Source organism: Helicobacter pylori, assembly GCF_030062585.1.
Taxonomy (GTDB): Bacteria; Campylobacterota; Campylobacteria; order Campylobacterales; family Helicobacteraceae; genus Helicobacter; species Helicobacter pylori_CN.
Map to the genome: position 1 here is coordinate 851,720 of NZ_CP071935.1, position 115,343 is coordinate 967,062.

Consider the following 115,343-nt stretch of genomic DNA (forward strand, 5'->3'; position numbering starts at 1 on the left):
GCTAAATTGAGTAGCGCATTAAATTCTAACCCTAAAGCGACTCAAGATTTTTTCTATGGGAGCGATAGCAAGGATATGGGGGGCAGAGAAATCCACCAAGAGGGCATTTTTTCTAAATTCAATCAAGTCATCGCCAATCTCATAGACGGAGGGAACGCTAAATTAAAGATTTATGAAGATTCCCTAGACAGAGACGCTAAAAGCCTGACCAAAGACAAAGAAAACGCTCAAGAGCTTTTAAAAACCCGCTACAACATCATGGCGGAGCGCTTTGCCGCTTATGATAGCCAAATCTCTAAAGCCAATCAAAAATTCAATTCCGTGCAAATGATGATCGATCAAGCGGCGGCTAAAAAGAATTAAAAAAACAGAGAGTTATCAATTTTAAAGGATAAAGGAACATTATGCAATACGCTAACGCTTATCAAGCCTACCAGCATAACCGAGTGAGTGTGGAATCCCCGGCAAAACTCATTGAAATGCTTTATGAAGGGATTTTAAGATTTTCTTCGCAAGCCAAACGCTGTATTGAAAATGAAGACATTGAAAAGAAAATTTATTATATTAATAGGGTTACGGATATTTTCACGGAATTGTTGAATATTTTAGATTATGAAAAAGGGGGGGAAGTGGCGGTGTATCTTACAGGCTTATACACCCATCAAATCAAAGTTTTAACGCAGGCCAATGTGGAAAATGATGCGAGCAAGATTGATTTGGTGTTGAATGTGGCTAGGGGGTTGTTAGAAGCATGGAGGGAAATCCATTCAGATGAACTCGCCTAATGTGTTATTAGATTCCTTTAAAATCGCTCTTGTTAAAAAAGATTCTAAGCAAGCCTTTTCATTGATAGAGCGCCTTTCTTTAGAGCAAATAAAAAGTTTGGATTTAGATGCGCTTTTAAGCCTTAAGGAAATGATAGCCCAAAGCATTGAACTATTAGAAAAAGAAAAAAAAGAACTGCAATTACAAATGCATAAGGCTAAGAAGATTCAAAAATTTTTGTCTTAAGTTTTTTTAAACTACGATACAATAAAAGCACTATTTTTATTGAAGGCTAAAGATTGTCTGAACCCATAGATAGATTCACGCGCATAAGGTGGTTGTTTAAAAACGATTTTGAAAAAATCCGCCAACAAAGGGTTTTAATCTGTGGCGTTGGGGGTGTTGGGGGCTTTGTGCTAGACGCTTTGTATCGTGTGGGGATAGGGCAAATCACTATCATTGATAAAGATGTGTTTGATGTTACCAATCAAAACCGCCAGATTGGATCAGAAAGGATAGGAGAATCTAAAGTGTTGGTGTTGCAAGATCTCTATAAGGGCATTCAAGCTTTGAATTGTCGCATAGATGAAGCGTTTTTAAATTCATTTAATTTTAGAGATTATGATTACATTTTAGATTGCATGGACGATTTGCCTATTAAAACAAGCTTAGCAATAAAATGCCAGAATTTCGCTTACGGGAAATTTATCAGCTCTATGGGGAGCGCGAAACGCTTGAACCCTAAACACATCCAAGTAAGGAGCGTTTGGGAAAGCTATGGCGATAAATTCGGGCGTAAATTTAGGGATTTTTTAAAAAAACGCCGTTTTAAAGGGGATTTTAAAGTGGTTTTTAGCCCTGAAGTCCCGCATTGCATAGAGCTTGGGAGTTTTAATGCGGTTACGGCGAGTTTTGGCTTGCAAATAGCGAGTGAAGTCGTGCAAGACATTATCAAAAATGAAAGGCAATGAAATGAAAGATTACGAAGATGAATTGGAAGATTTTGAAGAAGAAGAATTAGAGGGCTTTGAAGAAGAAGATGAAGAGTATGGGGATTATAAGAATGTCTATGATGATGACGATTATGAAGACTATAACTCTGATTATGAAGAAGAGTGAAAAATGATTTGTGCGAGCGTCCTCCAGCATGCTTATTGCGGCTCTAGAAAAAAAACCATAGAGCATACAGCCAACCTGCTTGAACAAGCGCTAAAAAAACACCCTAAGACCAATTTGGTGGTGTTGCAAGAATTGAACCCTTATAGTTATTTTTGCCAGAGCGAAAACCCTAAATTTTTTGATTTGGGCGAATATTTTGAAGAAGATAAGGCTTTTTTTAGTGCTTTAGCTCAAAAATTTCAAGTGGTGCTTATCGCTTCTTTGTTTGAAAAGCGTGCTAAAGGATTGTATCACAATAGCGCGGTTGTGTTTGAAAAAGATGGTTCAATCGCTGGAGTGTATCGCAAAATGCACATTCCTGATGACCCAGGGTTTTATGAAAAATTTTATTTCACGCCGGGGGATTTGGGCTTTGAGCCTATTGTTACAAGCGTGGGCAAATTAGGGCTTATGGTGTGCTGGGATCAGTGGTATCCTGAAGCAGCAAGGATCATGGCTTTAAAAGGGGCAGAAATTTTAATCTATCCTAGCGCGATAGGGTTTTTAGAAGAAGATTCTAACGAAGAAAAAAAGCGTCAGCAAAACGCATGGGAGACGATCCAAAGAGGGCATGCGATCGCTAATGGCTTGCCTTTGATTGCGACTAACAGAGTGGGCGTAGAGTTAGATCCTAGTGGGGCGATTAAGGGGGGCATTACTTTTTTTGGCTCTAGTTTTGTGGTGGGGGCTTTAGGCGAATTTTTGGCTAAAGCGAGCGATAAAGAAGAGATTTTATATGCGGAAATTGATTTAGAACGCACCGAAGAAGTGCGCCGAATGTGGCCGTTTTTAAGAGACAGACGCATTGATTTTTATAACGATTTGTTGAAACGCTATATCTAGTCCATTTAAGATTAGAAAATAAGGTTAGAAAGGATTAAACATGGTAGGTGTAATTTTTTGCGCTAAACAAGCGCAAAAGTTCTATCATTTTTGCGCGGTATTTTCATTTTAACAAGGAGCAAAAGTGCTAGAAAATGGCTCTATATGGAGCAATCCTGCCTTTGTGGCTATCATTTGCATGTGCGTTCTTAGCCTTTTAAGGCTCAATGTCATGCTTTCTATGATTAGCGCGACTCTCATAGCAGGGCTTATGGGAGGGCTTGGATTGACAGAGAGTTTTAATGCGATGATAGACGGCATGAAAGGCAATTTAAACATCGCTTTAAGCTACATCCTTTTAGGGGCTTTGGCGGTAGCGATCGCTAAAAGCAACCTCATTAAAGTCGCTTTGAGTAAATTAATAGGCTTAATGGATTACAAGCGATCCACTTTTTGCTTTTTGATCGCTTTCATCGCATGTTTTTCGCAAAATTTAGTGCCGGTGCATATCGCTTTTATCCCTATTTTAATCCCCCCTCTTTTGCATTTGATGAACCGGCTAGAATTGGATAGAAGAGCGGTCGCTTGCGCTTTAACCTTTGGCTTGCAAGCCCCCTATTTGGTGCTTCCTGTAGGGTTTGGCTTGATTTTTCAAACCACCATTTTAGAGCAATTAAAAGCCAATGGCGTTAGCACCACCATAGCGCAAATCACAGGAGTGATGTGGATAGCGGGGTTAGCGATGGTTGTTGGGCTATTTTTAGCGGTATTAACGCTATACAAAAAACCCAGGCGCTACAAAGAAAAATCTTTTAATATAGAAGATTACGCCTCGCTTCAATTAAACTACCATGACTACTTGACTTTTATAGGGATTATCGTGGCATTTGTGATCCAATTAGCCACCGATTCTATGCCTTTAGCCGCCTTTTTAGCGTTAGCGATTATCTTACTAGGCCGTGGCATTAAGTTTAAAGAAACAGACTCGCTTATGGATGATAGCGTGAAAATGATGGCGTTTATCGCTTTTGTGATGTTAGTGGCTAGCGGGTTTGGAGAAGTGTTGCAAAAAGTGCATGCGATAGAGGGCTTAGTGAATGCGATCACAAGCGTAGTCCAAGGGAAGTTTTTAGGGGCTTTTTTAATGCTTGTTGTAGGGCTTTTTATCACTATGGGGATAGGGACTTCTTTTGGCACTATTCCTATCATCGCTGTGTTTTATGTCCCTTTATGCGCGAAATTAGGATTCAGCATAGAATCTACGATTTTACTCATCGGCATAGCCGCAGCTTTAGGCGATGCAGGCTCACCGGCTAGCGATAGTACCATGGGGCCCACTTGCGGGCTTAACGCAGACAACCAACACAATCATATTTATGACACATGCGTGCCGACTTTTTTAGTCTATAACCTCCCTTTGATTGTTTTTGGAGTGGTTGGAGCGTTACTATTAGGCTAATCTATCAAGTTAAGAAAATCTTTTCTTTAGCCTTACCCTCTGGGGTTAATGCTTTTTTAGATGTGCTGGTGGTCGCGCTCTCGGTTTTTTTTGTGGGCAAGATTTCGCACCATCACATCGTGGTTTTAGGGGTGGGCTTGCAATTTTTGATGCTTTTTTATGGCATCAACACGATTTTATACACTGGCACTAACGCCATTCTTTCTAGGCTTGTGGGGGCTAGGGATTTTACTCAAATCAATCACGCTTTTTCCAGTATTTTTATAGGGGCGTTTGTGATTTGTTTGGGCGTGCTGTTTGTTTCTTATTTTTTGATTGAGCCTTTTTTAAATTGGATGCAATTACAAAATCCTTCGCGCCAATTGACGCAAGATTATTTAGAAGTCTTAGTTATTGCGCTACCGAGTATTTTTTTAAAAAATGTTTTAGTTTCAGCGCTCGCTAGCTTTTCAGACACCCTAACCCCCTTTATTGTCAAAATCATCATGGTCATCGCATGCATTTTTTTGAATCAAGCCTTGATTTTTGGGGATTTTGGTTTTAAAGAAATGGGGATTGTAGGCTCTGCTTTAGCGAATGTGGTTGTCTCTTATTTGGAATTACTCGCGCTTAGCGTTTGGATACAAATCAAAAAAATCCCTTTAAAATTCAAAATAACCTTTCATTTTTCTTTTTTAAAAACCATGTTTAGAGTGGGTTGGCCGGCCGGGTTTGAGCGTTTATTGAGCTTGTTTTCTTTAATCCTCTTATCCAAATTTGTAGCGAGCTATGGGGATAAGGTGTTAGCGGGCATGCAAATAGGCATTAGGGTTGAAACCTTTTCGTTCATGCCCGGATTTGGGTTTATGATCGCAGCGATGGTTTTAACAGGGCAAAATTTAGGAGCGAACAAGCCAAAGATCGCCACAGAATACGCGCATTTGATTTTAAAAATCTCGATGGGTTTAATGGGGGTTTTAGGGATTGTTTTAGTCTTATTCGCTAAAGAATTTGCGAGCCTTTTTTCTCAAGATGAAGAAGTTTTGGAAGTGGCGCGATCTTATTTGATCGCTGTGGGCCTCTCTCAAGCCCCCTTAATCGGGTATTTTGTGCTAGATGGAGTTTTTAGGGGGGCTGGCATTTCTAAAGTCTCACTATACATTAACACCTTAAGTTTATGGGGGTTAAGGATCATGCCCATTTACTTGCTTTTAATTCATCATTTTAAGGTGGAATTTATTTTTGTAGTGATCGCATCAGAAACTTTTTTGCGCTCATTCATCTATTATAAAGTTTTTTCTAAAGGCATATGGAAAAGGTGCGGGAAAAAGGCTTGATTATTGCTTGAGCGTAGCGGTCGTTTTGAAACGGCTTTCTCGCACCACTTGCACGCCCACTTCGCCCACATACTGAGCACTCTCTTCTATCTTTTTAGCGATCTTTCTGGCAATAATAGGCACTTGATTGTCCCTGACTTGGTTGGATTTGACAATCACTCTTAATTCTCGCCCGCTCTCCATCGCATACGCTTTTTCCACCCCATCAAATTCTAGCGCGATCTCTTCTAAAGCTTGCATGCGTTTAGCGTATTCTTCATCGCTCTTTCTTCTAGCCCCAGGACGCCCAGCAGAAAGCGCATCAGCCGCGCACACGCTCGCGCACTCCACGCTCAAAATCTCTTCATGCCCATGGTGGGCATAAATCGCATTGATCACAACCGGATCTTCTTTATGGCGCTTGCACACCTCAACCCCTAAATTCACATGGTCTCTCCCAAGCTCTTGAGTGAGCGCTTTACCAATATCATGCAAAATACCGGCTCTTCTGGCGAGTTTTTTATCCCCCCCAAGCTGTTCTGCAATCAAGCCGGCTAAAAGAGCGACTTCTTTAGAATGCTGTAAAGCGTTTTGCCCAAAACTGGAGCGGTAACGCATTTTGCCTATTAAAATTTTAAGCTCATCTTCCATAACCCCAAGCTCCAATTCTAACACCACGCTCTCCCCTTCAGAAAGCAATTCTTTTTCCATGTTGCGCGCGACTCTGTGATAAACCTCTTCAATCCTGTTAGGCTGGATACGGCCGTCTTCTATTAAAATCTTAAGCGTCTCGCTCGCCACTTCACGCCGATAAAGATTGAAACTAGACAAACACAATTCGCTGCTGTCTTCGCTAAATTCTATATCCACCCCGCTGACCTTTTTAAACGCTTCAATGTTTTTCCCGTCTTTGCCTATCACACGACCGATATAATCTGAGCAAGGCAAAGCGATACGGCTTGTTAAATTCTCTGTCGCATAATCGCCCGCAAAACGGGCTGTCGCTTCCGCTAAAATCGCATACGATTTTTTCTTGCCCTCTTCTTTGGCTTCTTTTTCATAACGCCTGATTAACGCGCTTTTTTGGGCTTCTAATTCTTCTTCTAATTGCTCTAAAATCATGCTTTTAATTTCATCTTTAGTGTAAGCCATGTAATTGAGCATCGCGTCTAGCGCTTTGGCTTGAGCTTCTTTACAAACAGCGCGCTGTTTTTTGAAATTTTCTTTTTCGTGTTCTAAAATTTGGCGTTCTTTTTTAAGCTCTTTTTTTTCCTTTTCTAAATAGCGTTTTTCATCTCTTACAAATTCTTTGTGTTGCGCTTCTAAATGCTTCAAATGCGCTTCTTTTTTTTCAAAATGGGTTTTGAGTTGTAAGTTTTTGTTTTCATATTGCTGTTGCAATTTGCATTCTTGGCTTTTCATGCGCATCTCTTCAGCTTCCACGAAAGATTTCGCTTGAAATTCCATTAATTTGGCTTTGGCTGAAGCGCCTTTTAAAACGGCTTGCCCTCTAGCATAATAGATTTTTTTCATCACATAATACATGATTAGAGCGGTAATCAAACACGCTACCAAAACTTCTAATGAAATGTAAATTAACCCTCTGCTCATAATGTTTCCTTCTATTATTCTTCATAACGATACGAGCATTCATGTAAAGATCCGCTTCAATGTCATAGGCGTCTGTAAGAACACCATTAGCTATCGCTAACTCCCTACTCACAAACACGATTAAGGGGCGTTTTAGTCGCCTTTTGAATAATTGGGGCAAACTCCTATCATACATGCCTAGTCCAAAACCCACGCGCCTAAAGCTTGTATCCATTCCTAAAATCGGCACGACAATACAATCTAATTCTTGCTTATAACAGCGCGACAAACTCGGCTCATCAAACCACCCCAAACGCCTTAAGGGCAACCTAAAGGGCACGATAGTAAAACCCTCTTTAGAAAAATGAGCACCTTTTTTGATGCTTTTAGGCAACCACACACGCTTATTTTTTTGTCTTAACTTCAAAATCAAAGGCCTAATGTCAAGCTCATGCCCTAACGGGCTATACAATAAAATATTTTGATAATCTTTGAGTTTCCAAAATAAAAGCTTGCAAGCCAATTTATCCCTGACTGCTTTATCTTTGGTGGGTTTAGCCCTTTTCAAGCGTTCTTTACAAAAATCTCTAAAAATCGTTTTAATGGTTATAATCCTTAAATTTTAGACTTACATTATAGTATAATTTTAGGTTATTAGTTACCATTTTATTATTCTTAAGGATGTGTTTATAATGAGAATTAAGGCTTATTTTTTGCGTTTTATCGCGCTGGTTTTGATCGTTTTGTTGGGTTTTAGCGCTTGTAAAAATTCTCAAAAATCTCAAGATTCTCAAAACAATACCACCCAACAAGATAGCCCTAAAACCTACACCGCTATGGATTTGAATAACCAAGAATACACCATCACAGGCGATTTAGATTCCCTCAATATCAGCCCGGATTCTAACACCCCTACCCTATTAGTTTTAAGCGCTTTAGATAATTCTTTAAAAGATTACGCCCCCAGCTTTAACATCTTAAAAAAAACTTTTAAAGATCGTTTGAGGGTGCTTATTTTACTCAATCAACCCTATTCAAGCGATGCAATCAAAGACTTTAGCGCGCGTTCTCAAGCTGATTTGATGATTTTAAACCCTAAAGATACCGCTCTTTTTGATCATTTAAACCATAACACTTTAAACCATTCCTTTAACATGCTCTTATACCACAAACACCAATTGATTAAAATATATCAAGGGATCGTGCCAATAGAAATGCTCCAATTTGATATTTCCAATTTAAAGGATTAAAAAATCATGTTTAATTTTTTCAAAAAAATTGTCAATAAAATTAAGGGCGAAGAGGCTAAAGAAAAAAAGCGTGAAAATATTCCTAAAGAGGAATTAGAAGAAATTTTGATTGGCTTTGACATCCAATACGACTTGATAGAGAGCTTGTTACAGCATTTAGGCGATTTAGTTACGCCCAAGCAACTAGAAGTCGCTTTGTTGCGTTTTGTGCGTGGGGAAAGCTATTATGATAAAACCCGCCTAAAGACCATCACCACAAAACCCTTAGTGCATTTGATCGTGGGGGTTAATGGGGCGGGTAAAACCACAACGATCGCTAAATTAGCCAAGCTTTCTTTAAAACAGCATAAAAAAGCGCTTCTTGGGGCAGGCGATACCTTTAGAGCGGCCGCAGTCAAACAGCTCCAATTGTGGGGCGAAAAGCTTAACATTCAAGTCATTAGCGCTAAAGAAGGGAGCGATCCAAGCTCTTTAGCTTACAACACCATAGAAAGCGCAATCGCTAAAAATATAGATGAAGTTTTTATAGACACCGCCGGGAGGCTACACAACCAGACCAACCTTAAAAACGAGCTTTCTAAAATCGCGCGCACCTGCTCTAAAGTTTTAAAAGACGCCCCCTTTTATAAATTCCTTATTTTAGACGGCACGCAAGGGAGTTCTGGTCTCACTCAAGCGAAAATTTTCCATGAGACTTTGGCGTTAGATGGCGTGATTATGACTAAGCTTGATGGCACTTCTAAAGGCGGAGCGATTTTAAGCGTGCTGTATGAGTTGAAATTACCCATTCTTTATTTAGGAATGGGCGAAAAAGAAGACGATTTGATCGCTTTTGATGAAGAACGCTTTATAGCAGACTTGGTTGATGCGGTGTTTGTGGAACAATAAACTAAAAACCCCTAACCCCACTAACTCCAAAAGACCGCTTTTTTAAAATCTACCGCTTATTTTTTTCAAGCTCTTTTATTAGATTATAAAAAACGCTTTTTAGCATTTTCATAAGGGGTAATTCGCTTAATTTTTGGCTCAAAATTGGGGGGGTAAAATGGTTAATTTAGCTTTATTCTCTCATTTTTAACTAATTTTAAAATATAACCCAACTCATTCTTTTTGACTGTAATCAGACATTTTTGCGAGCCATAGCGATCAATTATTAGCTAAACTTCTAAAAACTATGTTATTTCGCAAGAATAACCCTAAAACTTATATCCATGTGGTTTGCTTCTTGTAAGGCGTTACAAATCTCTGCATTTTTGGCATAAAATTCCTTCAGCGGGATATAAGAATAAAGCTTTTTGTGCACTTCATCAACCCTGCAAATTAACGGGCGCGATTCATAAATCTTGCACAGATTCGTTTCTAAATCCAAAAATTTGCACACCCCATTGCTAGCGTCAAACCCAACAAGCTCAATAATCCCGGTGATATTTTTACAGCAAAGCCCACAAGAGGTGCAAGGGAAACGATCAGGCTTTTCTTGTGATCCTTTCATCTTTTTATATTCTCACCTTTAAAGCCCTTCATCTTTCAAGCCCCCAAGCGATCCCTTTTCACAGGTTTTCAAGACCTTTTTGATTGGAGGGCATTTATCTGATTTTGCATGAGATTGAGGGCTTTTTGTGCTTTTTCGTTAAGCTTTTGGTGTTCGTCCATGATAGAAACTTTCAAAAAAGCGCTTAAAGTCATAAGGGTTGAAACGGTAACGCTGAGTTGATCTTTTTCTTTTTGATTGTAATGAGAGGTATCGTAGTGATGCTTTTTCATCGTGGCGATGGCATCTTGAGCAAGCGAGAAAAACAGTGCATCAAGTTTTGTGATCTGCTTAGTAAAAAGATCTGCCATTTTCCTAACGGCTTGAAGATTATCAATTATCGCATCGGCTTTTTTGACAGCTGCTTCAACTTGAGAGAGATAAGCCTTGGCATCGTCTCGCTTTTTTTCCATTTCATCAGCACTCAAAGCTCCTAAAATAGCGAGTGCAGGCCCAGCAACAAGCCCTCCAAGTACTGCCATACCCCCAACCATACCAAAGCCACCCACAGAGAGTGCTCCACCACCAAGCCAAGCAAGGGTAGCGTTTGTCGCTGCAACACCACTAAGTTCAGCGATCGCTACACCACCAGCCGTGCTAGCAAGCATGCCCACCCCAGCGTATGCGCCATAAGCCGCAAGCACTCCTCCTATAGCACTCCCAGCAACCGCACCGGAAACATCAAAAAAATCCACCTCACGATATTGATTGGTGATTTTTCGCGCGTCTGAAACTTGACCTTGAATGTCTTGCATGTTGATACCTTCAATAATAATCCTACTGCGATTCAATTGGTGGAAATGATCCAAAAAGTTTGAAACCGTATGGCTTAAAACATGGAGTTTTTTATCGCCAAATCTCATAAAAGCACGCCTGCAGTCAGACTCCGCAGACTCAACCTTTTTAGTTGATTCCTCTTTTAAACTCTCTGCCTTTTTGATAAATTCATCAGCTTCACAATCGGCATCGAGCGCATCAATCCCTTTTTTGACTCCGTATCCTGCTGCCGCTAGGGCTAGCCCTCCTAAAATAAATGGTAATGGCATGTTTTTCTCCTTAAATGTTATTTTTGATATTTTTCAAAGCTTCTAGATTTTCATCAATGCTTTTTTGAAGATCAGCGCGCATGGCTTTCTTCTGTTCTCTTGGCAAATCGCTTGCATCAAGCCGATCTTTATGACGATAAACTAAATGAAGCGCTTGACCAATGTCAATAATCTATTCAATAACGCTATCTTCAATCCCATGCGTTCTAGCGGCTTGCGCGAATTTCTCACGATCTCTTTGATTGAAAGAACCACCCTTTTCTAACGGCTCTATCACATTGGTTACAATCGCATATCTATCATTTTTTTCCATGTTTTCTCCTTTACATTCTTATGTTTTTATTGCTAGTAATGAGTTCCCAAAGTTCTTGCTTATTATTGGACAACGCCTTTTGACCCAACCATTCTCGGGATTTGTTATTGACTGCTATGGCCAAATCCGCATCGCCTGCATAAAGCGCCCTCTCCAGCTCGTCAGAACTCTGATTGAAAAACTTGGTAGTTTCATGAAAATATTGCTCAAACACCTCCTTAAATTGATTTTGATAAATCTCTAACAGCTTGATGAATTCACGGCATTCTTTTTCAATTTCAATACGCCTTTGGCACGCCAATTTAGCCTCTTCACGAGCCTTGAGAAAAGCGTTAAAACAAGTTTCACTCAGAATCGCACCCACAAAGCCTCCAACCAACATCCCAACCACAGGAATGGGGATGAGCGCTTGCCCAGCAACTGCCATAGCCCCACTACTTATAAGAGTGGTGTTGGCTTTCCCAAGCTGTTTAAGAAGCTCTGTTTTATCAATCTTTCCAGAAAAATAGCGACCTAATATCGTGGCGTTTGCCACACAAGCACCCACAATCATTGCAGGCACTGAACCCTTGCCAAGGCTTTGGATGATTTTATTGGCGCTACTTTGCATCAAACCTCCCAAAAAAGATGAGCTTGCCGTGCTGCAATAACTAAGCACTCCACCCTTTAGGGTAGCAATGGCGGTGTGCTTGATCGCCTTCATAGGATCCTTGCCATTTGCGATACATTCATAAACATTCGTTACGAGTGAGACCACACCACCTATCAACGCACCGGTTTGTGCGGCGTTCATTCCTGCTTGATGCGAAACTCTGGTAACATCTTTGGCAGTGGAGAGATTTGGGTTCAATCTGGCTTCAATCGCCTCTCTTTTAGTGGCGCTCGCAGGCCTTGTATGGGCTTTGATTGTTTTGCATTTTTGGAGTTCTTTCTCTAAAATAGTGGCTTTTTGAAAATCGCCAAGCCCCTTTTGTTTAGCGATTTGAGACTCTAGGCTCTTGATCCTAGTATTGACCGCTCTTTGAAAATCCCCATAATGATTCCTAGCGATTTTCATCTTCGCACCGTTTTCAAAGTATTTTTCATAGTCTTTAGATAAGAGTTTTTTAAAACACTCTTCACCATTTCTGCCCACAAATTTACTTTGCATAGCCGTGCCAGGAATGACATTCCCCTTTTCATCCACACTGATATAATCCACGAGTTCGTGGTTCTTTTTGGGCGTGGCATAGTTTGGGAAAAGCTTTTGAACCTGAGCCTTTTGCTCGCTAGAAAGATTGTCATACTGCACTATCCTTTCTCTTTTTCCTGCAAGGATATTATGTGCATTAACATGGGCTTGCTCTTTGATTTCCGCAGAATACCCCGCCTGTTGGTTGATATTTTGATTAGTATAGTTAGGGTTTACCTTCCGTTTTGAGATCTCTTCTAATCTATCCCAGGCAGAAAAATGCTCTCTATTGGCACTAGCATGAAGTGCACTCTCTTCAGCAGTTGAACCCATGATGGTTGCGTCTGTAATGTTGCTGTATTGTTGTTTTTTTTCTCGATCTTTTTTCATGACCTAACTCCAAAAACGAGAGTTTTAAAAAAAGCGAGAAATTTAGGGGATTCTAAAAGGTTTAGGGTAGGCTTATAAGTAACCCCCTCAGAAAAGCTAGAAATAAAAAAGCTAGGGATAAAAAACGCTAGGACTTTTTCCATAAAGACCTCCTTATTGTTTGATCCTAGCCACTATAACCAAAAATCCTAAGCAAACCGCCTTATTTTTAATAAAAAGGTTTAAAATAATAAATATTTTCCCTACCCCCCTGTATAGTAAAACGCCCTTGTGGGAGTTTCGCTGTTTTTATCATTCCACATGTTTTTTTCTGGTTTATTGATGACAGATTGCTTTAAAAGCCTTTTCATCATTTTTGTATCTTTATTTATGATCGCTTCTTTAGCGTCTATGGCGTCTTGATAGTATAAACATGGGCAAATCTTGCCATCAGAAGCCAAACGGATACGATTGCAAGATTGGCAAAAATCATCGCTATGCGGAGCGATAATGCCAAATTGATAGCCATTTTCTAGCGTGTAGATTTTAGAAGACCCTTGTTTAGGTTTTTCTGTCTCCATTATTTTGTATTTTTGAGCGATCAGATCTAAAATTTCTTCCTCTTTCAAGCCTTTAACCAAACTTTTAGCATGCGTATTTTCCATAAATTCAATGTAGCGGATTTGTATGCTTCTGTTTTTCGCGTATTCTAAAAGCTCTAAGATTTCATCATCATTAACGCCTTTCATCACAACCGTGTTTAATTTGAGTTTTAAACCCGCTTTTAAGGACTCTTCAATCCCTTCTAGCGCATTTTTAAGGGCGTCTTTTTGAGAGATTTTTAAGACCCTATCGCTTTTTAAAGAATCTAATGAAACATTCACCCGTGATAACCCGGCATTTTTTAAATCCTTAGCCATTTTTTTGAGTAAAAAACCATTAGTGCTTAAAACTAACGCCACTTCCTTATTGTAAGCGTGCAATTTAGCGATAAACTCGTCTAAACCCTTGCGTAATAGCGGCTCCCCACCCGTGATTCTAATTTTTTTAACGCCCTCATCAATGGCGATTTTAAGAAATTCTAAAACATTATCCAAAGGCAATAATTCTTCATCATCAAAAAAATCTAATGGCGTAGCAGGCATGCAATACTGACACCTGAAATTACATTGCTTGGTTACAGACACCCTAATATAGTCAATAACCCTATTAAAACTATCTACTAACACTCCCTTTTCCCTTATGCCCTTTATTTAAGCTTTTAGTGTAACATAATAAAATAATGACTTAACAACATTAAACATGGATAGATTTTTTGAAAAACCCTATCATTGATAACATTCCTTGCGTTTTATTAGCTGGGGGCAAAAGCTCTCGTTTTACCATCAATAACATTCAAATCAATAAGGCTCTTGTGCCTTTTGAGTCGTATTCTAGCCTTTTAGAATACCAATACTCGCGCCTTTTAAAACTTTTCAAACAAGTCATTATCAGCGCTAAAAAATCATATGAACTAAACGCTCCCTATCTTTTAGAAAAAGAGAGCGATCTTTTTTCACCCCTTTTTGGCATTTATAACGCTTTTTTAACATTGCAAACCCCTTATATTTTTTTTATCGCCATAGATGCGCCTTTAGTGTCCTTTGAGAGCATTAAAACTCTTTGTGGGATTCAAAACTTTAGCGTAGTCTATGCTAAAAGCCCCACAAAAGAACATTATTTGATTTCTTTGTGGCATCAAAGTATCCTTAACGCCCTTAATTACGCCCTTAAAACACAAAATTATCGCTTGAGCAATCTTATCAAAAACGCCTCTTCAACCGCTATCCATTTTGACAAAGAAGAAGAATTTTTAAATCTCAACACCCTAAAAGACTATGAATTAGCCGTTCAAATTTTAAAAGAGGGATCAAATGGCTGAAGAAGAAAAAACCGAACTCCCTAGCGCGAAAAAAATCCAAAAAGCCAGAGAAGAAGGCAATGTGCCTAAGAGCATGGAAGTGGTGGGGGTTTTGGGGTTATTAGCTGGGCTAATGAGTATTTTTATTTTTTTTATATGGTGGGTGGATGGCTTTAGCGAAATGTATCGCCATGTATTGAAAGATTTTTCCCTAGATTTTAGTAAAGAAAGCGTTCAAGAGCTGTTTAACCAACTGGCTAAAGACACTTTTTTATTGCTTTTACCCCTTTTAATCATTCTAATGGTGGTGGCGTTTTTATCCAATGTCTTGCAATTTGGCTGGCTCTTTGCCCCTAAAGTCATTGAGCCTAAATTTTCTAAAATCAACCCTATCAATGGCGTCAAAAACCTTTTTTCTTTAAAAAAGCTCCTTGATGGGAGTTTGATCACTTTGAAAGTTTTTTTAGCTTTTTTTCTGGGGTTTTTCATCTTTTCCTTATTTTTAGGGGAATTAAACCATGCGGCTCTTTTGAATTTGCAAGGCCAGTTGTTGTGGTTTAAAAGCAAGGCGTTATTACTCATTTCTTCGCTTTTATTTTTATTTTTTGTCTTGGCTTTTATAGATTTAGCAATCAAACGCCGCCAATACACTAACTCTTTAAAAATGACTAAACAAGAAGTTAAGGACGAATACAAACAGCAAGAAGGGAACCCAGAAATCAAAGCCAAAATCCGCCAGATGATGGTAAAAAACGCCACGAATAAAATGATGCAAGAAATCCCTAAAGCTAATGTTGTGGTTACTAACCCCACCCATTATGCCGTCGCTCTTCAATTTGATGAAGAACACCCTGTGCCTGTGGTAGTGGCTAAAGGCACGGACTATTTAGCCATTAGGATTAAGGGTATCGCTAGAGAGCATGACATAGAAATTATAGAAAATAAAACGCTCGCTAGAGAGCTTTATAGGGATGTGAAATTAAACGCTACCATACCAGAAGAATTGTTTGAAGCGGTAGCGATTGTCTTCGCTCAAGTGGCTAAATTAGAACAAGAACGCCAAAAACAAAAGATCATCAAACCTCTTTAAGATTTTTGTAAACCCGCTTTTAAGCCCTAAAAAGACACTCAATCAAGGACACTCAAAAAACTTTAGCTATCCCTATTGAATGAGAACTAAGCCTTTAAATCTTATGCTCCAAACGCCTTAAAGTGTTATGGATGTATTCTAAAAGCCACCCCAACAAGCCTAAAAAGTAAAAACCCAACCGCATGCCATAATATTCTTTAGTTTGAATGAACATGCTAGAGCATAGCACCACCACGCTAAGCCCCACGATCAAAATAAGCGTGTTAGCATATTCATACAACCCAAAAAGGCGTTTGCAATAGATTAAAACCAGTATCAATAAAATAAGAGCGAGTATAAAAAGGGAAAAATCCACGCAATCAGACACGCTTAAAAATCTAAAGCTCTGCAAAGAAGAAGCAAAAACCCACACGATGCAAATATTCATAGAAGGCAAGAAAGATTGCTTCATGCTAGCCCCTAAAAAACGCCACAATAAAGTCGCTAACAGCGCAAAATAGAAAAGATAAAGCACGATTAAAGAATGTTTAACAGGAAAATTCCAAGCGTAGAAAGAAAGGCATAAGATCCCTACGCAAGCGCATTTTTGGCGCGTGAGGGTGAAAGGCTTTAGAATAAGCACAAGCAGATAAATTAAAGAAACGCCTATTAACCCCAAGTAATCTAATTTGACAATGAAATCATAAACATGGTTTTCAAACAAAAAAAACAATTGCGAAAAATCATCGCTGAAATGCGAAAACAATAAAGTTTCCACATTGAACAAAAACAACAAAAAAAACAATGAAGAAAAAACGACTTTATGCGTGTATATTTTTTGATAAAAATTCATCTACAACCTAATCATTGCCTAATCATTCTTGCTGAAGAAACTATCAATGCCATCAGCAATGCCCTTAGCCAAGATCTTTTGATACGGTTTGCTTTGGATGCGTTTAGATTCTATCGCATGGGAATTATAACCAATTTCTATTAAAATTGAAGGCATTAAAGCCCCGGCTAACACCCAAAAAGGCCCCTCCCTAACACCCCCATCCACCACATCAGGGTAATTTTTGCGGACACTTTGGAGCATGCCGTATTGCACATCAATCGCCAGTTTGTTAGAAACAATCAGTCGCTGCGTGTTCAATGAATTTAAAAGCAAACTTTTAGAAAAATAATCCATTAAATTCACATCGTCTTTATTTTCTTGCTCAGCCACTTTCCTAGCCCTTTCACTCCTTGCGGTGGATAAAAAATAAGTCTCTATACCATGAGCGTTAGAGGTGGAATGCTTGGGGATGGAATTGGCATGCACTGAGATGAATAAATCTGCGCTTTTTTTATTGGCTAATTCCGTGCGAGCCACTAAATCAATATAAATATCCTTATCCCTTGTCAATAAAACGCTATAGCCTCTTTTTTTAAGCTCTTTGTGTAAAAACTTCACCACTTCTAAAACAATGTCTTTTTCACACACCAAATTCGCGCTCATCGCCCCGCAATCTTTCCCCCCATGCCCAGCGTCCAAAACGATCTTTTTGTGTTTTTTACGCTTGGTTTTGATGAAAGTATCATTTTTTTCTGCTATAAAGACTTGGTTCTTGCTCTCATTTTTTGCTTCTTTTTTAGGAATTTCTTTTTTAGTGCTCCTTTCGTTCAATGGAGAGTGCACATGCTTTGAGTGTGCATGCTTAGTTGGCGTTTTTTCTTTGGTCTCTTTAGACTTTTTAGCCTCTTTTTTAATGGACTTAGGGGCGGGTTTTAGCGTTGTGTGTTTGAGTGCATGGTGTTTGGGTGGTTTTAGCGCCATTTTGTGCCTAACTAAGGGTTTTTTCTCCACGATAGAAATATAGAGCTTGTCTTTAAGGATTTTAATCTCATAAGTCATCTTAGGAGCATAGCCGATAACCACTCGTGCTAACTTAGGGCTGAATTGCGCGATCGTGATGAAAGATTGCTTGGAGAATTGGTAATGCTTTTTAGGAATGGTTAAAACGGCTTCTAATTCCAAATAACTCTTGAAATTTTTGAGCGGAACTTCTTTGAATTTTTTAACTTCTTGATTGAACAGAATCTTAACACTGCTAGAGCCAAAAGGCACAATGTTGGTGATTTTAAGGGTTGTAGCACAAGCAAAATGCAACCACAAAAGACATGCAACAACCCCTAACCTCACAAGCACTACAAATTAACCCTCTGTAAGCTCTTTAATCAATTCATGCACGCTGATAATCTTATCCACTCTATAGCCATTAGCCCCGGTAAAATAAAGCCCCTCTTCTCTGTTTCCTAAATAACTGCGCCCCAAGCCATCAGCGATACAATAGCCCACCTTTTTAGCCTCTTCACCTCTGTTGCAAGGCGCTACACAATTGCTCACGCATGCGATTTTGGGCGCATTACCCTCTTCAATGCGTTTGATCACTCCCGTATTAATAGCCCTAGCCGGATAACCTACAGGCGATTTAATGAGTAAAATATCTTCTTTTTTGAGCGTGGGCAAAAGATCGGCATACGCTTTAGCGTCGCATTCTTTCGTGCCTAAAAAACGAGTCGCCATCTGCACCCCACTCGCTCCAAGGCTTAACATGGTGTCTATATCTTTCCTGTCCCAAATCCCCCCAGCTGCGATGATAGGGATATTCCCCCATTCTTTAGAAGCTTCCACGACTTTAGGCACTAAGTTTTCTAATCGGAATTCTTCTTTGAAACAATCTTCGTATTTAAAGCCCTGATGCCCCCCACTCAACGGCCCTTCCACAATGAATGCGTCCGGGATTCTTTTATAGCGATCGCTCCATCTTTTACAAAGGATTTTTAAAGCCTTCGCTGAAGAAATAATAGGGATGAGCGCCACATCGCTAAAATCCTTAGCGAATTCAGGCATGTTAGTGGGCAAACCAGCCCCTGTAATGATAATATTCGCCCCCGCCTCACAAGAGTCCCTTAAAACACGGCCATAGTCATTGATAGCGTATAAAATATTCGCCCCCAAAGGGTTGTTCCCGCAAATCTTTCTAGCGTTTGCAAAAATTTCATTCAACGCTTTTTTGGAGTAAAAATTCAAAGCTTCAAAGGGTTTTTTAGCCACAATCCTTTCTACAAAACGCATGTTTTTATAATAACCAGTCCCTACGGCTGAAATCACTCCTAAAGCCCCTTCTTTGGCAACATTTCCAGCTAGTTCATCCCAGCTAATCCCCACACCCATTCCCCCTTGAAAGATAGGGAATTTTATGGTGTGCTTACCGATTTTTAGCGGTTTGAGTGTTGATACCATAGCTCTTTCCTTAATATTAGTTAATATTTAATTTCATAAATCTTTTCTTACCAAGCTGTATAACATAATTTCCTTTAACAAAACGATAACTCTCATTTTTTATCACTTCTTGATTAATCTTTACACCCCCTCCTTGAATATCGCGCCTGGCTTGTGAAGTGGATGGGCAAAAGCCAATCTGTTTTAAAACATCTAAAATCCCAACCCCCTCATCAAAATCGCTCTCTGATAAAATTTCGGGCAAAAGGTTTGCGCTAAACACTTTAGAAAATTGCTCTTTAGCCTTGAATGCTTGATCGTTGTTATAATAACGAGCCACGATTTCACTAGCGAGATCTTCTTTAACGGCTTTAGGGTGCAAGGTCTGATTTAAAATACCATGTTTTAAGTCTTCAATTTCTTCTAAAGTCTTAGCGCTCAAAAGGGTGTAATAGCGCCACATGAGATCATCGCTCACGCTCATGATCTTCCCAAACATTGCGTTAGGCTCTTCAGTGATCCCCACATAATTCCCCAAGCTTTTACTCATTTTTTGCACCCCATCAAGCCCCTCTAATAAAGGCATGGTGATGACAGACTGCTCTTTATTCAAGCCGTAAGCCCGTTGCAAAAAGCGCCCCACCAGCAAATTAAACTTTTGATCATTGCCCCCAAGCTCAATATCCGCATCCATCGCCACTGAATCATAGCCCTGCAACAAAGGGTATAAAAATTCCACGATGCTAATGGGGCGGTTTTCTTTATAGCGTTTAGCAAAATCGTCCCTTTCTAGCATTCTAGCGACTGAAAACTTCGCGCACAATTCTATCATGCCCTTTGCGCCTAAAGTATCCAACCAAGTGGAATTAAAGCACACTTCGGTGTGTTTTTCATCTAAAATTTTATAGATCTGCTCTTCATAAGTTTTAGCGTTTTCTAAGACTTGCTCCCGGTTTAAGGGTTTTCTCGTTTCATTTTTCCCTGTAGGATCGCCTATCATAGCGGTAAAATCCCCAATCAAAAACTTAACCCTAGCCCCATATTGCTGCAACAAAGCCAATTTTTGGATCAATACCGTATGCCCTAAATGCAAATCGGGAGCGGTAGGATCAAACCCAGCTTTAACGATAAAGCGTTCATTGGTTTCATAATATTTTCTCACTAACTTTTCAATGTATTCTAATCCAATGATTTCATTAGCGCCTCTTTTGATCTCTTTTAAGGCGGTACTGACTTTTTGTTCCATGTTCATTCCTTAATTAGGGCTTATTATGACTCATAAGCGTCATCCAGACTGGATAATTCTACAATCCTATCCTGATATTTGCGATTGATTAAAGCCCTCATCCAATCCGCCTTATCCGTGGCTATTTCAAAACTCACTTCGCAATGGCTAGAATATTTGTCCTTATAGCCTAAGTAAGACACGCCCACAATATTGCATTCATTCCTGTTTAAAAAAGTCAATAAACTCGCTAAAACCGACTTTTTCTCTCCTAAATAAAACATCATTTTATAAATCGTTCGATCCCGCTTGTGCCATTCTATATAAACCATAGGCGCCTTAGCATCCACTTCCGCTATCGCTTTTTTGCAAAATTTATGGTGTGCAACCGCCTTTGGATCTTTCAAATCCGTTACGATCGCAATGATTTCATCGCCGTATTTAGGATAACAACAATCATTCAATAACACCTGTTTGATTTCTAAAGCGTTACTTGAACAAACGCTAAAATGCTCCAATTCCTTGCACTGCCATTGCCGGTTTGGGGTTAAAAAATTCAAAACATTGGTTTTAAAACCCAAATACCTCAAACCTCGAGTCCATAAACTCATCTCTTGGTATTCTAAAATCGCGTCTTCTTTTAAAGAAAACACCTTATTTTCAATCTCTTCAGTGAGTTTGGCTAAATTCTCAAAGCTTTTCATCGCTTCTGTTAAGGCAATCTCCACCCCACAATCTGTTAATTTTTCTTCAAAGTTTTTATAATCTTTTAAACCCACATCTTCAAAAACAGAGCGCCCAAAAAAAGTCGCTAAAATATTAATCATGCTTTTAGTGTCAATTTCTTTCAAGCGGTTTCTTCTTTGGATGCGCAAATGGTTTTTAGCCTTAGAAGTTTTAAGCTGATCCATCCAAATGAAACGAGGTATTATTTTATCGCCTTTAACGATTTTAACCACATCCCCGCTTCTTAATTCCTGATTGAGTAAGGCTTTTTTACTATTGATATAAGCGTCCGTGGCTTTATCGCCCAAATCGCTATGCACCATGTAAGCAAAATCTAAAGCAATCGCTCCTACCGGTAAGGTATAAGTGTCCCCATGAGGCGAAAAAACGACAATATCTTCACGATACAAATCGTTCTTAGCGAGTTCGTAAAATTCTTTAGGGTCGTTTTTCAAATCGCTGTCATGGTATTTAAAATTTTGCAACCACCTCATGCCCTCATGGTGATCTTCATGATCCACGCCCCCGGCTTTATACTTCCAGTGGGCTGAATTACCATACTCCGCCCCCATATGCATATCAAAGGTGCGGATCTGCACTTCATAAACAGAAGATTCATCAAAAATGGTCGTGTGTATCGTCTTGTAGCCATTTTCTTTCGGTAAAGCGATGTAATCTTTAAAACGAGAAACAATGGGTTTGAAATTCAAATGGATAATCCCTAAAACTTTATAGCAATCAATCGGGTTTTTCAATAAAATCCTAATGGCTAACAAGTCCAAAATTTCATCAATATTAACCGCGCCCTTTCGTTGCATCTTAAGATAGATAGAATAGGGGCGTTTCACCCTTGTAACGAGTTTAAAATCCGAATGGCTAAACCCGCTATCAAAAAGTTTTTTTTCTAACTTGCTCGCAAAAGCGTTGAGTTTTAAGAGCAAAGACTGCTTGTTTTTGTGCAAATATTCCTTGATATTTTTATACTCTTCTGGATAAATATAATAAAAGCTCTTGTCTTCTAATTCATTTTTGATTGAAGACATGCCCAATCGGCTCGCTATAGGGGCATACACCGCTAGAGTTTCTTTAGAAATACGCACCTGCTTGTCATGGGGCAAAGCGTCTAAGGTGAGCATGTTGTGCAACCTGTCGCTAATCTTTACCACTAAGGCTCTTGGATCTTGTATCGCGCTAATAAGGATCTTTCTGAAAGTGAGGGCTGAAACCACCATTCTGGGATCTTGAGAGCTCACTCCTAATTCTTCTTTCCTGATTTCAGTGATTTTGGTGAGCGCATCCACTAAATTGGCCACATCTTGCCCAAATTCTTGCTCAATCGTTTCAATCTTACAAGGCGTGTCTTCTACCACATCATGCAAAAGTGCAGCGCACACCATCGCCTCATCGCCCCCACAAAACGCTACCAAGCTTGCCACGCAAATAGGATGGACGATATAAGGCTCGCCGCTTTTTCGGTATTGCCCCTTATGGCTTTTGGCCGCTAAATTCAGGGCGTTTTCAATTTTGGGCGTGAAATCAATTAAAGTCCTTAAGATTTCAATGCCACCCTTTGGGGTCGTAACTTTTTTGATAACATCCAAAATCCGTAAGAATCCGATATCAACGGATTTATCAATTTCGTTCATCTATCCTGTCTATATCAATTTTCCCTTCAGCGATTTCTCTAATGGCAATATCCACTAATTTATGACGCTTAGGATCCATATTCACTAAAGTTTTGGCTCCGGCGTTTAATTGCTTCACCCGAGCGAAAACTAAATTATCTAGCATGTAGCGGTCGTTCCCAATATTTTTTAAAGCTTGAGCGACTAAACTCTCTGTTCTCTCTTTTTTCAAAATGATCCTTTTATTTTGAGTTCTATCCAATTTTAAAGGGCTTATTTTACCATAGAAAATACGCCTTGTTGGTGCTTAATCACTTGCAACAAATTCCCTTTTTTGAACATGTTACACACCACAATGGGGAGTTTATTGTCTTTAGCTAAAGAAATAGCGGTATCATCCATCACTTCAATATCCCCTATCAAGGCATCGTTATAACTTAAAGTGTCCAATTTTTTAGCGTCTTTGAATTTGTTAGGGTCTTTATCATAGATGCCATCCACTTTAGTCGCTTTAATGATCAGATCCGATCCAATTTCAATCGCTCTTAAAGTGGCAGCCGTATCGGTGGTGAAAAACGGGTTTCCCGTACCAGCGCCAAAAATCACCACCCTACCCTTTTCTAAATGCCTGATCGCTTTCCTGTAAATATAACTTTCACAAATTTCTTTGATTTCAATCGCGCTCTGCACTCTTGTGTCTAAACCGATATGCTCTAAAGCTTCTTGCATGGCTACCGCATTAATCACGGTGGCTAACATGCCCATATAATCCCCACTGGTGCGCCTAATAATCCCCCCTTGAGCCGCGCTAACCCCCCTAATGATATTGCCTCCACCAATCACAATACCCACTTCAATATCGTTTTCCACTAAGCTTTTGATCTCTTTAGCGATGTGATCTAACACATGAATGTCAATCCCAAACTGGTTGTCCCCAGCCAACGCTTCCCCAGAAAATTTCACCAAAACCCGCTTGTTTTTTATCTTTGCTTGCATGATCCCTTCTTAATTAATTAATAAAATTTTAATAAAACTTGTGATTGTAACCTAATCTTGCTTAAAAACACCCTTTCTGAATTTTAAGCCTCTATCCTTGGCGAATAACTAAAACCGCTTGGGTTTTTGGATGCGTTTGAATAACAATTCACGATAGAACGCTTTAAGGCCTGATTGTTCCTTTTTGCCTAAAGTGTAGTAAATTTTTTGCAAGTAATTTAGAATGTCTTGGCGTTTTAGGTTGGTTTTTAAAGCGGCTTCTTTAAGGATGTAGTAAGGGATTTTTGTTTTTTGATGTTTGAAAGCTAAAGACAAGCGCTTGTAAAAATCCTTGTTTTTATGGTAACACAAACGCCCAAAAACAAACGGCAAGCGTTTTTTTTCATACCACAGAGCGGCTAAATCTATAAAATCTTTTTTAGGGTTGGAATAATAAAATTGCAACGCTTTATTGCCGATTAAAACTTCGCCCTTTAACCCTAGCGCTTGAGAGAGGGCGTTTGAAGAAGCGCTTTCTTTATCAAAAGCGTTTTCTCTATTTACAACCAACACGCTTAAAACTTCCTTATAAGCGACAATGCCTAGAGAATAAGAACAAAGAGCGAATGAATAGCCTGCGATAGAAGAAATAAACCCCGCATCAATACGCCTGAATAAAAAACTCTTATTGAGTTTGGAAGGGTAGGTTTTTTTAAGCCGTAAAAATTGTTTGAAATAACAAGGGGTGGGGTAGGATTTGATAAACACATCAAAAGGGAGCATGTTCAAATAATCAATTTTACCAAAACGCACTTAAAATCCTTTTTTGCATCGCATGGTAGCTAAAGTTTCTTACAACTTAACTAAAAGTAAAAAGAGTTTTGTTATCATGGGGCAAATAATTAGGGCATTAGCCAATAATGCTATTTAAAAAGGAGAAATGATGAAAGATTTTTTAGAAGATTACAAAAAAAGCGTTTCAGAGAGAGAAAGTGAGGGTATCCCGCCACTCCCCTTAAGCGCTAAACAAGTTCAAGCCGTCGTTGAGATTTTAATGAAAGATCCCACAAACGCCGCTTTCGCTAAAGAATTACTCATTCACAGAGTAAGCCCTGGGGTTGATGAGGGGGCGAAAGTGAAAGCGGAATTTTTAGCTAAATTGTCTCAAAAAAAACTAGAATGTGCGCACATTAGCGCTTTAGAAGCGACCACCCTTTTAGGCACGATGCTTGGGGGGTATAATGTAGAGCCTTTGATTGTGGGCTTAGAAAGTCAAGATAAAAACATCGCTAAAGAGAGCGCGAAAGCGTTAAAAACCACTCTTTTAGTCTATGGATCGTTTGATAAAATCGCTGCAATGAGCAAAACTAACGCTTTGGCTAAAGAGGTGCTAGAGTCTTGGGCGAATGCCGAATGGTTTTTGAATAAAGAGCCTTTGAATGAATGCATTGAAGCGTGTGTGTTTAAGATTGATGGCGAAACCAATACCGATGATTTAAGCCCAGCAAGCGATGCTTTCACACGAAGCGATATTCCTTTACACGCCAAAGCCATGCTAAAAAACAGGATTGAAAATTACGAACAACGCATAAAAGCCATTAAAACTAAAGGCGTTCCTGTGGCGTATGTGGGCGATGTGGTTGGCACAGGAAGCTCTAGAAAAAGCGCGACAAACTCTATCATGTGGCATTTTGGTAAGGACATTCCTTTTGTGCCTAATAAAAGGAGTGGAGGCATCGTGATTGGGGGGGTGATCGCTCCGATTTTCTTTGCGACTTGTGAAGATAGCGGGGCGTTACCCATTGTGGCTGATGTTAAGGATCTAAAAGAGGGCGATAGGATTAAAATCTATCCTTATAAAGGCGAAATCACGCTGAACGATAAGGTGGTTAGCACTTTTAAATTAGAGCCTGAAACTTTGTTAGATGAAGTTAGGGCTTCTGGGCGTATCCCTTTAATCATTGGTAGGGGTTTGACTAATAAGGCGCGTAAATTTTTAGGGCTAGGCGAATCGGAAGCGTTCAAAAAACCAGCCGCTCCTAAAAGCGACGCTAAAGGCTACACTTTAGCCCAAAAAATTGTAGGCCATGCTTGCGGGGTAAAAGGGATCTTACCTGGTGCTTATTGTGAGCCAAAGGTTACCACTGTAGGCAGTCAAGACACCACAGGGGCGATGACTAGAGATGAGGTTAAAGAATTAGCGAGTTTGAAATTTGATGCGCCTTTTGTGTTGCAGAGTTTTTGCCATACCGCCGCTTACCCAAAACCTAGCGATGTGAGTTTGCATGCGAGTTTGCCTAGCTTTATCACTCAAAGAGGCGGTGTGGCGTTGCATCCGGGCGATGGCGTGATCCATACATGGCTGAATCGCATGGGATTGCCTGACACTTTAGGCACAGGGGGGGATAGCCACACTCGTTTCCCTTTAGGCATTAGTTTCCCAGCAGGGAGCGGGTTAGTCGCTTTTGCGGCGGTTACAGGAACGATGCCATTAAACATGCCAGAATCGGTGTTAGTGCGTTTTAAAGGGGAAATGAATCCTGGGATCACCTTAAGGGATTTAGTGAATGCGATCCCTTATTATGCCATTAAAAAAGGGTTACTCACGGTGGAGAAAAAGGGTAAAATCAATGTCTTTAATGGGCGTATTTTAGAGATTGAAGGCTTGCCTGATATTAAAATGGAGCAGGCTTTTGAACTAAGCGATGCGAGCGCAGAAAGGAGCGCAGCTGCTTGCGTGGTGCGTTTGAATAAAGAGCCGATGATTGAATACCTAAAATCCAATATCAAGCTCATTGATGAGATGATTGCAAGCGGTTATGAAGACAAAGAGACTTTGAAAAAACGCAGAGATGCGATGCAAGCTTGGGTGGATAATCCGGTATTGTTAGAGCCAGATAGTAACGCTCAATACGCCGCTGTCATTGAAATTGATGTGGCAGAAATCACGGAGCCTATTTTGGCTTGCCCTAATGACCCCGATGATGTCGCTACTTTGAGCGAAGTTTTAGCGGATACGACCGGCAAAAGACCGCACGCTATTGATGAAGTGTTTATTGGTTCTTGCATGACGAATATCGGGCATTTTAGAGCCTTTGGTGAAATCGTTAAAAACGCTCCTCCCAGTCAAGCGCGCCTTTGGGTAGTGCCACCCAGTAAAATGGACGAACAAGAGCTGATTAATGAGGGCTATTATGCGATTTTTGGGGCTGCCGGGGCAAGGACTGAAGTCCCAGGCTGTAGCTTGTGCATGGGCAATCAAGCGAGGGTTAGGGATAATGCGGTCGTTTTTTCTACTTCCACGCGCAATTTTGATAATCGTATGGGCAGAGGGGCTAAAGTGTATTTAGGCAGCGCGGAGCTTGGGGCGGCGTGTGCTTTACTAGGGAGAATCCCCACTAAAGAAGAATACATGAATTTAGTGAGCGAAAAACTAGAGAGCCAAAAAGACAAGATCTATCGCTACATGAATTTTAATTTAATGGAGAATTTCAGGCTCTAGTTTTGTTTTCATTAAAAGGGGTGATCCCTTTTATTTGGCTATGACTGAGTGTTGGGAGAGGATAAAAAGGAGAGTGGTGATGAAAAAAATCGTTGTGAGTTGGTGTGTGGCGTTGGCTTTTTTAAGCGCAGATCCAGAACAAGCCAATAAAGCGATCAGTAATGCGGATTTGATTAAAGAAATAAGGGACTTGAAAAAAATCATCAGCGCGCAAAACACTGAGATCAACAATCTAAGAAAAGTGCAAGAAGTCTTATCCGGGCAATTAGGGGACATGCGTAAGGATATATTAAGCACTAGAGATTATTGCATTAGCTTAAGGCCTTATATTTATAATTGGCGCTAGAGGATCATCAAAGCATGAAAAGCGTGTGCCATTCAATCCTTTGATGACAATTCAATCCTTTAATGATTAAAGAAATTAAAGTTGGGGGAGATTTGGTTTTGGATCTGTGTCCCTATGATAGGGATTTTACAGGGTTTGAGTGTCCCAATGCGTTTAATCCCACACGCCTTGAAAAAAGTCCTCTTGTTGGATTGTAGGGGTAAAATCAGTCTCCTTTTAGGGTTAAATATTCTATAATAAAATTTTAGGAAATTCAGTTTAAAAGATATTAAAAAATGCCATACGCCTTAAGAAAAAGATTTTTCAAACGCCTTGCGCTGATTGTTTCCACTTTTTGCGCGATAAGTTTGAGCGCTAAAAGCTATCTGTTTTCCCCTTTGCCTCCAGCACACCAGCAAATCATTAAGACAGAGCCTTGCTCTTTGGAATGCTTGAAAGACTTGATGCTGCAAAATCAAATCTTTTCTTTTGTATCCCAATACGATGACAATAACCAAGATGAGAGCCTTAAAACTTATTACAAGGACATCTTAAACAAACTCAACCCCGTATCCATCGCTTCTCAAACCCCAGCTAAAGAAAACTATGAGCCTAAGATTGAATTAGCGATTTTACTGCCTAAAAAAGTGGTGGGCCGTTATGCGATTTCGGTGATGAACACCCTTTTAGCGTATTTGAACACCAGAAACAACGATTTCAATATCCAAGTCTTTGACAGCGATGAAGAAAGCCCTGAAAAATTAGAGCAAACTTATAAAGAAATTGAAAAAGAAAAATTCCCTTTTATCATCGCTTTATTGACTAAAGAGGGCGTGGAAAATTTGCTCCAAAACACGACGATTAGCACCCCTACTTATGTGCCTACGGTGAATAAAACGCAATTAGCAAATCATACCGAGCCTTCTTTAAGCGAACGCTTGTATTTTGGGGGGATTGATTATAAAGAGCAATTAGGCATGCTCATTTCTTTTATCGGTCATAATTCACCCGTGATTGAATACGATGATGATGGCTTAATAGGCGAACGCTTGAGGCAAATCACGGAGTCTTTAAACATTGAAGTCAAACACCAAGAAAATGTTTCTTACAAGCAAGCCACGAGTTTTTCTAAAAATTTTAGAAAACATGATGCGTTTTTTAAAAATTCTACCTTGATTTTAAACACCCCTACCACTAAAAGCGGCCTTATTCTTTCTCAAATAGGGCTTTTAGAGTATAAGCCCCTTAAAATCCTTTCCACACAAATCAATTTCAACCCCTCTTTACTCTTGCTCACCCAGCCTAAAGACAGGAAAAATTTATTCATTGTCAATGCCTTACAAAACAGCGATGAAACGCTGATAGAATACGCTTCCTTATTAGAGAGCGATTTAAGGCATGATTGGGTGAATTATTCCAGCGCAATAGGGCTAGAGGTGTTTTTAAACACGCTAGATCCGCATTTTAAAAAGTCTTTTCAAGAGAGTTTGGAAGACAATCAAGTCCGTTACCACAATCAAATCTATCAGGCTTTAGGGTATTCTTTTGAGCCGGTGAAAAATGAAAGCGAAACAAAAAAAGAATAATATTGAGATAATTATTTGAATACTTTTATTTTTAATGGGTTTTTTAATAAAATTGGAATATGATGCGAGCGAAAATTAAACAAAGGTTATTCTTGTTAAAATTTCAAAAATTACCCTTATTGTTTGTTTCCATTCTTTACAATCAAATCCCTTTATTGGCTTTTGATTATAAGTTTAGCGGGGTAGCAGAATCTTTTTCTAAAGTGGGGTTTAACCATTCCAAACTCAATTCCAAAGAAGGGATTTTCCCTACAGCCACTTTTGTAACCGCCACGATCAAGCTTCAAGTGGATTCCAATCTGCTCCCTAAAAACATTGAAAAACACAGCTTAAAAATAGGCGTTGGCGGGATTTTAGGAGCGCTCGCTTACGATTCTACCAAAACGCTCATCGATCAAGCTACGCATCAAGTCTATGGCTCAGAACTTTTTTTCTTCATAGGGCGTTGGTGGGGGTATTTAGGCGACGCTCCTTGGAAAGACTCCCGCATAGAATCTGACGCTCACACCCGTAATTATGTGCTGTATAATTCCTATTTGTTTTATTCTTATGGCGATAAATTCCACCTAAAGCTAGGGCGTTACCTTTCTAACATGGATTTTATGAGCGGTTATACGCAAGGCTTTGAAGTGGATTATCAAATCCATTCTAAAGTAGCGTTAAAATGGTTCAGCTCTTTTGGGAGGGCTTTAGCTGCGGGGCAATGGATACGAGATTGGTATGCCCCTATTGTTACTGAAGATGGCAGAAAAGATGTTGATTATGGCATTCATGCGGTGCAACTCTATTTTTCTAGCAAACATGTTCAAGCCACGCCCTTTTTTTATTTTTCACCTAAAACTTACGAAGCGCCTGGGATTAAAATCCATATTGATAGCAACCCGAAATTTAGAGGTTTAGGGTTACGATCTCAAACCCTTATCAATGCGATTTTCCCTGTTTATGCTAAAGATTTATACGATGTGTATTGGCGTAACTCTAAGATTGGCGAGTGGGGTGCATCGCTTTTGATCCACCAACGCTTTGACTACAACGAGTTTAACTTTGGCTTTGGTTATTATCAAAATTTTGGCAACGCTAATGCAAGGATTGGCTGGTATGGTAACCCGATCCCTTTTGACATAAGAAGTAACAGCATTTATGGTTTGGTTTTTAGTAACGCTGTTACCGCAGACTCTGTTAGCGGATATGTCTTTGGTGGGGGGGTGTATAGAGGGTTTTTATGGGGGATCTTAGGCAGATACACTTACGCCACTAGAGCGAGCGAAAGATCCATTAACTTGCACTTGGGCTATAAATGGGGTTCTTTTGCTAGCGTTGATGTGAATTTACAATACTATGCGGTGAGCATGCACACTGGCTATAAGGTTAATGATCTCACTAGCCCTTTTAATAAAGCCTTTAAGGCGAACACACAAGACAGGAGCAACCTCATAGTGAGTTTGAAGTTCTTTTTTTAAACCCTATCAATTAGGTTTGGTAGAATTGAGCCATTGTTTTTGGAAATTAATGGCTTTTCTCAATTCGGCTTCTAGTTGGGCTAAAACATCTTTTAAGGGCTTAACATCAACCAAATTATCTTGCTTGAAAGAATCCAGCTGTTTGTCAATTTGCAAAGCGGCATCTAGCGCGTCTTGGGGGAATACCGGCTCGCCTAAAGCCTTCTTAACCGCTTCGCCGATTTCAATCGTTTCAGAGCCTTGATGATCTTTTAAGTTAGGATTATTTTCTTTGTCCTTAGGCTTAGGCTCTAAAATCAAGCGCAAATGTTTGATTTTTTCATGCAAATCGCTAAGATCTTTTAAGTGATCGGTGTTTCGCCCCCTATCCACCGCTTTTTCTAAAAGCTTATCGCTCAGGCTCACTAACTGATCGCTTAATTTCACGCTGTTAGCTTGAGCTTCTGTCACTTCATCAATATCAATCGCTGCTAAAGCGCTCACAAAATAAAAGGGCAACGCCCACCTTCTAAAACGAGAGAAAAACTTCTGCATTTACCTTCCTTAAATACGCTATAAAAATGATACTTTTTAATATGGTGGAGCTGTGGGGAATCGAACCCCAGTCCAAAAATCTTGTCCTAAACACAAACTTCTACAATGCTTAGAAAATTGGTTAGTTTTTTAGCCTTAAAACTAGCTCTGGTCCAACTTTCTAAAACCTTGAGGTAGTTTCAAGAGTTCTTGTTTCTTAGTTTAAAAGGCGAACCACCTTTTAAAAGCGTCTAGCTTAAGGTTATGGAGTGATTAAAACGCTAGAAATTCTAATCAGTCCAGCTCCAAAAGGAGATTAACTCACGCAGCTTTAGCGTAAGCTGGAGCGTAATCTGCGTTGTTTACAGTTATTTTTGTTGCTGTTTTACAAGCAGCACTTGGCATGCTATCTGCGCGACAAGAAATCTGTCGAAATCCAAGTCAGCCCCATGATTTTCAAAAGCTTGTCTATTTTAGCTAACTTTTGCTAACAAAACGCAATGAATCATTAAAAATCACTGGCGCACTATATCAATATTTTCATCTTTAGGTTTAAAAACAAAGATTTCATCAGCAATGGTGGGGTTGATTTCTGCTTGAGAAAAAGTGATCGTTACGAGATTGTTCATTTCATCTTTAAATTCCAGCGAAAAAGGCTTGCCGTCTTTGAAAACCAAACGATAAGTGGTCTTGTTGATAGTCGTTTGAAAAGATCCGTCATCTTGCTTTTTCAAGCGCTTGAGAATGGTGAAAAAATCCGTCTTGTCTTTTAAGGGCGTGATAGTCGCTTGGAATAAATTAGGCTCATAAACCACCACTTCCTTATCGTTCATGTAAATTTCTTTTTTTAAAGGCTTTTCATAAACCCATAAAGCCCAATTAGGGGCTTTAGCCTTTAAAATCCCGTAATAAACTAAGGGCTTTTCGTTTTTTAACACTTGCTTGAAATGCGCGCTAAAACTTTGCAAATGCTGCAAAACGTCTTCTTCTTTAGAAAGGGTTGGAGGATTTTTAGCGTAAGCAACGCCTATAAAAATCAAAACCATTAAAATCTTTAAAAAAGCTTTCATTATTCAAACCTTAAAATAATCTCTCATCTTTAATAAAACCCTTTATTTTACAAGACTTTTATTTTATCCATGCTAAAATGGGATTAAAAACTAACGCTTTAATAAAATAAATGGGATTGAAGCACTCTTAAAAGGTTACTACTACCATGATAAAAGCAATCATTGGAAAAATCATTGGCACCAGAAACGATCGCTGGATCAAACAATACAAAAAACAAGTCCTAACTATCAACGCCTTAGAGCCTACTTATGAAAAAATGAGCGATGTTGAGCTGCAAAACGCTTTTGAAGAGTTAAAAAAACGAGTGCGATCCGTAGAAAAAGATTCGCAAGAAAAAACCCTTTTAGAAGTCTTACCAGAAAGTTTTGCTATCACTAGAGAAGCGAGCAAAAGGATCTTAAAGATGCGCCATTTTGACGTGCAACTCATTGGGGGCATGGTCTTAAACGATGGCAAAATCGCTGAAATGAAAACCGGAGAGGGTAAAACTTTAGTCGCTACTTTAGCGGTGGCTTTGAACGCTATGAAAGGTGAAAGCGTGTATGTGGTAACCGTTAATGATTACCTAGCCCATAGGGATTCTAAAGAAATGGAGCCGTTGTATCAATTCTTAGGTTATAGCGTAGGCACGATCACTGCGAGCGTGCGAGATGATGATGAGCGTTTAGAAATTTATTCTAAAGACATTGTTTATGGCACTAATAATGAATTTGGCTTTGATTATCTAAGGGATAACATGAAATATTCTTTAGAGCATAAAGTGCAAAAATCGCATGCGTTCGCTATTGTTGATGAGGTGGATTCCATTTTAATTGATGAAGCGAGAACCCCTTTAATCATTTCAGGGCCTGTGGATAGGTGCATGGAAAATTACAACAAGGCTGATGAAGTCGCTAAAAGCATGCAAGTGGAAGTAGATTTCACCATAGATGAAAAAAACCGCGCGATTTTAATCACTGAAGAGGGGATTAAAAAAGCCGAAAACCTCTTTGGCGTGGATAATTTATACAAGATTGAAAACGCCGCCTTATCGCACCATTTAGACCAGGCTTTGAAAGCGAATTACCTCTTTTTTATTGATAAAGATTATATTGTAGCCAATAATGAAGTGGTGATTGTAGATGAATTTACCGGCCGTTTGTCTGAGGGGAGGCGCTTTAGTGAGGGCCTGCATCAGGCTTTAGAGGCTAAAGAGGGCGTGAGCATTAAAGAAGAGAGCCAAACCTTAGCCGATATTACTTTCCAAAATTATTTCAGGATGTTTTCTAAACTTTCAGGCATGACAGGCACGGCTCAAACCGAAGCCACAGAATTTTTAGAAATCTACAATTTGGAAGTGGTGTCTATCCCTACTAATTTAGCGATCAAGCGAAAAGACTTGAACGATCTCATCTATAAGAGTGAAAAAGAAAAATTTGACGCTGTGATCCTTAAAATTAAAGAATTACACGATAAAGGTCAGCCCGTTTTAGTCGGCACGGCCAGCATTGAAAAGAGTGAAACCTTGCACGCTTTACTCAAAAAAGAACGCATCCCTCACACCGTTTTAAACGCCAAGCAACACACCAAAGAAGCTGAAATCATCAAAGACGCCGGGCTTAAAGGAGCGGTTACGATTGCGACTAACATGGCAGGCAGGGGCGTTGATATTAAACTCACCGATGAGATTAAAGAACTTGGGGGGCTGTATATCATTGGCACTGAAAGGCATGAGAGCCGCAGGATTGACAACCAATTAAGGGGGCGAAGCGGGCGCCAAGGCGATCCGGGAACAAGCCAATTTTATTTGAGTTTAGAAGACAATCTGTTACGCATTTTTGGGAGCGATAGGATTAAGGGGGTGATGGAAAAATTAGGGCTTAAAGACGGCGAACACATTGAATCCAAGCTTGTAACAAGAGCGGTGGAAAACGCGCAAAAAAAAGTGGAGAACTTGCATTTTGAAAGCCGTAAGCATTTGTTAGAATACGATGATGTGGCTAATGAGCAACGAAAAAGCGTGTATAAATTTAGAGATGAATTATTAGATGTTAATTACGATATTGGTGCTAAAATCGCTGAAAACAGAGAATACGCGCTCAATCAAATCTTTTCTAAACTCAAAGCCTTTGACCATCAAAACCTGTCTGAAGAGGAACTTTTAGGGCTTAAAAACATCTTAAAAGAAGATTTTAACGCTCATGTTGCATTAGAAGATTTAGAAAAAGCCGCTCCTATTGAAAAGTTTGTGGCTGAAAAATTAAAAAGCGATTATGAAAACAAAATGAAAGTTTTGGATAGCGAACAAAGAAGCCGGATCGAACGCATCGTGTATTTGCAGATTTTAGACAACGCATGGCGAGAGCACCTTTATACGATGGATAATCTCAAAACCGGTATTAATTTGAGAGGCTATAACCAAAAAGACCCCCTTGTAGAATACAAAAAAGAGAGTTACAACCTTTTCTTAGAACTCATTGAAGACATCAAAATGGAAGCGATCAAAACCTTTTCTAAGATCCAGTTTGAAAACGAGCAAGATTCTAGCGATGCCGAGCGTTATTTGGATAACTTTAGCGAAGAAAGAGAGCATGAGAGCGTAACTTACCGCCATGAAGAAACTTTAGATGAAGATTTGAATGTGGCCATGAAAGCTTTTTCTAAAACCCCTAAAAGAAACGAGCCTTGCCCTTGTCAAAGCGGCAAGAAATATAAAGATTGTTGCGCTAAAAGCGGGCCTAAAAAGGGCTTATTTGCCAAATAGATCCTTAATCTTTTTCCTTATCAAGCGTTATTTGCGTTTTGATAAAAGCCAGCCATTTATTAGCATCACCGCTTTGTTGGCTTTTTTTGGCGTGGCGGTTGGCGTGATGGTTTTAATTGTGGCTATGGCGATCATGAACGGTATGAGTAAGGAATTTGAAAAAAAGCTTTTTGTGATGAACTACCCCTTAACGCTCTATACCACAAGCCCTTATGGGATCAGCGAAGAAGTGGTTCAAGCTTTAGAAAAAAAGTTCCCTAATTTGCTTTTTAGCCCCTATTTGCAAACCCAAAGCCTGATTAAAAGCGCGCATTCTATGAATGGTGGCGTGGTGTTTGGGGTTGATTTTTCTAAAGAAAGGCGCATCAATGAAGTTTTAAACGACGCTTTAAAAAACACCAATACAAACGATCTCTTTAAAAACCCTTTTAATTTGATCGTGGGGAAAAGCTTGAGATACAGCTTGAATTTAGATCTCAATCAAAAAGCCGATTTGTTTTTCACCGAGTTAGAGCCAACCGGTCTCACGCTCTCCCCTATCATGAAACGCTTTATTATCAAAGGCGATTTTGATTCAGGGCTAAAATCTTATGACATGAGCTACATGTATGCTAGTCTTCAAGCTATAAGCGCGATCAGGAGGTTGCCCTTAGGGCTTTATGATGGGGTGCATGTCTATTCTAAAACGCCCATGAAGGATATTGAAAATTTACGCAACGCTTTAAAAACCATCAACCACCATGGCATAGGCATTGAAGGGTGGTGGCAGCAAAACGGGAATTTTTTCTCGGCGATGGAATTAGAAAAAAGAGCGTTATTCATTGTGCTCATGCTCATTATTTTAATGGCGTCTTTGAATATCATCAGCTCGCTTTTAATGGTGGTGATGAACAGGCGTAAAGAAATCGCCCTACTCTTTAGCATGGGGAGCAGCCAAAAAGAAATCCAAAAAACCTTTTTTTATTTGGGTAATATCATTGGTTTAGGCGGTGTGATTCTTGGGGTGGTTTTAGCGTTTTTAAGCATGTATCTTTTAAGCGTGTTCCCTATCATCTCGCTCCCAGCAGATGTTTATGGCATTAACACCTTGCCTTTGGATTTGTCTTTAATGGATTTTACGCTCACTCTAATAGGCTCTGTGATTATCGTAGGGCTTTCTTCTTATTACCCGTCTAAAAAAGCTTCTACTATTGACGCTTTAAGCGTGTTAAGGAATGAATAAATTAAAAAAATAAATAATATTGAGATGAAATAAGGCTTTGAGTGTCTGTATTTGACTGACAAAGAAAAATTTTATTCTCAAAATTAAAAAAAACCATAATATTATGCTAGTATTAACGCACGACTTAGTTAAGAATTAACTTTGTAAGTCGGACTTCGTAGCAAAAAGGACGAAAGATGAACAGACTGATTAGATGTTTAAGATCTGTAAGAAAAAATTTTCTTTGAACGGTGTTGGCTTACTCTATTTAGAATTTTTGGTTTATACTAAAGGTTAGACATATGAACTATAAAGTTGCATCTGCTAAAAATATCGCAACGCTTCTTTTTTTATTCTCTTATCAAAGTGAAGCTCTTGATTTGGGTAAAATCGCTAAAATTAAAGCGGGTGCTGAAAGTTTCTCTAAAGTCGGTTTCAATAACAAACCTATCAACACTAATAAAGGGCTTTACCCTACCGAAACCTTTATGACGGTTATGGCTTACATGCAAGTGGATTTTACGGAACTCTTGCCCAAAAGCGCTACGGCTAACGGGCACCATTTAGACGGGAGTCTTGGGGGTTGGGGGGGTGCTGTTATTTTTGATAGCACTAAGGATTTCATTAACGAAGTTACAGGAAAACCCTATGGGGCTATGACATGGAACTATGTAGGTTATTGGGGCGGTCTTGTGGGGCAAAAACCATGGGCTAGTTGTGGGTTAGCCACAGGGAATTTGACCCAAAGCCAATACGATAAGATGACTCAAGCCGAAATGACACAATTGTCTAACCAGGAAGCTTTAGAGGCTTCCACTTGTGCAAAAAGTTACGCCGATCACACCAGAAACTATGTGATTTATAACGCTTACTTGCGCTACAACTACAAGGATATTTTTGAAATTAGGGGCGGAAGGTACGAATCCCCAGCGGACTATATGAGCGGTTACAACCAAGGCTTGGATATGACCTTAAACTTAGGGAATTTCAAATTCTGGTGGTTTAGCTCTTTTGGCCGTGGTTTTGCCTATAACGAGTGGCTTTATAATTTCTATTCGCCTAAAACCTACACTCTTAAAAACGGGCAAACCATAAACCCTGGGGTGCATGCCTTTTATATCATTTGGAATTACAAGGGTTTTAGCATTCAGCCTTTTGTCTATTTTTCACCCTTTAACGAATACGACCCTAACTTTACGATCACTTATGACAGTAACCCCACTTTTACTGGATTAGGGTTTCGCTCTCAAACCGATGTTACCGTGCTTAATCCCTTTTATGCTAAAAGATTTTGGGGCACCTATCAATTTGGCATGCCAGCCGGTAAAAACGCGCACAGCTTGATGATCAAACAAAAGTTTGAATGGAATGAATACAATTTTGGTTTTGGGATTTATAAATCCTTTGGGAACGCTAACTGGATGATAGGCTACCATGGTAACCGCTTAGGCTTTGACTTTTGGACGAACACCGTTTATGCAAACACCCTTAACTCTTTGTCTTACATGATGGATGCGAACGCTTTTACCGTGTTTGCCTTTGGCGGTGGGGTGCATAGGAAATTCCTTTGGGGTTTGTTAGGGCGTTTGACTTATGGGCCTAGGGCGAACGAACAAGTCCTATCGCTCAACTTGGGCTATAAATTCACTAAAAATTTCTCAGCCGACATTAAATTTGAATATTATAATGTGTTGATGCATCAAGGCTATAAAATGGGGTGGAACGGGCCAAAATTAGACAGCCAACCCGCCACCGATCAAGACAGGAGTCATATTTTCACCGAAATCGTGTGGAAGCTCTAAACCCTCTTTAAATAACAACCCTTATTTAAAGGGGTTGGCTAAAAACGCCCAACCATAAGATAGCCACTAAAAAACGCTTTATCGCCTATTTTAGGGCTTGTTTTTCTAAAAGCGTTAGAATTTTTAAACTTTTTTATTACGCTATTTTTGGCTCTGTGATACTAAAACTTTTATTTTTAAAAATGGGCTTTTGGTTGCTTTGCTTTGTCATTTTAAAACTCATTTTAAAAATATTTCAAATTCATTTTATAAGGGGATAGGGGGGTATTTTGAAATAACTCTCCCCCAACCCCCCAAGACCGCTTTTTTAATAAAGTTATCACTTGCTTACGCAAGCTCTTTGTTATTTATTTGGGGTTAGGGGTTTGAAAGTCAATAATTTTTCTCGGTAATATTCGTATTGTTTTTTTCGGGCTTCTATTTCAGCGGGGATACCGGCTAATAAATCGGTGGTTAAAATTGAAAATTGATCCAAAATCTTAACGATCTCTTGTTGGATCTCTAGGGGTGGGATGGGGACTTCTAATTGTGAATAACGAGAAATCCACTGCCTTGTATGTTCCCCACTGATATTATAGGGAATAGTTTGCATATAAAAAAAGATAAATCTGATGTTAATTGTAGGATTTTTTGAGAATAAGATTTTCATAGCGCTTGATTTTACTTTAAAAGGGAAATCAACCCATTGGGTCGCTGTTGTGAAATCGTCAAAGATGATAACCGGAGAGCTTTTACTCGCTTGATAAATATTGTCTTTTTCGTTTGTATAACCTAAAATAAAGGTTTTTCCTGCGGTTAAAACGGGGGTAGGGTAACTTTTATCAAATTCTTTACTCGTTACGCAATATTGATTGGGTTGATCATACTCTAGAACCTCCCCCAACTTCATAAACCCTACCCCCTTAGGCGCTAGAGTGTGGAGTAAGGTTTTCAAGCGTTTGGGGTAGGGTTTTTGCGCCAATCTTTCTTTGGCGTCTTTGTGGTTTTGGTTAATATCGTTAAAGTCTAAAAGCATGTTTTGGTAATACTGGTATTGTTTTTTTCGCGCTTTTAATTCTGTGTTTAATTCTGTGAAAGCGTCCAAAATCTTAACGATCTCTTGCTGGATCTCTAGGGGCGGGATGGGGAACTTATATTTTTTAAAAGCGGTCATATCCACAGAAGCAAAACCTGAAACATTAATATTATTTTTGCACCATTCCCCTAAAAGAAAGCATTGGTAAAAAAAGAATTTCATGTCTAAAGCAAGATCACAATTCGCTTTTTTGCTTAAAAAAGTGAATTGTTGATTCGCTAACGAATCAACGATTAAAAGGGCATGCTCTCCTATGGTTGCTGTCGTAGAAATAATAATAGAATTTTTAGGGAATAATTTCTTACCTTTCAAAGCCTTTGGGGTAATGTGTTGGATTGAGTCTTTTAAAATCCTCCCATTTTCTCTAAGGTCTTCCATTCTAAACCAAGGGATAGTCCCATTTTTCCAAAATTCAGGATTGTTTTTTGATGGGGTGTAACCATTTCTAATTTCAAAAACCTCTTCAAGCGTTTTAAACTCCACCCCCTTAGGCGCTAGGGTTTGGAGCAGTCGCTCTATTTTATGCATTTTACCTCCCTTCTAAATGGCTAATGATAAATTCAAGGCTTTAAGCCCTCATCGCGCGCATGGAATTGGCTAAAGCTAAAAGCGTAACCCCCACATCGCCAAAGACCGCTTCCCACAAGCTCGCTACCCCCATAAGCCCTAGCACGATAAAAACCGCCTTAATCCCTAAAGCGAACAAGATATTTTGCCAAATGATGTTTTTGGTTTTTTTAGCGATCGCTAAAACTTTGACTAAAGAGCTTAAGGAGTCATTAGTGATCACAATATCCGCGCTTTGCTTGCTCAATTCTGAGCCTTTCCCCATGCCAATCCCCACATCAGCGCTCGCTAGAGTTGGAGCGTCATTGATGCCATCGCCTACAAAAATCGCCGGGGCTTTATAGCGCTCTTTAAAGGTTTTAAACACGCTCGTTTTTTCTTCAGGCAACAAACTCGCATAATATTCACAGCCTAGAGTTTGAGCGATGCTCTCAGTCGCGCTTTTTCTGTCCCCGCTCAAAATGCAAAAATTTTCTATCCCTTGCGCTTTTAAATCCCTTAAGCACTCTATGGCGTCATCTTTAATCTCATCGCTAATCACAATATAGCCTATATAATTTTGGTTGAAAGCCACATGCACAATCGTGCCGTTTTCTTTGGAAGGGCTGTGCGCGATATGGAATTGATCGAGCATTTTTTCATTCCCTGCGATGATTAGATCCGTATGGCATTGCGCTTTAACCCCCATTCCGCTCACTTCTTCGTAATTTTTAATGTCATGCTGGTGCTTATCGTCCTTTAGCATTTCTTCGCATGCTTTTTGAATGGATAAAGCGATCGGGTGCGTGGATAAGAGCTGCGAACAAGAAGCGTAATGCAAAACTTCTTCTTTAGAATGCCCGTTTTGCGGCACAATATCTGTTACTTTAAAAACGCCTTTAGTCAAAGTGCCGGTTTTATCAAAGGCGATGCTTTTAGCTTGGGTAAGCACCTCTAAAACATGCACGCCTTTCATTAAAATGCCCTTTCGGCTCGCCGCTCCCACGCCCCCAAAATACCCTAAAGGCACAGAAATCACTAACGCACAAGGGCAGCTCACCATTAAAGCCACAAGCCCCCTATAAATCCACTCATCAAAGCTCCCCATAGAAAACAAGGGCGGTAATATGGCGATCATTAAGGCAATAAATAAAACGCTTGGGGTGTAGTAGCGTGAAAATTTAGTGATGAATTTCTCGGTTTCGCTCTTTTCATTCGTGGCTTGCTGGACTAAATCCACCACTTTAGCGATAGAAGAATCTTTATACATTTTTTCTACTTGAATTTCAAGGACCGCCTTTAAATTCAAGCTCCCCCCTAAAACTTTAGAGCGTTCGCTGACATTAACAGGCATGGACTCCCCACTCAACGCCCTTTCATCTAGCAAACTTTCGCCCTTGATCACCACGCCATCCACAGGCACTTTTTCGCCGACTTTCACCACCACAATGTCATTAATTCTTAAATCTTCAGGCGCAACGCTCACTAATGCATCGCCCTTTTTCAAATAAGCCAAATTAGGAGCGACATCCACTAAAGCTTTAAGGGATTTTTTAGAGCGAGCGATAGCGAGTTTTTGCAAAAATTCGCCCGCTGAATAAAACACCATAATAGACACGCTCTCTTCATAAGCCCCCACGCAAAAAGCCGCAATAGTCGCAATGAGCATCAAAGCGTTTTCATCAAAAAATTGCCCTTTTCTAAGCCCACGAAACGCCCCTAAAATCACATCTTTACCGCTCACTAGATACACTAAAGCCAACACGAAAAACACCGCTTTTTCAATCAAAGGGCTAGGGTTTAGGTGTAAGATTAAAATCGCACCTAAAAAGACCATGATCGTAACAATGAGTGGGGTAAAACTCAAGGGCTTTTCTGCGGTCTCTTTAAAAGACAGGCTCAAATGCGGTTCATTTTGCTTAATAAAAGCCTTAACCTTTTCAAAATCGCTCGTGTCCAAAAACAACTTACTGGTGCTGAAATTGATTTGAGCTTTTTTCACATAGTCTAATTTGTTTAAATCCCTTTCCAATTTAGACGCGCAATCAGGGCAATCCAAATTATGAATGTGGTATTCTTGCATTTTCTCTCCCTTATAAAAATCCTTTTAAGAAATCTTTCTAAAACTCAGCGCTTTAAGCATGTGAGATTTTTCTATATTCTCGCAAGCGTTTAAATCCGCAATCGTCCTAGCGACCTTTTTGACCTTATTCACAGAGCGCATGGATAGATTGAACCTTTCAACCGCCTGCTCTAACAACTTTTTTGCTTCAGCGTTTAAAGGGCAAAATCGTTCGATCTGCTCTTCATTAAGCTTACCATTAAAAGCGCTCTGTTTCCTTAACTTTTGCTGTTTGAAAGCTAATAATACTAATTCATGCATCTCTTTTGAAGTCCAAGAATGCGACGGCGTGTCTTTATAATTCCCCTCTTCCATTTGCACGAACAAATCAATCCTGTCTAAAAAAGGTTCGCTCAAGCGGTTTTTATACTGCGTGATTTCTCTATCTTGGCAACGGCATGCTTTGGTGGTGCTGAGTAAATTCCCACACAAACAAGGGTTTTGAGCCCCCACAAATAAAAAAGAGGTTTCGTATTCAATTTTGCTGTGTACTCGTGAGATCACTAATTTATTGTTTTCTAAAGGCTCTCTCAAAGCTTCCAAAATATCCTTTTTAAAATGGGGCAATTCATCAAAAAAAAGCATGCCGTTATGCGCTAGCGCGATTTCGCCGGGTTTTGGCTCTCTTAGAGAGCTTGAGCCTAAAATGCTGGATTTTGAAGCGCTCTGGTGAGGGTTTCTAAAACTCCTTAAGGGGTAATAGGCGCTGTCTTGCTCGCTTAAAATGCGTAATTTTGTCGCTTCTAAGATTTCATTCAGGCTTAATGGAGGCAAGATATAACGCATGCGATTAATGATCATGCTTTTCCCACACCCTGGACTTCCCTCTAAAATCAAGTTATGAAACCCAGCACTAGCGATCAAAGCGGCTTCTTTAGCGACAGCTTGCCCCTTAACTTCTTTAAAATCTAAGGCATAGGCGTCTGAAAAATAATACTCTTTATCGTTCAATTCTATCGTTTTAAAGGGTAGTTTTTTCGTGTGGGTGTCTGCTTTGATTTCAGGGTTTTGCAAAATTTCTAAAGCTTCTTTAAAATGCTCCACAAAAAAGCATTGCAAATTAGGGATGAGCGAAAAAAGCTCCTCATTAGCCTTAGGCGCAATGACTTTAGCATGGGGGCGTTTAATGGCAATGTCTAAAAGCATGGGGAAAATGTTAGAATTGGGTTTGATCTTGCCATCAAGCCCTAACTCCCCAAAAGCAAACCACTCTTTAAAAGCCAACTCTTGTTTTTGCAAAGCGATTAAAAGAGCGATAGGCAAATCAAAATGGCTCCCGGATTTAGGCAAATCTGAAGGGGAAAGGTTGATGGTGATTTTTAAAGGCGGGAAAGTGAAATCGTTATTTTGTAAAGCCGATTGGACCCGTTGCTTGGCTTCTTGGATAGAGCTATTAGCTAGGCCTGAAATCACAAACGCCGGCAAAGCCCTTGTGAAAGTCGCTTCCACAGCCACGATTTCTGCCACCCCCCTTTGCATGGTCGCACAAAATATCGTGTTAATCATGGTGGTTACTTGTGTTTTTGTTTTTTTTGCAGCTCTTTGAGTTCTTTTTCAAATTTCTTACGCTTCAAAATGGATAATTTATCCACGAATAACACGCCATTGAGGTGATCGATCTCATGCTGAATGGCTACCGCTAAAAGTTCGCTCGCTTCTAAAACTTTCACTTCAGCGAAGCGGTTTTGATACTCTATCTTAACCTTTTCAAAGCGCTCCACCTCTTCATAAAACCCCGGCACAGACAAGCACCCTTCTCTATACATTATTGAACCCCCCGTTTCTATCCATTTAGGGTTAATGATTTCCAAGCAGTCTTCTTTGTGTTGCAAGCCGTCTTCTTGCGGGAGATTGATAATGAGCATTCTTAAGGGTAAGCCCACTTGAATTGCGGCTAGCCCTATCCCCTCACTAGCGATCATAGTCTCATGCATGTCATCTAGTTGTTGGTGGAGTTTTGAATCAAAAGAAACGATCTCTTTAGAAATCGTTCTTAAGATTTTAGAAGGGTAATGGATAATCTCTAATAACGCCATGCAATCACTTCACGTTTTTCTGTAACACTTTATCAATCAAGCCATACTCTTTAGCTTCTTTAGCGCTCATGTAAAAATCCCTGTCCGTGTCTTTAGCGATTTGCTCCAAACTCTGCCCTGAGTTTTGAGCCAAAATAGAATTCATCAAGCCTTTAAGCCTGAGAATCTCATTAGAAATGATTTCAATATCGCTCGCTTGCCCCTGAGCCCCCCCTAAAGGCTGGTGAATCATAATCCTTGAATGAGGCAATGAAAAGCGCTTACCCTTAGCCCCACAGCTCAGTAAAAACGCCCCCATAGAAGCCGCTTGACCGATGCAAATCGTGGAAACATCAGGGCGGATAAAATTCATGGTGTCATAAATGCTAAGACCGCTTGTTATCACCCCACCGGGAGAATTGATATACAAGCCAATGTCTTTTTCAGGGTCTTCAGCTTCCAAAAACAAGAGTTGGGCCACGATAGAAGACGCCACGCTGTCATTAATCTCACCGCTCAATAAAACAATGCGATCCTTTAAAAGGCGTGAGTAAATATCATAGCTGCGCTCCCCACGATCGGTATTCTCTATTACATAAGGAATGTATCCCATCATCTCTCCTTTTTAGCCGTTTAACCCACTTGAGTTTTTTGAGCGTTGGGCCTCATTTTCTCTAAAATTTCTTGTTGCTCTTTAGGCAGGTTTTTATCCAACAAATAAGTCAGCACCCTATCTTCAATCATCGCCATTTTCACCGCCGCTAACATGTTATTTTTGCGGTATTGTTCAATGAGATTTTCTGGGTTTTGCCCTGTCATCATCGCTTCATAATACAAAGTTTGAAAGACTTCATTGTCATGCACGCCAATTTTTTCTTCTTTCGCTAAAGCGTCAATGATAAAAGTGATTTTCACGCTTTTTGTCGCATCATTCCTAAAGCCCTCACGCTTTTCTTTGGCTTTTTCTTGACTTTCTTGTAAGGATTTGACTTCCTCAGCTTGCATGGAATAAAGAGCGTTCCTGAACAACAAATCCATTTCTTGCTCTATGATCGTTTTAGGCAAATCAAAAAGAATCTTTTCATCTAAATTTTCAATCAATTTTTCTTTCAACTCTTCATTATAGAGCCTGGCTTTATTTTCTAAAAACAACTGCCCTTCAACCCTTTCTTTTAAAAGCTTTAAAGTCGCATTCTCTTCATTAGCCAGCACGATTTTAGCGAGTTCGTCATTGATTTCTAACACTTCACGCGCTTGAATCTGGCGTAATTTCACTTTAAAAAGGGCTTCTTTGCCGGCTAAATGCTCTGCGTGGTATTCGCTAGGGAAAGTCAAAGGGAATTCTTTTTCTTCACCCGCTTGCATACCTAAAAGAGCCTTTTCAAAATCTTCTAGCATTTGCTTACTACCTAAAATCAAACTGAAATTCTCAGCCTTGCCCCCTTCAAAAGGCGCATTATCTATAAAACCTTCAAAATCAATCGTTAATTTATCGTCGTTTTGAGCTTTTCTTTGAGCGTTAGTATCCACAAATTTCGCATAATCTTTAGCGAGCTGTTTCAAACGCTCATCAATTTTTTCTTCATTTGGAATTTCCACTCCCACGCTAGGCACGCACTCTTTGATCTTGTCTAAAACAATCGTGGGTTTTAAGCCAATGTCCGCTTCTATTTCAAAATGCGTGTCTTTTTTTTCAAATTTAGTGAGATTGGGGCTGCCGATTAGATCCTTATTTTCAATCCCTAATTCCTTAAAAGCGTTTTTTAAAACCTCTTGAATCATTTCTTCTTGAGCATCTTGATCAATTTGGGCTTGATAACGGGCTTTCACTAAACTAAGGGGGACTTTACCTCTTCTAAAGCCATCAATTTTAACTTTTTGGGCGATTTTTTGAGCGATTTTATCATAACGCTTTTCTAAATTTTCAACGGAAAGTTTAGCGCTCAAACGGGCGTTAGCGGTGTCAATCTTTTTCACTTCAAGATTCATTTTTTTCCTTAAATGGTTAAAAAATTAAATTTTTGTATCATTATAGCTTAATTTGTTTTAATTCCGGTTTATAAAAAGCGGTTTTAATTCTAGTTTTCAAAAATTTAAAAAACTAAAAATCATAAGTTGAAGTGAGATAGACAGAAATATTGCGTTTGAAATGAAGGGTGTATAAAGGGGTTTTAAAATAATCGTTAATTAAAAAGGGGATTCGCACGCCAAATTCTATCGCCCAATTCTTATACCTTGAAAAGCGGTAACGATACCCCACATTCAGCATCACTTGAAACATGTAAGGGTGATAAACGCTTGAAGGATCTTTGGCCCACTTTTTAAAAATCTTTGTTTCATAAAACCAGGTTTCTCCCACGAAATTCATCCCTAAAATCAGCGTCCCAAAAGCGCGTTTGTATAAAAAGTCAGCCCCCACGCCATAAAAAATAGCGTTAATAAAAGTCTCTTTTCTTTGTAATTTTTCTCTATAGCTTTTAGGGATCTGCGAACTCGCCCTCAAACTATCGCCTAATGCGCCTTTATTTTTAAGAAAAAAGCCATAAGCGTAATCCAAAGAGACATAAAAACGGAAGCCGTAGCGCTCTTTTTTAGGAAAAAATTGTTTATAGCCATAAATCAAACTGACTTCAGCAAAAGGAATGTCTCGGTATTTTGAATGGTTTTCAAATTTTTCCCTGCTCTGTAGCCATGACATTTGCACCACGCTTGTGCCATAATAATGGGAGCTTTTGTCTATGTTAAAAAGTTTTTTTTTGGGCTTTTTAGGCTCAGCAAAACATGGAGGGTGGGTTTTGCCCCTTAAACACTTCTTGGCTAAAAACCGCTGGTATCCTAGATCTTTTTCTTTGATGATGGTGTAAGTAACCAAATCATCAGCCCTTAAATACACGCTCAAAAATAACGCTAAAAACCCCTTTTTAAGCAGTTTGTTCAAGCGTTCTTTTCTTATGCGTTATTTGTCTTTATCGGTTTCTTTTGCCTTTCAATTCCTTGGCGTCTTTTTGATAAGATTCTAAATTCTTTTGAGTGAGTTTTTTGTCTATTTCTTGCATGATACTTGCAAAAATCTTATTCAAAGCGCTCTTGATCGCATCATTAGAATTATCCGTTCCCTTAACCATAGTACTAACTAACCCTCCGCTATGGCTTGAATGGGTGGTTTTTAAGAATTTTTCTTGAATGTCCAACTCGCTCAAATCCATCGTAAAAGAATCTAAAGATTCCCCACTCATAGGCTCTAGTATGGTAACCTTGACAAAACCGGCCGGGATTAAAACCCCTTCCATTTTATCCAAACCAGTGGAGAATAATAACCCGGGTTCTGATTTTTTCTGTATGGTTCTTTTAGGATCGGGGCGTAAAACAATTTCGCCATTCATAGCAACCGCCAAATACCCTTCTTTTTTTTGCACAAAAGAAAAATCGTCTTTATCGCTACTATCCACATTGATAACCTTGTAGCCCTGATTTTGCAAAATCTGTTCAACCTTAAGCACGGTTTGATTCTTGAATTTGTTTTCATACTCTTTAGCGATATTATCGCTGTATTGGAAAGCTGGCCTTAAAAGCAAAATCTTTTCATCTAACGCTTGAACTTTCTCGCTAGCTGGATGGTAATTCAATTTCAAAGCGACTTCATTGGTTTCAATAATATGCGGGCTGCATCCCACCAACAAAGCCACCACGCTCGCGCCTAAAAGGCATTTTTTCCATGCAAAATCTTTAAAATGATTATTTGCTTTCATTGTTCTATCCTTGATTGTAATATTTTAGACTTCTATAACAACAAACCCGAAGCAACCAACACGCTTTTGTTGTCAAAATGTTATTTTACCCTAACATCTTTAGATTATTAGTCTTTTTCTATTTTTTAGCGTTATAATCCCCACTTTTGCCTCCACTTTTATATTCCAACATCACACCGCTAATTGTCATGCTCTTATCAATGGATTTTACCATGTCATAAATGGTTAAAAGCCCTACGCTCACACTCATTAGCGCTTCCATTTCTACTCCCGTTTTAGCTTGAGTTTTGACTCTCGCATAGAGTTTAAAACTGCAAGTCTCTTTTTCTTCTAAAATATCAATATCCACCCCATTGAGCATGATTGAATGGCACATGGGAATGAGCTCGCTTGTCTTTTTAGCCCCCATAATCCCAGCAATAATAGCAGTCTGTAACACCGGACCCTTTTTGACGCAATGATTGATAATAGCGTCATAAGCCTCTTTATTCATGCTGATACGACCGCTCGCTAGAGCGATTCTTTCAGTGGTTTCTTTATCCCCTATATCCACCATTTTAGGCTGATTTTCTCCATTCAAATGAGTGAGTGGCATTTTTTTATCCTATTGTTTGGGGCGAAACGCTTGAATGTTTTTTTCATTCACTTGCATATAATTCCCTAAAATCAAATCCACGCAATAAGGAATCGCTGGAAAAACCGCTTCTAAGCATTCTCTAATGCTTTTTGGCTTACCAGGAAGATTAATGATCAAACTCTTATTCCTAATGCCAGCACTCTGGCGCGACAGAATCGCTGTAGGCACATATTTTAAACTAGTCATTCGCATAAGCTCTCCAAAACCAGGAAGCATTTTTTGGCACACTTTTTCTGTGGCTTCTGGAGTTATGTCTCTTAAAGCAGGGCCTGTGCCTCCTGTAGTAACGACTAGATCGCATTGGTATTCATCGCACATTTTAATCAGCGATTTTTCAATCAAATCCCTTTCATCAGCGACAATTTCATAATGAAATTCTAAAGGATTGAGCAGGTATTCATTCAACACTTCTTGTATCGCCTTACCGCTTAAATCTTCATAAATCCCTTTTGACGCCCTATCGCTCGCGCTCAAAACGCCTATATGAATCGTTTGCACTTTAACTCCTTTTTACGCTAAAAGCCCGCTCCCTTTTAAAGGGTGGCTTCTTTCTTTGGCATAGACGCGTTCATTATCAATCAAATCGTATTTCCAAATAGGAGCGTTACGCTTAAAATCTTCAATAAAATCTTCATATAGTTCTAAGGCATTTTTTCTATTCTTTCCCATTAAAACGCATAAAAATGAGCTTTGTCCTATCAAAACATCGCCCAGGCTGTGCGCCATTTTTAACACCACGCCCAAATCTTTGGCTTTATGGCGCCATTTTTCAAACCAAGTCTTTAATAGCGCCTCATAAATATCAAAACTCAAGCCTTGAATGTTATCCTCTTTTCTCACAATCCCCACAAACACACAAAACGCTCCAAAGTTTTTCGCGCAAGCTTCCTTTTCGTAGGCTTTCAAAAGCTCGCTAGTATTTAATGCCCCTTGAATGATTTTTAACACCTAGCCCCCACAAACCGGTGGCAACAAACTTATTACATCGCCATCTTTTAAAGGCGTGTTTAAATTGTCTATTAAGTGATCATTAAGGGCTATCGCGCAAACGCCCAACCACTCTTTTAGGCCCTCTTTTTCTTGTAAAATCGCTCTTAATTCCTTTAAATCATTCGCTTTGATGAAAAAATTTTCTTCTTTTATAGGTCCAAAAAATCGCACTTCTACCATCATTTACCCTTATATTCAATCTTTTAAAGCATGATTTTAAATATTTTTAAAACCTCTTTAAAGCGCTCATAATTTTCACAATAAATGCCCCATTTTGAGCTTTTTGACTTCCAAATACCCTTGATTGTGCTCATTAGCGCACACGATCAAGCTCTCTCTTGTTACTTCAGCGTATTTTTCTAAAGCGGCGATCTTTTTAGGGTTGTTCGTGAGTAAGCGCATTTTTTTAATATGGTAATATTCTAAAATCTCACCCGCAACACTATAATCCCTTTCATCGTCTTTAAACCCTATCATTTCATTGGCTTGAATGGTATCATAGCCTTTATCCTGTAAAGCGTAGGCATTGACTTTGTTAAATAGCCCTATCCCACGCCCTTCTTGGCGCAAATAAATCACTAGTCCCCCTTCTTTAGAAATCCTTTCTAACGCCATTTGCAACGCCCCCCCGCAATCGCATTTTTGAGAGCCTAGAGCATCACCCGTTAAGCATTCTGAATGCAAACGCACTAAGGGGTTTTGAGAAAAATTAGGGGTGAAAATGACTAAATGATCTTTAGAGCCATTAGAACCCTTTTCTCTAAAACACTGGATATAAAACTCCCCAAATTGAGTGGGTAATTTGGCTTGGTTAGAGACTTCTAATCGTTTCAAGGATACTCCTAAAATTAGTTTTAAAACGCGTCTTTTAAAAAAAGGTATTCTATCAAAACTCTTTATAATTTTCTTAAATTTTAAATTCTTAAAATTTGTAGGTTAAATTCAAACCATTGGGGCTTAAGCTAGAACGGATTTCATGTTTATTATAAATCCCTAAAGCTTCCCCAAGCCCTAAATCCCTAATGATAAAACCGATAGGATCCATAAGAGCGATAACTAAACGCCCTAAAAATAAAGAGCCAAAAAGCTTGCCTTCATTGCGTTGGATATAGCGCGTGAGCTGGTAAAACCCTTCCCCTAAAATGGAGCCTAATAAAGGCGTGATCACCAAATCCTGCCAGCTAGGCACTTCCACAAACGCTTCCAAGCCATATTCCCAAAAAAGCGTGGAAGTGATAAAAGAAAAAAACGCTGATGCCATCCAGCCAAACCCAGCCATGCGCGGTTGCATATAATACATAGCCCCAAAATAAGGGTGCAAAATTTCATTGAAAATAAAACTATCGTTGTCCAGTTTTGGCCCCATGCGGACATTTTCAAACCAACTTTTGATCCCAAACTTTTCTCTATCCCAATTCGTTACGCTCTCTGGCATGAGATACAACCCTACAATCCCTATCACCAACGACACGCCCAAAATCCCTATGCTCGTGCCTAAATATTTCCAACGGCTATTTGGGGCATAAGGGATCGTGTTGCTCTTTTTAAACTTCTTTTTAAAGTGTTGCCAAATAAGATTTTTAGGGCTTCGTTTGAGCGTTTCTTCTAATTGAATGCTGTTAGCGTTTAAAAAACTACAGCCTAACCCCCAAATAATAACGCAAACTACCCAAATCTTTTGGAAGGTTTTTAGGAATATTTTCAATAATATTTTTAGGAATGTTTTTAATGAAATCAGCATAAACTCTATTATTACTCTCATCAGGTTGCAAACTTTATTGCTTGACTTAAAAAGAGTTTATTATATCTTAAAAACATTACAACACATTCAATAAAACTTAACAAGCCTCAAAGGCTAATCGTTTCTACAAGCTTAAGCCCAAACCCGCTCAAAGCCTTATACTGCCTGTCTTCACAAGAGCTTAAAAGCCTGAAATCCTTTATCCCTAAATTTTTTAACACCAACGCCCCGATCCCAAAATCTTTAACGATATTGTTTTCTTTAGAATGGGTGTTCATAAAGATCAAATAACCCCCTTCGCACTTCAAATATTCTAACGCTTTAAAAAACGCTTCAAACGCATCAGTCGTTAAAAAATCAAAATCCTCTTTGATAGGGTGGAAACGCACTAAAGGGGCTAAATCGTTGGGTTTTGTGCCTTTAAACTTAAAAGCGTAATGGTTTTTTTGCTGGTGGTCTAAAAAAGTGTAGCATTGCGTTTGGTGTTTTAAAAATTCCCTCTCTTCTTGGCAAAACATTTTCAGCAAACTTTCATTTTCCAAACGATAGCTAATCAAATCAGAGACATAGAGGGTTTTAAGGTTATGTTTAATGGCGAAATCGCTCAAAAATTTATCCCCTCTCCTCGCCATAGAGCCGTCTTCTTTCATGATTTCACAAATCACGCTCACGGGCTTTAATCCGGCTAATTTGCATAAATCCACGCTCGCTTCCGTATGGCCCGTGCGCGCTAACACGCCTCCATCTTTTGCAATCAAAGGGAAAATATGCCCCGGACGCACAAAATCGCTCGGTTTGGTGGTGTCTTTACACAACAATTCAATCGTCAAATGCCTTTCAAAAGCAGAAATCCCAGTTTTGGCTTCTTTAGCGTCAATGGAAACCGTGAAAGCGGTCTCATGGTTAGAATCATTCACGCTAACCATAGGGGGTAATTCAAATTTTTTCGCTAAATCTTTAGTTAAAGACACGCAAATCAACCCCCTAGCATGCGTGGCCATGAAATTGATTTTCTCAGGGGTAGAAAAAATCCCAGCTAAAACCAAATCCCCCTCATTTTCTCTGTCTTCATCATCCATAACAATAAGCATTTCGCCATTTTTATATGCTTCTAAAGCTTCAGTAACTCGTTTTAAGATCATTCTAACTCCCTAGTTTTATTCAATAATATTGAGTTTTATAAAAAAAAGAAATATAGCATGTTTAATAACGATTATTACTTTATTGCTTTATTTAGATACAAACCGCTAAGCCTTTAAATCAATTGAATGAAACTCCCCCTATCATGCAAGAAATACTAAAAGACTTATTCTAATGTTTGCAAAGCCTAATGATTAGTTTTTTCTAATGATTAATTTTGGGCTATACCTAAAAACTTTATCCAAGATTTTAACCGAGCTTTTATGCAAAAAACGGCCAATCCTAATACTTAAAGGTAATTTTTTAGGCCTTTGTTTTTCTGTGTTGGAGTTTTGAGCATTCATCCCGTCGCAAGCAATCGCAAATTCTTCTAACACATAGTTTTTGACCCCATGCCAATAATGCCTATCCATCACGCAATCTATAGGCATCACCCATTCTTTCGCGCTGTATTTCAATAATTTTTGTGCGGCTTTGGGGGCTAAAACATACCCTTGAGTGCCAATGCCATCTTTAAAATTTAAGATTTGAGAAACCCCTTTAACGGGAGTTTTTTGTTTAGCCACATTTTCTTCTAAATGCATCAAACGGATATAGCCTAATTCGTTGATGTGTTGGTAACAAAACTCTAGGCTCTCTTTAAAACGCTCTTTTATAATAATATCATCTTCTAAAATACAGATCGCTTCATTAAGCTCTATGCATTTTTGCCACAAGGAATAATGGCTCGCATAGCACCCAAGCTCCCCAAACCCCATCCTCTTCCCGCAATGCTTGATCGCGTAAAAGAAATTTTTTAACGCGCAAAGGGGATGTTTTTCATTTTCACAAAAAGCCAATAAATCTTCAACCACAAAAGAAGGGTGCAAATGCTCTAAAATCAAGGGGTGTAATTGAGTGGGAGAGATTTTAGAATAGATCGCATCAAAAATTTCATAAGAGATCCCTTGAAGTTTAAGGCTCTCTAAAAGGGGGGTTATATGAGTTTCTTTTAAAGAAAAATTGTGACAGGTTTTGGGGCTTAAATGAATAATAAAAACACGCATGTTAGCCTTAATTCTTAATACAAATAAAATCAATATCAAACAGACTTACATTCTAGCGCAAATTTTAGTAAAATACGCATCATGTTAGATGATATTCCTATTACCATTCAAAAAAGTAAAAAAATCAAAACCCTGAGCTTGAATATCACGCCTTCTTTAGAAGTGATTCTCAAAATGCCCAATTCTTGTTCTCAAGCTAGAGCGAGCGCTTTTTTAAAAGAACAAGAAGCTTGGCTAAAAAAAACCTTTTTAAGCATGCAAGAAAAACACTCCCTTTTACACTTGCGCCTAGAAACCTATCAAAACAAAATCCTTGTGTTTGATGAGGTGAGAAACGCCAACGATTACACCCTAACAGATCTTAAAAAAATCTTAAAAACTTATTTGGAGCAAAAACTCCCTTTGATCGCTCAAAAAATGCAAACTTCATACACCCATTTTGGCATTAGAAACAACGCTAAAGTTTTAGGGAGCTGCTCTTATCATAACCGCTTGAGTTTTGCATTATTATTGGTTTGCGCTAAAAAAGAAGCGATTGATTATGTCATCATCCATGAGCTAGCCCACACGATCCACAAAAACCATTCCAAAAATTTTTGGCGTTGCGTTCAAATCTTTTGCCCTAATTACCGCGCTCTAAGGGAGCGTTTAAAACAAAGGGTTGTTTTTTATACCCAACTGCTTAAGCAACTACAACCCTAAAGATTAAGCCTTAAAAATGATAGCTCACATACGCTGTGATGCTTCTAGGAGGTGCGGATTCTTTCCCGTTAGGGCTAGTGCCTATCCCACTAAACCAGTATTTCATGTTAAAAATGTTATTGATTTGCAAGCTCGCATGAACGCTTTGATTTTTGCGTTCCCACAAAGCACTAGAAATTTGCAAATTCCACACCCAATACCACGGCGTCATGCCCGCTGTTTTGGTGGTAATGGCCCCGTTTTTAATCGTGGGCGCGTATTCTGTGAAAGGCACGGTGTTTAACACATCGCTATAAGCGCGGCTATAAAAGAAAGAGCTCAACCCAATCGTGGTTTTAGCGTAAGTGTAACTCGCGTCTAAAATGAATTGGTGCGGGCTGACAAAAGGGAGTTTTTTGCCAAAAATATCTTTTTTAGGCCCTTTAGGATTAGCAGGGTTAGTAACCATCGTGTGGCTGGTGATATTAGCGTCTATAAAAGTGTAAGCCGCATGGAAATTAAGTCCCCTAATCGGTGTGTAATACAACTCTAGCTCCACGCCTTGCGATCTCGCATTGACCGGCTCTTTATTATCCCCATAGCGCCCGGTAAAATAATGATTCGCAAAAATCACAAAATAATTCGCGTTAAAACTCACTTGATTGTTGAAATAATATCTTGAGCCGCCTTCCATGACATTAAAGATTTGAAAATAATCCGTGCTTGTGCCTGTAAAATTACCAATATTGCTGAATTGGGGCGGGATATAGCTTCTTTGATAGTTGAAATAAAACAACCAATCCTTAATGGGTTTATAACCGACATTCACTGCTGGATTCCATTGGTTATAACGATCTTTAATGGTTTTTCCTGTTTGGCCTGCTTTAAAAGGGGGAGCGTCTTTTTTTTCGTAATTTAAAAAAGTGTATCTCAATCCTGGCGTGATCGTTAGCATGCCGTCATTGAAATTGATTTCATCGCTGGCATACACAGCGGTATAATTGTTGAAATTATTGAGTGAAGTTCCTGCATCAAACCCACTGCCATTATTAGGCACGCTAGGGTTTTTCCTGGTGGTGGATCGGCGGTATAAATCTTCAGTTAAAAACCGCATTCCCATATTAAAAGTTTGTTTGACTTTACCGGTATTGATTACGAGATTGAGTTTTGGCTCAAATGCATTCACCACGAAGCGGCGGATATTGTCATAAAATTGCCAACAAGGGCTATTCGTATCGCTATAAGAATACAAACCGCAATTAGGGTTAGTCGCGCTAATTTCTCCCTTGCCTTTAAAGGGTAAAATCTTATTTTGACTGCTCATATACACGCTTTGGTATTGGTTAGAGAAGCCAAAATCCCTGCTCATGTCATGCGTGAAATAAGTGAATTTAAAATCGCCCCCCACTTTCCTATCCGGATCGCCAAAGTAGTTTTGATACACGATCCCAAAGCGCTTGGCTCGCCCTCCATCTTGATTGTCATGGCGCTCGTTGATGAAGCGGTTATAGGCGTAATCTTGCGCGCTCAAAGTGCCTGGATGGTAAGAATTGTATTGATAATACTGGTAATAAGCTTTAAAAGTATTGGTCGCATTAATATTATAAATCGCATCCAACAAGTAGTTTTGCACCTTTGTAGGGCTATTTTGCCTGAAACCTTGCCCATTAATCCAATTGCCTTGGGCGCTAATTCCTATATACTTACCCAACATCCCGGCCGTTCGCCCATAAGTGTTAAACAGCATTTGGTTTCCTAAAGTTTGGGCTAAGGGCTTGCCTTTTTCTTTGGGATCTACAAAATTCCCATTAGAGGAGCGCCCCCAAAAAGTGATCCTTTCAGCCGCTTGATTTTCCCATTCTTTTGGGATTTCTTTAGTGATAACATTCACCACGCCTCCAAAAGTGTTAGGGCCGTATTGCACACTCGTGCCCCCTTTAATTACATCAATCCTATCCACTGACTGGAAAGTTACAGGGAAAATCGCCAGTTCAATATTAGAATACGGCGCGCCATAAATGGGGATACCATTGACTAAAATCATGCCCGTATTGCTATGCCCGTTACCGCCCCCACCAAAACCGCGCACCGAAATTTTAGGCAGCACGCCCGTGCCTGTAGCGTCTCTGATTTGAATCCCTGGCACATTTTGCAAGGCGTTTTCAATATTCAAATTCCCCGTTTTTTTGAGTTCCTTGTTGGAAATCACCGTGCGAGAACTTGTGGAATTGCGCACCTCTTCGCTTTGCCATGAAAGCGGCGCGCTGGAACTGAATTTTTGCTCGGTGGTTGTAACTTTTTTTAAAAAATGGTGCTTATCTTTTGCGATCATAAAAGAACTAAAAGTCCAAAAAGTCAAAGTGTATAACGCTAAAAAATACGGGGTTTTTACCCTCAAATAACCATTCATTATGATAACCTTTCTCATTTAATTCAAACCGACTCATATTATAAAAATAATTATTATAATTAGCTTAAATTTTGGAGTTTGATTTTTTTATTTGTAATTTGTTATCAAAACGATTTGAAAAAGGTTTTTTGCGTTTTTTATTTTTTTGCAAACAGCCACTAAGCGTTTTTTTTAAAAACAGAATGTTATAGGAGTTTTAGAATGCGTTATTTATCAATTTGACGAAGAAACCATCACAACCGCTATCGCAAAACCAGCGTCATGGCTGATGCTTGCGCTCAAGCTTTGGATGTTAAAATAATCCATTTTTTCTTTGGAAAGGGTGATTAAGGGGGCGTTTTTAGGGCTTTTAGAAATACGCATATCTAAAAAGCTCAATTCCTTACCAATGCCTACTTGAAGGGCTTTAGAGCAAGCTTCTTTGAGTGCGAAAAACCCGGCGATACTGCTAAATTTATCCTTGCATAAAACGATCTCACTTGGGGATAAAAAACGCTCTAAAAACCTCATTTCAAAGCGTTTCATGCACTTTTCTATCCTAGCAATAGAGACAATATCTACGCCAATCATTTAAAATTATTGAATAATGAAATCAGTGAAAAAGACATTTTTAATAAAGCCATCAATCAAAAACGAATTCAAGTGGCTCTTAATCTCGTCTTTAAGCTTGTTTTTGCCTTTGTTAGTAACCACTTCTTCCACGCTTTTAGACGATAGAATTTCTATAATCGTGTCCTTAATCGCTGTGTCTTTAACCTTGACTTCATTCAAAAGCTTTTCATTACTCAATTCTAACGAAATAGAAGCCTTAAGGTAGCGTCGACCATTTTGAGAGACCAAATTCACCGCAAAAGGTGCATCAATCGCATACAAAGGCCCAAGCACTAAATATTGTTGGATATTAGAGCCTTCTTTGGCTTCTTGATTCTTGTTCGCCATAGGATTGGCTTGAACTTCTTGGGTGTTTTTAGAAGCGTTTTCTTTAGATTCTTCCTTATTCCCCATGAGCAACATGATAATCACCCCCACCAATAAAAGCATCACTAACACGCTTCCAATAATAACAAATAAAAGGGCTTTGCTTTTTTTTTGGGGTTGTTGCGCGGTATTTTCTTGTTCTTCTGCCATGCCTATTCCTATTGAAAATAAGTTAAAGTGGTTTTCCCGAATTTTTTCTGTTTGATTATAGCTAAAGTTGTAAGACTTTTAGGCATTTCATGCAGGCTTTCATGCTCAAAAACCACTAAAAGATTTTTTGGATTAGAGCGTTTCAATAACCTTTCTAAAGCTTGAAAACACTTTTCATAAATCCCTAAAAACCCGCTCGTTTCAAAAGGAGGATCCAAATAAATAATATTCAAAACGCCATTTTTTAAACACAGCGTGGGCAAAAGCTTGAAAGCGTCATCTAAAAAGGTTTGAATTTCCATTTCCTTTTTCAGGCGGTTTTTAAAGAGGGCGATATTTTCTAAAAGCGTGGCATAAGCGCTTTTATTTTGCTCAAAAAACACCGCGCTTTTAGCCCCCCTACTCAAAGCCTCTAAACCCATAGAAGCACTGCCTGAAAACACTTCTATAAAATGCGCTCCTATAATTTCTGCTTGCAAGGTGTTAAAAAACGACTCTCTTACGATCGCTTTGGTGGGGCGCGTACTAGAAATGTTAGGCAAATTCAAGCCCAATCCCTTACAAGCCCCCCCAATGATCTTAAATTTTTTTACTGGCTGATGATCTGGCATAATTTTTGGGTGTATTCTTCTAATAATTGCTGGATCTTTTGCTCTTTAGAAAATTTGATTTCTTCGCATTCTTCGCAAGGTTTTTCGCTCTCTTTTAAAGCGCGATAAAAATTTTTGATATCTTCTTTCACGCTCTGTTTGGTGAAAGGCTTTCTTAAATATTCTTCTATAAAGCATAGGGGCTTATTAATCTCTAGCGTTTCATCATCGCTTAAAACAAAATCGCAAACTTCCATAGGAGAAAGACAATCGCTCAAATAAAATTCCAAACTCCTTTGAATCAACAAAGACTTGCAAGAAAGAAAAATTTTCAAAAAACCCCCTTTATCCCATCAATAGGCTTAAATTATTTCAAATTATAGCGATTCTTTCTTTTAAACACCAATATTAAATAAATAAATAAACTTAAAAAGTGTTTCATTTTATCGCGCTTTTAGAAAAACAAGGCTATGAATTCAAAAAAATCAACAATGAAAAGGAATTAAAAGACAATTTAAAAGAGCAGTTAGAAAAGCTTAATAATCATTGTTTCACGCCCAAAGAATGGGAAACTCTTTATTTTCAATTCATCGCTAATAAAAACGAGGACTATAAGGCTAAAACGAGAAAAATCCAAGAAGATCCGATTTTTAATCTCACGCTAGAGAACGGGAAAACCAAAAACATTAAAATCATTGATAAGAAAAATATCCATAGAAACGCCTTGCAAGTGATCCACCAATACAGTGCTAAAGGGAAGTATCAAAACCGCTATGATGTGAGTATCCTTGTGAATGGCTTGCCTTTAGTGCATGTGGAATTGAAAAAAAGAGGCGTAGCGATCAGAGAGGCGTTCAACCAGATCAAGCGCTATAAAAGGGATAGTTTTAGCGCTGAAGACGGGCTTTTTGAGTTCGTGCAGATTTTTGTTATCAGTAACGGCACGAGTAGTAAATACTATTCAAACACCACCAGAATAGCCCAAATTGAAAAAAACAATAAGGCCGATACTTTTGAATTCACGAATTATTGGGCGGACAGCAAGAATAATAATATTGAGGATTTAATGGATTTTGCCCAGTCGTTTTTTGCGAAGCGCAGCCTTTTGAATGTTTTAACGCGCTATTGCGTTTTCACAAGCGAAGAGGTTTTATTGGTGATGCGGCCTTATCAAATCGTGGCGGCCGAAAGGATTTTGGAAAAAATCAAAGCCACGCATGAGAGTAAAACTTATGGGAGCCAGAACGGAGGCTATATCTGGCACACGACAGGGAGCGGTAAAACCTTAACGAGCTTTAAAAGCGCGGCGTTGGCTAAAGAATTAGAAGGCATTTCAAAAGTCTTGTTTGTGGTGGACAGGAAGGATTTGGATTATCAAACCATGAAAGAATACGATAAATTCCAAAAAGATTGCGCTAATTCCAACACAAGCACTAAGATTTTAAAACAACAGCTTGAAGATTCTAGTGCTAAAATCATTATCACCACGATCCAAAAATTAGACAAATTCGTTAAAGCCCACCTTAAAGGGCATGCGATTTTTAATGAAGAAGTGGTGGTAATTTTTGATGAATGCCACAGGAGTCAGTTAGGCTCAATGCATCAAGCCATCACTAAAGCGTTTAAAAAATACCACCTTTTTGGGTTCACCGGGACACCCATTTTTGCAGCTAATTGCGATAAAAACAACCCGTTAGGCACGACAGAGCAAAAGTTTGGGAAATGCCTCCATCAATACACCATTATTGATGCGATCAGGGATAAAAACGTTTTGCCCTTTAGAGTGGAATACCACAACACCATTAAAGCTAAAGAGGGCATTATAGATAATAAGGTTAGAGCGGTTGATGAAAAAAACGCCCTTTTAGATAATAGGAGAATCAAAGAAATCACTAAATGCATTTTAGAGCGTTTCCATCAAGCCACTAAAAATAAAAAATTCAATTCCATTCTGGCATGCTCTAGCATAGAAGCGCTGAAAAAATATTATCAAGCCTTTAAAGAAGAAAAACACGACCTTAAAATCGCTACCATTTTTAGCTATAGCGCTAATGAAGAAATTGAAGCGCTAGAAGATGAAAACAATGAAAGCGCTAGTGGGCTAGACAAAAGCTCAAGGGATTTTTTAGAGGGCGCGATTGCGGATTATAACGGGATGTTTAAAACTTCTTTTGACACTTCGGATCAAAAATTCCAAAGCTATTACAAGGATCTTTCTCAAAAAATGAAAGAGCGTAAAATCGATCTTTTACTGGTGGTTAATATGTTTTTGACCGGGTTTGACGCTACTAGGCTTAACACCCTTTGGGTGGATAAAAACTTGAAATACCATGGGCTAATTCAGGCCTTTTCACGCGCAAACCGCATTTTAGATAGCGTTAAAACGCATGGGAATATCGTGTGTTTCAGGGATTTAGAGCAGGATTTGAATGATGCGCTCATGCTTTTTGGCAATAAGGACGCTAGGTCTATTGCGCTATTAAGGAAATATGAAGATTATTTGAAAGGCTACACGGATAATCATAAAGAATACGAGGGCTATGAGGGTTTGATTGGAAGGCTTTTAACCGAGTTTCCCCTAAAAGAGCCAATCATTTCAGAAAGCCAGAAAAAGGATTTTATCAAGCTTTTTGGCAAGATTTTGAAATTAGAAAATATTTTAAACAGCTTTGAAAATTTTAACAAAGACGATTACATCAACCCAAGGGATTTTCAAGACTATCAAAGCAAATACCTTGATTTTTACGATGCAATGAGGCCAGAAAAAGGGAAGGATAAAGAAGAGATTAATGATGATTTGATTTTTGAAATTGAACTCATCAAGCAAGTGGAAGTCAATATTGACTATATTTTGAATTTGATTGAAGAGTTCGCTAAAGAGCATGGGGTGGAAATTCAAGGCGTTAAAACCAAAATAGAGCCAATCATCAACTCCAGCATAGAGTTAAGGAATAAAAAAGATTTGATCATGGATTTCATTGACAAATACAACAAAGACCAGGAAGTCCATGCGTATTTTCAAGACTATATCCACCAAAAAAGAGAAGAGGAATTCCAAAATATCATAGAAGAAAACCGCTTGAATGAAGAAAAAGCCTATTCGTTCATGCAGCATGCCTTTAAGGGGGGCGAAATCAATTTCAGCGGGACAAAATTCCCTGAAATCATTGAAGAAAAACCCTCCAGGTTTGACAAAAATTCGCGCTATCAAGAGGTGAAAGAAAAAGTCGCTGCAAGCCTTTCTCGTTTTTTCCACCGCTTTTGTGATCTCACTAGTGCTATATTTAAGAAAAATGGGGTTAAAAAAGATGAGGTTAATGAAAAATAGTTCATGAACGCTTTTGTATTAAAGCTCAAAAAAAGCGCCGTTTAATGGATTTTTTGTAAAATAAAAGAAAGTTTAAGGAGGTTCGTTGTGTTGAAAGAATTACGCCAAAAACGCCCTTTAGTGCATAATATCACCAATTATGTGGTGGCGCAATTTGTGGCTAATGGTTTGTTAGCCTTAGGGGCATCGCCTTTAATGAGCGATGCGATTGATGAGATGCCAGATTTGGCAAAAATTTCTGACGCGCTCGCTATCAACATTGGCACCCTCAATGAACGCACCATTTTATGCGCTAAAGAGGCGATCAAACATTACAAGGCTTTGAACAAACCCATTGTGTTAGATCCTGTGGGGTGTTCAGCGAGCGCTCTACGCTATGACACAAGCTTAGAGCTTTTAGAAAGCGAAGGGGTTAGCGCGCTTAGGGGTAATGCTGCCGAATTAGGCTCTTTAGTGGGTATTTCTTGCGAAAGTAAGGGGTTAGATTCCAAGCATTCCGCTACGCCTGTAGAAATTGTCAAACGAGCGGCTCAAAAATATTCTGTGATAGCGGTAATGACGGGTAAAACAGATTACGTGAGCGATGGGGAAAAAGTTTTGAGCATCAGTGGTGGGAGCGAGTATTTAGCGCTCATTACTGGGGCTGGGTGTTTGCATAGTGCAGCGTGTGCGAGCTTTTTGAGTTTGAAAAAAGACCCCCTAGATTCTATGGCGCAACTTTGCGCGCTCTATAAACAAGCCGCTTTTAATGCGCAAAAAAAAGCGTTAGAAAATAACGGCTCTAATGGTTCGTTCTTGTTTTATTTTTTAGACGCTCTAAGCTTGCCCATAGAGTTAGAAAATAGCCTTATTAAGGAAGTATTGTGAAAGTTTATCCGCAAGTTTTAAGCATTGCTGGTAGCGATAGCGGTGGGGGCGCTGGGATACAGGCCGATTTGAAAGCGTTCCAAACTTTGGGCGTGTTTGGGACAAGCGTGATCACTTGCATCACCGCCCAAAACACACAGGGCGTGCATGGGGTGTATCCATTGAGTGTAGAGAGCGTGAAAGCGCAAATCCTAGCCATTAGAGATGATTTTTCTATCAAAGCGTTCAAAATGGGGGCGTTATGCAACGCTAAAATCATTGAATGCGTGGCAGACGCTTTAGAAACTTGCGATTTTGGGTTGTGCGTTTTAGATCCGGTCATGGTGGCAAAGAATGGGGCCTTGCTTTTAGAAGAAAAGGCGATTTTAAGCTTAAAAAAACGCCTTTTACCTAAAACCAATTTATTAACCCCTAACCTCCCTGAAGTCTATGCGCTCACAGGCGTTCAAGTGCGAGACGATGAAAGCGCTTCAAAAGCGATGGGTGTTTTAAGGGATTTAGGCGTTAAAAACGCTGTGATTAAAGGGGGGCATACAGAGCATTTTCAAGGGGAATTTAGCAACGATTGGGTGTTTTTAGAAGATATTGAATTTATCTTAAACGCCAAGCGTTTTAACACCAAAAACACGCATGGCACGGGTTGTGTTCTGTCTAGCTTGATTGTGGGCTTACTCGCTCAAGGGCTGGATTTAAAAAACGCTATCACAAAGGCTAAAGAGCTTTTAACTATCATCATTCAAAACCCCTTAAACATTGGGCATGGGCATGGGCCTTTGAATTTATGGAGTATTAAAAAGCTTGTTTGATGCGAATTGTTTGAAACTCATGTTTGTGGCTGGTTCGCAAGACTTCTACCACATAAAAGGCGGCAAAAACGATAGGATAAACGCGCTTTTAGAGACTTTAGAATTAGCTTTACAATCTCAAATCACAGCGTTTCAATTCCGCCAAAAAGGCGATTTAGCCTTACAAGATCCTGTTGAAATCAAACGATTAGCCCTAGAGTGTCAAAAATTATGCAAAAAATACGGTGCACCTTTTATTATTAATGATGAGGTGCGACTCGCGCTAGAATTAAAAGCTGATGGCGTGCATGTGGGGCAAGAGGACATGGCTATAGAAGAGGTAATAACTTTATGCAAAAAGCGCCTTTTTATCGGTTTGAGCGTCAATACTTTAGAGCAAGCCTTAAAAGCGCGCCATTTAGACGGCGTAGCCTATTTAGGGGTAGGCCCTATTTTCCCCACACCATCTAAAAAAGACGCTAAAGAAGTTGTAGGCGTAGAGCTTTTAAAAAAAATACACGATAGCGGGGTAAAAAAACCTCTCATAGCGATTGGGGGCATCACGATGCATAACGCTTCAAAATTGCGCGAATATGGGGGTATCGCAGTCATTAGTGCGATCACGCAAGCCAAAGATAAAGCCTTAGCAATTGAAACACTTTTAAAAAAATGAAAATTTTTCTACCCTATCGTGTCCAATAAACGCTCTTCAAAGGCAAAAAGCATGGGGGTTTTTTCGCACACAATTTCCACAAAAGAAAAGCCTAAAAGGGTGTTTTGAGCCTCTTTTAAAACCTCTTTGGTCCTTTGGAGGGTGGTTTTTAAAAAAAGTTGTTTTTCTTTTTCTTTCAAATAAATAACGCCGCCAATTTCGCCCAAGTTAGGATACAGAGCGTAAAAATCAACGCTTTGTTTTTTGGCTTTTATCTGTAAAAAGGCTTTTTTGCGTTCGTTTTCAATTACAAAGCTTAAAACCTGCGATTGCAAGCTCAAAAGCATGTTGGCTGTATTCAAAAACTCTTGCGGATTTTTAGCATGGACTAATTTTTCGCTCAAAAGTTCTTTGTATTCTTTTAAAGGGGTATTGTCTTTGGCGCTCAATATTTCTTTGATTTTTTTCATTTCAAGGGCGGGCAAATCGTCCAATCCATCTAAAATTTTTGGGGCAGGCACTAAATTTTTAAGCACAATATCGCCTAGCTGATTTCTTTGCATAGTCGCAAAATAAGGCTGATTGATTTTCAATTCCTGTTCGCTTTTGGTGGGGATAATTTTATTACCCACTTGCAAAAGAAAAAGATCTTTATCTTGTTTTTCTAAAACCTTTAAAAGAATGGGTAAAGTGGCGTTAAAATGGTGCACGGCGTTTTTGGAATGAAGGGCGTTAAGCTGGTTTAGGGCGTTTAGAGCTTCTAGCATTAAAGGGCGTTGTCTTTGATAAAATCAAGGATTTTAAAGCTCGCTTCTAATTTGTTCATGGAAGGGATTTTTTGGGTTTTTTTATGGCTAAAGAGCCACAATTCATTTTCTAATGAGCCAAAAGGGCGTGAATCTTTAATGAGATTCAAAGCGGCCATGGAGCAATCCTTGCCGTTATCTTGAGAAGGTTTTAAAAGATTTTGAGCGTTTTTGATAGCGTTTTGTTGATCGTCTTCAGCTTTAAAACCGATTTTAACGAATTGATTAGGATTGATAGAAGCCAGTAAATCCTTATTTTGAACGCATTCAATGTTTAGGGTTTCGCCGATTTCGCTTTTTTTAAGCTTATGGTTAAAAGAAGTTTTAGGCACATAATCGCTAATGGCGGCTAAATTGAAGAGCAGGGGTTTTAAAGCATGCTTTTGCAAGTTGTTAGCGGCGTTATTCAGGGCGTTTTCATAAGAAGCGGTGTCGCTGACTAAAACGCTTGCGATTCCTTTAGGCAAAGGAGTGGGGAAGCTTGATGCAATCAAAGTTACTTTGGCTCCCTTAAAATATAACGCTAGGGCTAACGCGCTCGCTTGGATCCCGCTAGAAAGATTGCTAATAACTCTAACGCTGTCAATCTTTTCCACGCTCGCGCCGCCCATGATTATGACTTCTCTGTTTTCAAAATAAGCGTCTTTTAGGAGCGTTTGAGCGGCTTTAAAAAGGATTTCTAAAGGCTCAGCCATTGCCCCATCGCCTTTAGTATCGCATGCTAAAAGGCCGTTTTGGGTGTCTAAAATAATATGGTTGAAATCTTTCAAGCGTTTCAAATGGCTTTGAATGATAGGGGAATTGAGCATGTTAGTGTTCATGCTAGGGGCTAGGATTTTAGGGGAAGCGCAAGCTAAAAAAGTCGCGCTTACGATATTATCCGCTAAAGCGTGAGCGATTTTAGACAAGCTGTTAGCGCTTAAAGGGGCAAAGATGAGTAAATCAGAATTAGCAGCGCATGCGATGTGGTTATGGTGCAATGCGTTTTGGTGGTTATAATACCATTTTTCATTACGATCATGCAAGACTTTATGGTGGCTCAAGGCTTCAAAGCTTAAGGGCGTAACAAATTTTTTTGCGCCCTCACTCATCACCACTTGAACGCTAGCCCCGCTTTTAAACAACAAGCGCACTAATTCTAGGGATTTATACGCCGCAATAGAGCCGCTCACGAGCAATAAAACGCGCTTGTTTTCTAACAATCTTAAGGGGTAAAACAAATCTTCTAAAAAATTCATAATAATTTTAACAAATCATCAGGCTCTAGCCATTTGCTGTTATTATGGCTGCTGTATTCAAAATCGGGTGCGACTTTTTGGCCTTTTTCGTGGAGTTTGGTGAGCGTGTAATCTTTAGGCGTTTGGAAGCTTATGGTGGGCTGAATAATAAAAAAGTCTTCAAATTCTAGGGCTAAATGGCTTTCATCTTTAGGGATCATCACTTCATGGAGTTTTTCGCCCGGGCGAATGCCTATGATTTTAGTAGGAATATTGGGGGCTAGGGCTTTAGCGAGATCAGTCATTTTCATGCTAGGGATTTTAGGCACAAAAATTTCACCCCCATGCATTCTTTTCAAGCTTTTAAGCACAAAAGAAACCCCCTCATCTAAGGTGATCCAAAATCGTGTCATGCGAATATCGGTAATGGGGATTTCACTCGCTTTGTTTTGGACTAATTTTTTAAAAAACGGCACCACGCTCCCACGACTCCCCACTACATTACCATAACGCACCACGCCAAATTGCGTTTGAGAAGAGCCTTTGAAGTTATTCGCGCTCACAAAGAGCTTATCGCTGCACAATTTCGTCGCGCCGTAGAGGTTAATGGGGTTAGCGGCTTTATCGGTGCTTAGAGCGATGACCTGGCTCACTTCGTTTTTTAGGCATGCGTTAATCACGTTGCTCGCTCCCATGATATTGGTTTTAATGCATTCTAGGGGGTTGTATTCAGCGATAGGCACATGCTTGAGCGCGGCTGCATGGATACAAATATCCACGCCCTCTAAAGCGTAATTCAAGCGTTCTAAATCCCTGACATCGCCGATAAAAAAACGCATCCTGGGATCGTTAAATTCCATGGCCATTTCGCTTTGTTTTAATTCGTCTCGGCTATAAACGATGATTTTTTTAGCGTTGGTGGTGTCTAAAACTTTACGAACAAAACATTTGCCAAAACTCCCAGTGCCTCCGGTGATTAAAATCGTTTGGTTATCTAGCATGTTTTGATTGCTTGGCATGTTTTACCAGCGATAGCCTAAGGAAGCGCTAAAGATTCTCAATTGCCCAATGGTTGGGGATTGATACAAACTGGAGCGGTTGCTCTTAAAAGTGAAACTCCCCGCTACGCCCAAATCAAAACCTCTAAAATTGTATTTAGTCCCAAAAGCCACGGTATAGCCATTAGAATCCGGGATACCTATCGCGTCTTGGGGGCTTGGAGCTTGGTCATAATCAATAGCGCCCATTAAACGCAAGCTTTTACCCATGTAAGTTACCCCTAATCTAAAGGTGTTGGTGTCCCTCCAGCCAGCCCCCATGTTCATCACGCTTTTAAAATTCGCTAAGCCTACCATTTTTTTAAGCGTTTCAGAGTCTAGTGAAGCCACCGTTCCGCTCAAGCCCTTGTAAGTAGCGTTCGCAAAATCAGGGGTTACTAAAAATTTATTCCCTTGACTCCAAAAGGTGCGCTCAAACACCCCCTCTATTCTTAAATGGTCTTTAAAAAATTGGTGGGCGTAGGCTAGGCTTAGGGTTTGGGGGAGTGAAACATTGATATTCAAGCTGCCTTTAGTCAAAACGCTCCCTAAAGAAGGGCCAAGCTCGGTGATAGCCACTAAACCGCCTTTCATGTTGAATGTAACTGAAGAATTATACACCACAGAAAACATGCCATGATCAAACATACGCAAACTCGAACCCACTCTATAGCCCCCTGATACGCCTTGCCCGTTAGATTTTTGCACGACTTGAGTCGTGCCATAAAGATTCGCGCTCGCTTTGATTAAGCCGCTATAACCCATGATTTTTTTCAAGCCGTTATAAAACTCTTGACAGCTCTGATCGTTCATATCCCCACCGGCTTTTTGGCAATTAAGCGCCGGTTGGTAGCCAATATTGCCTAATAGAGTCATCATATTACTTGGCACTTGATCGGCAAAAACATTGTTGGGTAAATTTAAAATCTGTTCCGCGCTCAAAACCGAAGCACCCTCTAAAGGCACATAAACGGTGTTATTAAAGCTACCGGTCGCATAAAGTCCCCTTAAGCCTACGCCCACTGAAAAGCGATTATTGATAGTGTAGCTCATGCTAGGGGCAAGCTCTACCATCATGATAAACACATCATGCAAAAATTCCCCCCCTTTACCATTCCATTTCATGCCTAACCCGCTAGGAGCGGTAAAACTCCCCCCAAAAGTGAAGCCGTTATGCGTGCGCGTTTTATAAAAGAATTTGGGTAAAACAAAATTAGTCGTGCCCGTCCAGCCATTCACGATTTGAGTGTCAGGTTTTGAAGCGAGGGTTACGACTTTTTGATTGGTTAGATTCATTAGCCCTTGAACACGATTGATAGCTTGTTGCAGGCCATTGGTAGCGGCCGTATTGCCAAGTGCTTTAAGGATATTGCCAAGCCCTATAGTGTTGATGATGCCTAAAATATTTTGTTGGCTTTTATCAATTTCTAAACTCGTAACCGAATACAAGCCTTGGTTAGTCGTAGGGACTTTAAAGCTAAAGGCTGGAATGTTAATCACGGTGGTGGTCATTTCAAATTCGCTTCTGTTTTCACCCCAATCGTTAGTAAAGCCCATATTCGCCGGGTTATAAAAGGAAGCATCAGCCCCCCTAGCCCCAGCGACATACGCCGAGCCTAAAGCCGTGCCATTCAGGCTTTGCTCTTGGATTTTAAAGCCATTGGCATAAGAAAGCAAGGGCAGGCTCAAAGCGATTAAATGGCGTTTTTTGAGCTTTTTAAAACAACAAAGTGGGGAAAAGTTTTTCATTGGAGCTCGCTGTCAGCGTTTTCATTATCTTCTAAATCTTGCAAAGAAGGCTCATAGGGTTCAATCCTAATAGCAATTTTTTGCGTCAAATTTTGGAAAGAAATCAGGCCATTTTTTCTCTCATAAAGGATAATCTCCCCGCTTTTTTGAAACCTTTGGATCACGTATTCAGGGGTTAGGTGGCGCTTCCCTAAGCCTTTAAAAATATCCCTCCCTAAAACAATGTCATCAAACAAATCCCCATAGCTCACCTTGCCAAACAAATCCCTTGCAGCAATCCATTTAGCCGAACATTTTTGGCTAAAACAAATGCTTCGTTTAGTCATGTAAATATCGCCCACTTTTTGGCTGAGCTTATAAAGGGTTACTTCAGTATTGTGGTCTTTATCGGTTTTGATCGTGCCGTAATCATAAAAGCGAAAAACCGGCGTGTTAATATAAATGAGCCTGAATTGGCGCAAGGCATTCAAAGTCTCTTCTCTTTTTTTATTGGCTTCTTCTTGTCTGATTTGCTCCCTAGTTTTGGGGGTTTGCTTAGAAAAAGGGTGCTTGGAGCAAGAGACAAAAAAAAGCGTCATGAAAAATAATAAAAAAGCGTTTTTAAAATACCGCATGATTATAGAGTAAGATGGTTCATCCTCTCGCTCCGCTCAAAATACGATACCAAATCCTGCCGTCTAATTTAAGCTCCATGCTCACTTGACACAAACCGTCTTTATAGATGGTCTCAGTGATTTCAGCGTTACGAATGAGAGCATTGACTCTCGTTTTAATCACGGAATTTTGTAAAACCATGTCTTTGACGGTGTCTTGAGCGTTCACCCTAATACCATACATTTTTTCACCCAATTGGCGGTAGCCATCAACAATAGCCGCCCGCTTGGCCAAAGCCAAGGCTTGAGAGGGCGAAATGGTGGATTCTGGAGCCACACCCATGCCCACTGCGTTCAATTCAATGACATTATTAGGCGTGAGAATGGGGGTGTTAGGGATAGCGTTAGTGGGGTTAGAGCTAATGATGGGCTGATTGTTATTCTCAAAGCGTGGGCTTGGGAGAGGCTGAATGCTCTTTCTGGGGGTGAAATTGGTTGGAGGATAAATGGGGGCTTGCAAGCCATTAGCTGAAGGGGGGATTAGCTGGGCGTTAGTGTTACGCTTTTTAAAGAGACTGCAACCGCTTATCAAAAGAGTGGCGACAAGTAACGAATTAATACCAAAAAAGGCAGAGTGCAAACGCATGGGCATTTCCTTAAAATGAGTTGATCAAGTCTATTATATCATTTTTGAAGGGATTTGTCATGCGGATATTCTTACTAAGCTTATAAGGTTAGTAAGTTTTTAATTTAAAATCTAGGAGGTTATGATTCATTTTTGGCTTTCTCAATTTTTAATAGGGATAACTAAAATTTTTAAAAAAGGGATTTTAATGGCTTGATTGTATCGTTTTGAGATTTTATTTTACGATAAAACTCATTTTTTAAGTTTGATTTTTAAACTCATTTTTTTAATAAGATAGGGGTATTTTAAAAACTATTCCCCCTACAACCCTAAGCTAAAATCCCCTAAAGAGCACTTTTTTAAGAGGTTATCGCTTGCTTTTTGCAAGCTTTTTAATTGTAAAAAATGCTTTGAATATTTTTTAAATAAGATGAAAAATAAAATATTTTTTTGAGTGCTTTTTAAGGATAAGGTTAAATTTTTAAAATGATTCAAAAAGAGTTTTTAAGTTCTTTTAATTACCAACCTTTTTCATCAAAAACACAAACAACGACTATTTTAAATCCCTATGGTAGTAGAAATAGTGCGAATGGTGTCCTTGGCGGGATTCGAACCCACGACCTTACGATTAGGAATCATACGCTCTATCCAGCTGAGCTACAAGGACATTTTATTAAACAAGCAAGAAACTTACCAACTGATAAGCCCCTTGCTGAGTGGATCAGATTTATTGGCCTTCTTCAACTTTTTGTTTAAGGATTTTGCCGGGTTTGAATTTAGGCACTCGTTTGTCTTCGGTTTTATAAGTTTTATCGCTTCCTGGCACTTTACCTTCTTTGCCTTTTTGCTCTGCGGTTTCAAATTTACCAAAACCAACCAACTCCACGCTCTCACCCTTGCTTAAAGCTGTTTCTACCGCTAGAGTAAAGGCACTGATCGCTTCTTCGGCTTCTCTTTTGCTGCTGTATTTACCCGCTTCTTTAACCAAATCAATAAATTCCGCTTTGTTCATGTGGATAACCCCTTTTCTAATAGATGCTAAAACCAAGCGATTTAATCGCCTAGCTTGACTGATTGAGCGGTAATTATAATCAAATCCTAAAGATAAATCAAGCAAGAACGCTTTTTTAAGGGGGTTTAATGCATAAAAAATTTAATTTTGTTGGGCGCTCTTTTTATCTTTAGCGTTAAGGATTAAAGGCGTGCCTAAAAAATTAAATTCTTTCCTTAAGGTGTTAATCAAATAGCGTTTGTAACTGAAATGCAAGGCTTTAGGGCGATTCATGATAAGAGAGATTTGAGGGGGTTTGGTGGCAAATTGCGTGGCGTAATACACTTTCACTAATTTCCCTCCATCGCTTGGCAAGGGGTGTTTTTGGGTGGCTTGAAAAATCACGCTATTGAGCAAGCTCGTGGGAATGCGTTTGGAAAAACACTCATAGACTTCTATGATTTTATGCTTGATTTCATCAATATGACGCGCTTTTAAGCAGCTGGTTGTGATCACGGGGGCGTATTCTAAAAAGCGAAATTTCCTTTTTAAAGCCGCCATGATCTCTTCATAAGGGGCGTAGCGGATGTCCCATTTGTTTAAAATGAGAATGATGCCTAAAGAATGTTTATCCGCTAAGGAGCTGATCTTTTCGTCCAATTCCACAAAAGGAGCGCTCACGTCTAACACTAAAAGCGCGATGTGGGATTTTTCTAAGGCTTTTTGCGTGCGATCCAGCGCGTATTTTTCAATGCCTAAGATTTTACCCCTATGCCTGATGCCAGCGGTATCCACAAAGCAGATTTTTTGATCGCCTATGAGAATGGTTTCATCTATGGGGTCAATGGTCGTGCCAGCCACGCTAGAGACAAGGCTCCTTTCTTTTTTCGTGAGCGCGTTTAAGAGCGAGCTTTTGCCCACATTCACCCTCCCAATGATGCCTACTTGAATGATCTCTTCTTCTTTATTTTCTTCTAAAGCGTTATTAGGGGTTTCTAGGCTTTCTAAAATATCCGCATCCAGATCTTGCTCTATGATTTGGTTTAAATTCAGTGCACTCAATACCGCATCAATTAAAGCGCTAATGCCCCTATTGTGCGAAACGGAGATATTAAAACTCTTTGGCATGCCAAAAGAAGAAAACGCATAAGCTCGCTCTTTTTCTTTGTCGTTATCAATCTTATTGATCACTAAAAAGCAGTTAGGGTTGGTTTTAAAAACCTCTCTAAAAAGCTTAAGATCTTCATCGCTAGGGATAGACTTGCCATCCACAACATACAAAATCAAATCGCTCATTTGAGCGGCTTTTAAATTAAGGGCTTTGATTTCTTTAGACAAAAGAGCGTCTTTAGCCATGCCCCCTGTGTCTAGCAATTCCACTTCATGGCCATTTAGTGCGATTTTTCGTTTGTTAATGTCTCGTGTGGTGCCTGCAAAATCTGAAGTGATAGCGATCCTTTCTCTAGCTAAGCGGTTAAATAACGAGCTTTTCCCCACATTAGGCTGGCCTAAAATCGCAATGGTTTTTAAAGTTTTAGGGCTTGTATTCATCTTTTTTATCGCTTCAATTTAATCAAAATTAGATTACAATATTATAGTTATTTAAAGCTTAAATAAGGGTCTAGCGTTGTTTTTAGTCAAAAAAATAGGCGTGGTAGTAGTGGTTTTAATGTGCTTTTTAGCTTGCTCGCAAGAGAGGTTTATTAAGTTGCAAAAAAAAGCCCAAGAGCAAGAAAATGACGGCTCCAAACGCCCTAGCTATGTGGATTCGGATTACGAAGTCTTTAGCGAAACGATTTTTTTACAAAACATGGTGTATCAGCCTATAGAGGAAAGAAACGCTTTAGCTCAACTGACTAAAGATGAAGACAATTCTTTTAACCCTGAAACTTCTGTGATTTTATTGAATGAGCCAAGCGATAATAATGAAAAAAACCCGCCCTTATACCCAAATGATCCCAACAACAACGCTAATAATGAAAAAAGCCCGTTCCTTTACAAACCAAAAAGAAAAACAAAAAATCCAAAACTCATTGAATATTCCCAACAAGATTTCTACCCCTTAAAGGACGGGGATATTATGATGAGTAAAGAAGGGGATCAATGGTTGGTAGAAATCAAATCCAAAGCCTTGAAGCGTTTTTTAAAAGATCAAAACGATAAAGATCGCCAGATCCAAACTTTCACTTTTAATGACACTAAAACGCAAATCGCGCAATTTAAGGGCAAGATTTCTTCGTATGTTTATACCACCAATGACAGCGATTTGAGTTTAAGGCCTTTTTATGAATCGTTTTTGTTAGAAAAAAAGAGCGATAATGTTTATACGATAGAGAATAAGGCTTTAGATACCATAGAGATTTCAAAGTGTCAAATGGTGTTAAAAAAGCATTCAACCGATAAATTAGACAGCCAGCATAAAGCCATCAGTATTGATTTGGACTTTAAAAAAGAGCGCTTTAAGAGCGATACGGAACTTTTTTTAGAATGCCAAAGTTAGGGCGTTTATTACGACAATTTAGATTTTTTTGGGTAGCATGTTAGCGTTTCAAAGGCATGGATATTGTTAAAAAGTAAGGAATGTTTATGTGGATCACCCAAGAAATCACGCCGTATTTGCGTAAAGAATACACCATAGAAGCGAAATTATTAGATGTTAGAAGCGAGCATAATATCTTAGAGATTTTTAAATCTAAGGATTTTGGTGAAATTGCAATGCTTAACCGCCAGTTGCTGTTCAAGAATTTTTTGCACATTGAAAGCGAGTTGCTCGCTCATATGGGGGGTTGCACCAAGAAAGAGCTTAAAGAAGTTTTGATTGTGGATGGGTTTGATTTGGAATTAGCCCACCAGCTTTTTAAATACGACACGCATATAGATTTTGTGCAAGCGGATGAAAAGATTTTAGACAGCTTCATTAGTTTTTTTCCCCATTTCCATGAAGTGAAAAATAATAAGAATTTCACGCACGCTAAACAACTCTTAGATTTAGACATTAAAAAATACGATTTGATTCTTTGCTTGCAAGAGCCGGATATTCATAAAATAGATGGTTTAAAAAGAATGCTTAAAGAAGATGGGGTGTTTATTTCGGTAGCCAAACACCCATTATTAGAGCATGTGAGCATGCAAAACGCCCTTAAAAACATGGGCGACTTTTTTGCTGTTGCCATGCCTTTTGTAGCGCCTTTAAGGATTTTGAGCAATAAGGGTTATATTTACGCTTCTTTTAAAACCCACCCCTTAAAAGATTTAATGGCACCAAAAATAGAAGCGCTAACAAGCGTGAGATACTATAACGAAGACATTCACAGGGCTGCATTCGCTTTGCCTAAAAATTTACAAGAAGTCTTTAAAGACAATATCAAATCTTAAAATGATCTTAAAAAACGCTATCGCTCTCACAGGGGGGATAGGCACCGGTAAAAGCACCACCCTTAAAATATTGGAATCGCAAGGCTATGAGATTTTAGATGCGGATAAGATCGCCCACCAATTATTGCAAGAGTATCGGCTAGAAATCGCCCAACATTTTGGATCAGAGATTTTAGAAAAAGATATTTTAAACAGAAAAAAACTTGGCGCGATCGTGTTTAAAGACCCTAATAAATTAAAATGGCTAGAGGATTTTTTACACCCCTTAATCCGTGAAAGCATGCTTAAAAAAGCCTATGAATTAGAAAAAAACCATCAAGCGTATTTTTTAGACATCCCTTTGTTTTTTGAAGTGGGGGGTAAAAAACGCTATCCTGTGAGTAAAGTGGTGTTAATCTATGCGCCAAGAGCTTTACAAATTGAGCGCCTTTTAGAGCGAGACAAACTCAAAGAATCTGAAATTTTGCAACGCTTAGCTTGTCAAATGGATATAGAGCAAAAACGCGCCATGAGCGATTATATTATAGACAACAGCTCCAGTTTAAAAGATTTGAATAAGCAAGTTGAACGCTTTTTAAAAACGCTCTTATAAGCTCGTTTTATATGTAAGCATGTTAAACTACCATTAAATTTTTTGTAAGGCTAAAAACATGATCACTTTAAAACAAGCCCTTTCTTTATCCCAAGATGAATTAGAAACCCTTAAAAACGAAATTGACGCTAAGGTTAGAGCTTCAGATTTGAACGCTTACATTAAAGCCCCTAGCCTTAATGGCGCTAGCGCTAAGGGGGTGCCGATTCTTATTAAAGATAATATCAGCGTTAAGGGGTGGGAAATCACTTGCTCCAGTAAGATTTTAGAAGGCTATGTCGCCCCTTATCATGCGAGCGCGATTGAAAACTTGCACCAAAACAGCATGGCAGGGTTTGGGCTTTCTAACATGGACGAGTTTGCGATGGGGAGCACCACGGAGTCTAGTTGCTATGGGATCACTAAAAACCCACGAGACAAAAACAGAGTGCCTGGGGGGAGTAGCGGAGGGAGTGCAGCAGCTGTGGCGGGCGGCTTAGCGGTGGCGGCTTTAGGGAGCGATACGGGCGGGTCTATCAGGCAGCCGGCGAGCTATTGCGGGTGCGTGGGGTTAAAGCCCACTTATGGGAGGGTGAGCCGTTATGGTTTGATCGCTTATTGCTCTAGTTTTGATCAAATCGGGCCTATCACGCAAAATGTAGAAGACGCTTCTATTTTATTTGACGCCATTAGTGGGTATGATAGCAAGGATTCCACGAGCGCGAATCTCAAACCCACGCAAACCTTTAAAAACCTTAACAGAGAAAAACGCTTTAAGATTGCTATCTTAAGAGATCATGTTAAAGATGCGAGCAATGGAGTGCAACTCGCTTATGAAAACACCCTTAAAGCCTTGAAAGAAATGGGGCATGAGATTGTGGAAAAAAAGATGTTGGATTCACATTATCAAATCTCTGTCTATTATATTATCAGCATGGCTGAAGCGAGTTCGAATCTGGCCAGATTTGATGGGGTTCGTTATGGGAGGAGGGCTCAAAATATTAAAGACTTGAAAGAATTGTATCTCAAAAGCCGCAGTGAAGGTTTTGGCGATGAGGTGAAACGGCGCATCATGTTAGGGAATTTTGTCTTAAGCAGTGGGTATTATGACGCTTATTATTTGAAAGCCCAGCAAATGCGTTTGATGATTAAAGAGCAATACAATAAGATTTTTGAAGAAGCGGATTTGATTTTCACCCCTGTAGCTCCTACGAGCGCTCATTTATTCAATTACCATGCAAGCCCTTTAGAAATGTATTTGAGCGATATTTACACGATTGGGGCGAATTTGAGCGGTTTGCCAGCCCTTTCTTTACCGGTCGCTAAAGATCCTTTAGGCTTGCCCATAGGGATGCAATTCATTGCTAAGGCTTTTGATGAGCAAAGCCTTTTAGATGTTTCTTACGCTTTGGAGCAGGAATTGGATTTAAAATTAGATTAAGGATAGAAAATGAGAATTGTACAAAGGGCTTTGACTTTTGAAGACGTGTTGATGGTGCCTAGAAAATCCAGCATTTTACCTAAAGATGTGAGCTTAAAGTCTCGCCTAACCAAAAATATTGGTTTGAATATCCCCTTTATTAGCGCGGCTATGGATACGGTTACAGAGCATAAAACCGCTATCGCTATGGCACGCCTTGGGGGTATTGGCATCGTGCATAAAAACATGGATATTCAAACGCAAGTCAAAGAAATCACTAAAGTTAAAAAAAGCGAAAGCGGGGTGATTAATGATCCTATTTTTATCCATGCGCACAGGACGCTAGCGGACGCTAAAGTCATAACGGATAATTACAAGATTTCAGGCGTGCCTGTGGTAGATGATAAGGGGTTGTTGATTGGGATTTTAACCAACAGAGATGTGCGCTTTGAAACCGATTTGAGTAAAAAAGTGGGCGATGTGATGACTAAAATGCCTTTAGTTACCGCTCATGTGGGCATTAGTTTAGATGAAGCGAGTGATTTGATGCACAAGCATAAGATTGAAAAATTGCCCATTGTGGATAAAGATAATGTTTTAAAAGGCTTGATCACGATCAAAGATATTCAAAAACGCATTGAATACCCTGAGGCCAATAAAGATGATTTTGGGAGGTTGAGAGTGGGGGCGGCTATTGGAGTGGGGCAGTTGGATAGGGCTGAAATGTTAGTTAAAGCCGGGGTAGATGCGCTGGTGCTAGACAGCGCGCATGGGCATTCAGCTAATATTTTACACACTTTAGAAGAGATTAAAAAAAGCTTGGTAGTGGATGTGATTGTGGGGAATGTGGTTACTAAAGAGGCCACAAGCGATTTGATTAGTGCGGGAGCGGACGCTGTTAAAGTGGGTATTGGGCCAGGAAGCATTTGCACCACTAGGATTGTGGCTGGAGTGGGAATGCCCCAAGTGAGCGCGATTGATAATTGCGTAGAAGTGGCGTCTAAATTTGATATTCCTGTGATTGCAGATGGAGGGATTCGCTATTCAGGCGATGTGGCTAAGGCTTTAGCTTTGGGGGCATCAAGCGTGATGATAGGCTCTTTACTCGCTGGCACAGAAGAATCGCCGGGGGATTTTATGATCTATCAAGGGAGGCAGTATAAAAGCTATAGGGGTATGGGTAGCATTGGGGCTATGACTAAAGGGAGCTCTGATAGGTATTTTCAAGAGGGCGTGGCGAGTGAAAAGCTAGTCCCAGAAGGCATTGAAGGGCGTGTGCCTTATCGTGGTAGGGTTTCGGATATGATTTTCCAATTAGTAGGGGGCGTGCGCTCTTCTATGGGGTATCAGGGGGCGAAGAATATTTTGGAATTGTATCAAAACGCTGAATTTGTAGAAATCACTAGCGCGGGGTTAAAAGAAAGCCATGTGCATGGAGTGGATATTACCAAAGAAGCCCCTAATTATTATGGGTGAATTTTAAAAGAAAACAAGACAAATCGTTAAAAAACTCGTTAAAAAGCTTGATTTAATGAGTTTTTAAAACTTAATTGCTACAATTTAAGGAAATTTTCAATAAGGCTTAGAGAAACTTTTTCATGGAACACAGAGTATTTACTATTGCTAATTTTTTTAGCTCCAATCATGATTTTATCACCGGGTTTTTTGTCGTTTTGACAGCGGTTTTGATGTTTTTCATTTCGCTTGGCGCGTCGCGCAAAATGCAGATGGTGCCTATGGGTTTGCAGAATGTATATGAGAGCATCATTAGCGCGATTTTGAGCGTGGCTAAGGATATTATAGGCGAAGAATTGGCCCGCAAATACTTCCCCCTAGCTGGCACGATCGCTTTGTATGTCTTTTTTTCTAACATGATAGGCATCATTCCTGGTTTTGAATCCCCTACGGCTAGCTGGAGCTTTACGCTGGTTTTAGCGCTGATTGTGTTTTTTTATTACCATTTTGAAGGCATCAGAGTGCAGGGCTTTTTTAAGTATTTCGCCCATTTTGCAGGTCCTGTGAAGTGGCTCGCCCCTTTCATGTTCCCTATTGAGATCATCTCGCATTTTTCTAGGATCGTGTCTTTATCGTTTCGTTTGTTTGGGAATATCAAGGGCGATGACATGTTCTTGCTCATCATGCTTTTATTAGTGCCTTGGGCGGTTCCTGTAGCGCCTTTTATGGTGTTGTTTTTTATGGGGATTTTACAAGCTTTTGTTTTTATGATCCTCACTTATGTGTATCTGGCAGGGGCTGTTTTAACCGATGAAGGGCATTAAACAAAGCGTCCTTGTTTGGCTTTGATATGGTGTTTTAAAACTTTGTTTTATGGTAAAGCTTTTAAAAGGATAGGGGGTGATTTTGAAACCATGTTCCCCATATCCTTTAATAACGCTTTTTAAAATTACCGCTTGCTTGTGTAAGTTCTATTTTATTATCAATACCCAATTTTAATAGCTTTTATAATTTTTTAAGCAATCATTAGATAAAATCCACCATACTTCTGTTTTGGATGTGTTTGGGTTTTAGAAGTGTTACTTTTTTATAACTTTTTCATATTCTTATGGGTATGTTGTCATTTTTTTACCGGAGAATTTTATCTTGAAAAACATTTATGTAGGGAATTTGGTTTATAGCGCTACCAGCGAGCAAGTCAAGGAGCTTTTCAGTCAATTTGGCAAAGTTTTTAATGTCAAGCTGATTTATGACAGAGAAACGAAGAAACCTAAAGGTTTTGGCTTTGTAGAAATGCAAGAAGAGGGCGTTAGCGAAGCGATTGCTAAATTGGATAATACGGATTTTATGGGCAGAACGATTAGGGTAACCGAAGCCAATCCTAAAAAGTCTTAATCTTAAAGCATTAGAAAATTAGAAAATAGTTTTCTAATGCACTCCATTCTTTTAATGCGTCTTATCTAGATCGCACATAGAAACTAAAAGAGGCTACAAACTCTTTTGAAATCCATTTAAAAATTCAATCCATTCTTAAAAGCGGTTAAAAACCAGTTTTGTTCCAATCAAATAGGGACAGCTAAAGCTTTAAAACGCTCTTTAGTATGTTTATTATTGATTATACAAACTGCCACCATTTCAAAAATTTAAAATGGAATTCTCTCATTAGGGCGATTTTAGGGCTGTAGGGTTCTTCTTTTCGCACTATCGTAGAGATTTGCTCATCATCAGCGATCACAAAAGGTTGTAACACCAGATTTTTCACGCCATGGATAAAAGTAGCGTCCATTATCGTATCCACAGGAACAACCCATTTTCGGCTGCATTTTTTAAAAACTTTGGTAATCTTGGGCGTGATCACATAGCCTTGCGTCCCCACCCCATGACTATAAGCTTTAATGATCCCCACACGCTCTTGTATCTCGTGGTTTTTATGGTTTAAGGGCTCACTTTTCACACTGGCATCATACAATAAATGCATCAAGCGGATATAGCCTAACTCATGGATGTGTTTTTCTAAAAAATCCAAGCCCTCTTTAAAATCCTCTTTCAAGGTTATATCGTCTTCTAAAATACAGATCGCTTCATTGAGCTCTATGCATTTTTGCCACAAGGAATAATGACTCGCATAGCACCCAAGTTCCCCCAAGATCATAAACTTCGCATGGTATTTTAAAGCGTAATAAAACTTAGAAACCTCACTGATGAGATTGGTTGCAATCCCCATGTCTTTGATGTTTTGCGTGATGAAATAAGGGTGTAAATGCTTTTTCACTAAGGGGTGCAACCCGCCTTCAAAAGTTTTAGAATAAATCGCATCAAAAATTTGCGCCTTGTGGTGGGTGGCGTTGATGTTATTAAGTAAAGTTGTGGTGTCTCTAAAAACCAAACCAAATGTATCACACACTTTTTGATTTAAAGAAATGATAAAAACACGCAAAGCTTAAACTCCCATAATTTTTTAATAGAGTATATCGTTTTTAGGCCTTGTTTATCATAAAACTCTTAAAGGGATAGGGGATATTTTGAAACAACCCTCCCCCTTAAAAGATCCCACTAACCCCTAAAAACCGCTTTTTTTAGAAACTACCGCTTGCTTTTTGCAAGCTTTCTATATTTATTTTAACAAGCGATTTTTTAAATGCTATGATCAATACCCAACTAAAAACCAATAGCAAGAGAACGAAATGACATTGTGGCTAAAATAAGATTAAAATAACAAGAAACCTAAAATACCTTACAAGTTTTGAAATCCAATGAATGTTTGAAGCGAGAACTTATAACCCTAAAATCTAGGGTTATAAGCTATAATTTTAATGGTGTTCTAAATAAGAAATCACGCTTAAGGCTGCCGTAGCGCCATCGCTTGCCGCACAAACCACTTGCTTAGGGGCAAAAATGCGAATATCCCCTGCCGCAAACAAGCCCTGAACGTTCGTTTTCATGGAAAAATCCACGACAATGGAGCCGTATTCATCGCATTTGCACAGCATAGAGCCGTCTTCTTGTTTTAACACAGCGTTATTCACATCATAACCCACAAAAATAAAAAGCCCTGGCACGACCAATTCTGTTTTTTTATTAGTGGCTGTGTTTTTAATGCTTAAAGAAGACACTCCAGAAGCATCGCCCTTGATTTCTTCCACCACATAAGGGGTTAAAAACTCAATCTTATCATTGTTTTTGGCATGCTCTAAAGTGATAGGCGCACACCTAAAACCATCTCTTCTGTGGATAAGATAGACTTTTTTGCAGATATTGGCTAGATAAATCGCCTCTTCTACAGCGGTATCGCCCCCACCAAGCACCGCTACTTCCTTATTTTTGTAAAAGAAGCCATCGCATGTCGCGCAAGTGCTCACGCCTTTACCCCAATATTCTGACTCGCCCTTGATGCCTGTGCGTTTAGGGCTACCACCGGTAGCGATAATCACGCTCTTAGCCTCAAAAGTCTTGCCGTCTTCTGCCAAAATAATAAAATGAGAGTCTTTTTTAGAAACCCTTTGAACAGCAGTCATCTCATGCTTTAAGCCAAAGCGAAAGCATTGCTCTTGCCATGGTTGCATGAAATCCAACCCGCTCACCACTTCCTTAACGCCTGGATAGTTTTCAATTTCACTACTGCCAGTGATTTGCCCCCCAGGCATTCCTTTTTCAAACAAAACGGCGTTTTTAACACCGCCTCTAGTGGCATAAAGCCCCGCACTCAAACCTGCAGGACCACCTCCAATAATCGCGCAATCTATCATGCTATTAGCCTAGAAGTTTGTTCAATTGCTCTTTTAAAGCAACTTTAGTTTGCACGCCCACCAGCTGATGGACGACTTCGCCATCTTTTGTGAATAAAAGCGTAGGAATGCTTCTAATACCAAATTTCGCGCTCAATTCTTCTTGCTCATCGGTATTGACTTTACAAATCTTAGCCTTACCTTCATATTCGCTAGCTAATTCATCAATCACAGGGGATAGCATCTTACAAGGACCACACCATGGCGCCCAAAAATCCACTAACGCAACCCCTTTTTTAATGGTGCTTTCAAAATTTTCTTCAGTTAATTCAATATAGTGACTCATTGGTTACTCCTAATTATTCTATGATTTTGATTAACGAGAACTATCTTATCCTAATAATGTTAATGAAAACGCATTGATTTTGGATAAAAATCTAAAAAGTGATATTTTCTAAAAGCTCAAATTTACCATTTTTCACAATAAGAGCGTCAATGCAAAAATCGCTGTTGGGATCTTTTTGGGACAAATAACAGCGGATCGTTTTAATCATCTTTCTTAATTTACTCGGCGTGATCGCATAAATGGGATCAAAATTTTCCCCGCTTTTGACTTCAATGAAATGCAAAACCCCTTTTTTCAAAGCGATAATATCAATTTCGCCAAATTGTGAAAAAAAGTTCCTTTCTATTATTTCAAAACCTAGCGTTTTTAAAAATCCGCAAGCTTCTTCTTCAGCCTTTAAGCCTTTTTCTCTATGTTTGTTGTTCAAAAATCGCATTCAATTTTCCAAACGAATCATTTTAGGGGTATCCAACACGCTTTGTAAATTTTCAAGCTCTTTAAGAGCGTTCAGCATAGATTTTTCGTTGGTGGTGTGCGTGGAAAATAAGATTTTAGCCTTGTTAGAATGCGGGATTTCTTTTTGCAAAACATTGTTGAGCGAAATATCATTTTTAGCTAAAATCGCGCTGATTTGAGAAAAAACCCCTTTTTCATCGCTCACTAACAAGCGCGCATAGTAAGCGCATTGGATTTCTTCTTTGGGTTTTAGAGGGAGTTTTTGAGGGGTTTCAAAGCCTAGCATTAGAGAGCTTTTTTTTCTTGCGATTTCTATAATATCGCTAATGACCGCGCTTGCGGTAGGCTCTCCCCCAGCCCCAGCCCCATAATACAAAGTTTCGCCCACTTTATCCCCTATAACGCTGATAGCGTTCATCACCCCATCCACTTTAGAGAGCATGCATTCGTTTTTGATCATGCTTGGATGCACCCTTAATTCAATGCAATCTGGGTGTTTTTTAGCGATGCCTAAAAGTTTGATGCTATAACCAAATTCTTTAGCAAACTCCATGTCGTCTGGCTCTATTTTTTCAATGCCTTCAATCAAAATTTCTTCTAATTTCGCATCAATGCCATACGCTAAAGACGCTAAAATCAATAATTTGTGCGCCGCATCAATGCCTTTAATGTCAAATTCAGGGTTCAATTCCGCATAGCCTAAATGCTGTGCGTCTTTCAAAGCGTCCTTAAAGCTCGCTTGATTTTTAAACATCTGGCTTAAAATGTAATTGCTCGTGCCGTTTAAAATCCCTTTAAAAGAAAGGATGTGATTAGCGCTCAAGCCGTCTTTTAAAGCCTTGATAATAGGGATACCCCCGCACACGCTCGCTTCAAAGCCTATGGGGGTGTTTTTAGCGGTTTGCTCTAATTCATAGCGGTGATACGCTAACATGGCTTTATTGGCTGTAACGAAGGCTTTTTGTTTGGCTAAAGTTTTTTTAGCTAAAAGATAAGGCGCTTCCACCCCACCCATAAGCTCCACGACAATATCAATCTCTTCATCTTCTATCAGGCTTTCTAAATCATTACTGATTTCAAAAGCATAGCCTTTGTGCTTTTTCACATCTCGCACCACCGCTTTTTTAATCCCAATTTCTACGCCGGCTCTGTCTTTGATGATTTCTTGATTTTCTTGTAAGATTTTAGCGACCGCGCTCCCCACACACCCTAAACCCACAAGCCCTATATTCAATTTTTTTTTCATGCCTTTTCCTTTAAATTCGTTTTTTCAAAACGGCGTTTTTTTCTTGTTCGCTCGCTTTTTCTATCGCTTCAAAACTCCCAAAATAATCCAACAATTTTTTCACGCTGGCTTCTCCTATGCCCTTTTCTTTTAAAAGAGCGATTTGTTTCATGTTTTTAAGTTTAGTGGATCTGTGGAAGTTTATCGCATACCGGTGGCTTTCATCGCGCAATTTTTGCACCCACTGCAAGCGTTTGTCGCTAGGGAGCAATTTAAAAGTATTACTAGGCGTATGGATAATGTCTTTAGCGCCCCCTTTAGAGCGATAAGCCTTAGAATCCCTTTTTTCTTTAGAAATAGCGATCACTTCTACAAAACTCCCGCTGCTTTTTAAAACTTCTAAAGCGATGTTTAATTGCGCCCTCCCTCCATCAATCACCCACAAATTAGGCGGTGGCTCTTTAGCAAAGTCTAAAGCCCTTCTGGTGAGCAATTCGCTTATTTGAGCGTATTCATTAGAGCCTTTTAAATGGTAGCGCCGGTAAGAGTCTTTTTGAAATGCATTGTTTTCATACACGACCATTCCCCCCACGCACTGGCTGTTTGAATGGTGGCTTGTGTCAAAGATTTCCACCCTATAAGGCACGCACTCTAAATTGAAAAGCGATCGCGCTTCTTCTAAAATCAGATCTTCATTAGAGGTTTTTTCTTGGCTAAAAATCTCTTGAGCGTTTTTCATAGCGATTTCTATTAAAGCGAGCTTGTCGCCCTTTTTAGGAATGCTAAGAGCGATTTTTTTAGAATATTGATGAGAGATAAACTCTTGCAATTCTTTAAGCGTTTCATTAGAGCAAGCGCTCAATAAGATCTGTTCAGGCATCAAAGGCAAATGCGATTGGTAATGATTGATAATGGCTTGTTTCATCGCTTCATCGGTGTCAAACCCATTAAGGGAGTGGATTTTTTCAAACGCTGAAGAAATGATTTTACCCCCACGCATAAACATTTTCACTAAGACCGCTTTATTGCTTGCACCATAAAAAGCAAAAATATCCAAATCATAGAGTTTGGCCAAATCCATGCAAGTGAAAGGGGCGATTTTTTGGATTTTTGCAATCCTGTCCCTGTAAATGAGAGCTTCTTCAAAACGCAAGTTACTAGAAAGGCGCTCCATTTTCAATTCAAGCTCTTTGATGAGCCTGTCTTTATTTTCAATCATTTCTAAACATTCTTTAGCGATTTTTGAATACTCTTCTTTAGTGATTTTATCCTCGCATGGGGCTTTGCAACGCTCTATTTGATAAAACATGCATGCCTTTTTATCCTTGATGCAATTTTTCTTTTGAACTAAAGGGAGCAACTCATACAAGCTGTCCAAAATATCCTTAGCCCCGCTCGTAAAAGGGCCAAAATATTTAACGCCAGGCTGTTTTAAAATTTTTCGTGTGATTAAAGGGATAGGGAAATCGGTGGAAAAATCCATGTAAATATAAGGGTAAGTTTTATCGTCTCTTAAAAGAATGTTGTATTTGGGCTTGAGCTGCTTGATTAAAGAATTTTCCAAAATCAAAGCGTCTTGCTCGTTTTCCACTAAAATGGTTTCTAAAAAAGCGATTTGTTTGACCATCATTTGGACGCGTAAGCTAGCGCGAGGATTGGGCGTGATTTCATTATTACGGATGGAAAAATAGCTTTTGATGCGTTTTTTTAAGTTTTTCGCCTTACCGATATAGAGTAATTGGCGGTTTTTATCAAAATATTGATACACGCCACTGCTATTAGGAAGGTTTTTCAAACTGGACAATAAATCAGCCATTCATTCCTCAAAAAAACTTCGTTGGTAGTGGATCAAAGCGCGCGCTTTTTCAAAACATTCATGCAAACGAGCGTCTTTAATGGGGTTATGGAACAACCCTAAAGCGCTAGGGCGAAAAAAACGGGCTTGTTTTTTAATGGGGGCATAAAAATTGGCTTTTTCTAAGGAATCTTTAGGCACATAACCTAAAATTTCTAACCCATTCAACCCGTCAAACCCATAAGCATGCCCTTGCGTGTTTAAAAAATGGCTGATTTCTTTAGCGAATCGCTGGTTAAATTCCTTAGAAGCCCAAAGATCTTTAAACGCAAAAAGCAATTTAGAGTCTTTTATGAAGATAAAAAGCAAATTTTCTTGTAAACTTAAAGGCATAAAAACCTTAAGCTTTTTGAGTTTCAAAAGAGTTTCAAGCTTTTTATAAGACTTTTTTTGAATGAGTAAGGAGAAAATATTTTGTTCCATAAACCGATCTTAACATGCTTTTTAATACTTGTAGCGATAACGATTCAAGCTTGCGGCTATAAAGCCCCTCCATTCAATGAAAAACCCGCTAAAAAAACTTCAAACAGCTCTAATTCTTCTATGCAAACGCCCACCAATAACACCACGCCAGAATTTTTAAACGAGCCTTAAAATCATTGCCCTTGTTTAAGGGTTTTGATTTCTAGGGTTTTTGTGGCTAACTTTTGCGCCTCTTCCTCATCATGCGTTACCATAATGAAAGTAGCGCAAGAATTTTGGTGTATCTCTTTGATGAGATCCTGTAAATTCTTACGATTTAAACTATCTAAAGCGCTAAAAGGCTCGTCTAATAAAATGAGTTCTGGCTTGTGGATAATCCCCCTAATAATACCCACTCTTTGGGCTTGCCCCCCACTCAATTCGTTAGGGAATTTATCCATAAGGCTCTCCTCTAACCCCATTTTTAACGCTAAGGCTTTGGCTTCTTTTTGAGCGGCTTGTTTGTTTATGCCTTGTAAATTAAGGCAAAAGGTCATGTTTTGCATGGCGTTTAAATGAGAGAATAAGGAATTGCCTTGAGCGATATAGCCTATTTTTTGGCGTAAAAAAGCGTTGTTTGAAAGGGTCTCATTAAAGATTTTAACGCTCCCAAAACTGGGTTTTAAAAGCCCTAAAATCAAGCCTAAAAGCGTGCTTTTACCGCTCCCGCTCTCCCCTAAAACGCATAAAAAATCCCCTTTTTCAATGTTTAAATTAAAATCCTTAAAAATAGCGCGATTGTGGTAGTTAAAAGACACATTCTCTATTGTAACGATTCCTTTCATGCTTTATAACCCTAGGCTTTCTAAAAAATCTTTAGCTACGATTTGGGGGCTTTTTTTCAACACTTCCACCTGATAGTTTAAATCCTGCATTTTTTCATCGCTAATTTTTGAATCCAATTTTTCTAAGATTTTTAATACTTTAGGATACTTTTTGACAACTTCTTTTCTTATGATGATGCCGGCTTGATAATTAGGGAAAAACCCTTTATCATCCTTAAGCACCTTTAAATCCAACTCTTTGATTTGAGCGTCTGTGGTGAAGACGTCTAAAGCGTTGATTTTATGGGATTCAAAACTTTTATAACGCAAATTAATATCCATTTCATGCAAACTTCTAAAATGAAAGCGATAAGCTTTCACTAAGCCCTTAAAAGCGTCCTCTCTTTCAAAAAAGTCAAACTCCGCTCCAAAATCAAAATTTGGGCTATGAAAGGCTAAATCGCTGAAAGTTTTAATCGCGTATTTTTGAGCGTCTTCTTTAGAAATCGCTAAGGAATAGGTGTTGTTAAAGCCCAAAAGCCCCACCCACAAAAGATTAAATTCCTTCTCATAACGCTTTTTAATCGTTTCAAAATCCACTTTTTGAGTCAAAGGGTTTTTGAGCGTATTCACCCAAGCGGTGCCGGTATATTCCACATACAAATCAAAATCGCCCCTAATTAATGCCGGATGGATATTCATCGTCCCCCCACCAATGCCAAACGCTCGCTTGATAGGGATATGGTGTTTTTCTAACAAAAGGCTTAAAATTTCGCCCAAAATATACTGCTCGCTGTTAGGTTTTGTGGCCACGACTAAGGGCTTTTCTTCTGTGGCGTTTCTAGGAATGAGCCATAAAGCGCTCGCTAGCAATAAAAAAAGAAACACCGCTAAATTAAGATAAACTCTTCTTTTTTGTTTTTGGGTGGCGTTTTGAGAAAATAGGCGTTGCAAGGCGTTTTCATGCTGAAACACGCTCACAAATTGATCCGCTAAAACGCTAAAAAGAGCAATAATCAAGCTGCCCGCCACTAAAAGCGTGGTATTTTGCGTGTTTAGCCCTCTAAAAATCGCCTGCCCCAAACCCCCAGCCCCAATGAGTGCCCCAATCCCAGCCATCGCCACTAACATCACCACCGCAATCCTTAAGCCCACTAAAATTTGGGGGATAGCGAGCAAGAAGTGCACCCTAAAAAACAACTCTTTGGGGTTGCACCCTAGCCCAATAGCGGCTTTAATCACCTCTTCTCTCACCTCTTTTAAGGCGTTATAGGTGCTATGGACAATGGGTAACAAGCCGTATAAGACCAACACCAAAAGCGCGTTTTTTAACCCCACCCCAATCACAGGAATGAATAACGCGAATAACGCAAGCGATGGGATGGTGTAGAGGAAATTCACCACAGGGAGCAAAAACGCCCTAGCCTTTGAGTTATAAAACACAAAAACCCCAATCAAAACCCCAAACACCAGCACGAGAAGACTAGAAAGCGCAACGATGATAAAATGCTGCGCGATCAAATCTATAAAGTAAATGAAGCGATCATGAAATTCTTTTATCAAATATTTTACCACGCTTATTTTTAACGCCATAGCAACTAAATGCTGCGTAGCCACATCTATAGAATGGAGCAACCATTCATGCAATTCTTTGATCAATTGTTTAAAAACGCCCATGTTTGGCATTATAACCAAACTTATTTGAATAAAGGGGTTTTAAAACGCTAAAGGCATTTTTTAATATTGGTTGCAGATTAAAACTGAAAGGTGCGTTTGCCTAAATTAGTGCTAACTTCTATCCATAGCGGCTGGTTTTCGCATAAAATTTCATAGGCTACGCTTTGATTCCTTACTAAAGAAACGCTTTTAGGCGTGGGGTAGAGTGAGCAAGAACGCCCTTGATTGATGTCAATTTTTAAGATAACCACGCTCTCCACGACAGCGCTCACCTTTAAATAATACGACTCCCTAGCCCCTTGCCATTCTAAATAGGGCGTTTCTTGGGGGACAATCTCTAAAGCCACTAAAGGGCTTTGAGCCAGTTTTAAACGCGTTTTTTGCTCCTGCTCTTTTAATTCTTGTTCTCTGTTGATCCCTTTATCAATCAAATCAAAAAGGTTTGAAGAAGCGTCCTTTTCTCTAGCGATAAGGCTCGCTAACAACAAAAAGATTAACAAAAAAATTGGTTTCATGCGATTCATTCTTGCTGTTTGTGGGGATTGAATTCTTCATCTAAAATAGAATGGATCTTACTCAAATCGTTCGCATCGGTTGAAAAAAAGATTTCCACACGATTGTTTTTCATTCTGTTTTCTAGGGAGTCATTAGGCGCGATAGGGTTGGTAGAGCCGTAAGAAGAAAAAGACAATTGGTTAGGATCCACGCCGTATTGCATAAGGACTTTCATCACCCTATAAGCGCGATTGGCGGCTAATTCATAATGGCTTTTAAAACGGGTTTTAGTTAAAGGCGTATTATCCGTAAAACCCCTTACATTGATATGCACCCTTTTAGGGAGTTTTTGAATGATTTTAGCGATCCGTTCAAGATAAAGCATCATGTCTTGATTGATGGCGTCTGAAGTGGCGTTTTCAAACAGCAAACTAGAGGGGAGCTTTAAAACAGAGCCTTGATCAATTTGCTCTAAAACACTGCCTTCGCCTTTGCGAGCGATAGTGGCTTTTGTTTCGGTATTTTGCGAAGCCGGTTTGGAGCTTTCGCTCGCCATTTGCTCTTCTTCTTTCCCTGAATCAGGGGGGATCACTACAACCGGCTGCATCGCCTCTGGCTTAGGGGCGTAATTAAAAATCTTAATGAATTCGGTTTTTAAGGCTTCCACTTTGGATTTATTGACCGCTGAAATGGCATAAAGAGCGATAAAAAGCGCAAGCAACAACGACAAAAAGTCCGCATAAGGAACCGCCCATTTTTCGCCGGCGGGGCATTCAGTAGGTTTGTTTTTCTTAGCCATGTTTAACCTTCAAATTGAGACTTTTTAGGCTCACCGGGAGCGATATAATTTAAGAGTTTGTTTTCTAAATCCCTTGGGTTTTCCCCATTAGCGATGCCTAAAATCCCCTCTAAAAGAACGGTTTTTTCTTTGATAATGTCTTTAGATTTAGCTTTGAGCTTATGCCCAAAAGGGCCAAAAATCGCATAAGCACACATAATCCCTGTAACAGTGGCCGTAAAAGCCCCAGCGATCCCTGCTGCCATTTCAGCCGGATTGTCTAGTTTTTGCAAGGCTAACATAAGCCCCATAACCGCCCCCACTAACCCCATAGTAGGAGCGGTCTCACCGGCAGTCTCCCAATAATGAGCGGCACCGTGGTAATACTCTTCCATTTCTTCAATGCTGATTTCTAAGCTTTCCTTAACGGATTTTAAATCCTTGCCATCTATGATCATAGACAAGCCATTGCGGGTGAAATCGTCTTCAATTTGCGCCACTCGCCCCTCTAAACTCAACACCCCATCTTTTCTGGCTAAAGTGGCTAATTCCACTAAATTTTTAATGGTTTCGTTCAAATTGATTTTAGGGTTTAAAAAAACAATTTTTATCTCTTTGTAAGCGGCTTTCACATAACGCGCATGCGTGCCTGTCATGGCGGCAAAAAGCGAAGTAGGCACGATGATAATGACTGAACTCAAATGGATAATGTGCAACGGGTTACCATCTTCTAAAATATCGCCTAACGAAATAGAAGCGACCGCCAATACCAAGCCTAGTATGGTTGATAGATCCAAAACTTACCCCTTAATCTAAATTTCATAATCCTGTAAATGCGTGATTTTATGCGTGCCACAAACCCTACAATCAAGGTTTTTGGGTGCTTGAATTTTTTTAAAATCCATCGTTTTAATATCGGCTATAAGTAAAGTATTTATAAGTAAAGTTTCAAACCCTAAAAAATATTTAAGGCATTCGCTCGCTTGGATACACCCTAAAACCCCGGGCAAAACCCCAAAAAGCCCTGAAGTAGGATTGAATCCTTTTTTAGGGGGCTTATCAAAAACACACGCTAAGCATGTGCTATGGGGTAAAACGCTCATGCTTTGCCCCCTGTATTTTAAAACCCCGGCATGCGAATAGGGTTTTTGGGCTAACACGCAAGCGTCATTAATCAAAAATTTAGCGTTGAAATTGTCTGTAGCGTCTATGATAAAATCGTAAGGCTCTATAAGAGAAAGAGCGTTATGAGCCTTAAAGCGTTCTTCAAAAGTCTCTATTTCAATACCAGCATTGAGTTGTTTTAAGCGCGCTTTCGCGCTAGAGGCTTTAGGTTGGTTTAAAAAATCCTGTGAATGGATGATTTGGCGTTGCAAATTACTCATACCCACCACATCAAAATCCACAATGCCTATTTTTCCTATCCCAGCAGCGCACAGATACATCAAAACCGCTGATCCAAGCCCACCGGCTCCAATGACTAAAACGCTAGATTTTAAAAGCTTCAATTGGCCTTCTTCGCCCACATCTTCTAGCATGATATGGCGCAAATAACGCTCTTTGTCTAGCCGGCTTAACAATTAAGCCATCCTTGAAACCCAAATTTTAGAATGCTCTCTTTCGGCAAAAAAACTTGTTTTATCCCCATGCCCTGGATAAATCTCTATGTCTTTAGAAAAATCTAAATTTTGAAACCTTAACAGGGACTCTTTCATGTCTTTTTCATTAGAATAAGGGAAATCATAACGGCCAATGCTGCGATAAAAAATAAAATCCCCGCTAAAAATCACCCCTTCAATTTCTATGATAGAGCAACCGGGCGTGTGTCCGGGAAAATGCCAGTATTTAATGGTAGTGTTTGCTATCTCTAAAGTGGTGCAACCCTTATTGCAAGGCACGCTAAAATTGGGGCTAAAAACCGGCATGCCCAAATGGAAAATATCATTTTCTAGCATGAACACATCGTCTTTTGGAGCGTAAATGGGGGTGTCTTTAAGGGCTTTTGACAATTGAGCGCTATCCCATACATGATCATAATGCCCATGCGTGATTAAAATCGCTTTAGGATTCTTGGCGTTTTCTAACACCCATTCGCTGCTAGAAAATCCGGGATCAATAATAAAATCCACCCCACTAGAAAGCTTCACAATATAAGCGTTTTCTTCCACCGCCCCGCATTCTCGCCTTAAAATTTTCACACTCCAAACTCCCTTCAAACTAGCCTAAAAGTCATTATAATTATAATATCATAGCGCAAAAATAAGGCGATTTTGACTAGAATAGCGCTCTCTTATTGTTGGTTGAGATGAGTTTGAATGAAAGGGAAATCGTGCGTTCGTTTGGGAATTACATGCAAGAGTGGCTTTATGGCGAAAAAGGGTATTACAGAAAGGCGCTAATCGGTCCAAAAGGGGATTTTTACACTTCGGTGTCTTTGAGTAAGTTTTTTGGGGGCGCTGTTGCGTTTTATATCATCAAGCTTTTAGAAGAAGAAAAATTATTTTTGCCTTTAAAAATTGTAGAAATTGGCTCTCACCATGGGCATTTTTTGAGCGATATAGCCAGTTTTTTAAACGCTTTGAGCGTGGGCGTAATGGAAAAATGCGAGTTTATCAGCTGCGAGCCTTTAAAGGAATTGCAAAAACTCCAACGAATTATTTTCAAACGAGCCACGCAATTGGATCTGATGATCTGCGATCTGAAAGATCTAGATTTCAAGGGGCATGAAAGCGCGTTCGTTGTCTCTAATGAATTGTTTGACGCGTTCGCTTGCGAGATCATTAAAGATAACCAAATGCTTTTTATCACCCATGATCATCAGGGCGTTTGGGGCGGTATTGATGAACCCACTAAAGAACTTCTTAAAAATTTGAATTTAAAACAAGGGTGCGCACCGTTGTTTTTAGAGGCTTTCATTAAGGATTTGTTAGAGAAATTGAATGAGGCTTCTTCTTGGGTGTTTTTGAGCTTTGATTATGGCGATGAAACAGAGCGAAAAGACATGCATTTAAGGGCTTTTAAAAACCACCAAGCGCTGGATTTTAAGGATATTTTAAACAATCTAGCTTCTTTGTATCAGCAAAGCGATTTGACTTATGATGTCAATTTTTCTTTGGTGCGCTTTTTGTTTGAAAAACACCATGCACAATTTTCATTCTTCAAAACGCAGGCTAACGCTTTATTGGATATGGGGCTTATGGAATTACTAGAAACATTTTCAAAGAGCGCGAGTTATGAAAGGTATTTGAAAGAAGCGGCTAAAATCAAGCCCCTAATTAGCCCTGGGGGCTTTGGGGAGCGTTTCAAAGCGTTAGAGTTTGTGAAAAAAAAATAAAATGTAAAACATTTTTACAATCTAATAATAATTAATAATAATAAAGAGTTTGCGTATTTTTAAAGGGGGAAAGGTAAGAGCGTCAGGACATTTTAATGAAAAAGTTGATTAAAATGCTAAGTTATAGTAAAGAAGGAAGGAATAAATATAATACGCCTTTCGCTCTTACCTTGAGCGGCATTATACCAAAAAAAAAAACGATGTTATTTGAGCTTTATTTTTAACATTCTGTTTTTCTTTTTTGTGAAACCGCCCCTTGCTAAAGCAAGGAGCTTCCTAACTAAAGCATTCTATTGAACGCTAACACGAAAGGCTTTGTTCTTTAAAGTCTGCATGGATATTTCCTACCCCAAAAAGACTTAACCCTTTGCTTAAAATATTGTTCGCAGCGTTGATGTCTCTGTGTTCTCTATACCCGCATTCTAAACACCAATATTGCCTATGATTTAATTTAAGCTTGTGGTTGATATTCCCACAACAATGGCAAGTTTTACTCGTATATTGTGGGGGAACTTTCACTAACAATTTGCCATTATGCTGTTGTTTGTAATCTAAAAAAGAAATGATTTGATAGAATGAAGTATTGTTGATAGATTGATTAAGTCCACTCTTTTGTTTAACATTTTTGAGTTTAGCTCTTTTAGTCATGTTTTTTACTTGCAAATCTTCAACTACTATCAATTCAAATTGCTTTGAAAGTTCGCTTGTGATTTTATGGTATCTGTCTGTTTTTTGATGACTAGACTTGTCAAAGGCTTGGTTTAATTTCTTTTGGGTTTTGTAAAAATTACCTCCTAATTTGGTTTTGTTTTGTTTAGACTTTAACACCCTACGGCTTTGTTTTCTTTGTAATCTTTTAAATTTTTTAGAGTATTTTTTTAAAGAATACAATTTGGAATAAGTAGGGATGAGTCGTTTAGTATCCATCTCTTCATCTATTTCTATCCCTAGTAATTCTTTCATGTCTGTTTGGTATTGCTTAAAGTCCGTTAGTTTTTCATGGTTGTTTATCTCACAAGAACAAGCTATACCAAGGATATTCAAATCTAGCCCCACACCATTTTTAGTGTTTTTGATGGGAGTAATGTCTTGTTCGTATTCCACGCTAAAGCTAACAAAATATTTTCTATGGCTGCAAGAGATACTAATTTGTTTCACTTTAAAATTAGGGGGGAAGTCTCTGTGCATGCGCATGAGTAAAGGCATTTTCATCAGAGTGAATGTCTTGAAGCGCTCATCATCGCTCTCTTTGATAGAGAAGCCTTGATTGTTCCACAAAAAAGATTGTTTAGCGAATTTAGAGTTTTTGAATTTAGGAAAGCCCCTGTTTTTAACTTTAAAAGCATCTTTTAAAGCCCTTTCAACATTCATGCGTGCTTGTTGGGCTATCACACTACTAAAGCTTAACCCCCTAGCGTTCAAGTGGTGTTTAATCGCATGATCTAACTCGCTTGATTTTTTCCACTTTCTTTCTTTGGGAGGTAAATCTTTGTTTGTTTCATATTGCTCTTGCAGTAAATTCAATCCAATATTATAAGCTTGATTATAGACAAAAAAGCAGTTTTGCAGTTTGCTTTCTTGCTCTTTAGTGGGATACAAGCGGAATTTAAAACCCTTATTGACTTTCATAGAAGTATTTTAACCTCTTTTTGTTAAAATAGGTCTATGAAAAAAATTGATGATATGAGACACGGAAGGCATTGTGTTTTTTTAATGCATGCGCATTTGGTATTTGTTACTAAATACAGGCGTTCAGCGTTCAACAAGGAAGTGATAGATTTTTTAGGATCGGTGTTTGCCAAAGTGTGTAAGGACTTTGAGAGCGAATTGGTAGAATTTGATGGGGAGAGCGATCATGTGCATTTGCTTATCAACTACCCTCCAAAAGTAAGCGTGAGTAAGTTAGTCAATTCTTTAAAAGGCGTTAGCAGTCGTTTGACTAGACAACACCATTTCAAAAGCGTTGAAGCTAGTTTGTGGGGGAAGCATTTATGGTCGCCTAGTTATTTCGCTGGGAGTTGTGGGGGCGCGCCTTTAGAGACGATTAAGCAATACATACAAGAGCAAGAAACACCGCATTAAATTAGCTAACTTTGATTTTTAATAGAATGCGCTAAAAAGCGAATGGATCTAGGTGAAACGATATTCAAATAGCCTAACGGCTAAGCACTTACATCTCCGCCCTAAAGGACGGAGTTTTTCGCACTAGTGGGATAAAGTTGGAAAGAATCATATCAATCTCAATGAACAAACCTTAAATGAATACTTTATCCACCACCCTGAAAACATTCTGGGGCGTTTGAGTTTGGAAAAAACCCGCTATAGCTTTGAAATCAATGGCGAACAAATTTATAAATACGAGTTGCAAGCTTTAGAGGATAAAAGCTTAGATTTATCCCAAGCGCTTAGCCAAGCGATAGAAAAATTGCCTAAAGGCGTCTATCAATACCATAAGACTACCCTTAAAACAGACGCTCTCATCATTGATGCCAATAACGAACGCTATCAAGAAGTTCAAAAGCTAATCAAAAATTTAGAAAGGGGAGAATTAGTCAAGTGGGATAATCTTTATTTCCAACTAGAACAAAATAATGAAATGGGCATCTTTTTAAAACCCACTAAAATCAACTCTAAAGTCCAAGATTCACGACTAAAAGCCTATTTTAAGATTAAAGACGCTTTGAATGATTTAACGAGCGCGGAATTAAGCCCCTTAAGCTCTGATTTTGAGCTAGAAAGTAAAAGAGTTAGGCTCAATCTTGTTTATGATGAATTTGTCAAGAAATTTGGCTATCTCAATGAGAATAAAAATCGTAAGGACATCAAACAAGATTTGTATGGCGCTAAAGTCTTAGGATTAGAAAAAGACTTTGAAAAAGAAATCACCCCTAGAAGTGCCAAAATGCAAAACATAGAGCCAAGGCAAGCTCAAGCTAAAAAAGCTCAAATCTTTTTTGAAAGGACTTTAAACCCTAAAAAAGAACTTATTATCACTAACGCTAAAGAGGCATTAATTGCAAGCACCAATCAAAAAGGGGGTTTGAATTTGCATTTCATTAGAGATCATTTCGCAACCCAAAGCTTAGAAACCACCATTAAAGAACTTTTAGAGCAAAAACTGATTTATAAAGACCACAAGGATAATGGCGACTACATTTTGGCGAACGATTATTTGAGCGGCAATGTAAAAAGAAAACTCAAAGAAGTTAAAGAATCCATCAATCAAGGCGTGGAGGGATTAGAGGCTAATGTGAAAGATCTAGAGCTGATTATCCCTAAAGATTTGAAAGCCACTGAAATCATGGCTAATATCAACAGCCCTTGGATACCCACTCAGTATTTAGAAGAGTTTTTAATGGAATTGAGCGCTAACCATTATGAAAAGCAATACGGCGATAAAATGACAGATTACCAACTAGGCAATCTCAAAGAAGACATCAAAGTAGAACACCTAAGCGGTGCTTATGAAGTTTTTGTTAGAAACAATGAATTAAACGAGCTTTATGGTATCAGGCATAAAGACAAACCGCATTCTTATAAAGCGCCTTTTGAAAGCCTTTTAAATAAAGTCTTAAACAACAAGGATTTGAGCGTTAAATACGCCCAAGTTGATCCTAATGACCCTAAAAAAGAAATCTTTATCACTGATGAAGAGCAAAGCAATCTCGCTAGACAAAAAGCAGAAGAATTGAAAGAAGCTTTTAAAGACTGGATTTATAAGGATTATACAAGAAGAACCCATTTAGAGCGAATCTATAATGACACTTTCAACAATTCTGTTTTAAAAACCTATGATGGCTCGCGATTAGAGCTAGAGGGCTTTAACCACCATATCAGCTTGCGCCCCCACCAAAAGAACGCTATTTTTAGAACCATCCAAGACAGGGCGGTGTGTTTAGACCATCAGGTTGGAGCAGGCAAGACTTTGTGCGCTATAGCCAGTTGCATGGAACAAAAACGCATGGGGTTAGTGAATAAAACGCTCATTGCCGTGCCTAACCATTTAACCAAGCAATGGGGCGATGAATTTTATAAGGCTTACCCTAACGCTAATGTGTTAGTTGTTGATAGCAAGGACATCACTGAAAAAGAAAGAGAGCTTTTATTCAATCAAATCGCTAACAACAATTATGACGCTGTGATTATCGCGCACACCCATTTGGAATTATTGTCTAACCCTAGAGGAATCATAGAAGAATTGAAAGAAGAAGAGCTAGTGAATGCCGAAAAAAACTTTGAAAGGCAAGAACTGGCTTATAAAAATAACCCTAGAGAAACTAAAAAACCCAATGAAAGAGCCTTTAAAAACAAGCTGGATAAAATCCGTGCTAAATACGATGCGATTTTAGAAAAACAAGGCTCTCATATTGATATTAGTCAAATGGGGATTGACAATTTGATTGTGGATGAAGCCCACTTATTCAAAAATCTAGCCTTTGAAACTTCTATGGAAAAAATTGCAGGGCTTGGTAACCAACAAGGCTCTAATCGCGCCAGAGATTTGTTTATTAAAACGCGCTACTTGCATCAAAACAATAAGAAAATCATGTTTTTAACCGGCACGCCTATAGCTAATTCCTTGAGTGAAATGTATCACTTGCAACGCTACCTGACCCCTGATGTGTTGAAAGAAAGAGGGTTAGAATTCTTTGATGATTGGGCTAAGACTTATGGGGAAGTGGTGAATGATTTTGAATTAGACACTTCCGCTCAAAGTTATAAAATGGTTAATCGCTTTTCTAAATTTAGCGATGTGCAAGGCTTAAGCACCATGTATAGAGCTTTTGCGGATATTGTCTCCAATGATGATATTTTAAAGCATAACCCCCACTTTGTGCCTAAAGTGTATGGGGATAAACCTATCAATGTGGTGGTGAAAAGAAGCGAAGAAGTGGCTCAATTTATTGGCGTGGCTTTAGAAAATGGCAAATATAATGAAGGCTCTATCATTGATAGGATGCAAAAATGCGAGGGCAAGAAAAGCAAAAAAGGGCAAGACAATATCCTTTCTTGCACCACAGACGCTAGAAAAGTGGCTCTGGATTACCGCTTGATTGACCCTAACGCTAAAGTAGAAAAAGAATTTTCTAAAAGCTATGCTATGGCAAAAAATATCTATGAGAATTATTTAGAAACTAATGCCACTAAAGGCACACAACTTGGTTTCATAGGTCTATCCACACCCAAAACCCATAGCCAAAAAGTGAGTTTAGAAGTGCTAAATAACGCTCATGAGATAGAAAATAAAAATCCCCTAGATGAAGCTCAAGAACTTTTAGAGAGCTTGTCTAGTTATGATGAAAATGGCAATCTTATCGCTCCTAGCAAGAAAGAATTAGAAAACGAACTCAAAGAGAAAGAGGCTAAAAGCGTCAATTTAGATGAAGAACTAGCTAAAGGTTCTAAGTTTGATGTTTATAGCGATGTTTTAAGGCATTTAGTCCAAATGGGTATCCAACAAAATGAAATCGCTTTCATCCATGACGCTAAAACCGAAGAACAAAAGCAGGATTTGTTCAAAAAGATTAATCGTGGCGAAGTCAGGGTATTATTGGGCAGTCCCGCTAAAATGGGCGTAGGCACTAATGTGCAAGAAAGATTAGTCGCTATGCATGAATTAGATTGCCCATGGAGACCTGATGAATTGTTGCAAATGGAAGGGCGTGGGATAAGACAAGGCAATATTTTACACCAAAACGATCCTGAAAATTTTAGAATGAAAATCTATCGCTACGCCACTGAAAAAACTTATGATAGCCGTATGTGGCAAATCATAGAGACTAAATCTAAAGGCATAGAGCAATTTAGAAACGCGCACAAATTAGGCTTGAATGAATTAGAAGACTTTAATATGGGGAGTTCTAATGCGAGCGAGATGAAAGCAGAAGCAACAGGTAATCCCTTGATTATTGAAGAAGTCAAATTGAGAGCTGAAATCAAAAACGAAGAAGCAAAATACAAAGCTTTCAATAAAGAAAATTACTTCAATGAAGAGAATTTGAAAAACAATTCTTCTAAATTGGATTATCTTAAACAGGAATTGAAAGATTTAGAAACGCTTCAAAGCTCTGTAATGATCCCCACTCATACAGAGATCAAGCTCTATGATTTGAAAAATGAAGAGAGTAAGGATTATGAGCTTATCAAAGTTAAAGAAGTAGAGCCTTTAAAAGAAAACGCCTCTATGAGTGAAGAATTAACGCACAAAAAACTCAAAGAACAAAACAAGCAAATAGCCGAACAAAATAAAGAAAAGCTAGACGCTATTAAAAAGCAATTTGCAAGCAATTTGAACGACTTGTTTTTCAATGAGGAAAGAGATTGTAAGCTTTTAGAATACAAGGGCTTTGTGGTGAATGCTTATAAAACTAAGTATCAAGTGGAGTTTAGTTTAAACCCTAAAGACAATCCCAATATTGCCTATAGCCCTAGCAATATGGTTTATAAAAACGATACTGCCAACATGTTTAGCTCTTATAATTTCTGCGGCGAGATTAAATTTGATGGGTTTTTAAAAAGATTGGATAACGCTATCACTAAACTCCCTGAAAAAATCAAGGAATTAGAAAACTCCATTAAAATCACTCAAGAAAATATCGCTAAATACACAAGATTAGTGGAGCAAAAACTTCCTTACCCACGACTAGAATACTTGCAAACTTTAAAATGGGATCATAAAACTCTAATAGATGATTTAGCTAAAATGAGCAAAGACAGAGATTATAGGCCTATGTTCAACCCTAAATCTAAAGAAGTCTTAGAGAAAATGAACGCTGAAAAAAGAGCGAGTTTAGTGGATGAGAGGGAAGAGCAAGGGGTTAAGGGGAACACAAAGAGCCATGATGAAATAGAGCCAGCTACAGAACAAGTGATTGAAAAAGAAATAGAAAAAGGAGCTGAAATTATCTATTCTAAGGAAGTTGCAACCACTAATAATGTTGATTACTACGAGAACGAACAAGAAGTGGAAATTACTAAATCAATGGGTAGAAGATGAGAAAGCAGTCTAACAAACTCTTTAGTTTTTTAAATGGCATTAAGTGGCGTGATTTACGCCTTATTATGCGAGTAGTCAAGCTAGTGAAACGATTAGCTAAGTTTAAATAAGGGGAAAACAATGTTTGAATTAGGATTTTTTCTATTCTTAGGCTTTATATTATCAATTCTATCTACTTGTATAAAGCCCTAAATAGCACCAAACAATCTCAAGAAGATTTTATGAATAAGCATAGCGAATTATTAGAAAGCTTGCTTGATGATGTAAGCGAGTGCAAAAAGAGATTAGAAATCTTAGAACAAAAATCAATTAAGGAGTTAAAGCAATGAATTACGATGTTTTAATGGGATTTTTAGCACTAATCTTGCTAATTCTTTGGTATGCCTATGGATTAAGGCAATATCTTAAATTAAAAGATAAGAATAAGAGATTAAAAGAGAAATTACAACGCTGTAATTGTAATATTAAAATTCCCAGTATTCTTGAAATGGCGCATAAACCTATCATTATAGATATTAAGGGGGAATTGCTACCACATCTTACAGAGAGTTATAGAAAATCAAAATTTAAGGAGTAATAACAATGAACAATACAGAAATAAAGCGTAGCAAATAGGCTAACGAAAAAATGGAGTTAATTAAGAAATTGGAAAAAGAAAGCGAAGTTTTAAAGAAAGATTTACAACAACATTCAAACGAGCTTTTTAAAATGTTGATTATTGATAATGAAGATTTGTTTAAAGAGCAATTTGAGATTATGTTTAAAGCATGGGTTGAAATCGTAAAAATGATGTTTGAATTAACCAAAAAACCAAATTTGATGGCGAAATGATTGGCTACACAGAAGAACTTTTAACCTTTTTAGTTAGAGATTTTTTTAATGGGATTTTTAAATCCAAAGTAATACCTAAAATGCCTATTTTTTGCGGTGATGTTAAATGCGAAGATTTTAATGCCCTAAGAAGTTTAGTTTATCTTTCTGTGCTTGAGTTGGAAGAAACGATAAATCCTAATAAAATCCCATTTTAAAGGAGCAATCAAATGAATAACAGCGTCATCATTATTGAAAGTCCTAATAAGGTAGCTAAGATTAGAGAAATCATAGGAGCTAAGGTCTTTGCTACCATAGGGCATTTTATGCAACTTAAAAGCTATGATGAAAGTAATGGCTTTAAGCCGACTTTTGATTATGACCAAGAAAAGAAAAAACATATTTTTGAGATGATAGAGGCGTGTAAAAACAAAAAGGTTTATATCGCCACTGACCCTGATAGAGAGGGCTATGCTATAGGCTATATGTTTTATCAAAAAATCAAAAATGTAGCTAGTTCTATTTATAGGGCGGAATTTTTTGAAATCACACCAAGTGGGATTAACAAGGGCTTACAAAACGCCCTTTTATTTGAAAACACCAATAAGCAAATGTATCAAAGCGCTTTAGCAAGACGAGTTGCAGATATGCTCTTAGGTTTTACGCTATCCCCTTATTTAGGTAAGGCTTTAGGACAAATGAAAGGTAGTAGTGCTGGGCGAGTGCAAACCCCTTGTTTAAAACTCATTGTAGATAGAGACAGAGAGATTGAAAAATTTAAGGCTTTACCTGAAAATGAGAAAGTAAGCTATCAAATTCAAGCTAAGATTAACGATAGTGCTAACAGAGAAGTAACTATCAAGCATTGTGATGAAAAGGGCGAAGAGATTAAATTCAATGATAAAGAAGAGGCTTTAAAACTCTTTGAGAGCTTAAAGGATAATAAAGCTTGTCTTTTAAAGGATTTAAAAAACTCTGTTGTAGAGACTAAACCTAAAAAGCCCTTTATCACTTCTACGCTTTTAGAAAAAGCAAGTTCTATGCTTGGTTTAAGTATTAGCGAAGTGCAATCACTAGCTCAAAATCTCTTTGAGGCTGGACTGATTACTTACATTAGGACAGATGCGGAAAGTTTGAGCGTGGAGTTTTTAGATGAGACAGAGAGCTTTTATGCACCTATTTATAAGGACTTGTATTTAAAAAGAGAATACAAGGCTGGCAAGCAAAGCCAAGCAGAAGCCCATGAAGCAATTCGCATCACACACCCCCATACTACTGAAGATTTAGAAAGCATAGTCTATAATGCTAATATTACTAATCAAGACGCTTTAAAACTCTATCAACTCATTTTTGAAAGGACTATTGAAAGTCAAGGCAAGAATGCCATTTATGACAAGCAAGATTTGCTCTTTAAAATCAAAAACGAGTATTTTAAATGTTCTGTAAAGGGTTTAAAAAGTGCTGGATTTTTAGCAATGTTTTCTAAAAAAGAGCTAGAAAATGATGAAAGTAATGATGATAAAGACAATAAAGAAAAAGAACAAAACGCACAATTTAATCTAAAAATTGATGATGTGTTAAGTCTAAATGACTTAGTTTTAGCCACCATTAAAAGAAATGCCCCAAGTGCTTATAAAGAGGCAGATTTTGTCAAGCTTTTAGAAAACAAAGGCATAGGCAGACCTAGCACTTATGCGAGCTATTTGCCTACGCTTGTAAAAAGAGAATATATCAGCATTAGCCAAGATAAAAAACACATTATTACGCCTACACATAAGGGTAAAAGAGTGGTAGAAGTGTTTGAAAATGCTTATCAATTCATTATTGATTTGACCTATACTAAACAAATGGAAGAAGTGCTAGATGAGATTGTAGAAAATAAAAGCTCTTATGTGGATTTTATCAGCAATTTAAATTCTAAATGCCCTAAGATTGAAAAGCTAGAAAGAAATGATGATGAGATAAAACCTAGCAGTGAAGGACAAATCACTTATATAGAAAATATTTTAAGAGATTTGCAATTAAATTTAAGCGAAGAGTTTAAAAACTACAAAGAAGACAACAGAGTGGCTAAGGCGTTTTTAGACCGATACATTAAAGAGCATGAGTTTTTTAAGAAAAACAACAAAAAGGCTAGTAGCTCTAATAATGATGAAAATAGACCCGCTACGCCTAAACAAATTAGCCTTGCTGAGATGTTAGCTAAAAAGCATAATGTCAAGCTCCCCAAAGGATTTAAATATAGTATGAAAGTGTGTGGGGATTTTATCAATGAGTATCATAAGAAGTAGTAAGTGAAATTTTGCTAAACTAGAACCTAATTAAAACTAATGAGGGAGTTTAGCATGCTTTATATTCCACCCACTTCAAAAGAAGTCTATGTTAGCTCTATTGTGGCTTTAAATATCCATAGCCCACAAGGCACAGGAGATTGGCATAGTAGCTATGCTTTAATGGAGAATGCGTTTGATGATATAGGGGTTTATATCTATGGTGAAAAACAAGCCCATAATACTAATAAACTACTAGGCAATCTAGGCATTATAGATGGCACAGCAAGGCTCAATAAAATGGGCTATTACCCTAAACATACTCCCACTTATATTGCAGAGCATCCAAGAGCTTGTGTAGATTGTCTCTATGTTTCTGTATTGCAAACTGGAAAGCTAGGGGTTGTTATGCTAGATGAATGGTTTCCTAGTATTGAAGATAAAGAGAGTGTCTATGCTCTTATAGAAGTGATGAAACCCAAATTAAACAAGCAAGAAAGAGAGAATTTGGATAAATGGATAGCAAGAAACCCCATTATAGAGTGAGTTTAAGCGAACAAGCTCTTAATCATGAAAAACTGATGAGAGCCATTGTTAAAAATCTAGCCGACACCCCTATGGTATTAAAAGGCGGAACAGCTTTGTATCTAGGCTATGGCTTAAATCGTTTTTCAGAAGATTTAGACTTTGATTGTCATAAAAAAATCAATCTCTTAGGCAGAGTAAAGAGCGCTATTCCTAATGGCATTATCTTAAATGATATTCATATTAAAAAAGACACTGATAGTGTGGGGCGTTATATGGTGCGTTATGCTACCAAAGACAATAAAGAAGAACAAACTTTAAAATTAGAAATATCTTATAGAGACGCACCAAAAGAGAGCGAAGTCAATGTGATTGAGGGAATGCGAATTGCTAAAATAGAGCGTATTATTGATAACAAACTCTGTGCTTGCTTTGATGGGGAGCATATAAGAACTAAAGCTAGAGATTTATTTGATTTGCATTTTTTAGCCAAGCATTATGAAGAACATTTTAACTTAGATTTAGCAAGTCGCTTAAAAGATTTTAGCAAAGACCCTGATAAATTAGTGAGCGATTATTTAGTAGATATAAAACTAGATGCTTTATTAAATCAAATTATGGACTTAGAAGAAACAGCCCTAGAATTAGGGGTAATGGCTCAACTAATACATAAAAAACTTGAAAAACAATCTCATTCCCTTAATGCCTTGTAAGAGCAACAAGGCTATAGCAATAATGATAATAGCCTAGACAATTCTAATGAAAACACCTACACACCTAAGCGTAGGCGATAAGTAACCTTATTGAGTGGGTATTTGATAGTTTTTAGTTGTTTTGTCTTGTTAATTTAATTCTATTTAAAACTACTTAAATACCCTTGCTCTCTAAAATCTCTTTAAAACATTGTTGCAATTTTTTAGAAAATGACTCTTTTTCTTTGTCATAGTCTTTTCCTAAGCTGATATAAAGTGCGGTGTCTTTGTCTTTAAAGTCTTTGATTTCTTTTGTAGGTTTATAACTCAAAAATTCTCTAATCTCTTTAGCATAACCTTTTACTAAAACTTGCAATAAGTCAATGTCATAAGAAAATTTATCTTTAAGGACATTTTGGGCGATTTCTATTAAGCACTCATCATAGATTTCTACACTTTCATTAAACACTTCTTCTACATCACTTTCTTTAATACCATTTAAAAATAGATAGTAATTAAAGAGCCTATCTTCTTTTTCTTCATTTAGCCATTCTAAATCATCTTCATATTCTTCTTCATCTATAGGTTTAAAATCACTAGGAATAGTGCTTTCATAATCAATAGGACTAAACTTACACATCAAGCGTGAAATAAGAATTTTAGGGGCATTCTCATTGCTTATCTTAGCAAACACCATATTGGCTAAGATATTAGCTAAGATTAACTTCTCTACTAAACTAGCTTGGCTGATTTCTTGTTCTAATGTATCCTTAAACTTTAAAGGGGTGTCTTTATAGATTATCTTATGCGTAAAAAATTCATTCAAGTTCATTGTTTTCATTATTGCCCTTTTCTTTGTTTTGTAATCTTTCTAGTTGCTTTAAAAGCTTTTGCTCTTGGGTGTTTTTTCTGTGTTTTAAATGTCTAATAAGCGCCTCTTCAATAAAAGTGCTTCGTGTCTCTTTAAATGAGCCAAATTCTAGCAAAAATTCATCAAGTTCTTTTATCACACAAGGACTAAAGGCAATGTTAAAGCTCTTTTTCTTATCTTCATCTAACAAGCTTTTTTTACGCCCCCTTTTTTTAGGGATTTTTACTTCCTTTGTGCTAGGCTCTTTTTTTAGGGGGGTATCTTGGGCTTGTTCTTCTTGTTCTTCAAACTTCTTTTCTAGCTCATCAATTTGTTGTAAATCCATACTTGTATGCTCCTTATTGTGTTTATTTTTGTGCTTTTTAACTCTTCTAAAACGCATGTCTTTTCTCTTTTTCTAAATGGCTTTTTAATTCGTTGTGAAAATTAACCCACTCATTGATAGCCTTTCTATCGCTGTATTCTATGACCCCTAAGCCTTCGCTTACACTGCGCTTATAAACAATGCGCTCACTCAAAGAGCTTTCTAAAAGTGTAATCCTATCGCTAGGGTTATTTTCTTTAATAAACTCTATTAAGGCTTGTCTTTCTTTAAGGGTAGGAATAGTAGGCATTCTATTGATGACAATTAAGGCTCTTAGATTTTCATTAAGCTCTTGGAGTTGCTCAATTCTTTCTAGCATATTAGCTAAGACTTCAGTGTCTAATTGACTAGGAGTTGTTGGCACTAGCACAATATCACTTAAAAGCATAGCTTTTTGGGTTTCTTTGCTGTATTCCCCCTTAGTATCAATAAGGATATTTTCATACTTAGATACCATTTGCTTTAAAGTATCGCTAAAGCCACTACTACGATTAAATAAGCTAAAAGTGGGGCGTTCTTTTTCAGCACGAATTGTAGCAAAAGTTTCCATAGACTTTTGGCTATCTGTATCTAAAACAACCACTTCTTTATTGTCTTTGAGTAATTGCACGGCTAAGTTTAAACAAAGCGTGCTTTTACCACTGCCACCCTTTTCATTAGCAATGCAAATGGTCATGTTATTTTCCTTATTTTAGTTGTTTTAAAAGTATATCACAATTATATAGATTTTGAATTAACTTTAAACAATTTGATTGTTTAAGATTGTTTATATAAACATAGTAAATAATTAAACTTAGTAAGGGATAATAAAACTATGTTATTTAAAGAGTATTTAGTCTTTAATTTAATATTACAATGTTAAAAGAATTTATTCTTATTTAGCTTATATCATTAAACTATTAAGAAATTAAATTATCAATTAAATTTAAAGCATTTTAAGCGAACTTTCTCAAGAAATTCTAAGGTTTAATTTGTCTTTTTCATTTTTAAAAAAAGTTTTTTTAAACATTAAAAAGGAGCAAAAAACTATCATTTTAGCTTAAGATTAGCTTAAATTTTAACTTTTTTTCATTAAATTTTTAGGTTTATTTACTTTTCATTTACTTTTAGATTAAGTTACGCATTTTAGGGGGTTGCATGGTTTGAGCCTAAAAAATGTGTGCGTACACACTTGTGTTTTTTTCTTAAAAATAGCTTAAAAAGTGGCATATGTGTACGCACACACTTTGAAAAAGTAAATAAGTCAAGACCTTGATTTCCTTGTAATTTTAATGGCATTCTAAAAAGATTTTTTAAAAACAAGGACAGAAAAAATGACACAAGATTTTTTAGAACTTAAAGAGGGAAAATACCCTATGAATGAATGGCAAATGATAGAGTTTATGCAAATGGGAGTAGAGCCTAAAAGCGAACAAGAAACAAAAATAGAGTTAGAACATTCCTTAGAAAATGAAGTCAATAAAAACAAGGAGCATTAAATGAAAGCGTGGAATGAAATGGATATTAAAGAGCAAAAAGAGGTTTTTGCTAGGTTTTTAGCGAGCGAAATTGCTAAAAGTTTAGAATCTGGATTAGAGTTTAAGCCAAATAATAGAGCTTATAATGGTAATGCTGGCAATGCCTATAATGGCTTAAATTCTCTTATTTTAGATGCCAAGCAACATGAGAATGGCTATGAGAGTAATGTTTGGGCTTGTTTATGTTTTTCTTCTTCTACGCATTCAAAAATCTTTTCTCTAAATTCTTGCGGAAATTCTTTAGATAAATTCCAACCACTATTCAAGTATTGAGAGCCGTCCACCTTAGCATTACAGCTAGTCAGCGTATCTTCTTTGATATTGTGTAGTTTTACTCGTTTCAATAAGTCTTCATCGCTTAATAAAGGCTTTGCCATTAAGGGAGCAGTAGCACCTAGTAAAACCCCAGCTAATAAGCTTGTTTTTAAAGTTTTATTCAAACCATTTAATTTAATCATTTTTCTATTCCTTTTAACTTAACTTGAATTGTAATCATTATAGCATAGAAATTTAAAGAAATACTAATAACAATTAAATATTAAGTTATTTTGTATGTATTTAGTAGAATTTGGTTATTTTAATTACTCACTATATATTATCTTAACAAGTAATAACAATCTTTTATAACTAATTTTGTTTGTGTTATAATTTGGTTTAACAATTATTTTAAGAGACACTATGCAAGATTTACAAGATTTCAAGAATGATATTACACTCATTCTATCTAAAGACAGACTAGCCGCTTGTGATAGTCTAGAGCAATACAAAGAAAATTTGAAACTTATTTCTTTCATCACACCTAAAATCTCTAATTTAGAGATTTACTTACGCAACGCATTAGATTATTGTCTCACTCAAAATAAGGGGAGTGACTGGGTGTTTGATGAAAATTCTTTAATCCCCTTAATAGAAGAATTAAAAGACAAGAAAAAAGAAATCTCGCGTTCTTTAATCTTGTCTAAAATGTCTTTAGAAGTGGTGATTAGGCTTATCTTTTTTTACAAATTAGAGGGGGTAGCATTAGATTTGAGAGCCTATAGTCTTAAGGCTTATTACAAAGATAATAAGGATACTTTGCTTATTAAGGGTAGAAAACAACATCTTTCTAATTTATGCTAAAGCCTATATTGCTTTAAACTTACTATGGACAATTAGAAATCGTGCGTATCATTGGGAAAATTTACTAAAGCTAAGGGCAAACAACCGCCCACGCATTACAACACGCTTTATCAGAGAATTAGAAAAGCCTACAAGTAAAAGTTTTAACTTTGGTATCATGCCTAACAAAATTGTTTCATTTTTAGATGATTTAATCAAAAGTATTGGAAACAAAGACTTGGAAAAACTAAGTAGTCTATAAGCTATAAGAAAGTGGGCTTCGGTCAGCCCTACGAATGTAGGCGTATTATAGCTAAACAATCATTATGAGTCAAACCAAAACCAACACAAAATTTGCTAAACTACAATCAAATCAATTTAGGGAGGATAAAAATGTCATTTGCCCCTATGTTATTAGCTACAATCAATAACTCTATTGGCAATAAAGATAAGCATGTGAGTTTAGAGTATCTTATAGGGCTTTTTATGGATAAAAAAACAACTAATCTAAGCAATACTGACAAGTATATTATAGGCACAATTCAAACAGAGGCACTAGAGCAAGAAATAGAATGGTTTTCACAAGACTATCACATTCCTATGGAGAATATTTTACATGTCCTTTCTATCAATCCCTATCAATGAAAAGAGCCTTAGTTTTATCAAAAACAACTTTCAAGCTCAAATTCAAGCCCTAGAACAATTTTATCCCATTATTAAAAATGCTTTGAATTTAGGGCTTAATCCTAGTAGTATTAAGTTTGGAGGAGGCACAGCTTTGAGTATGTATTACTTCCAGCATAGATTAAGCTTTGATATTGATTTGTTTGTCAATGATACTCAATGTTTGGGATTTTTTAGCCCTAAATTATGGATAGATAATTGCAGTCATTTTGATAGCACAAGATACATAGACCAACATAATCATATAGGCGTAACGAATAAAGACAACATTAAAATAGATGTTTTAGTGGATTATGCTAGTAATGAGGGATATGTAGATAATTCTAAAAAGATTTTTGCTTTTGATATTTATATAGAAAGTTTAGAAAATATTATCGCTAAAAAGATTACTTTTAGAAAAACTGATAATAAAACAAGAGATATTTTTGATATAGCAGTGGCTTTGCATAATGACAATAATTTATTTGACAAGCTTTTAAGTTCTCAAAAAATAACTAAGCAAGACTTACTAACTCTTCAAAATTCTTTGCAAGAGTTAGATAAAAAGCGTTATAGCATAGAAATAGATATGGTAGAACCCATTTCACACTATAAAGACCTTTCTTTAAATGCTTATGATTTTTTAATAGACAAAATAGACCAAATTAAAACAGCGACTTACTCAAATTCCCATGACAACGCAGATGATTTAGACAATTCCAATGAATACACCCCCACACCTAAGCGTAGACGATAAACAATCTTGTTAAGTAGGTATTTAATAGCTTTAGTTAATCTATCAGTATTTAATAAAATTTAGTTATTTGTATTGTTAATCAAATATATTCTTAATGAGTAACAATAATCTATAATTACATTGTTTTTAGAATATTTTGTAATTTAAGCTAACTCTATAAAATCTCAATGATTTTAACAACCCTTATAAAACTAATCATTTTTAATTAGCAATAAAATATTAAATAGTTAATTAAAATTATCTAATGCTAGATTATTTATCTTAATAAGATTATTTAAACTAATTACACTAAACTACCTAATCAATTTTAACCACCTTACTTCTTGTTCTCTATCAAACTATCAAACACAAGAGCCACTTTCTTGTTATGCTCTTGTGTGGTATGAATATAAATCTTAGTAGAGAGTAAGGAGCTATGCCCTAACGCCCTTGAAGTTAAAACTAAGTCTTGGGTTTCTTGATAAATGAGTGTTGCAAAACTATGCCTAAATAGATGTAAGCCTGTGCCATATTGCTTATAGTGTTTGATTTGAGCTAGTTTAAAGATTAAGGGGATAAAGTTATAAAGCGTTAAAGAATTTTGTACTTTTTGTTTGTCTTCTTTAAAAAGATATGCCCCATTAAAATATTTTAGTCTATATTCATCACTAAGCCAAGCATTCAAGCTTGGTTCTAACAAACTCTTTTTAATATAAGCTTTTCTCTCTTTTCTACCTTTACCTTGAATTAAAATAGAGTAGTTTTGCTCTTCTACTTGAATGTGTTTTAATTCTATGTTTAACACTTCGCATTTTCTAAGTCCCCCAAGTATTACAATAAGTAGAATACACTTATTGCGTTTTTCAAAGCTTGTAGCTGGCTTATAGTCTAAGAGTGTTTTTAAAAAACTCTTTAAGTCTTTATCGTTTAAATGTCTGGGTAAGCTTTCTTTGGTCTTAGCAAAGGCTAGGTTTTTAAGCGTAAAATCAAAGCTATAACGCCTTTTTCTATCCAAATAATCAAAGAATTGTCTTAAATACATCACATACTTAGCCATAGAGCTGGGTTTTCTATTTTGAGCGAGTTCAAAGAGAAAGTTAATCACTTGCTCTTCGCTAAGCATTCTAAAACTTCTTAATTTGAGATTATCTTTAAAATAGTTAAAGAATAAAAACAAGCCTTGCATCATTATAGTGTGTTTAATGCCTTGATTATAAAGAATATGACAGAGTTGTTTTAATTGCTCTATATTATGACATTTTAAGATTTTATCTTGTGTGTCTAGGATTAAAGCCATATCCTTCACATCTTGAATGGGCGTGAAGTTTTTAGCCTTAGTGTATAAAAAGGCTTTGAGATTACAAAAGAGTTCTCTCTGAGATTTAGTGAGTTTGTTATGTGGCATATTGCTCCCTTATTAACATATAAAAAGAAATCTTAAAGAATGAGAGTTTTATGTTTTTTAGTTTGTTAGGTTCTAAAAGCGGTATTTTTAAAAATTTTGCATGGCTCCTTAGAGATTTGAAATTCCGCCTTTAAATCTAAATCTCTAAAAAGTTCCGCTTTTAACTAAGGCATAAAAGCAAAATTTCGCCCCCTTAAAAGTAAATAATCAAATACATAGTTATTTGCATTACTCACTAAATACAAAAATTGAATTTATCAACGATTAAATAGTTTTTGAAAGTAAGCTTTAAGCGCTTTTTAAGGTTAAGAAGTGCGTGTTTATGGGTATTAGATATGAAAGCGGAACTTAAGTTCCGTATAGTTATAAAGATATTAAGGGAAAGAAAGGTTTACCTTTCTTTCCTAACCTATTGAGTAAACATGTTATTAGTAAATATCATGTCATGAGGGGGATTTCTTTTTTTTAAAAAACTTGATTAAATTAGACAACTAGGAACTTGCTAAAGGAAAAAAAGAAAAATCAAAAAAAAACTTTTGATTAAAAGAGACAAACTGACTGAAAGAGCCATAAAGTTAGTTGTGGCTAGGTTTAGTTTAAGGAAAGTTTTTAATTTCTTTTATTGGTAAAAATAAGAACAAAATCAAAATAAAAGAAAAATAGGAATTACCTATCAATGACATGTTAGTTGTGGGAGGAATGATTAGTCAAGGCTTGTGTTATTTAAGTTAGGTTGTAAGCGGTTTGTCTCATTAGCATTTAGGATTAGAAAGGTTTTTGTTTAGAGTGTGTAGGGTTAAGGTTTGTTTCTAGCTCTTAGTATTAAAAGAGTTAAGTTTGATTTGATAGTAGGTTCAAGGGTTAGGTTTAAACTTGCTTTATGATTATGTTTAAGAAAACTTTAAGGTTTTAAATTTTTGCGTGCTACTTAAGAAAAATTTAAGCTCTACAAGGCGTTTTAAAGCGTTTTAGTTTTTAGGTTAATAGTTTGTCTTATCTTATGGCTTTATTTTGATTGTGGGGCATTTTAGAGTGCTTTATTTGTATATCTGTTTAAATAAGCTAATTTGTGAAAAGAACAAGAATAAACCCCTTTAATCAAAGGGTATATTCTTTATTAAGAACATTAAAGGCAATCATCGCTTGAGAGCATTATCTATTACGCCCTTTAGAGTTTGTGTTGTCATTTTGTTTTAATCCAGCATGAGCTTTAGGGTCATCATCAAGCTCATTAGAGTGCAAGGTGTTAGCTTGTTGTTTAGCTAATTCTCTAGCTTTTTCTCTTTCTAAACAAGCTTGATAATGCGCTTTGGCTTTTTCTTGCATGCGTTTGCCATGCTCTATCCAAGGCTCATCGTTATTAGGCTCTTTTGTGATAGCTTGAATTTCTTTTTGCTCTAGCTTAGTATCTTTAGCGTGTTCTAGGACTTTTTCAAGGTTTAGGTTGTCATAGTGGGTTAAAAACCTATTAGCTCCTATGATTTCATTACAAGTATAGAGAATATCCTTAGAAATTTTAGAAAATTGTTTAATTTGTTTGAGAAAGCCTTGTTTTTCTTTTGGAGACAATGAAGTTTCTCTATAATGTTTTAAAGATTTCACATAATGTTCTTTGGCTCTTTCAAACTCTTCTTCTTTTTGTTTTAAATCTTGTTCTAAAAAAAGTAATCTCTCTTTGGCTAATAAAAGCATGGTGTTTTGATAGTCTTGTAGTTGCTTACTCACTAGCTCATAAGTGTTATCATTAAGCTTGTAAGTGGGGGCATTTTGCTTAGTTTTAAAGCTCTCTAGCATGAATTGATATTTTCTAGCACTAAAATAAGCGTTTTTAAAAGTTTTGAGAGTGGGGCGTTTATCTTTAGAAAGTTCTAAGGCTTTGGCTAAAAGAATAGGATTAGTTAGAGTGTTGTATTGGGTGTTTTGCTTGGTTTTAACTTCATTTCTTAGCTGGGCTAATAGTAAGTGTGAGTTTTTATCTAAAAGGCGTTTGTCTAGGTGTTCAAGCTTATTTAAAAGCATTTCTTTTTTCTTTAAAACAGAATAGCCCTTAGTCTCTCTTTCAAAGTCTCTGTCTAAACCATTGAGAATAGCAAAATTCTTAAAGGCTGAATGGTTTTGTTTTTTATCTAATTCTTTTTGATAAAAGCCTAAGAGTTCGTATAGCTCGTGTTTGTTAGTGTTTTTTAAGTGTTCGCTTACTGGTTTTCTCTTATCTATCCTGTCAATATCTAGCTGTTCTTTTTCATCATCGCTTGTGTCTTTGTGATTAAACAGAGCGATTTTAAATTCAGAAATCTTTTGTTTTAAAGGGGTGCTGTGGTTATTTTGAATGTCTAGGGCTTTTGCTTTGTTTTTATATTTGAGTTCTTGTAAATACTCGCTTTGTAAAGCCTTGTTTAAGTCCCACTCATCTTGTGGGGATTTGATTTGTTCTAAGGCTTTTTCTTCTTTTTCCAAGTCTTGTAATTGTTGTTTGATATTGTCTAGCTCTTTAAGTTTTGGCTCATTGACATACAAGTATTCTTCACTCAATAAGTGGTCATTCAACCTATAAGCAAACTCACTTCTTAATTCATTAAAAAATTCTTTACAATCTTCATGCCCCTTAAAACGCAGTCTTCTTCGTGTGAGCTGATTAGTCTTATTGATAAAACAATGGATATGGGCATGGTCTTGATGAGCGTGTGGCACAAGGGCAAACTTGTATTCAGGCAATCTTATTTTTAAGCTCTCCCAAGTAGAATGTAAAAGCCCTTGCATTGTCTCTTCATCTGGCTTATCTTTGATGGAAAAAACTAAGTGCATAGTCTCGTTATAATCTTTAGTCAAATCAAAGTCATTGAGCCAACTCTCTAAGATGAATTGCTTATCGCATTCTAAAAACATTTCATTGTAAGCTGTTTCGCTATTTTCTAAAGCATAATTTAGGGCATTTTCTAAGTGGGAGCGTTTCATTTGCCCTATGTTTTTAATAAGCACAAGACTAGCTGTTTTTGTGCCAACTAAATTAGACTTAATAGACTTTGGACTAGAACTAAATTGATTGAACTTAATGAGCAATCTTTTATCTACTTTATCGCTATCACTAAATCTAGGCTTTTGCATATGCTTTAAAATATCATCTAAGAAAGATAAGTCCATAGGGCGACTATCTAGCTTAGTATCTAATATAGCCCTATCTAGCATACAAACCCTTTAAGACTTAACAACATTGCTAAATTTTTATCTAATTCGCACACTTTCAAGCTAAACTTCTTTCCCTTACTAACAAGGCATTTAAAACGCCCAAATTTTATTCAAGCTAACGCTGATTTAAGAGCTAGACTTTTGATTTTAAATCTAGCGATTCTTCAATTCTTTGTAGCATAGCACAAAGAATTGAAATTAGAACTAGAACTAAAAAGTGCAGGATAACACCATGTGTGCGTACACATATGGTTAAAACTTCATATTCAAGGGATTTGGAGCTAGATTCTTAAAAAATAAGGGTTTTTGCTAACTTTTTGCCTAAAAAGTTTTTAAAAAGTGCTTTGATAGATGAATTAAATTTTTAATCTAGTAAGAGAGAAAAATTTCATTCAAAAGCTTTAACCCCATTACTCAATTTTTTAGGCAAGGGCTTGTTAGAAACGCTATAAAAAATTAGAGATTTTTATTGAAAGAACTTGTAGTCAAAACATTAAGAACTAGATAGCCATATGGTAAGATTAGTAGCCTATAAAATGAAAACTTTATAGCACAAGCAAAAGAACTTACAGCCTACCAATAAGAACTTGCAAGCTAAATGCTATGAACTGACAAGCAAGTAGTAAGAACTTGTAAGCAACAATTAGGGAACTAATGGATACACGATAAAAACTAAAAGTCACAAGTTAGAACCTAATAGCTCACATTAAGCAAAGAACTAAGGGGAAAATAGATTAAGAACTTATCTGCTCTAATTGATATGAACTAGGTTGCTTGTATGATTAAGAACTAGGAGCAAAACACCATTAAAACTTACTAGCAACTCATATAAGAACTACCAACCCATTTCATAATAACTCACAATCAATATTAAAGGAATGAAATTATTCTTTAAGCTTTTGTTTAAAAAATTTATGCTACATTTTCAATGATTTTTTAATTGACTTAGATTGAAACTTAGAGAACACTTAAAACTTACATTCTTTATTTTTTTCATAAGCATTAACAATTTTTTTAGCGTATTTACTCACACCATCTTTGTTGTAAATAGTTTAAGTTTTTATATTTCTTCGTTTAGCAATAATTCTTAGCGTAACACCATCTATCAATTCATTCAAAGCTTGTGTTCTGTATAAAAATTGTGTAGCCACCTCTTCTTTATCAAAATTTGAATAAGCTATTCCACATAAAGATATTGCTCCTACTAAGTTTCCTTTATGCGTTAATACAAACTTTTCATTAAATTTCCCATTGATATTGTTTTCTTGAACTAAAGAATATTGGCTAGGAATACAAAAATTTAAGAAATTAAAAATAAGTCTTTTAAAACCCTCTAAACCAAGAAACATTTTTAAAACCCTTTAAGCATAATATTCTTTAGTGTCATTTTTTAGCGTTAGGTTTGCCAAGATAATGTTTGTAATATCTTCATCAAAAAATTCTAATACGTAAAACATTGTTACCAATGCTACCAATAGCACCACGCCATACAATAAAGACCACACAAATAAGAAAGAAGCGCTCAAAAAAGAAATGATCCAACTATTCATATTAAGCTTTAAAAACTTCTCTTTTTTAGATATTTCTCTAACATTGATGGTCTCTACATAATTTAAAATCATTCACCCAACTCCAAATAATTTATTGGCAATAGTTTGAGCGTTTGCGATAGCAATAGTGGCTAAAATTATCCCTATACATTTCCACGCAATTTCTCCTAGCCTGTCTAGGTTTTTAACTACATAAATACCCACACAAATCACAATAATTGCACCTATTGCTTTCATAAAAGGACCGCTAGTAAAATTGATGATTGTTTGTAATGCATTAGACTGCCACACACCAGTGCCATTTGCCAACAATAAATTGGGCATAGCTAACAGCATAAAATACAAAGCTCTTTCTTTGAAATTTTTACATTTCATAATCTACTCCTTGAATTGGTTTTTCATTTTCTTTTGTGTTGTTCTGTGAGATTGTTTGTTCTTGTGGTT

110 protein-coding genes, 1 tRNA gene, 1 other RNA gene and 8 pseudogenes (2 of these 120 running past the window's edge) are annotated in these 115,343 nt (G+C 38.0%); 46 read left to right on the plus strand and 74 right to left on the minus strand.

The features are described from left to right. The 8 genes from fliD to J5F42_RS04010 all read left to right on the plus strand — a co-directional run. Nucleotides 1-363 carry the 3' portion of a flagellar filament capping protein FliD gene (gene fliD, locus J5F42_RS03975; protein ID WP_283491109.1) on the plus strand. The gene continues 1,695 nt to the left of window position 1, outside the view, so only the last 363 of its 2,058 coding nucleotides appear in the window; the start codon falls outside the window, past its left edge; it ends in the stop codon at nucleotides 361-363. Between the two features lie 41 nt (nucleotides 364-404). Next, a complete protein-coding gene (fliS, locus tag J5F42_RS03980) occupies nucleotides 405-785 on the plus strand; it encodes a flagellar export chaperone FliS (RefSeq protein WP_001199081.1) in 381 nt (126 codons plus the stop codon). Next, nucleotides 772-1,011, plus strand: a complete 240-nt coding sequence (locus J5F42_RS03985) for a hypothetical protein (protein WP_078241505.1) — start codon at nucleotides 772-774, stop codon at nucleotides 1,009-1,011. The genes fliS and J5F42_RS03985 overlap by 14 nt, the downstream gene beginning before the upstream one ends. A 53-nt stretch (nucleotides 1,012-1,064) precedes the next feature. Continuing rightward, nucleotides 1,065-1,736 carry a tRNA threonylcarbamoyladenosine dehydratase gene (locus tag J5F42_RS03990; RefSeq protein WP_283491110.1) on the plus strand — a complete coding sequence of 224 codons (672 nt, stop codon included), beginning with the start codon at nucleotides 1,065-1,067 and terminating at the stop codon, nucleotides 1,734-1,736. 1 nt (nucleotide 1,737) lies between these two features. Then, nucleotides 1,738-1,884, plus strand: a complete 147-nt coding sequence (locus tag J5F42_RS03995) for a hypothetical protein (RefSeq protein ID WP_000656201.1) — start codon at nucleotides 1,738-1,740, stop codon at nucleotides 1,882-1,884. A gap of 3 nt (nucleotides 1,885-1,887) precedes the next feature. Then, nucleotides 1,888-2,766, plus strand: coding sequence for a carbon-nitrogen hydrolase (locus J5F42_RS04000; RefSeq protein ID WP_000562726.1), 879 nt, complete (start codon nucleotides 1,888-1,890; stop codon nucleotides 2,764-2,766). 124 nt (nucleotides 2,767-2,890) lie between these two features. After that, nucleotides 2,891-4,204, plus strand: coding sequence for a Na+/H+ antiporter family protein (locus J5F42_RS04005; protein WP_283491111.1), 1,314 nt, complete (start codon nucleotides 2,891-2,893; stop codon nucleotides 4,202-4,204). Then, on the plus strand, nucleotides 4,204-5,520 hold the full coding sequence (locus J5F42_RS04010; RefSeq protein ID WP_283491605.1) for an MATE family efflux transporter: 1,317 nt from the start codon (nucleotides 4,204-4,206) through the stop codon (nucleotides 5,518-5,520). The genes J5F42_RS04005 and J5F42_RS04010 overlap by 1 nt, the downstream gene beginning before the upstream one ends. Here J5F42_RS04010 and rny read toward each other — a convergent pair whose 3' ends face one another. Then, nucleotides 5,521-7,032 (minus strand): ribonuclease Y, encoded by a 1,512-nt coding sequence (gene rny / locus J5F42_RS04015; RefSeq protein ID WP_242002639.1) that lies wholly within the window; start codon nucleotides 7,030-7,032, stop codon nucleotides 5,521-5,523. Continuing rightward, nucleotides 7,010-7,684: a 5-formyltetrahydrofolate cyclo-ligase gene (locus tag J5F42_RS04020; RefSeq protein ID WP_283491606.1), complete on the minus strand. Its 675-nt coding sequence runs from the start codon at nucleotides 7,682-7,684 to the stop codon at nucleotides 7,010-7,012. Before J5F42_RS04020 ends, rny begins: the two co-directional genes overlap by 23 nt. A 97-nt stretch (nucleotides 7,685-7,781) precedes the next feature. Between J5F42_RS04020 and J5F42_RS04025 the strand changes: the two genes are divergently transcribed. Then, nucleotides 7,782-8,339, plus strand: a complete 558-nt coding sequence (locus tag J5F42_RS04025; RefSeq protein ID WP_097699795.1) for a hypothetical protein — start codon at nucleotides 7,782-7,784, stop codon at nucleotides 8,337-8,339. A 6-nt stretch (nucleotides 8,340-8,345) separates the two neighbouring features. Beyond that, nucleotides 8,346-9,227, plus strand: coding sequence for a signal recognition particle-docking protein FtsY (ftsY, locus tag J5F42_RS04030; protein WP_097699796.1), 882 nt, complete (start codon nucleotides 8,346-8,348; stop codon nucleotides 9,225-9,227). Nucleotides 9,228-9,516: 289 nt separating this feature from the next. Here the strand turns inward: ftsY and J5F42_RS04035 are convergent, their stop codons facing one another. From J5F42_RS04035 to moaA, 6 genes and pseudogenes are all read right to left on the minus strand, one after another. Then, nucleotides 9,517-9,831, minus strand: coding sequence for a YkgJ family cysteine cluster protein (locus tag J5F42_RS04035; protein WP_021172780.1), 315 nt, complete (start codon nucleotides 9,829-9,831; stop codon nucleotides 9,517-9,519). A gap of 68 nt (nucleotides 9,832-9,899) precedes the next feature. Further along, nucleotides 9,900-10,916 carry a glycine zipper family protein gene (locus tag J5F42_RS04040; RefSeq protein WP_283491112.1) on the minus strand — a complete coding sequence of 339 codons (1,017 nt, stop codon included), beginning with the start codon at nucleotides 10,914-10,916 and terminating at the stop codon, nucleotides 9,900-9,902. A 10-nt stretch (nucleotides 10,917-10,926) separates the two neighbouring features. Beyond that, a pseudogene (locus tag J5F42_RS04045) lies at nucleotides 10,927-11,229 on the minus strand (hypothetical protein). Nucleotides 11,230-11,239: 10 nt separating this feature from the next. Continuing rightward, nucleotides 11,240-12,790, minus strand: coding sequence for a hypothetical protein (locus J5F42_RS04050; protein ID WP_283491113.1), 1,551 nt, complete (start codon nucleotides 12,788-12,790; stop codon nucleotides 11,240-11,242). After that, entirely contained in the window at nucleotides 12,787-12,933 is a 147-nt protein-coding gene (locus J5F42_RS04055; protein WP_198973106.1) for a hypothetical protein, read from the minus strand. Before J5F42_RS04055 ends, J5F42_RS04050 begins: the two co-directional genes overlap by 4 nt. A gap of 99 nt (nucleotides 12,934-13,032) precedes the next feature. Then, nucleotides 13,033-13,998: a GTP 3',8-cyclase MoaA gene (gene moaA / locus J5F42_RS04060; protein ID WP_097699799.1), complete on the minus strand. Its 966-nt coding sequence runs from the start codon at nucleotides 13,996-13,998 to the stop codon at nucleotides 13,033-13,035. A gap of 86 nt (nucleotides 13,999-14,084) precedes the next feature. Here moaA and mobA point away from each other — a divergent pair, with 86 nt between their 5' ends. Next, nucleotides 14,085-14,690 carry a molybdenum cofactor guanylyltransferase MobA gene (gene mobA, locus J5F42_RS04065; protein ID WP_283491114.1) on the plus strand — a complete coding sequence of 202 codons (606 nt, stop codon included), beginning with the start codon at nucleotides 14,085-14,087 and terminating at the stop codon, nucleotides 14,688-14,690. Continuing rightward, entirely contained in the window at nucleotides 14,683-15,759 is a 1,077-nt protein-coding gene (flhB, locus tag J5F42_RS04070; protein ID WP_097699801.1) for a flagellar biosynthesis protein FlhB, read from the plus strand. Before mobA ends, flhB begins: the two co-directional genes overlap by 8 nt. 94 nt (nucleotides 15,760-15,853) lie before the next feature. On the opposite strand, the gene J5F42_RS04075 is transcribed toward flhB, so the two are convergent. From J5F42_RS04075 to J5F42_RS04110, 8 genes are all read right to left on the minus strand, one after another. Continuing rightward, a complete protein-coding gene (locus J5F42_RS04075; RefSeq protein ID WP_097699802.1) occupies nucleotides 15,854-16,591 on the minus strand; it encodes a hypothetical protein in 738 nt (245 codons plus the stop codon). Between the two features lie 18 nt (nucleotides 16,592-16,609). Next, nucleotides 16,610-17,926, minus strand: coding sequence for an N-acetylmuramoyl-L-alanine amidase family protein (locus tag J5F42_RS04080; protein ID WP_283491115.1), 1,317 nt, complete (start codon nucleotides 17,924-17,926; stop codon nucleotides 16,610-16,612). Nucleotides 17,927-17,932: 6 nt separating this feature from the next. Continuing rightward, nucleotides 17,933-19,024, minus strand: a complete 1,092-nt coding sequence (gene fabX, locus J5F42_RS04085; RefSeq protein ID WP_000255243.1) for a decanoate oxidase/trans-2-decenoyl-[acyl-carrier protein] isomerase FabX — start codon at nucleotides 19,022-19,024, stop codon at nucleotides 17,933-17,935. Nucleotides 19,025-19,040: 16 nt separating this feature from the next. Further along, the gene (gene tyrS / locus J5F42_RS04090) at nucleotides 19,041-20,249 is read right to left on the minus strand and encodes a tyrosine--tRNA ligase (RefSeq protein ID WP_097699813.1); all 1,209 of its coding nucleotides are present in this window, start codon (nucleotides 20,247-20,249) and stop codon (nucleotides 19,041-19,043) included. Between the two features lie 23 nt (nucleotides 20,250-20,272). Beyond that, entirely contained in the window at nucleotides 20,273-22,600 is a 2,328-nt protein-coding gene (locus tag J5F42_RS04095) for a RelA/SpoT family protein (RefSeq protein ID WP_097699814.1), read from the minus strand. Continuing rightward, nucleotides 22,587-22,811: a DNA-directed RNA polymerase subunit omega gene (locus tag J5F42_RS04100; protein WP_000712202.1), complete on the minus strand. Its 225-nt coding sequence runs from the start codon at nucleotides 22,809-22,811 to the stop codon at nucleotides 22,587-22,589. The genes J5F42_RS04095 and J5F42_RS04100 overlap by 14 nt, the downstream gene beginning before the upstream one ends. 41 nt (nucleotides 22,812-22,852) lie before the next feature. Next, on the minus strand, nucleotides 22,853-23,575 hold the full coding sequence (pyrH, locus tag J5F42_RS04105) for a UMP kinase (protein ID WP_001148056.1): 723 nt from the start codon (nucleotides 23,573-23,575) through the stop codon (nucleotides 22,853-22,855). Between the two features lie 108 nt (nucleotides 23,576-23,683). Beyond that, nucleotides 23,684-24,367, minus strand: a complete 684-nt coding sequence (locus J5F42_RS04110) for an MqnA/MqnD/SBP family protein (RefSeq protein WP_078294858.1) — start codon at nucleotides 24,365-24,367, stop codon at nucleotides 23,684-23,686. A gap of 130 nt (nucleotides 24,368-24,497) precedes the next feature. Here J5F42_RS04110 and acnB point away from each other — a divergent pair, with 130 nt between their 5' ends. The 4 genes from acnB (at nucleotide 24,498) to hofE (ending at nucleotide 30,427) form a co-directional block, all read left to right on the plus strand. Further along, nucleotides 24,498-27,056: a bifunctional aconitate hydratase 2/2-methylisocitrate dehydratase gene (acnB, locus tag J5F42_RS04115; RefSeq protein ID WP_198973115.1), complete on the plus strand. Its 2,559-nt coding sequence runs from the start codon at nucleotides 24,498-24,500 to the stop codon at nucleotides 27,054-27,056. Nucleotides 27,057-27,135: 79 nt separating this feature from the next. Further along, the gene (locus tag J5F42_RS04120; protein ID WP_000725293.1) at nucleotides 27,136-27,402 is read left to right on the plus strand and encodes a hypothetical protein; all 267 of its coding nucleotides are present in this window, start codon (nucleotides 27,136-27,138) and stop codon (nucleotides 27,400-27,402) included. A gap of 275 nt (nucleotides 27,403-27,677) precedes the next feature. Further along, nucleotides 27,678-28,967, plus strand: a complete 1,290-nt coding sequence (locus J5F42_RS04125; protein ID WP_283491116.1) for an IS701 family transposase — start codon at nucleotides 27,678-27,680, stop codon at nucleotides 28,965-28,967. 92 nt (nucleotides 28,968-29,059) lie between these two features. Continuing rightward, entirely contained in the window at nucleotides 29,060-30,427 is a 1,368-nt protein-coding gene (gene hofE / locus J5F42_RS04130; protein WP_097699735.1) for an outer membrane beta-barrel protein HofE, read from the plus strand. 6 nt (nucleotides 30,428-30,433) lie between these two features. On the opposite strand, the gene J5F42_RS04135 is transcribed toward hofE, so the two are convergent. The 3 genes from J5F42_RS04135 to lolA form a co-directional block, all read right to left on the minus strand. After that, nucleotides 30,434-30,961 (minus strand): hypothetical protein, encoded by a 528-nt coding sequence (locus J5F42_RS04135; protein WP_001168786.1) that lies wholly within the window; start codon nucleotides 30,959-30,961, stop codon nucleotides 30,434-30,436. 42 nt (nucleotides 30,962-31,003) lie between these two features. Further along, nucleotides 31,004-31,389, minus strand: a transfer-messenger RNA (tmRNA) gene (ssrA, locus tag J5F42_RS04140). Between the two features lie 66 nt (nucleotides 31,390-31,455). Then, the gene (lolA, locus tag J5F42_RS04145) at nucleotides 31,456-32,010 is read right to left on the minus strand and encodes a LolA-like outer membrane lipoprotein chaperone (RefSeq protein ID WP_078245355.1); all 555 of its coding nucleotides are present in this window, start codon (nucleotides 32,008-32,010) and stop codon (nucleotides 31,456-31,458) included. A gap of 146 nt (nucleotides 32,011-32,156) precedes the next feature. On the opposite strand from lolA, the gene secA reads away from it, so the two are divergent. From secA to hofF, 3 genes are all read left to right on the plus strand, one after another. Continuing rightward, nucleotides 32,157-34,754, plus strand: coding sequence for a preprotein translocase subunit SecA (gene secA, locus J5F42_RS04150; RefSeq protein ID WP_283491117.1), 2,598 nt, complete (start codon nucleotides 32,157-32,159; stop codon nucleotides 34,752-34,754). Continuing rightward, nucleotides 34,744-35,976: an ABC transporter permease gene (locus tag J5F42_RS04155; RefSeq protein ID WP_097699732.1), complete on the plus strand. Its 1,233-nt coding sequence runs from the start codon at nucleotides 34,744-34,746 to the stop codon at nucleotides 35,974-35,976. The genes secA and J5F42_RS04155 overlap by 11 nt, the downstream gene beginning before the upstream one ends. A gap of 281 nt (nucleotides 35,977-36,257) precedes the next feature. After that, entirely contained in the window at nucleotides 36,258-37,757 is a 1,500-nt protein-coding gene (gene hofF / locus J5F42_RS04160; protein ID WP_283491118.1) for an outer membrane beta-barrel protein HofF, read from the plus strand. A gap of 343 nt (nucleotides 37,758-38,100) precedes the next feature. Here hofF and J5F42_RS04165 read toward each other — a convergent pair whose 3' ends face one another. The 16 genes from J5F42_RS04165 to J5F42_RS04240 form a co-directional block, all read right to left on the minus strand. Then, entirely contained in the window at nucleotides 38,101-39,360 is a 1,260-nt protein-coding gene (locus tag J5F42_RS04165; protein ID WP_283491119.1) for a restriction endonuclease subunit S, read from the minus strand. A gap of 40 nt (nucleotides 39,361-39,400) precedes the next feature. After that, a complete protein-coding gene (locus J5F42_RS04170) occupies nucleotides 39,401-41,461 on the minus strand; it encodes a heavy metal translocating P-type ATPase (RefSeq protein ID WP_097699504.1) in 2,061 nt (686 codons plus the stop codon). Nucleotides 41,462-41,485: 24 nt separating this feature from the next. After that, entirely contained in the window at nucleotides 41,486-43,006 is a 1,521-nt protein-coding gene (locus J5F42_RS04175; RefSeq protein WP_283491120.1) for a YifB family Mg chelatase-like AAA ATPase, read from the minus strand. A gap of 5 nt (nucleotides 43,007-43,011) precedes the next feature. Then, nucleotides 43,012-43,536 (minus strand): peptide deformylase, encoded by a 525-nt coding sequence (gene def, locus J5F42_RS04180; RefSeq protein WP_283491121.1) that lies wholly within the window; start codon nucleotides 43,534-43,536, stop codon nucleotides 43,012-43,014. Between the two features lie 4 nt (nucleotides 43,537-43,540). Continuing rightward, nucleotides 43,541-44,128, minus strand: a complete 588-nt coding sequence (gene clpP / locus J5F42_RS04185; RefSeq protein ID WP_000540573.1) for an ATP-dependent Clp endopeptidase proteolytic subunit ClpP — start codon at nucleotides 44,126-44,128, stop codon at nucleotides 43,541-43,543. Nucleotides 44,129-44,148: 20 nt separating this feature from the next. Continuing rightward, nucleotides 44,149-45,504, minus strand: coding sequence for a trigger factor (gene tig / locus J5F42_RS04190; RefSeq protein ID WP_283491122.1), 1,356 nt, complete (start codon nucleotides 45,502-45,504; stop codon nucleotides 44,149-44,151). A 112-nt stretch (nucleotides 45,505-45,616) separates the two neighbouring features. Beyond that, a complete protein-coding gene (locus J5F42_RS04195; RefSeq protein WP_283491123.1) occupies nucleotides 45,617-46,453 on the minus strand; it encodes an outer membrane protein in 837 nt (278 codons plus the stop codon). 28 nt (nucleotides 46,454-46,481) lie between these two features. After that, entirely contained in the window at nucleotides 46,482-47,264 is a 783-nt protein-coding gene (gene hpaA, locus J5F42_RS04200; RefSeq protein ID WP_283491124.1) for a flagellar sheath lipoprotein HpaA, read from the minus strand. Between the two features lie 118 nt (nucleotides 47,265-47,382). After that, nucleotides 47,383-47,859 carry a cyclic pyranopterin monophosphate synthase MoaC gene (gene moaC / locus J5F42_RS04205; protein WP_283491125.1) on the minus strand — a complete coding sequence of 159 codons (477 nt, stop codon included), beginning with the start codon at nucleotides 47,857-47,859 and terminating at the stop codon, nucleotides 47,383-47,385. 9 nt (nucleotides 47,860-47,868) lie between these two features. Further along, nucleotides 47,869-48,399, minus strand: a complete 531-nt coding sequence (gene mog / locus J5F42_RS04210; RefSeq protein WP_001193300.1) for a molybdopterin adenylyltransferase — start codon at nucleotides 48,397-48,399, stop codon at nucleotides 47,869-47,871. A gap of 12 nt (nucleotides 48,400-48,411) precedes the next feature. Continuing rightward, nucleotides 48,412-48,849, minus strand: coding sequence for a molybdopterin synthase catalytic subunit (locus tag J5F42_RS04215; RefSeq protein WP_187863874.1), 438 nt, complete (start codon nucleotides 48,847-48,849; stop codon nucleotides 48,412-48,414). After that, nucleotides 48,850-49,071: a MoaD/ThiS family protein gene (locus J5F42_RS04220; protein ID WP_000230572.1), complete on the minus strand. Its 222-nt coding sequence runs from the start codon at nucleotides 49,069-49,071 to the stop codon at nucleotides 48,850-48,852. Nucleotides 49,072-49,146: 75 nt separating this feature from the next. Beyond that, complete coding sequence (ribA, locus tag J5F42_RS04225) at nucleotides 49,147-49,725, minus strand: GTP cyclohydrolase II (RefSeq protein ID WP_000825060.1); 579 nt, start codon at nucleotides 49,723-49,725, stop codon at nucleotides 49,147-49,149. A gap of 88 nt (nucleotides 49,726-49,813) precedes the next feature. Then, complete coding sequence (locus J5F42_RS04230) at nucleotides 49,814-50,590, minus strand: DUF3943 domain-containing protein (RefSeq protein WP_240444467.1); 777 nt, start codon at nucleotides 50,588-50,590, stop codon at nucleotides 49,814-49,816. Nucleotides 50,591-50,739: 149 nt separating this feature from the next. Next, complete coding sequence (locus tag J5F42_RS04235) at nucleotides 50,740-51,774, minus strand: bifunctional 3,4-dihydroxy-2-butanone 4-phosphate synthase/GTP cyclohydrolase II (protein ID WP_097714186.1); 1,035 nt, start codon at nucleotides 51,772-51,774, stop codon at nucleotides 50,740-50,742. Between the two features lie 192 nt (nucleotides 51,775-51,966). Further along, on the minus strand, nucleotides 51,967-52,818 hold the full coding sequence (locus J5F42_RS04240) for a glycosyltransferase family 25 protein (RefSeq protein WP_283491126.1): 852 nt from the start codon (nucleotides 52,816-52,818) through the stop codon (nucleotides 51,967-51,969). Between the two features lie 81 nt (nucleotides 52,819-52,899). On the opposite strand from J5F42_RS04240, the gene J5F42_RS04245 reads away from it, so the two are divergent. Beyond that, nucleotides 52,900-53,520: a M48 family metallopeptidase gene (locus tag J5F42_RS04245; RefSeq protein ID WP_283491127.1), complete on the plus strand. Its 621-nt coding sequence runs from the start codon at nucleotides 52,900-52,902 to the stop codon at nucleotides 53,518-53,520. Nucleotides 53,521-53,530: 10 nt separating this feature from the next. On the opposite strand, the gene J5F42_RS04250 is transcribed toward J5F42_RS04245, so the two are convergent. The 5 genes from J5F42_RS04250 to J5F42_RS04270 all read right to left on the minus strand — a co-directional run bounded on the left by J5F42_RS04250 (nucleotide 53,531) and on the right by J5F42_RS04270 (nucleotide 57,962). After that, nucleotides 53,531-55,909, minus strand: coding sequence for a TonB-dependent receptor family protein (locus J5F42_RS04250; RefSeq protein WP_283491128.1), 2,379 nt, complete (start codon nucleotides 55,907-55,909; stop codon nucleotides 53,531-53,533). A 213-nt stretch (nucleotides 55,910-56,122) separates the two neighbouring features. Continuing rightward, nucleotides 56,123-56,479 carry a holo-ACP synthase gene (gene acpS, locus J5F42_RS04255; RefSeq protein ID WP_283491129.1) on the minus strand — a complete coding sequence of 119 codons (357 nt, stop codon included), beginning with the start codon at nucleotides 56,477-56,479 and terminating at the stop codon, nucleotides 56,123-56,125. Nucleotides 56,480-56,485: 6 nt separating this feature from the next. Further along, nucleotides 56,486-57,037 carry a flagellar basal body-associated protein FliL gene (gene fliL, locus J5F42_RS04260; RefSeq protein ID WP_000797032.1) on the minus strand — a complete coding sequence of 184 codons (552 nt, stop codon included), beginning with the start codon at nucleotides 57,035-57,037 and terminating at the stop codon, nucleotides 56,486-56,488. A gap of 8 nt (nucleotides 57,038-57,045) precedes the next feature. Continuing rightward, nucleotides 57,046-57,648, minus strand: a complete 603-nt coding sequence (gene rsmD / locus J5F42_RS04265) for a 16S rRNA (guanine(966)-N(2))-methyltransferase RsmD (protein WP_097699567.1) — start codon at nucleotides 57,646-57,648, stop codon at nucleotides 57,046-57,048. After that, nucleotides 57,627-57,962: a dihydroneopterin aldolase gene (locus J5F42_RS04270; RefSeq protein ID WP_078257255.1), complete on the minus strand. Its 336-nt coding sequence runs from the start codon at nucleotides 57,960-57,962 to the stop codon at nucleotides 57,627-57,629. Before J5F42_RS04270 ends, rsmD begins: the two co-directional genes overlap by 22 nt. 107 nt (nucleotides 57,963-58,069) lie before the next feature. Between J5F42_RS04270 and J5F42_RS04275 the strand changes: the two are divergent. The 4 genes and pseudogenes from J5F42_RS04275 to thiE all read left to right on the plus strand — a co-directional run. Next, nucleotides 58,070-60,955 (plus strand): annotated as a pseudogene (locus J5F42_RS04275) (HsdR family type I site-specific deoxyribonuclease); the annotation flags it as partial. 87 nt (nucleotides 60,956-61,042) lie between these two features. Then, nucleotides 61,043-61,822: a hydroxyethylthiazole kinase gene (gene thiM, locus J5F42_RS04280; RefSeq protein WP_283491130.1), complete on the plus strand. Its 780-nt coding sequence runs from the start codon at nucleotides 61,043-61,045 to the stop codon at nucleotides 61,820-61,822. Further along, complete coding sequence (gene thiD, locus J5F42_RS04285) at nucleotides 61,819-62,628, plus strand: bifunctional hydroxymethylpyrimidine kinase/phosphomethylpyrimidine kinase (RefSeq protein ID WP_198932015.1); 810 nt, start codon at nucleotides 61,819-61,821, stop codon at nucleotides 62,626-62,628. Before thiM ends, thiD begins: the two co-directional genes overlap by 4 nt. Beyond that, nucleotides 62,621-63,280 (plus strand): thiamine phosphate synthase, encoded by a 660-nt coding sequence (gene thiE, locus J5F42_RS04290; protein ID WP_097699570.1) that lies wholly within the window; start codon nucleotides 62,621-62,623, stop codon nucleotides 63,278-63,280. The genes thiD and thiE overlap by 8 nt, the downstream gene beginning before the upstream one ends. 8 nt (nucleotides 63,281-63,288) lie before the next feature. Here thiE and J5F42_RS04295 read toward each other — a convergent pair whose 3' ends face one another. The 9 genes from J5F42_RS04295 to der all read right to left on the minus strand — a co-directional run bounded on the left by J5F42_RS04295 (nucleotide 63,289) and on the right by der (nucleotide 71,828). Beyond that, nucleotides 63,289-64,026 carry a hypothetical protein gene (locus J5F42_RS04295; protein ID WP_097699571.1) on the minus strand — a complete coding sequence of 246 codons (738 nt, stop codon included), beginning with the start codon at nucleotides 64,024-64,026 and terminating at the stop codon, nucleotides 63,289-63,291. Continuing rightward, a complete protein-coding gene (coaBC, locus tag J5F42_RS04300; protein WP_097699572.1) occupies nucleotides 64,026-65,303 on the minus strand; it encodes a bifunctional phosphopantothenoylcysteine decarboxylase/phosphopantothenate--cysteine ligase CoaBC in 1,278 nt (425 codons plus the stop codon). The genes J5F42_RS04295 and coaBC overlap by 1 nt, the downstream gene beginning before the upstream one ends. Continuing rightward, complete coding sequence (gene pseB, locus J5F42_RS04305) at nucleotides 65,300-66,283, minus strand: UDP-N-acetylglucosamine 4,6-dehydratase (inverting) (protein ID WP_283491607.1); 984 nt, start codon at nucleotides 66,281-66,283, stop codon at nucleotides 65,300-65,302. Before pseB ends, coaBC begins: the two co-directional genes overlap by 4 nt. Nucleotides 66,284-66,304: 21 nt before the next feature. After that, nucleotides 66,305-68,068: an OmpP1/FadL family transporter gene (locus tag J5F42_RS04310; RefSeq protein WP_283491131.1), complete on the minus strand. Its 1,764-nt coding sequence runs from the start codon at nucleotides 68,066-68,068 to the stop codon at nucleotides 66,305-66,307. After that, complete coding sequence (locus J5F42_RS04315) at nucleotides 68,065-68,682, minus strand: HP0838 family lipoprotein (protein ID WP_001268509.1); 618 nt, start codon at nucleotides 68,680-68,682, stop codon at nucleotides 68,065-68,067. The genes J5F42_RS04310 and J5F42_RS04315 overlap by 4 nt, the downstream gene beginning before the upstream one ends. Before the next feature lie 19 nt (nucleotides 68,683-68,701). After that, complete coding sequence (locus tag J5F42_RS04320; protein WP_001236581.1) at nucleotides 68,702-69,307, minus strand: LPP20 family lipoprotein; 606 nt, start codon at nucleotides 69,305-69,307, stop codon at nucleotides 68,702-68,704. 569 nt (nucleotides 69,308-69,876) lie between these two features. Next, nucleotides 69,877-69,953 (minus strand) — tRNA-Arg (locus tag J5F42_RS04325). Nucleotides 69,954-70,013: 60 nt separating this feature from the next. Then, a complete protein-coding gene (locus J5F42_RS04330) occupies nucleotides 70,014-70,298 on the minus strand; it encodes an HU family DNA-binding protein (protein WP_283491132.1) in 285 nt (94 codons plus the stop codon). 141 nt (nucleotides 70,299-70,439) lie between these two features. Continuing rightward, entirely contained in the window at nucleotides 70,440-71,828 is a 1,389-nt protein-coding gene (gene der, locus J5F42_RS04335) for a ribosome biogenesis GTPase Der (RefSeq protein WP_283491133.1), read from the minus strand. Between the two features lie 76 nt (nucleotides 71,829-71,904). On the opposite strand from der, the gene J5F42_RS04340 reads away from it, so the two are divergent. From J5F42_RS04340 to J5F42_RS04370, 7 genes are all read left to right on the plus strand, one after another. Then, nucleotides 71,905-72,777 carry a hypothetical protein gene (locus tag J5F42_RS04340; RefSeq protein ID WP_077657852.1) on the plus strand — a complete coding sequence of 291 codons (873 nt, stop codon included), beginning with the start codon at nucleotides 71,905-71,907 and terminating at the stop codon, nucleotides 72,775-72,777. An 86-nt stretch (nucleotides 72,778-72,863) separates the two neighbouring features. Next, on the plus strand, nucleotides 72,864-73,652 hold the full coding sequence (locus J5F42_RS04345; protein ID WP_078286591.1) for a spermidine synthase: 789 nt from the start codon (nucleotides 72,864-72,866) through the stop codon (nucleotides 73,650-73,652). 1 nt (nucleotide 73,653) lies between these two features. Further along, complete coding sequence (gene coaE, locus J5F42_RS04350) at nucleotides 73,654-74,244, plus strand: dephospho-CoA kinase (RefSeq protein ID WP_283491134.1); 591 nt, start codon at nucleotides 73,654-73,656, stop codon at nucleotides 74,242-74,244. A gap of 58 nt (nucleotides 74,245-74,302) precedes the next feature. Next, complete coding sequence (gene gatA / locus J5F42_RS04355) at nucleotides 74,303-75,664, plus strand: Asp-tRNA(Asn)/Glu-tRNA(Gln) amidotransferase subunit GatA (RefSeq protein WP_283491135.1); 1,362 nt, start codon at nucleotides 74,303-74,305, stop codon at nucleotides 75,662-75,664. 9 nt (nucleotides 75,665-75,673) lie between these two features. Beyond that, complete coding sequence (gene guaB, locus J5F42_RS04360) at nucleotides 75,674-77,119, plus strand: IMP dehydrogenase (protein ID WP_283491136.1); 1,446 nt, start codon at nucleotides 75,674-75,676, stop codon at nucleotides 77,117-77,119. A gap of 122 nt (nucleotides 77,120-77,241) precedes the next feature. Then, nucleotides 77,242-77,922, plus strand: coding sequence for a F0F1 ATP synthase subunit A (locus J5F42_RS04365; RefSeq protein WP_000401209.1), 681 nt, complete (start codon nucleotides 77,242-77,244; stop codon nucleotides 77,920-77,922). Nucleotides 77,923-78,244: 322 nt separating this feature from the next. Then, nucleotides 78,245-78,493, plus strand: coding sequence for an RNA-binding protein (locus J5F42_RS04370; RefSeq protein WP_000790557.1), 249 nt, complete (start codon nucleotides 78,245-78,247; stop codon nucleotides 78,491-78,493). Nucleotides 78,494-78,713: 220 nt separating this feature from the next. Here the strand turns inward: J5F42_RS04370 and J5F42_RS04375 are convergent, their stop codons facing one another. From J5F42_RS04375 to J5F42_RS04405, 7 genes are all read right to left on the minus strand, one after another. Continuing rightward, nucleotides 78,714-79,535, minus strand: coding sequence for a glycosyltransferase family 25 protein (locus J5F42_RS04375; protein WP_283491137.1), 822 nt, complete (start codon nucleotides 79,533-79,535; stop codon nucleotides 78,714-78,716). A gap of 373 nt (nucleotides 79,536-79,908) precedes the next feature. Next, the gene (trxB, locus tag J5F42_RS04380) at nucleotides 79,909-80,844 is read right to left on the minus strand and encodes a thioredoxin-disulfide reductase (protein ID WP_078286596.1); all 936 of its coding nucleotides are present in this window, start codon (nucleotides 80,842-80,844) and stop codon (nucleotides 79,909-79,911) included. Between the two features lie 4 nt (nucleotides 80,845-80,848). Next, nucleotides 80,849-81,169 carry a thioredoxin gene (gene trxA / locus J5F42_RS04385; RefSeq protein WP_000020199.1) on the minus strand — a complete coding sequence of 107 codons (321 nt, stop codon included), beginning with the start codon at nucleotides 81,167-81,169 and terminating at the stop codon, nucleotides 80,849-80,851. A 91-nt stretch (nucleotides 81,170-81,260) separates the two neighbouring features. Then, nucleotides 81,261-81,605, minus strand: coding sequence for a YraN family protein (locus J5F42_RS04390; protein ID WP_187898509.1), 345 nt, complete (start codon nucleotides 81,603-81,605; stop codon nucleotides 81,261-81,263). Beyond that, nucleotides 81,606-82,871 carry a homoserine dehydrogenase gene (locus tag J5F42_RS04395; protein WP_097699769.1) on the minus strand — a complete coding sequence of 422 codons (1,266 nt, stop codon included), beginning with the start codon at nucleotides 82,869-82,871 and terminating at the stop codon, nucleotides 81,606-81,608. It lies immediately after the preceding gene. A 10-nt stretch (nucleotides 82,872-82,881) separates the two neighbouring features. Further along, complete coding sequence (gene uvrC, locus J5F42_RS04400; protein WP_283491138.1) at nucleotides 82,882-84,666, minus strand: excinuclease ABC subunit UvrC; 1,785 nt, start codon at nucleotides 84,664-84,666, stop codon at nucleotides 82,882-82,884. After that, entirely contained in the window at nucleotides 84,667-85,128 is a 462-nt protein-coding gene (locus J5F42_RS04405; protein ID WP_000437184.1) for a hypothetical protein, read from the minus strand. On the opposite strand from J5F42_RS04405, the gene J5F42_RS04410 reads away from it, so the two are divergent. After that, on the plus strand, nucleotides 85,120-85,299 hold the full coding sequence (locus tag J5F42_RS04410; protein WP_000468798.1) for a hypothetical protein: 180 nt from the start codon (nucleotides 85,120-85,122) through the stop codon (nucleotides 85,297-85,299). The genes J5F42_RS04405 and J5F42_RS04410 overlap by 9 nt on opposite strands. Nucleotides 85,300-85,301: 2 nt before the next feature. Here the strand turns inward: J5F42_RS04410 and egtV are convergent, their stop codons facing one another. The 7 genes from egtV to J5F42_RS04445 form a co-directional block, all read right to left on the minus strand. Beyond that, entirely contained in the window at nucleotides 85,302-85,952 is a 651-nt protein-coding gene (gene egtV, locus J5F42_RS04415) for an ergothioneine transport ATP-binding protein EgtV (RefSeq protein ID WP_283491139.1), read from the minus strand. A gap of 3 nt (nucleotides 85,953-85,955) precedes the next feature. Then, a complete protein-coding gene (gene egtU, locus J5F42_RS04420) occupies nucleotides 85,956-87,617 on the minus strand; it encodes an ergothioneine transport permease/ergothioneine binding protein EgtU (RefSeq protein ID WP_283491140.1) in 1,662 nt (553 codons plus the stop codon). A gap of 68 nt (nucleotides 87,618-87,685) precedes the next feature. Further along, nucleotides 87,686-88,123, minus strand: coding sequence for a hypothetical protein (locus tag J5F42_RS04425; protein ID WP_000802458.1), 438 nt, complete (start codon nucleotides 88,121-88,123; stop codon nucleotides 87,686-87,688). A 5-nt stretch (nucleotides 88,124-88,128) separates the two neighbouring features. Beyond that, entirely contained in the window at nucleotides 88,129-88,902 is a 774-nt protein-coding gene (gene motB / locus J5F42_RS04430) for a flagellar motor protein MotB (RefSeq protein ID WP_001085365.1), read from the minus strand. 2 nt (nucleotides 88,903-88,904) lie between these two features. Then, entirely contained in the window at nucleotides 88,905-89,678 is a 774-nt protein-coding gene (motA, locus tag J5F42_RS04435; protein WP_000366184.1) for a flagellar motor stator protein MotA, read from the minus strand. 15 nt (nucleotides 89,679-89,693) lie between these two features. Next, entirely contained in the window at nucleotides 89,694-90,461 is a 768-nt protein-coding gene (locus tag J5F42_RS04440; RefSeq protein ID WP_097699352.1) for a HesA/MoeB/ThiF family protein, read from the minus strand. Then, nucleotides 90,462-91,079, minus strand: coding sequence for an MBL fold metallo-hydrolase (locus tag J5F42_RS04445; RefSeq protein ID WP_078262954.1), 618 nt, complete (start codon nucleotides 91,077-91,079; stop codon nucleotides 90,462-90,464). 107 nt (nucleotides 91,080-91,186) lie between these two features. Here J5F42_RS04445 and J5F42_RS04450 point away from each other — a divergent pair, with 107 nt between their 5' ends. Then, nucleotides 91,187-92,215, plus strand: coding sequence for a class I SAM-dependent methyltransferase (locus J5F42_RS04450; RefSeq protein WP_283491608.1), 1,029 nt, complete (start codon nucleotides 91,187-91,189; stop codon nucleotides 92,213-92,215). A gap of 300 nt (nucleotides 92,216-92,515) precedes the next feature. Here J5F42_RS04450 and J5F42_RS04455 read toward each other — a convergent pair whose 3' ends face one another. Next, nucleotides 92,516-93,844, minus strand: coding sequence for an RNA-guided endonuclease InsQ/TnpB family protein (locus tag J5F42_RS04455; protein WP_283491141.1), 1,329 nt, complete (start codon nucleotides 93,842-93,844; stop codon nucleotides 92,516-92,518). Between the two features lie 36 nt (nucleotides 93,845-93,880). On the opposite strand from J5F42_RS04455, the gene tnpA reads away from it, so the two are divergent. The 8 genes and pseudogenes from tnpA (at nucleotide 93,881) to J5F42_RS04495 (ending at nucleotide 103,611) form a co-directional block, all read left to right on the plus strand. Continuing rightward, entirely contained in the window at nucleotides 93,881-94,297 is a 417-nt protein-coding gene (gene tnpA / locus J5F42_RS04460) for an IS200/IS605 family transposase (RefSeq protein ID WP_283491142.1), read from the plus strand. Between the two features lie 223 nt (nucleotides 94,298-94,520). After that, complete coding sequence (locus J5F42_RS04465) at nucleotides 94,521-99,212, plus strand: SNF2-related protein (protein WP_283491143.1); 4,692 nt, start codon at nucleotides 94,521-94,523, stop codon at nucleotides 99,210-99,212. Nucleotides 99,213-99,537: 325 nt separating this feature from the next. Then, a complete protein-coding gene (locus J5F42_RS04470; protein WP_097719816.1) occupies nucleotides 99,538-99,789 on the plus strand; it encodes a hypothetical protein in 252 nt (83 codons plus the stop codon). 68 nt (nucleotides 99,790-99,857) lie between these two features. Then, nucleotides 99,858-100,043, plus strand: coding sequence for a hypothetical protein (locus tag J5F42_RS04475; RefSeq protein ID WP_001909401.1), 186 nt, complete (start codon nucleotides 99,858-99,860; stop codon nucleotides 100,041-100,043). Further along, on the plus strand, nucleotides 100,040-100,240 hold the full coding sequence (locus J5F42_RS04480) for a hypothetical protein (RefSeq protein WP_075650215.1): 201 nt from the start codon (nucleotides 100,040-100,042) through the stop codon (nucleotides 100,238-100,240). The genes J5F42_RS04475 and J5F42_RS04480 overlap by 4 nt, the downstream gene beginning before the upstream one ends. A 12-nt stretch (nucleotides 100,241-100,252) precedes the next feature. Continuing rightward, nucleotides 100,253-102,313, plus strand: a complete 2,061-nt coding sequence (locus tag J5F42_RS04485) for a type IA DNA topoisomerase (RefSeq protein WP_097699355.1) — start codon at nucleotides 100,253-100,255, stop codon at nucleotides 102,311-102,313. A 54-nt stretch (nucleotides 102,314-102,367) separates the two neighbouring features. Beyond that, the gene (locus J5F42_RS04490; protein ID WP_000965788.1) at nucleotides 102,368-102,838 is read left to right on the plus strand and encodes a hypothetical protein; all 471 of its coding nucleotides are present in this window, start codon (nucleotides 102,368-102,370) and stop codon (nucleotides 102,836-102,838) included. Then, a pseudogene (locus tag J5F42_RS04495) lies at nucleotides 102,808-103,611 on the plus strand (nucleotidyl transferase AbiEii/AbiGii toxin family protein). Before J5F42_RS04490 ends, J5F42_RS04495 begins: the two are co-directional and overlap by 31 nt. Before the next feature lie 73 nt (nucleotides 103,612-103,684). Here the strand turns inward: J5F42_RS04495 and J5F42_RS04500 are convergent. From J5F42_RS04500 to J5F42_RS04510, 3 genes are read right to left on the minus strand one after another with little or no spacing between them, the layout of a single operon-like run. Beyond that, entirely contained in the window at nucleotides 103,685-104,350 is a 666-nt protein-coding gene (locus J5F42_RS04500) for a hypothetical protein (protein WP_000855664.1), read from the minus strand. Then, nucleotides 104,328-104,705, minus strand: coding sequence for a hypothetical protein (locus J5F42_RS04505; RefSeq protein WP_097699357.1), 378 nt, complete (start codon nucleotides 104,703-104,705; stop codon nucleotides 104,328-104,330). The genes J5F42_RS04500 and J5F42_RS04505 overlap by 23 nt, the downstream gene beginning before the upstream one ends. 46 nt (nucleotides 104,706-104,751) lie before the next feature. Further along, a complete protein-coding gene (locus tag J5F42_RS04510) occupies nucleotides 104,752-105,420 on the minus strand; it encodes a ParA family protein (protein WP_097639550.1) in 669 nt (222 codons plus the stop codon). A gap of 637 nt (nucleotides 105,421-106,057) precedes the next feature. Between J5F42_RS04510 and J5F42_RS04515 the strand changes: the two genes are divergently transcribed. Together J5F42_RS04515 and J5F42_RS04520 are read left to right on the plus strand one after the other, a co-directional pair. After that, nucleotides 106,058-106,222 (plus strand): hypothetical protein, encoded by a 165-nt coding sequence (locus J5F42_RS04515; protein ID WP_000189763.1) that lies wholly within the window; start codon nucleotides 106,058-106,060, stop codon nucleotides 106,220-106,222. Then, nucleotides 106,223-106,444, plus strand: a pseudogene (locus tag J5F42_RS04520) (ArdC-like ssDNA-binding domain-containing protein); the annotation flags it as partial. Here the strand turns inward: J5F42_RS04520 and J5F42_RS04525 are convergent. After that, a pseudogene (locus J5F42_RS04525) lies at nucleotides 106,420-106,719 on the minus strand (hypothetical protein); the annotation flags it as partial. The pseudogenes J5F42_RS04520 and J5F42_RS04525 sit on opposite strands and share 25 nt — an antisense overlap. Nucleotides 106,720-106,939: 220 nt before the next feature. Here J5F42_RS04525 and J5F42_RS07900 point away from each other — a divergent pair. The 3 genes and pseudogenes from J5F42_RS07900 to J5F42_RS04540 all read left to right on the plus strand — a co-directional run bounded on the left by J5F42_RS07900 (nucleotide 106,940) and on the right by J5F42_RS04540 (nucleotide 108,779). Further along, a pseudogene (locus J5F42_RS07900) lies at nucleotides 106,940-107,621 on the plus strand (CAAX protease). Between the two features lie 131 nt (nucleotides 107,622-107,752). Further along, on the plus strand, nucleotides 107,753-108,004 hold the full coding sequence (locus J5F42_RS04535; protein WP_000006537.1) for a hypothetical protein: 252 nt from the start codon (nucleotides 107,753-107,755) through the stop codon (nucleotides 108,002-108,004). Beyond that, complete coding sequence (locus J5F42_RS04540) at nucleotides 107,976-108,779, plus strand: nucleotidyl transferase AbiEii/AbiGii toxin family protein (RefSeq protein ID WP_097699923.1); 804 nt, start codon at nucleotides 107,976-107,978, stop codon at nucleotides 108,777-108,779. Before J5F42_RS04535 ends, J5F42_RS04540 begins: the two co-directional genes overlap by 29 nt. A 316-nt stretch (nucleotides 108,780-109,095) precedes the next feature. Here the strand turns inward: J5F42_RS04540 and J5F42_RS04545 are convergent, their stop codons facing one another. The 6 genes and pseudogenes from J5F42_RS04545 to J5F42_RS04570 form a co-directional block, all read right to left on the minus strand. Further along, nucleotides 109,096-110,163, minus strand: a complete 1,068-nt coding sequence (locus tag J5F42_RS04545; RefSeq protein WP_097699673.1) for a tyrosine-type recombinase/integrase — start codon at nucleotides 110,161-110,163, stop codon at nucleotides 109,096-109,098. 1,152 nt (nucleotides 110,164-111,315) lie between these two features. Then, a complete protein-coding gene (locus J5F42_RS04550; RefSeq protein ID WP_283491144.1) occupies nucleotides 111,316-113,349 on the minus strand; it encodes a relaxase/mobilization nuclease domain-containing protein in 2,034 nt (677 codons plus the stop codon). 980 nt (nucleotides 113,350-114,329) lie between these two features. Beyond that, a pseudogene (locus J5F42_RS04555) lies at nucleotides 114,330-114,698 on the minus strand (DNA transfer protein); the annotation flags it as partial. Between the two features lie 12 nt (nucleotides 114,699-114,710). Next, nucleotides 114,711-114,971, minus strand: a complete 261-nt coding sequence (locus J5F42_RS04560) for a virB3 type IV secretion protein (protein ID WP_097699670.1) — start codon at nucleotides 114,969-114,971, stop codon at nucleotides 114,711-114,713. Continuing rightward, on the minus strand, nucleotides 114,972-115,274 hold the full coding sequence (locus J5F42_RS04565; RefSeq protein ID WP_000649850.1) for a TrbC/VirB2 family protein: 303 nt from the start codon (nucleotides 115,272-115,274) through the stop codon (nucleotides 114,972-114,974). Next, a pseudogene (locus tag J5F42_RS04570) lies at nucleotides 115,264-115,343 on the minus strand (toprim domain-containing protein); it runs 1,838 nt beyond the window's last position. The gene J5F42_RS04565 and the pseudogene J5F42_RS04570 overlap by 11 nt, the downstream one beginning before the upstream one ends.

Coding starts and splice junctions, on each gene's coding strand:
- fliS (WP_001199081.1), top strand. CDS start 405: ATGCAATACGCTAACGCTTATCAAGCCTACCAGCATAACCGAGTGAGT.
- J5F42_RS03985 (WP_078241505.1), top strand. CDS start 772: ATGAACTCGCCTAATGTGTTATTAGATTCCTTTAAAATCGCTCTTGTT.
- J5F42_RS03995 (WP_000656201.1), top strand. CDS start 1,738: ATGAAAGATTACGAAGATGAATTGGAAGATTTTGAAGAAGAAGAATTA.
- J5F42_RS04000 (WP_000562726.1), top strand. CDS start 1,888: ATGATTTGTGCGAGCGTCCTCCAGCATGCTTATTGCGGCTCTAGAAAA.
- rny (WP_242002639.1), bottom strand. CDS start 7,032: ATGAAAAAAATCTATTATGCTAGAGGGCAAGCCGTTTTAAAAGGCGCT.
- J5F42_RS04025 (WP_097699795.1), top strand. CDS start 7,782: ATGAGAATTAAGGCTTATTTTTTGCGTTTTATCGCGCTGGTTTTGATC.
- ftsY (WP_097699796.1), top strand. CDS start 8,346: ATGTTTAATTTTTTCAAAAAAATTGTCAATAAAATTAAGGGCGAAGAG.
- J5F42_RS04035 (WP_021172780.1), bottom strand. CDS start 9,831: ATGAAAGGATCACAAGAAAAGCCTGATCGTTTCCCTTGCACCTCTTGT.
- J5F42_RS04040 (WP_283491112.1), bottom strand. CDS start 10,916: ATGCCATTACCATTTATTTTAGGAGGGCTAGCCCTAGCGGCAGCAGGA.
- J5F42_RS04050 (WP_283491113.1), bottom strand. CDS start 12,790: ATGAAAAAAGATCGAGAAAAAAAACAACAATACAGCAACATTACAGAC.
- J5F42_RS04055 (WP_198973106.1), bottom strand. CDS start 12,933: ATGGAAAAAGTCCTAGCGTTTTTTATCCCTAGCTTTTTTATTTCTAGC.
- flhB (WP_097699801.1), top strand. CDS start 14,683: ATGGCTGAAGAAGAAAAAACCGAACTCCCTAGCGCGAAAAAAATCCAA.
- J5F42_RS04075 (WP_097699802.1), bottom strand. CDS start 16,591: ATGAATTTTTATCAAAAAATATACACGCATAAAGTCGTTTTTTCTTCA.
- fabX (WP_000255243.1), bottom strand. CDS start 19,024: ATGGTATCAACACTCAAACCGCTAAAAATCGGTAAGCACACCATAAAA.
- tyrS (WP_097699813.1), bottom strand. CDS start 20,249: ATGGAACAAAAAGTCAGTACCGCCTTAAAAGAGATCAAAAGAGGCGCT.
- J5F42_RS04095 (WP_097699814.1), bottom strand. CDS start 22,600: ATGAACGAAATTGATAAATCCGTTGATATCGGATTCTTACGGATTTTG.
- pyrH (WP_001148056.1), bottom strand. CDS start 23,575: ATGCAAGCAAAGATAAAAAACAAGCGGGTTTTGGTGAAATTTTCTGGG.
- acnB (WP_198973115.1), top strand. CDS start 24,498: ATGAAAGATTTTTTAGAAGATTACAAAAAAAGCGTTTCAGAGAGAGAA.
- J5F42_RS04120 (WP_000725293.1), top strand. CDS start 27,136: ATGAAAAAAATCGTTGTGAGTTGGTGTGTGGCGTTGGCTTTTTTAAGC.
- J5F42_RS04125 (WP_283491116.1), top strand. CDS start 27,678: ATGCCATACGCCTTAAGAAAAAGATTTTTCAAACGCCTTGCGCTGATT.
- J5F42_RS04135 (WP_001168786.1), bottom strand. CDS start 30,961: ATGCAGAAGTTTTTCTCTCGTTTTAGAAGGTGGGCGTTGCCCTTTTAT.
- lolA (WP_078245355.1), bottom strand. CDS start 32,010: ATGAAAGCTTTTTTAAAGATTTTAATGGTTTTGATTTTTATAGGCGTT.
- secA (WP_283491117.1), top strand. CDS start 32,157: ATGATAAAAGCAATCATTGGAAAAATCATTGGCACCAGAAACGATCGC.
- hofF (WP_283491118.1), top strand. CDS start 36,258: ATGAACTATAAAGTTGCATCTGCTAAAAATATCGCAACGCTTCTTTTT.
- J5F42_RS04165 (WP_283491119.1), bottom strand. CDS start 39,360: ATGCATAAAATAGAGCGACTGCTCCAAACCCTAGCGCCTAAGGGGGTG.
- J5F42_RS04170 (WP_097699504.1), bottom strand. CDS start 41,461: ATGCAAGAATACCACATTCATAATTTGGATTGCCCTGATTGCGCGTCT.
- J5F42_RS04175 (WP_283491120.1), bottom strand. CDS start 43,006: ATGATTAACACGATATTTTGTGCGACCATGCAAAGGGGGGTGGCAGAA.
- def (WP_283491121.1), bottom strand. CDS start 43,536: ATGGCGTTATTAGAGATTATCCATTACCCTTCTAAAATCTTAAGAACG.
- clpP (WP_000540573.1), bottom strand. CDS start 44,128: ATGGGATACATTCCTTATGTAATAGAGAATACCGATCGTGGGGAGCGC.
- tig (WP_283491122.1), bottom strand. CDS start 45,504: ATGAATCTTGAAGTGAAAAAGATTGACACCGCTAACGCCCGTTTGAGC.
- hpaA (WP_283491124.1), bottom strand. CDS start 47,264: ATGAAAGCAAATAATCATTTTAAAGATTTTGCATGGAAAAAATGCCTT.
- moaC (WP_283491125.1), bottom strand. CDS start 47,859: ATGCCACTCACTCATTTGAATGGAGAAAATCAGCCTAAAATGGTGGAT.
- J5F42_RS04220 (WP_000230572.1), bottom strand. CDS start 49,071: ATGGTAGAAGTGCGATTTTTTGGACCTATAAAAGAAGAAAATTTTTTC.
- J5F42_RS04235 (WP_097714186.1), bottom strand. CDS start 51,774: ATGATCTTAAAACGAGTTACTGAAGCTTTAGAAGCATATAAAAATGGC.
- J5F42_RS04240 (WP_283491126.1), bottom strand. CDS start 52,818: ATGCGTGTTTTTATTATTCATTTAAGCCCCAAAACCTGTCACAATTTT.
- J5F42_RS04245 (WP_283491127.1), top strand. CDS start 52,900: ATGTTAGATGATATTCCTATTACCATTCAAAAAAGTAAAAAAATCAAA.
- J5F42_RS04250 (WP_283491128.1), bottom strand. CDS start 55,909: ATGAATGGTTATTTGAGGGTAAAAACCCCGTATTTTTTAGCGTTATAC.
- acpS (WP_283491129.1), bottom strand. CDS start 56,479: ATGATTGGCGTAGATATTGTCTCTATTGCTAGGATAGAAAAGTGCATG.
- fliL (WP_000797032.1), bottom strand. CDS start 57,037: ATGGCAGAAGAACAAGAAAATACCGCGCAACAACCCCAAAAAAAAAGC.
- rsmD (WP_097699567.1), bottom strand. CDS start 57,648: ATGCCAGATCATCAGCCAGTAAAAAAATTTAAGATCATTGGGGGGGCT.
- J5F42_RS04295 (WP_097699571.1), bottom strand. CDS start 64,026: ATGCTAGAAGCTCTAAACGCCCTAAACCAGCTTAACGCCCTTCATTCC.
- coaBC (WP_097699572.1), bottom strand. CDS start 65,303: ATGAATTTTTTAGAAGATTTGTTTTACCCCTTAAGATTGTTAGAAAAC.
- pseB (WP_283491607.1), bottom strand. CDS start 66,283: ATGCTAGATAACCAAACGATTTTAATCACCGGAGGCACTGGGAGTTTT.
- J5F42_RS04310 (WP_283491131.1), bottom strand. CDS start 68,068: ATGAAAAACTTTTCCCCACTTTGTTGTTTTAAAAAGCTCAAAAAACGC.
- J5F42_RS04315 (WP_001268509.1), bottom strand. CDS start 68,682: ATGCGGTATTTTAAAAACGCTTTTTTATTATTTTTCATGACGCTTTTT.
- J5F42_RS04320 (WP_001236581.1), bottom strand. CDS start 69,307: ATGCGTTTGCACTCTGCCTTTTTTGGTATTAATTCGTTACTTGTCGCC.
- J5F42_RS04330 (WP_283491132.1), bottom strand. CDS start 70,298: ATGAACAAAGCGGAATTTATTGATTTGGTTAAAGAAGCGGGTAAATAC.
- der (WP_283491133.1), bottom strand. CDS start 71,828: ATGAATACAAGCCCTAAAACTTTAAAAACCATTGCGATTTTAGGCCAG.
- J5F42_RS04345 (WP_078286591.1), top strand. CDS start 72,864: ATGTGGATCACCCAAGAAATCACGCCGTATTTGCGTAAAGAATACACC.
- coaE (WP_283491134.1), top strand. CDS start 73,654: ATGATCTTAAAAAACGCTATCGCTCTCACAGGGGGGATAGGCACCGGT.
- gatA (WP_283491135.1), top strand. CDS start 74,303: ATGATCACTTTAAAACAAGCCCTTTCTTTATCCCAAGATGAATTAGAA.
- guaB (WP_283491136.1), top strand. CDS start 75,674: ATGAGAATTGTACAAAGGGCTTTGACTTTTGAAGACGTGTTGATGGTG.
- J5F42_RS04365 (WP_000401209.1), top strand. CDS start 77,242: ATGGAACACAGAGTATTTACTATTGCTAATTTTTTTAGCTCCAATCAT.
- trxB (WP_078286596.1), bottom strand. CDS start 80,844: ATGATAGATTGCGCGATTATTGGAGGTGGTCCTGCAGGTTTGAGTGCG.
- trxA (WP_000020199.1), bottom strand. CDS start 81,169: ATGAGTCACTATATTGAATTAACTGAAGAAAATTTTGAAAGCACCATT.
- J5F42_RS04390 (WP_187898509.1), bottom strand. CDS start 81,605: ATGCGATTTTTGAACAACAAACATAGAGAAAAAGGCTTAAAGGCTGAA.
- J5F42_RS04395 (WP_097699769.1), bottom strand. CDS start 82,871: ATGAAAAAAAAATTGAATATAGGGCTTGTGGGTTTAGGGTGTGTGGGG.
- uvrC (WP_283491138.1), bottom strand. CDS start 84,666: ATGGCTGATTTATTGTCCAGTTTGAAAAACCTTCCTAATAGCAGTGGC.
- J5F42_RS04405 (WP_000437184.1), bottom strand. CDS start 85,128: ATGGAACAAAATATTTTCTCCTTACTCATTCAAAAAAAGTCTTATAAA.
- egtV (WP_283491139.1), bottom strand. CDS start 85,952: ATGAAAGGAATCGTTACAATAGAGAATGTGTCTTTTAACTACCACAAT.
- egtU (WP_283491140.1), bottom strand. CDS start 87,617: ATGCCAAACATGGGCGTTTTTAAACAATTGATCAAAGAATTGCATGAA.
- J5F42_RS04425 (WP_000802458.1), bottom strand. CDS start 88,123: ATGAAACCAATTTTTTTGTTAATCTTTTTGTTGTTAGCGAGCCTTATC.
- motB (WP_001085365.1), bottom strand. CDS start 88,902: ATGGCTAAGAAAAACAAACCTACTGAATGCCCCGCCGGCGAAAAATGG.
- J5F42_RS04450 (WP_283491608.1), top strand. CDS start 91,187: ATGAGTTTGAATGAAAGGGAAATCGTGCGTTCGTTTGGGAATTACATG.
- J5F42_RS04455 (WP_283491141.1), bottom strand. CDS start 93,844: ATGAAAGTCAATAAGGGTTTTAAATTCCGCTTGTATCCCACTAAAGAG.
- tnpA (WP_283491142.1), top strand. CDS start 93,881: ATGAAAAAAATTGATGATATGAGACACGGAAGGCATTGTGTTTTTTTA.
- J5F42_RS04470 (WP_097719816.1), top strand. CDS start 99,538: ATGAATTACGATGTTTTAATGGGATTTTTAGCACTAATCTTGCTAATT.
- J5F42_RS04480 (WP_075650215.1), top strand. CDS start 100,040: ATGATTGGCTACACAGAAGAACTTTTAACCTTTTTAGTTAGAGATTTT.
- J5F42_RS04485 (WP_097699355.1), top strand. CDS start 100,253: ATGAATAACAGCGTCATCATTATTGAAAGTCCTAATAAGGTAGCTAAG.
- J5F42_RS04490 (WP_000965788.1), top strand. CDS start 102,368: ATGCTTTATATTCCACCCACTTCAAAAGAAGTCTATGTTAGCTCTATT.
- J5F42_RS04500 (WP_000855664.1), bottom strand. CDS start 104,350: ATGAAAACAATGAACTTGAATGAATTTTTTACGCATAAGATAATCTAT.
- J5F42_RS04505 (WP_097699357.1), bottom strand. CDS start 104,705: ATGGATTTACAACAAATTGATGAGCTAGAAAAGAAGTTTGAAGAACAA.
- J5F42_RS04510 (WP_097639550.1), bottom strand. CDS start 105,420: ATGACCATTTGCATTGCTAATGAAAAGGGTGGCAGTGGTAAAAGCACG.
- J5F42_RS04515 (WP_000189763.1), top strand. CDS start 106,058: ATGACACAAGATTTTTTAGAACTTAAAGAGGGAAAATACCCTATGAAT.
- J5F42_RS04535 (WP_000006537.1), top strand. CDS start 107,753: ATGTCATTTGCCCCTATGTTATTAGCTACAATCAATAACTCTATTGGC.
- J5F42_RS04540 (WP_097699923.1), top strand. CDS start 107,976: ATGTCCTTTCTATCAATCCCTATCAATGAAAAGAGCCTTAGTTTTATC.
- J5F42_RS04545 (WP_097699673.1), bottom strand. CDS start 110,163: ATGCCACATAACAAACTCACTAAATCTCAGAGAGAACTCTTTTGTAAT.
- J5F42_RS04550 (WP_283491144.1), bottom strand. CDS start 113,349: ATGCTAGATAGGGCTATATTAGATACTAAGCTAGATAGTCGCCCTATG.
- J5F42_RS04560 (WP_097699670.1), bottom strand. CDS start 114,971: ATGATTTTAAATTATGTAGAGACCATCAATGTTAGAGAAATATCTAAA.
- J5F42_RS04565 (WP_000649850.1), bottom strand. CDS start 115,274: ATGAAATGTAAAAATTTCAAAGAAAGAGCTTTGTATTTTATGCTGTTA.